At 68.9% G+C, this 81,131-nt stretch carries 64 protein-coding genes and 1 other RNA gene; 33 read left to right on the plus strand and 32 right to left on the minus strand.

Going from position 1 to position 81,131, the window contains the following annotated elements:
• Positions 1-4,026: 4,026 nt before the first annotated feature.
• Positions 4,027-5,223, plus strand: coding sequence for a hypothetical protein (locus FMQ63_RS17305; RefSeq protein WP_020480776.1), 1,197 nt, complete (start codon positions 4,027-4,029; stop codon positions 5,221-5,223).
• An 87-nt stretch (positions 5,224-5,310) separates the two neighbouring features.
• On the opposite strand, the gene FMQ63_RS17310 is transcribed toward FMQ63_RS17305, so the two are convergent.
• A complete protein-coding gene (locus tag FMQ63_RS17310; RefSeq protein WP_011552985.1) occupies positions 5,311-8,103 on the minus strand; it encodes a vitamin B12-dependent ribonucleotide reductase in 2,793 nt (930 codons plus the stop codon).
• Between the two features lie 604 nt (positions 8,104-8,707).
• Between FMQ63_RS17310 and FMQ63_RS17315 the strand changes: the two genes are divergently transcribed.
• The 9 genes from FMQ63_RS17315 to FMQ63_RS17355 all read left to right on the plus strand — a co-directional run bounded on the left by FMQ63_RS17315 (position 8,708) and on the right by FMQ63_RS17355 (position 19,680).
• Positions 8,708-9,049, plus strand: a complete 342-nt coding sequence (locus FMQ63_RS17315; RefSeq protein ID WP_011552986.1) for a ferredoxin — start codon at positions 8,708-8,710, stop codon at positions 9,047-9,049.
• Between the two features lie 155 nt (positions 9,050-9,204).
• Complete coding sequence (locus FMQ63_RS17320) at positions 9,205-11,004, plus strand: glycosyl hydrolase family 18 protein (protein WP_011552987.1); 1,800 nt, start codon at positions 9,205-9,207, stop codon at positions 11,002-11,004.
• A 96-nt stretch (positions 11,005-11,100) separates the two neighbouring features.
• Positions 11,101-12,294 (plus strand): hypothetical protein, encoded by a 1,194-nt coding sequence (locus FMQ63_RS17325; RefSeq protein ID WP_011552988.1) that lies wholly within the window; start codon positions 11,101-11,103, stop codon positions 12,292-12,294.
• Between the two features lie 149 nt (positions 12,295-12,443).
• Positions 12,444-12,932, plus strand: coding sequence for an RNA polymerase sigma factor (locus tag FMQ63_RS17330; RefSeq protein ID WP_306440799.1), 489 nt, complete (start codon positions 12,444-12,446; stop codon positions 12,930-12,932).
• The gene (locus FMQ63_RS17335) at positions 12,929-13,789 is read left to right on the plus strand and encodes a tol-pal system YbgF family protein (RefSeq protein WP_011552990.1); all 861 of its coding nucleotides are present in this window, start codon (positions 12,929-12,931) and stop codon (positions 13,787-13,789) included. Before FMQ63_RS17330 ends, FMQ63_RS17335 begins: the two co-directional genes overlap by 4 nt.
• The gene (locus FMQ63_RS17340) at positions 13,786-15,018 is read left to right on the plus strand and encodes a hypothetical protein (RefSeq protein WP_011552991.1); all 1,233 of its coding nucleotides are present in this window, start codon (positions 13,786-13,788) and stop codon (positions 15,016-15,018) included. Before FMQ63_RS17335 ends, FMQ63_RS17340 begins: the two co-directional genes overlap by 4 nt.
• A 199-nt stretch (positions 15,019-15,217) precedes the next feature.
• Positions 15,218-16,498: a hypothetical protein gene (locus FMQ63_RS17345; RefSeq protein WP_225909951.1), complete on the plus strand. Its 1,281-nt coding sequence runs from the start codon at positions 15,218-15,220 to the stop codon at positions 16,496-16,498.
• Positions 16,499-16,782: 284 nt separating this feature from the next.
• Positions 16,783-18,063 carry a hypothetical protein gene (locus FMQ63_RS17350; protein ID WP_225909952.1) on the plus strand — a complete coding sequence of 427 codons (1,281 nt, stop codon included), beginning with the start codon at positions 16,783-16,785 and terminating at the stop codon, positions 18,061-18,063.
• A gap of 327 nt (positions 18,064-18,390) precedes the next feature.
• Entirely contained in the window at positions 18,391-19,680 is a 1,290-nt protein-coding gene (locus tag FMQ63_RS17355; protein ID WP_225909953.1) for a hypothetical protein, read from the plus strand.
• Between the two features lie 96 nt (positions 19,681-19,776).
• On the opposite strand, the gene FMQ63_RS17360 is transcribed toward FMQ63_RS17355, so the two are convergent.
• The 3 genes from FMQ63_RS17360 to FMQ63_RS17370 all read right to left on the minus strand — a co-directional run bounded on the left by FMQ63_RS17360 (position 19,777) and on the right by FMQ63_RS17370 (position 24,094).
• Positions 19,777-21,270 (minus strand): hypothetical protein, encoded by a 1,494-nt coding sequence (locus FMQ63_RS17360; RefSeq protein ID WP_020478590.1) that lies wholly within the window; start codon positions 21,268-21,270, stop codon positions 19,777-19,779.
• 139 nt (positions 21,271-21,409) lie between these two features.
• Positions 21,410-22,564, minus strand: coding sequence for a lytic polysaccharide monooxygenase (locus FMQ63_RS17365; protein WP_020478591.1), 1,155 nt, complete (start codon positions 22,562-22,564; stop codon positions 21,410-21,412).
• Between the two features lie 57 nt (positions 22,565-22,621).
• Positions 22,622-24,094 carry a hypothetical protein gene (locus FMQ63_RS17370; RefSeq protein ID WP_011552998.1) on the minus strand — a complete coding sequence of 491 codons (1,473 nt, stop codon included), beginning with the start codon at positions 24,092-24,094 and terminating at the stop codon, positions 22,622-22,624.
• Between the two features lie 336 nt (positions 24,095-24,430).
• On the opposite strand from FMQ63_RS17370, the gene FMQ63_RS17375 reads away from it, so the two are divergent.
• The 6 genes from FMQ63_RS17375 (at position 24,431) to FMQ63_RS17400 (ending at position 29,215) form a co-directional block, all read left to right on the plus strand.
• Positions 24,431-24,865, plus strand: coding sequence for a hypothetical protein (locus FMQ63_RS17375; protein ID WP_011553000.1), 435 nt, complete (start codon positions 24,431-24,433; stop codon positions 24,863-24,865).
• A 274-nt stretch (positions 24,866-25,139) separates the two neighbouring features.
• Positions 25,140-25,640, plus strand: coding sequence for a hypothetical protein (locus FMQ63_RS17380; RefSeq protein WP_020478592.1), 501 nt, complete (start codon positions 25,140-25,142; stop codon positions 25,638-25,640).
• A gap of 81 nt (positions 25,641-25,721) precedes the next feature.
• Positions 25,722-26,105: a hypothetical protein gene (locus FMQ63_RS17385; protein ID WP_020478593.1), complete on the plus strand. Its 384-nt coding sequence runs from the start codon at positions 25,722-25,724 to the stop codon at positions 26,103-26,105.
• A 15-nt stretch (positions 26,106-26,120) separates the two neighbouring features.
• On the plus strand, positions 26,121-26,723 hold the full coding sequence (locus FMQ63_RS17390; RefSeq protein ID WP_011553002.1) for a hypothetical protein: 603 nt from the start codon (positions 26,121-26,123) through the stop codon (positions 26,721-26,723).
• A 10-nt stretch (positions 26,724-26,733) separates the two neighbouring features.
• Positions 26,734-28,467, plus strand: coding sequence for a hypothetical protein (locus FMQ63_RS17395; protein ID WP_011553003.1), 1,734 nt, complete (start codon positions 26,734-26,736; stop codon positions 28,465-28,467).
• Between the two features lie 196 nt (positions 28,468-28,663).
• Positions 28,664-29,215 carry an isochorismatase family protein gene (locus FMQ63_RS17400; protein WP_011553004.1) on the plus strand — a complete coding sequence of 184 codons (552 nt, stop codon included), beginning with the start codon at positions 28,664-28,666 and terminating at the stop codon, positions 29,213-29,215.
• A gap of 3 nt (positions 29,216-29,218) precedes the next feature.
• Here the strand turns inward: FMQ63_RS17400 and FMQ63_RS17405 are convergent, their stop codons facing one another.
• The 6 genes from FMQ63_RS17405 to FMQ63_RS17430 all read right to left on the minus strand — a co-directional run bounded on the left by FMQ63_RS17405 (position 29,219) and on the right by FMQ63_RS17430 (position 34,532).
• Positions 29,219-30,091, minus strand: coding sequence for a metal ABC transporter permease (locus FMQ63_RS17405; RefSeq protein ID WP_011553005.1), 873 nt, complete (start codon positions 30,089-30,091; stop codon positions 29,219-29,221).
• Positions 30,072-30,884 (minus strand): metal ABC transporter ATP-binding protein, encoded by an 813-nt coding sequence (locus FMQ63_RS17410; protein WP_011553006.1) that lies wholly within the window; start codon positions 30,882-30,884, stop codon positions 30,072-30,074. The genes FMQ63_RS17405 and FMQ63_RS17410 overlap by 20 nt, the downstream gene beginning before the upstream one ends.
• On the minus strand, positions 30,871-31,719 hold the full coding sequence (locus tag FMQ63_RS17415) for a hypothetical protein (RefSeq protein ID WP_011553007.1): 849 nt from the start codon (positions 31,717-31,719) through the stop codon (positions 30,871-30,873). Before FMQ63_RS17415 ends, FMQ63_RS17410 begins: the two co-directional genes overlap by 14 nt.
• 3 nt (positions 31,720-31,722) lie before the next feature.
• Entirely contained in the window at positions 31,723-32,652 is a 930-nt protein-coding gene (locus tag FMQ63_RS17420; RefSeq protein WP_011553008.1) for a metal ABC transporter substrate-binding protein, read from the minus strand.
• An 18-nt stretch (positions 32,653-32,670) separates the two neighbouring features.
• Positions 32,671-34,029, minus strand: coding sequence for a hypothetical protein (locus FMQ63_RS17425; RefSeq protein ID WP_020478594.1), 1,359 nt, complete (start codon positions 34,027-34,029; stop codon positions 32,671-32,673).
• Positions 34,030-34,106: 77 nt separating this feature from the next.
• Complete coding sequence (locus FMQ63_RS17430) at positions 34,107-34,532, minus strand: hypothetical protein (protein ID WP_011553010.1); 426 nt, start codon at positions 34,530-34,532, stop codon at positions 34,107-34,109.
• A gap of 125 nt (positions 34,533-34,657) precedes the next feature.
• On the opposite strand from FMQ63_RS17430, the gene FMQ63_RS17435 reads away from it, so the two are divergent.
• From FMQ63_RS17435 to FMQ63_RS17460, 6 genes are all read left to right on the plus strand, one after another.
• Positions 34,658-34,999 (plus strand): Rieske 2Fe-2S domain-containing protein, encoded by a 342-nt coding sequence (locus FMQ63_RS17435; RefSeq protein ID WP_011553011.1) that lies wholly within the window; start codon positions 34,658-34,660, stop codon positions 34,997-34,999.
• A 102-nt stretch (positions 35,000-35,101) separates the two neighbouring features.
• A complete protein-coding gene (gene folE, locus FMQ63_RS17440; protein ID WP_011553012.1) occupies positions 35,102-35,659 on the plus strand; it encodes a GTP cyclohydrolase I in 558 nt (185 codons plus the stop codon).
• Positions 35,656-37,074 carry an FAD-binding oxidoreductase gene (locus FMQ63_RS17445; RefSeq protein WP_011553013.1) on the plus strand — a complete coding sequence of 473 codons (1,419 nt, stop codon included), beginning with the start codon at positions 35,656-35,658 and terminating at the stop codon, positions 37,072-37,074. Before folE ends, FMQ63_RS17445 begins: the two co-directional genes overlap by 4 nt.
• A gap of 201 nt (positions 37,075-37,275) precedes the next feature.
• Positions 37,276-38,025, plus strand: a complete 750-nt coding sequence (locus FMQ63_RS17450) for an RNA polymerase sigma factor RpoD/SigA (protein WP_020478595.1) — start codon at positions 37,276-37,278, stop codon at positions 38,023-38,025.
• Between the two features lie 97 nt (positions 38,026-38,122).
• Entirely contained in the window at positions 38,123-38,920 is a 798-nt protein-coding gene (locus tag FMQ63_RS17455) for a hypothetical protein (RefSeq protein WP_011553014.1), read from the plus strand.
• Positions 38,917-40,779 (plus strand): long-chain fatty acid--CoA ligase, encoded by a 1,863-nt coding sequence (locus FMQ63_RS17460; RefSeq protein ID WP_011553015.1) that lies wholly within the window; start codon positions 38,917-38,919, stop codon positions 40,777-40,779. The genes FMQ63_RS17455 and FMQ63_RS17460 overlap by 4 nt, the downstream gene beginning before the upstream one ends.
• A gap of 129 nt (positions 40,780-40,908) precedes the next feature.
• On the opposite strand, the gene tatA is transcribed toward FMQ63_RS17460, so the two are convergent.
• Positions 40,909-41,154, minus strand: coding sequence for a twin-arginine translocase TatA/TatE family subunit (tatA, locus tag FMQ63_RS17465; RefSeq protein WP_026114203.1), 246 nt, complete (start codon positions 41,152-41,154; stop codon positions 40,909-40,911).
• Positions 41,155-41,229: 75 nt separating this feature from the next.
• Positions 41,230-42,255 carry a sensor histidine kinase KdpD gene (locus tag FMQ63_RS17470; RefSeq protein ID WP_011553017.1) on the minus strand — a complete coding sequence of 342 codons (1,026 nt, stop codon included), beginning with the start codon at positions 42,253-42,255 and terminating at the stop codon, positions 41,230-41,232.
• Between the two features lie 153 nt (positions 42,256-42,408).
• Between FMQ63_RS17470 and FMQ63_RS17475 the strand changes: the two genes are divergently transcribed.
• The 3 genes from FMQ63_RS17475 (at position 42,409) to FMQ63_RS17485 (ending at position 44,537) form a co-directional block, all read left to right on the plus strand.
• On the plus strand, positions 42,409-42,816 hold the full coding sequence (locus tag FMQ63_RS17475) for a response regulator (RefSeq protein WP_216609004.1): 408 nt from the start codon (positions 42,409-42,411) through the stop codon (positions 42,814-42,816).
• A 97-nt stretch (positions 42,817-42,913) separates the two neighbouring features.
• Positions 42,914-43,237, plus strand: coding sequence for an SCP2 sterol-binding domain-containing protein (locus FMQ63_RS17480; RefSeq protein WP_011553019.1), 324 nt, complete (start codon positions 42,914-42,916; stop codon positions 43,235-43,237).
• 127 nt (positions 43,238-43,364) lie between these two features.
• Positions 43,365-44,537, plus strand: coding sequence for a CaiB/BaiF CoA-transferase family protein (locus FMQ63_RS17485; protein WP_026114204.1), 1,173 nt, complete (start codon positions 43,365-43,367; stop codon positions 44,535-44,537).
• Here the strand turns inward: FMQ63_RS17485 and FMQ63_RS17490 are convergent.
• From FMQ63_RS17490 to FMQ63_RS17505, 4 genes are all read right to left on the minus strand, one after another.
• A complete protein-coding gene (locus FMQ63_RS17490) occupies positions 44,503-45,726 on the minus strand; it encodes a hypothetical protein (RefSeq protein ID WP_011553021.1) in 1,224 nt (407 codons plus the stop codon). The genes FMQ63_RS17485 and FMQ63_RS17490 overlap by 35 nt on opposite strands.
• 107 nt (positions 45,727-45,833) lie before the next feature.
• Positions 45,834-46,433: a MarR family winged helix-turn-helix transcriptional regulator gene (locus FMQ63_RS17495; RefSeq protein WP_011553022.1), complete on the minus strand. Its 600-nt coding sequence runs from the start codon at positions 46,431-46,433 to the stop codon at positions 45,834-45,836.
• The gene (locus FMQ63_RS17500; RefSeq protein ID WP_011553023.1) at positions 46,433-49,573 is read right to left on the minus strand and encodes an efflux RND transporter permease subunit; all 3,141 of its coding nucleotides are present in this window, start codon (positions 49,571-49,573) and stop codon (positions 46,433-46,435) included. The genes FMQ63_RS17495 and FMQ63_RS17500 overlap by 1 nt, the downstream gene beginning before the upstream one ends.
• Positions 49,574-49,608: 35 nt before the next feature.
• Positions 49,609-50,730 carry an efflux RND transporter periplasmic adaptor subunit gene (locus FMQ63_RS17505; protein ID WP_011553024.1) on the minus strand — a complete coding sequence of 374 codons (1,122 nt, stop codon included), beginning with the start codon at positions 50,728-50,730 and terminating at the stop codon, positions 49,609-49,611.
• Between the two features lie 295 nt (positions 50,731-51,025).
• Between FMQ63_RS17505 and FMQ63_RS17510 the strand changes: the two genes are divergently transcribed.
• The gene (locus FMQ63_RS17510; protein WP_011553025.1) at positions 51,026-52,165 is read left to right on the plus strand and encodes an acyl-CoA dehydrogenase family protein; all 1,140 of its coding nucleotides are present in this window, start codon (positions 51,026-51,028) and stop codon (positions 52,163-52,165) included.
• 10 nt (positions 52,166-52,175) lie between these two features.
• On the opposite strand, the gene dctA is transcribed toward FMQ63_RS17510, so the two are convergent.
• From dctA to FMQ63_RS17525, 3 genes are all read right to left on the minus strand, one after another.
• The gene (gene dctA, locus FMQ63_RS17515; protein ID WP_043612964.1) at positions 52,176-53,465 is read right to left on the minus strand and encodes a C4-dicarboxylate transporter DctA; all 1,290 of its coding nucleotides are present in this window, start codon (positions 53,463-53,465) and stop codon (positions 52,176-52,178) included.
• Between the two features lie 103 nt (positions 53,466-53,568).
• On the minus strand, positions 53,569-53,856 hold the full coding sequence (locus FMQ63_RS17520) for a hypothetical protein (RefSeq protein WP_011553027.1): 288 nt from the start codon (positions 53,854-53,856) through the stop codon (positions 53,569-53,571).
• A gap of 60 nt (positions 53,857-53,916) precedes the next feature.
• Complete coding sequence (locus FMQ63_RS17525; RefSeq protein WP_011553028.1) at positions 53,917-54,339, minus strand: hypothetical protein; 423 nt, start codon at positions 54,337-54,339, stop codon at positions 53,917-53,919.
• A gap of 75 nt (positions 54,340-54,414) precedes the next feature.
• Between FMQ63_RS17525 and FMQ63_RS17530 the strand changes: the two genes are divergently transcribed.
• A complete protein-coding gene (locus FMQ63_RS17530; RefSeq protein ID WP_011553029.1) occupies positions 54,415-55,056 on the plus strand; it encodes an RlmE family RNA methyltransferase in 642 nt (213 codons plus the stop codon).
• Positions 55,057-55,104: 48 nt separating this feature from the next.
• A complete protein-coding gene (locus FMQ63_RS17535) occupies positions 55,105-61,131 on the plus strand; it encodes an alpha-2-macroglobulin (RefSeq protein WP_011553030.1) in 6,027 nt (2,008 codons plus the stop codon).
• Positions 61,132-61,169: 38 nt separating this feature from the next.
• Here the strand turns inward: FMQ63_RS17535 and FMQ63_RS17540 are convergent, their stop codons facing one another.
• From FMQ63_RS17540 to ssrS, 5 genes are all read right to left on the minus strand, one after another.
• Positions 61,170-62,270 (minus strand): EndoU domain-containing protein, encoded by a 1,101-nt coding sequence (locus FMQ63_RS17540; protein ID WP_026114206.1) that lies wholly within the window; start codon positions 62,268-62,270, stop codon positions 61,170-61,172.
• A gap of 96 nt (positions 62,271-62,366) precedes the next feature.
• Positions 62,367-63,629: a tyrosine--tRNA ligase gene (gene tyrS, locus FMQ63_RS17545; protein ID WP_011553032.1), complete on the minus strand. Its 1,263-nt coding sequence runs from the start codon at positions 63,627-63,629 to the stop codon at positions 62,367-62,369.
• A gap of 56 nt (positions 63,630-63,685) precedes the next feature.
• The gene (locus FMQ63_RS17550; protein ID WP_011553033.1) at positions 63,686-64,474 is read right to left on the minus strand and encodes a TIGR00282 family metallophosphoesterase; all 789 of its coding nucleotides are present in this window, start codon (positions 64,472-64,474) and stop codon (positions 63,686-63,688) included.
• Complete coding sequence (locus FMQ63_RS17555) at positions 64,471-65,094, minus strand: 5-formyltetrahydrofolate cyclo-ligase (RefSeq protein ID WP_002639727.1); 624 nt, start codon at positions 65,092-65,094, stop codon at positions 64,471-64,473. The genes FMQ63_RS17550 and FMQ63_RS17555 overlap by 4 nt, the downstream gene beginning before the upstream one ends.
• Before the next feature lie 19 nt (positions 65,095-65,113).
• Positions 65,114-65,309, minus strand: a non-coding RNA gene (ssrS, locus tag FMQ63_RS17560) — 6S RNA.
• 249 nt (positions 65,310-65,558) lie between these two features.
• Here ssrS and FMQ63_RS17565 point away from each other — a divergent pair.
• From FMQ63_RS17565 to FMQ63_RS38425, 4 genes are all read left to right on the plus strand, one after another.
• Positions 65,559-66,440, plus strand: coding sequence for a lipopolysaccharide assembly protein LapB (locus FMQ63_RS17565; RefSeq protein WP_225909219.1), 882 nt, complete (start codon positions 65,559-65,561; stop codon positions 66,438-66,440).
• Positions 66,437-67,435, plus strand: a complete 999-nt coding sequence (locus FMQ63_RS17570; RefSeq protein WP_011553036.1) for a serine/threonine-protein kinase — start codon at positions 66,437-66,439, stop codon at positions 67,433-67,435. The genes FMQ63_RS17565 and FMQ63_RS17570 overlap by 4 nt, the downstream gene beginning before the upstream one ends.
• 106 nt (positions 67,436-67,541) lie before the next feature.
• Positions 67,542-67,712 carry a hypothetical protein gene (locus tag FMQ63_RS17575; RefSeq protein ID WP_225909220.1) on the plus strand — a complete coding sequence of 57 codons (171 nt, stop codon included), beginning with the start codon at positions 67,542-67,544 and terminating at the stop codon, positions 67,710-67,712.
• Positions 67,713-67,732: 20 nt separating this feature from the next.
• Positions 67,733-67,867 (plus strand): hypothetical protein, encoded by a 135-nt coding sequence (locus FMQ63_RS38425; RefSeq protein ID WP_011553038.1) that lies wholly within the window; start codon positions 67,733-67,735, stop codon positions 67,865-67,867.
• A gap of 108 nt (positions 67,868-67,975) precedes the next feature.
• Here FMQ63_RS38425 and FMQ63_RS17580 read toward each other — a convergent pair whose 3' ends face one another.
• The 7 genes from FMQ63_RS17580 to FMQ63_RS17610 form a co-directional block, all read right to left on the minus strand.
• Entirely contained in the window at positions 67,976-69,121 is a 1,146-nt protein-coding gene (locus FMQ63_RS17580) for a cysteine desulfurase family protein (RefSeq protein WP_011553039.1), read from the minus strand.
• Positions 69,118-70,239, minus strand: a complete 1,122-nt coding sequence (locus FMQ63_RS17585) for a bifunctional oligoribonuclease/PAP phosphatase NrnA (protein ID WP_020478599.1) — start codon at positions 70,237-70,239, stop codon at positions 69,118-69,120. Before FMQ63_RS17585 ends, FMQ63_RS17580 begins: the two co-directional genes overlap by 4 nt.
• 153 nt (positions 70,240-70,392) lie before the next feature.
• Positions 70,393-71,235, minus strand: a complete 843-nt coding sequence (locus tag FMQ63_RS17590; RefSeq protein WP_026114207.1) for a Fic family protein — start codon at positions 71,233-71,235, stop codon at positions 70,393-70,395.
• A 116-nt stretch (positions 71,236-71,351) separates the two neighbouring features.
• Entirely contained in the window at positions 71,352-72,692 is a 1,341-nt protein-coding gene (locus tag FMQ63_RS17595) for an AAA family ATPase (RefSeq protein ID WP_011553042.1), read from the minus strand.
• Between the two features lie 107 nt (positions 72,693-72,799).
• Complete coding sequence (locus FMQ63_RS17600; protein ID WP_011553043.1) at positions 72,800-73,747, minus strand: branched-chain amino acid transaminase; 948 nt, start codon at positions 73,745-73,747, stop codon at positions 72,800-72,802.
• Positions 73,748-73,843: 96 nt separating this feature from the next.
• Positions 73,844-75,259: a patatin-like phospholipase family protein gene (locus FMQ63_RS17605; RefSeq protein ID WP_171452286.1), complete on the minus strand. Its 1,416-nt coding sequence runs from the start codon at positions 75,257-75,259 to the stop codon at positions 73,844-73,846.
• 16 nt (positions 75,260-75,275) lie between these two features.
• Positions 75,276-76,214, minus strand: coding sequence for a MoxR family ATPase (locus FMQ63_RS17610; protein ID WP_011553045.1), 939 nt, complete (start codon positions 76,212-76,214; stop codon positions 75,276-75,278).
• A gap of 189 nt (positions 76,215-76,403) precedes the next feature.
• Between FMQ63_RS17610 and FMQ63_RS17615 the strand changes: the two genes are divergently transcribed.
• Positions 76,404-76,625, plus strand: a complete 222-nt coding sequence (locus tag FMQ63_RS17615; RefSeq protein ID WP_011553046.1) for a hypothetical protein — start codon at positions 76,404-76,406, stop codon at positions 76,623-76,625.
• A 160-nt stretch (positions 76,626-76,785) separates the two neighbouring features.
• Here the strand turns inward: FMQ63_RS17615 and FMQ63_RS17620 are convergent, their stop codons facing one another.
• Positions 76,786-80,973 carry a response regulator gene (locus tag FMQ63_RS17620; RefSeq protein WP_011553047.1) on the minus strand — a complete coding sequence of 1,396 codons (4,188 nt, stop codon included), beginning with the start codon at positions 80,971-80,973 and terminating at the stop codon, positions 76,786-76,788.
• Between the last annotated feature and the right edge of the window lie 158 nt (positions 80,974-81,131).

The following is an 81,131-nucleotide window of genomic DNA, read 5'->3' on the forward strand; positions in this document are numbered from 1 at the left end:
GGGATGGGTGTTCCTCCTGGGATGCTCTCTCGGCCATCGGCGCATCCGGGAGCTCCGGTGCCTCCGGGGATGATGGGGGCTCGGCCTCCGTCGTCTCCTGGGCTTCAGGCGGTGGCGGGAACTCAGGCCATGGTGGGCGCGCCGCCTGGGCCGGGTGCGTCGATGCCGCCGGAGGGGGCCGGGGTTCGGCCGCCCTCAGCGACGGGACTGCCTGCGGTGCATAGCGCGCCGGGTGTGGGGACTGCTGGTCCGCAGGTTCCTCCGGGGATGCTGGGCGCAGCGCCGTCGTCCGCGCCCGGAGGGGTGGCTGTTCCACCAGGGATGATGGCGGTACGTCCTCCGTCCGCGACGGGACTGCCCGCGGTTCCTGGGCCACACGGTCGGGTGCCGCCAGGCATGGCGGGCGCACGGCCTCCGTCCATGACGGGTGTACCGGCAGTGCCGGGGCCTCGTGGGCCGGTGCCTCCAGGAATGACGGGCGCACCGCCTCCGGCGACGGGTGCTCCGGTGCCTCCGGGGATGATGGGCGCACGGCCTCCGTCCATGACGGGTGTACCGGTAGTGCCGGGGCCTCATGGGCCGGTGCCTCCAGGAATGACGGGCGCAACGCCTCCGGCGGCGGGTGCTGCGGTGCCTCCGGGGATGATGGGCGCACCGCCTCCGGCGACGGTTGCGGCGGGTGCTCCGGTGCCTCCGGGGATGATGGGCGCACCGCCTCCGGCGACGGTTGCGGCGGGTGCTCCGATGCCTCCGGGGAAGATGGGGCATCGGCCTCCGTCTGCGACGGGACTGCCTGTGGTGTCGGGACCTCCTGGCATGGCGGGTGGCGCGTCCGGACCTGCTGTGCCAGTTCCTCCTGGGATGATGGGGCATCGCCCGCAGTCCGCGACGGGCTTGCCCGCCGTGCCGGGGCCTCATGGGCCGGTGCCGCCGGGAACGATGGGAGCTCGGCCTCCTCCCGCGCCCGGGCCACACGGGCCAGTCCCTCCCGGGATGATGGGAAGTCGTCCGCCGTCCGCGACGGGCCTGCCCGCGGTGCCGGGGCCTCATGGACCGGTGTCACCGGGAATGGTGGGAGCACGCCCCTCGTCGTCGGGCCTGCCTGCGATGCCTGGGCCTCATGGGGGCCCGGTGCCACCGGGAATGATGGGAGCACGGCCTCCGTCCGCGCCCGGATTGCCAGGGGCGCATGGGCCGGTGCCTGCGGGCACGATGGGAGCACGGCCGCCACCTGCGCCGGGCCTGCCTATGCCTCACGGGCCGGTGCCTCCGGGGATGATGGGATCGCGACCGCCGTCGTCGCCGGGACTGCCTGCGGTGCCGGGGGGGCGCGGGGCGAAGCCACCGGGAATGACGGGCGCACCGCCTTCGTCCGTGCACAGGGGGCCTCAGGCTCCTGGGCCTCACGGGACGAAGCCACCGGGAATGACGGGCGCACCGTTTGCGACTGCGCACGGGGGGGCCGATGCCCCCGTGCCTCCCGGGACGAAGCCACCGGGAATGACGGGCGCACCGTTTGCGACTGCGCACGGGGGGGCCGATGCCCCCGTGCCTCCCGGGACGATGCCACCGGGAATGACGGGCGCACCGCCTGCGACTGCGCACGGGGTGCCAGATGCCCCCGTGCCCCCCGGGGCGGTGCCACCGGGAACGATGGCTGCACAGCCTGCGGCTGCTCACGGGGGGCCCGATACCCCCGTGTCTCCCGGGGCGGTGCCACCGGGAATGATGGGCGCACCGCCTCCGTCAGTGCACGGGGGGCCCCATGCCCCCGTGGCTCTCGGAGCATTGCCTCCGGAGATGACTGCTGGGGCTTGGGCCGTCGCCGGGCCGGGGATGCACCGTCCTCACTCGCCTCACGGACAGACGCCTCCGGGCTCATTGCCCGTACCTCCGGCCGCAGGTGGTCCGCCTGTGGCCCTGCAGGGCGCACCCACGCCGGGCATGGCGCGGGGCCCGTCGAGCGGACCGCCCGCGCAGGTGTCGCCGGCGCCGCCTTCAGGCGTGGTCGCTGCGCATCCAGCGGACATGCCGTCGCAGCTCCCCATGGGGATGCCGCCTCCCGGAGCGATGCCGCCTCCCGCGTCACTGGGGGATGCACGGCCCGTGGAAGCGGACATGCCAGTCCCTGGCAATGCCGCTGCGGAAGCTCCAAGGACCGACGAGCCAGTCGAGACTCCTCCAGCGGAAGCACACGCTGCCCCGTCCTCGGCTGCCGCGGATGGAACGGAACCTCCGTTCCATCTCGAGGAAGACCTGGGGGCTTCGGGGCCGAGCGGTGTTCCCTCGGCGCCGGACTTCGATTCAAGCCGGATGCCGGTTCCTCCCGGAATGTCGCCCGCGGTTCATCGCGGGCACGGTGTCTCGCCTGCTCCCTTCGCGACTGAAGGACGAGAGTCCCCCCACGAGCGCGGCGCGGTGCCCCAACTGGTTGACATCCCTGCTGCGCTGCCGGCTCAAGAGCACGTGCCGTCTGCTGTCGACGCGAGTGGGGCTCTCGAGCGGGCGTTGCCCACGGACTCTGACGTGGTGTTCGACGTCGAGGCCGTTGCCGTCACGGCTTCCGACGTGGTGTCGGCGACCCCTGTCGCGACCGAAGATGCGTCGGCGGTGGACGTGGAGGTGCCTCCCGAGACGCCAGACCTCACGGATGCCACGGTCGTGGTTGAGCCGGTCATTGCCACCGACGCCGCAGTTGGGCCGCAGGCAGTTGACGAAGCCGCTGTGGTGACGGCAGAGGGCGCCGGTGCGGAATCGGGTGGCGTCGCAAGCGAAGCCGTTGGAGTGACGGCAGCGGACGTCAGTGTGGAACCGAGTGAGGAGCCGTCGGCCAGCCCCATTCACGACGAACCGAACGCAGTTGTTGAGGCATCGGCAGCAAGCGCGGCTACCGCTGAGTCGGAAGTAGCCCGTGTTGCGAGTCCGGACGTTGAAGCTGTAGCCGCATCCGCTGTGTTGGACGCGGCCAATGTCGCCACCTCAAGCGTTGATGACTTGGCGGCGGGGGCATCTTTCTCCGCACAGGATGTTGCTGGTGATGCGAATGCGGTCTTGGCCGTATCGGCGGCCGGTGCCGCTTGGGCACAGCCGGAGGACTCCGTTGGGCCAGGTGCGAACGTTGATGCATCGGCCGCAAGCTTCGTTACTGCCCATCCGAATGACTCCGGCGTGGCAAGCGCGAGCGTTGATACTCCCGCCGCAACCACCGAGGCCACCTCGACCTCGGATGCACCTGCTGCTGCTGCTGCCGCGCCGGATGTCTCCGGTGGTTCGAGTGGCATTCGTTCGGTTGGCGCCGAGCCGCATGCTGCCGGTGTGAACGATGCGGCACCCGAAGCGTCCGCCCTTGGCGAGTCGTCGGCGGCATTGGGGCCTCATGGCTCCGTGGAAATGGCAGCTGCGGCGCTCGACCGTGAGCACGCTCCGTCGTCCACGAATGTGGAAGGTGCAGCGGTTCCTTTTCCGGGCGTTGACGCACGTCCGGCCGCAGAAGTGGCGTCGACCGTCGAGCTGACGGATGCGTCAGCTCCAGGGCCGGATGCTGGGACCTCACAGCACGCGGCCGCCTCTCCAACTGAGTCGGCGAACGCTGACGCTTTGAGCGCGGCGGGCTCGACGTCGCCCGATGATGTCGCGTCCGCGGAGTCGATTCCCGAACCGGAAGGGACTGAGCAATCTCCCAGTGTGGAAGCGCTGCCGGAGGCCTCGCAGGCCCACTCCGGTCCAGTCCTCACGGGAGAATCCGCGGAGGCGTCGTCGTCGTTGGCTTCCACGACGCCAGCCGAAGCGCAGCGTCCAGCCGAGCCCGTCATCGTGGCCGATGCCGTTGGTCATTCCGCTGCAACCGAAACGCTGGCAGGCACGGAGCCTTCCGAAACCGCAGCGGCGAACTCGGAACTCACGAGCGATTCATCCTCACCGGCCACGCAGGAGTCAGTCGCGGACAGCCCGTCTGCGGAGGCGACGCCGGTTGCCACCGTAGACGCCCCAACCGCCGTAACACCGAGCGATGCGCCTGACGGCTTCGTGGAGGCGGCTGCGGCAACCACAGAGACCGAGCCAACTCCGTCCATCGAGTCCGCTCCCGCCGCCACGCCATCCACGGGCGAACGGGCCGCGCTGCCCTTCGGCGAGGTGACGCAGCCATTCGGCCTCAAGTTGGACTTGGCGGCCATCGCCAGCGAGTCCGACCCGACGGCGGAGGATGCTTCAACTGGCAAGCACGCGGAGACGCCAACGCAGGACACCCCGGCGCCGCGCAAGGCACGCGGCTTCGTCGTCGCGGAGCATGGCGAACTGCTCACCACCCCTGCTGCCCCCGCGGCCAGCCTCGACGCCACGGAGCCCGCCGCGCATGGCGGCGCTCCCTCGCCCTTCGTCGAGACTCCCGAATTCACGACTCCACCCGTCGCTCCCACGCCCCGGGCGCCCATTGAACTGGATGACCTGTCCGGCGCATCCGACGAGCCGATGCAGCTCGCCTCGACGTGGGAGTTCGTGGGCTGGCAGGGCGGCGATGACACGGGCCCCATTGGCCACGTCCCGGAGACGACCTGGGCGGACCGCGGTGTGGACCTCGACGGCCCGGCCATATCGCCCGCGGCGACCGAAGTGCCTCTGGCTTCGGCGTGGGACTTCATCCAGCAGCCCTGGCAGCCCACGGCGGCGGAGCCTTCGGACGTCATCACCACGCTCCTGGCCGCGGCGGCCAGCGGGGCCACGGAAGTGCCCGTGGGTGGCCCTTCCGTGACGGCGGAGCACGTGTTGTCGGCGCTCGATGTCGTGAGTACCCAGGGGACGCTCGGCAGGGTGGTGCTGGCGTACTGCGCGGGCCGCTTCCAGCGCGCCTTCCTCCTGGGCGAAAGCCTCGGCCTCGCGCGGGTGGGGCATGCCTGGGGCCCGGGCAGCGACAGCGCGGCGGTTGCCCAACTCAAGGTCGACCTCGAAGCACCGTCCCTGCTGCACACCGCGATGACGTCCGCGGGTGCCAGCGTCTTCGACGCACCGGCCTGTCCCCAGGACGAGGCCATCTTCGCCGCGCTGGGCGGGGAGGGCGCTTCGCGCCTGGCTGTCATCGCCATCCGGAGCCGGGGCCAGGCGGTGGCGTTCATCGTCGCGGACCACGGCGCGGAGCCCATCGCCGCGCTCGCGCTCGATGAACTCACGCGCATCGCGCAGAAGGCCTCCGAGGCCTTCTCCCGTCTTCCCACCCGGAGCGCCTGAGCGCGAGCCGGAGGAGGGGAGACGCAAGAAGGGCTCCAGAGCCAGGTGCTCCGGAGCCCTCTTCACTTCAAGAACGGCGCGTCGCGCTCAACTGCAGCCGCTGGTCGCGCCGCAGTTGCTGCATTTGTAGCAAGCACCGCTGCGCACCATGATGGCGCCGCAGGTGTGGCACGGCGGCGCGTCCGCCTGATTCAGCCAGGTGGACCGCTTCGAGGTGTTGGCGTCGGACCGCTGCACCGAAGCCGTCCGCGCGGGCAGGGCTTCCCGCTTCGGCTGCACGTCCACCCGGTCCAGCACCGCGTCCTCTTCCTCGCTCGGCAGGAACTTCAACTCCAGCCAGCGGAAGATGTAGTCGGTGATGGACTTGGCGATGGGGATGTCCGGGTTGCCGGTGAAGCCGCTGGGCTCGAAGCGGGTGTGGCTGAGCTTGTCGACCAGCACCTTCAACGGCACGCCGTACTGGAGCGCCAGCGACACGCTGGTGGCGAAGCTGTCCATCAGCCCGCTCACCACCGAGCCTTCCTTCGCCATGACGATGAACAGCTCGCCCGGCAGGCCGTCCTCGTACATGCCCACCGTCAGGTAGCCCTCGTGGCCGCCGATGGAGAACTTGTGCGTGATGGAGCGGCGCTCGTCCGGCAGTCGCCGGCGGACCGCGCGGGGCTCCGGCTGGACGGCGGGGGCGGGCTCGGGGGCCACGGTGGCCTTGGCGGCGCGCGTGTCCTTCACCGTCTCCTTCGACGTGTTCAGCGGCTGCGTCCGCTTGCACCCGTCGCGGTACACGGCGATGGCCTTGAGGCCGCGCTTCCACGCCTCCATGTACGCCTTCTCGATGTCCTCCACCGTCGCGTCCGACGGCATGTTCACCGTCTTGGAGATGGCGCCGGAGAGGAACGGCTGGCAGGCCTCCATCATCTGGATGTGGCCCATCCAGTGGATGCTGCGCTCGCCCTGGGCCGGCTTGAAGGCGCAGTCGAACACCGGGAGGTGCTCGGGCTTCAGGTGCGGCGCGCCCTCGATGGTGTCCTGCTTGTCCAGGTAGCTGATGATGTCCTGGGACTGCGTCTGCGGGTAGCCCAGCTTCTCCAGCGCCAGCGGCACCGTCTGGTTGACGATCTTCAGCATGCCGCCGCCCACCAGCTTCTTGTACTTGATGAGCGCGATGTCCGGCTCGATGCCGGTGGTGTCGCAGTCCATCATGAAGCCAATGGTCCCCGTGGGGGCCAGCACCGTCACCTGGCTGTTGCGGAAGCCGTGCTCCTCACCCAGCGCGAGCGCGCGGTCCCACGCGTCCTTCTGCGCGGCGAACAGGCCCTGGCTCACACCCTCCGGGGCGATGTGGTACGCGGCCTTGCGGTGCTTGCGGATGACGCCCAGCATCGGCTCCGCGTTCTTCGCGTAGCCAGCGAAGGGGCCCTGCTTCTCCGCCAGGCGGGCGCTCATCGCGTAGGCCTCGCCGCACATCAGCGAGGTAATCGCGCCAGCGTAGTTGCGGCCCGCGGGTGAGTCATACGGCAGGCCGGACGCCATCAGCAGCGCGCCCAGGTTGGCGTAGCCCAGGCCCAGCGGCCGGTAGTCGTGGCTGTTCTTCTCGATGCGCTCGGTGGGGTAGCGCGAGTTGCCGACGATGATTTCCTGCGCCATCAGCAGGATGTCGACCGCGTGGCGGAACGCCGTCACGTCGAAGTCGCCATCGATGGTGCGGAAGTGCATCAGGTTCAGGGACGCCAGGTTGCAGGCCGAGTCGTCCAGGAACATGTACTCCGAGCACGGATTGGACGCGTTGATGCGCGCCGTCGTCGAACACGTGTGCCAGCTGTTCACCGTGGTGTCGAACTGCATGCCCGGGTCGCCGCACAGGTGCGCGGCCTCGGAGATCTCCCGGAACAGCTCGCGCGCCTGGTAGGTGTCCAGCGGCTGGCCATCGCGCACCGACCGCGTCGTCCAGGTGGCGTCATCCACCACCGCCTTCATGAACGCGTCGGTGACGCGCACCGAGTTGTTCGAGTTCTGGAAGAACACCGACGAGTACGCCTCGCCGTTGAAGGACGGGTCGTAGCCGGCCTCGATGAGCGCCCAGGCCTTCTTCTCCTCGCTCGACTTGCAGCGGATGAACTCGAGGATGTCCGGGTGCTCGGCGTTGAGGATGACCATCTTCGCCGCGCGACGCGTCTTGCCGCCGCTCTTGATGACACCGGCGAAGGCGTCGAAGCCGCGCATGAACGACACCGGGCCGGAAGCGGTGCCACCGCCCGCCAGCAGCTCCTTGCTGCCGCGGATGGTGGACAGGTTGCTGCCCGTGCCGCTGCCGTACTTGAAGAGCATCCCCTCCGTGCGCGCCAGCGTGAGGATGGAGTCCATGTTGTCCTCCACGCTGTTGATGAAACACGCGGAGCACTGGGGCTGCGCCTCCACGCCAACGTTGAACCATACGGGCGAGTTGAAGGACGCCTTCTGGCGCAGCAGCAGGTGCGTCAGCTCCGCGTGGAAGGCCTCGCGGTCCGCGTCCCGCGTGAAGTAGCCACCTTCCACACCCCACTGGGTGAGAGTGTCCACCACACGCGCCACCAGCTTGCGCACGCTCGTTTCACGCTCCGGCGTGCCCGGCGTGCCGCGGAAGTACTTCGACGCAACGACGTTCGTCGCCAGCATCGACCAGGACTTCGGCACCTCGATGTCCTTCTGCTCGAAGACGGCCTTGCCATCCTCGCCGGTGATGCTGGCGCTGCGGTATTCCCACGCCAACTCATCCGCGGGATCCACGCCCGGTGTCGTGAAGAAGCGCTCCACCGTCAAGCCCGTCGCCGCCACGCGCGCCTTGCGCCCGCCGCGCCGCTCCTTCCCGTTCGCCGTGGACTTCGAGCTCAGCTCTTTATCCATGTCGCCACCCTCCGCGAGTTCACTGTGAGTTCTGATGCAAAATTTGCAAAACGCTAACGTCGCGAGATCCCGATGGATCCGATGGATCAGCCCGACGTGAAACGTGGGTGACATCAGAGCGGATTCGCGACGACGAAGCAGGGGCGCGCCCGGCCCCTCGGCTGTTCTTGGGAGATGCCCGCCAGACTGCCGGACGAGGCCATGGATAGACTCCTGTAGCACCTCCGTCAAAGATTCTATCGATACAGCAAATGGTGTCCGTCAAAATCATACCCACCATGAATTGTGTACAGCGATGAGGTGGGCGTCCGGTGTCTGCCTGCCTGCCCTGCTGCTACTGCGTTCAGCGAGGGAGCCCGATCTAGAGGGCCGCGCCTGCCCTGGCAACACATGCTTTGCAGTGCCTGAATCCAGATGGCGAGCCATGTATTGTCACTTCGAGCCAAGCGAGCGTGATCACTGGGAGACGTTTGCTGTGAGTCTGTGCACGACTCGGGCGGGGGCAACCGTGCTGATCCGCCAGGGGAGGTGGATCAGCCCCGTTGGCGGTCCGTTGGTGAACGCGGCCATCGATTTTGGTCCGGGCGCGCGTTAGGAGGCGGACATGGCTCCTCCCTACCAGCGCCACGTCTTCGTCTGTACCAACCGCCGCCCGGACGGAAATCCCAAGGGGTGTTGCGCCTCCAAGGGAGCGGAGGAGGTCCGCGCCGCCTTCAAGGCGGAGCTCGACAAGCGGGGCCTCAAGGGGGGCATGCGCGCCAACGCGGCGGGATGCCTGGACACGTGCAGCTTCGGTGTCGCCGTCGTCGTCTACCCGGAAGGCACCTGGTATGGCGGCGTCAAGGTGGAGGACGTGAAGGACATCGTCGAGCAGCACCTGATGGAAGGCCGCCCCGTGGAGCGGCTGCTGATGCCCTTCTCCCGCAAGACCGTCACTTCGGGCTAAAGCAAGCTTCTCGGTATTAACCCGAAATAGTCGACGCCTGCCTCTGTCTGCGTGAACCCGCAGACGAGCCGCGTGGAACCCTTGTCGAGAAGCCCGGGGCAGGCCTGCACCGGGCTTGGGCTCGGCATGTGTCCAGCGCGGCGAGGAGCACATGCATGCGTCGCAGTTGGTGGGCCTCTGGCCTGATCGCCACCGCCTTGTCCGTGGCTGGCTGTGATTCCGAAGTGCCGTCGTCTCACGTTCGGGACATGACGGCGTTCCAGGATGCGGCCCTGGCCGCGGAGTGGGCAGCGGGCGTCGCGTACTCCGTGGGAACGCGCGTCACCTATCAAGGGCGCCTCTATGAGTGCCGCCAGCCGCACACGTCCCAGGCGGACTGGACACCGGTGGCGGTGGCCTCGCTGTGGTTGGACCTGGGGCCCGCGGGCGGTGGTGAGCCGGACGCGGGCAGCGGCGGAACGGACGCGGGCACGGGCGGGGACGTCACCGCGCCCACCGTGGGCTTGAGTGCCAGTGCCTCGCGCATCATCGCCGTGGGGCCGCTGAGCCTGACGGCCACGGCGACGGACGACGTGGGCGTGACGCGGGTGGAGATTCTGGAGAACGGTGCCGTCGTCGCCACCGGCTCGCAGTTCAGCCGGGCCTTCAGCGGTTGGGAGCAGAACGGCACGTATGTCTACGCGGTGCGCGCCTATGACGCCGCGGGCAACGTGGGGACCACCACGCTCACCGTCGTCGTGGAGATTCCAGGTGGGCCGCCGCCGGGAGGAAAGCGCATCGTCGGCTACTTCACCGCGTGGGGCATCTACGCGCGCAACTACCACGTGTCCAACGTGCAGCCGTCCAAGCTCACGCACATCAACTACGCGTTCTCCAACATCTCCGGGGATGGACGCTGCATCCTCGGCGACCCGTTCGCGGACATCGACAAGAGCGGCGGCTGGCAGGGTGAGTGGGACCCCGGTCAGTTGCGCGGCAACTTCCGCGCGTTCAAGGAGATGAAGCGGCAGAACCCGCACCTGAAGCTGCTCATCTCCGTGGGCGGCTGGTCCTGGTCCACGCACTTCTCCACCGTGGCGTCCTCGCCTGCTTCGCGCGCGGCCTTCGTGAAGTCCTGCGTGGACCTCTACATCCGTGGCCAGTACCCCGGTGTGGACCCCGTCAACGGCGAGGGCGTGTTCGACGGCATCGACATCGACTGGGAGTACCCGGTCGGCGGCGGCCTGCCAGGCAACAGCAACAGCCCGGCTGACAAGCAGAACTACACGCTGCTGATGCAGGAGTTCCGCAGTCAGCTCAACGCCGTCACCACGCAGACGGGCAAGCCGTACCTGCTCACCATCGCCACGGGCGCGTCGCCGGACCTGCTGGAGAACAAGCAGGAGACGAAGAAGCTGTCCGACGTGCTCGATTGGATCAACGTGATGTCCTACGACTACCACGGGGCCTTCGAGAGCACGGTGAACTTCCACTCGGCGCTCCATCGCGTCACGGGTGACCCGGGCGCGGCCACGGGCTTCTACACGGATGGCTCGGTGTCGAAGATGCTGGCGCTGGGCGTGCCGCCCGCGAAGATTGTCGTCGGCGTGCCCTTCTACGGCCGGGGTTGGGGCAGCGTGCCCAACGTGAACAACGGCCTGTTCCAGAGTGGTGTGCCCACGCGCGGCACCTGGGATGACGGCTCGTCGGGTCTGACGGGTGTGTTCGACTTCAAGGACATCAAGGCCAACTACGAGCGCCCCGGTTCCGGTTACACGAAGTTCTTCCACCCGGAGGCGAAGGAGGCCTACGTCTACAACCCTGCCACGGGCATCTGGATTGGGTATGACGACGTGCAGAGCATCAACGCCAAGGCGGACTACATCCTGAACAAGAACCTGGGCGGCGCGATGTTCTGGGAGTTGAGCGGTGATGACGGCTCGCTGCTCGATGCGCTGGCACGGAAGCTGCGCTGACCCGGGCTGAGCCTTTGACAGGCATTGTAAGCGTGTCGTGAAGCCATACGCCGGGGGACTTCTGTTCCCCGGCGTCATGGCGTTAGGGTTTGCCGCATGTCCTTCGCGGCAGCCGTCCTGCTGGTGGTGCTCTCCAGCTCTTCCGTGGCCGCCGAGCCGTGGACCGCCGTCGTCCGGGTGGCCTCCGACGAGGACACCGCCTTGCTCGTGCGAGTGCGGGGGCAGAGCAGCGATCTGCCCGTGCGTCTCGAGGTCTCGTCCGGAGCGCCGCTCGGAGAATTTCGCGAGGGCCCATGGCTCGCGGCGGAACGGCTGGCCGGGCGCCACCAGGCCCGCGCTGTCCTCTGGTTCGTGCGAGAGGGCAGCGACGTTCGCGTCCAGGTGGCCGAGTTCGACAGCCGGCGTCTGTTCTCCCGGGCCGCGCGGATGGGGCAGTCGCCAGGCTCCCTGGAATGGTCCACGGGGGCGGAGGCGCTGGCGCTGGCTGCTCGCTCCGCACTTCGCGCGGTGGAGGCCGGCGCGCCGCTGGGTGACGTGGTGGAGTTGGCGCTGCCGCGACACACGTCGAACGGCGAGGGGACTGACACCGGGGTGGGGCATCGCATCGATGATGCGGCCTCCAGTGATGGGGCCGCGCTGGGGACGCCCTCGTCCGAGGGCGCCGACGTTGCGCTCGCGGAGGCAGTGGGCTCGGCTTCCGCGCGGGAAGGCGTGACGTCACCTCGCGAGGGCCCGAGGCTGGCTTCGGCCGAGGAGTACCCAGCGCGCCAGATGTGGCTCACGTTGGGGGGCCATGCCGCGCTGGATGGGTACACGCGCACGGGCCACCAGGGGGTGATGGTGGGCGTGGGATTGCAGCCGGGCCGGTGGCGGCTGCGAGCGCAAGTCCTGGCCAGTGTGCCGACCCGGCTTCGTGATGCCCGGACGGAGTTGACGCTGGGGCAGCATGCGGCGTCGGTGTGGGCGGGGCTGCCCTGGGCGGCGTCGGAGCGATTGGATGTGGAGGCCGGGCTCGGCGCGGGCGCGGTGGTCTTCACTCGCCGGACGCAAGCGCTGACGGAGGAGGTGGAGGCTGCACCTCCGGGCACGATGTTGGCCCTGCTCATGGGCCCCGAGCTCCGCGCCCGCTGGCGGATGGGGGCGCGTGTCGGCCTGGAGGCGAGCATGGCCGCGGAGGTCCTCCTGGGACGGCCCGAGCTTCGCTACGCCATCGACGGAAACTTCGTGTCACGCGGTGCGGGTTGGGCCGTCCGCCCCCGGCTGGGGTTGGCGATGGTGGTTTTTCTTTGAGCGCCGATGACCCGATTGGCCCGGTGCCGTCCTCCATGGCGGCAATGAGGAGCTCGGGCTCACACGCAGCGGACCCACGTCGTGCGGCGGAAGACCCTCGCATCCAGGCCGCCATCCAGGGCGAGCGAGAGGCAACCGGCGCTTTGCTGATGGAGCTGCTCCCCCGGGTTCGCAATCTCGTGCGCTACCTGGTGCGCGGGGATGTGGACGTGGAGGACATCGCCCAGGAGGCACTCATCGCCCTGGTGCGGGGGCTGCCGTCGTATCGCGCTGAAGGCCGCTTCCAATCCTGGGCGGATCGGGTGGTGGCGCGGACGACGTTCGCATGGCTGAAGCGCTCCCGAGGCCGGGATGCCCAGCACGCGGATGCGCCGGTGGAGCTGGTCGCGGTTCCCTCTGAGGATGCCCTGCCGGACGAGTATGTTCATCGCCGTCACATGGTGACACTCCTGGATCGGCTTTCGAATGAGCAGCGGCATGCACTGGTGTTGCATCACGTGCTGGAGTTGAGCGTGCCGGAGATTTCAACGGAGCTGGGCATTCCCTTCGAGACGGTGCGCAGCCGGCTCCGCTTGGGGCGGACGGCGCTGCGCTCGCTGGCGACCGCGGAGGGAGACGGAGGGGAGGAGCGGGGATGAGTGACTTCAGGGAAGAGAGGGATGACGCCCTGAATGCGCTGGTCCTGCCGTTGGACGAAGGCGTGGGGCCGGCCCGACGCATCTCCCGGGAACGGTCGGCGCGGATGGTGCTGACCGCGCTGGAGGCAGGCGCGTTGGTGACGCCGCCCGCGCCCCGGCCACTCGGCAAGCGGCCCCCCGTGTGGTTGATGGCGGGAGCGCTCCTCGTCGCGGGCGCCGCCGCGGCAGCGGTCTGGAACTTCACACGCTCGAGCCGGGCGTCGACGTCGCAGGTGGAATCGGCTGCGCTCATGGGGCCCCCGCGGTTGGGCACGGAGTCACGACGGATCGGCAGCGGAGTGGTTGACGCGGCCCCCTCGCGGTTGGATGCCGTGTCAGACGAGGCTTCGCCCGAAACGCCGGTGGTCCCTGCCGCGTCCATCGCTGAAGCCGAGCCGGCGCGTCCGCGCGCGCCACTGGCTTCCGTGAAGTCGGCTGCTCCGGAAGACCTCTTGCTCAAGGCCAATGCGCTCCGTTCCGAGGGGCGGTGGAAGGAGGCCGAGGCGCTCTACCTACGCGTCATTCGCGCCGAGCCATCATCGCTCGCGTCATACGTCGCGCGCGTCGCCTCGGGCTCGCTTCGGCTGGAGCACCTGGGGGACGCGCGAGGCGCCCTGCGCCAGTTCAAGGCGGCGCTTCGGGTCCAGCCGCGCGGTGTGCTCGACCAGGAAGCGCAGCACGGCATCGCCGAAGCGCACCGTGTTCTCGGTGACCGAGACGCGGAGCGCAGCGCGCTGGAATCGTTCCTCTCCACCCATCCCGATTCGCCGCTCGTGCCGTCGGCTCGCGCGCGCGTTCGGGAACTCACCGCGCCATGAACAGGCGATGGACGTTGGCGGTGCTACTGGCGGCGTCGATGGGAAGCTGCACCCGTGGGGACCTGGTGGCCACCGTCCAGTCGCCGGACGCAGGACACGTGGGCTCCTCGGTGGATGCCGGTGGGCCCGATGGCGGCGAGCCGCCTGCCGATTGGGAGGCGTACTGTGCGGGGCGCGGGCCTCCCATCGTCGTCGGGGATGCCGATACCGATTCGCAGGTGTGCAGTGGACGTCTGGCGGAGCGAACCTTCCGTCATGCGCTGTGCACCTGCGAGGGGCTCGCCCTGGGTGCGTCTTTCGAAACGGATGCCTTTCACGGCACCTCGGAGAGGTATCAGCCAGGAGGCGCGGGGGGCGATGTCGGGGTGAATGGCGCGCTGTCGGCCAATGACGCGGTGGCGGTGGGAGGCTCGCTGAGGATTGGCGGTGCGGGAGGCGCCCAGCTCGGGCAGACGTTCCGCGTGGGTGAGGCATTGCACTGCGGTGGTCCGCTTACCGGCAACCCAGTCTCGGCCACCGTAGTGGGAGACGCCCGCGTACGCGGTGATGTCGCGTTGCCCGCCTTCAGCGTCGGTGGCGTGCTCATGGTTCCAGCGGGCCACGTACTGGGGCCGGTGGACGCGGCTGAGGTCCGTCGCGAGCCCGTGGACCCCGTCATCCCCTGTGCGTGTGATGCGGCGTCCCAGGTGGATGTCTCCGGGCTCATCGCCCGGCACGTGCTCGACAATGACAACGTGGCCATCGGCCTCGACGCCACGGCGATGGAGGACATCGAAGGCGAACGCGCGCTGGAGCTGCCGTGTGGCCGCTTCCACCTGACGCGCATCACCGGCACCGGCCGCGCCACACTCACGATTCGCGCGCGTACGGCGCTCTTCGTCGAGGACGTCGTCGACCTGGGCGAAGGACTGTCGGTGGACGTTCAGGCACCTGGAGAGCTGGACCTGTTCCTCGGGGGCTCTGTCGCGGTGGCGGGACCGCTCACGTTGGGGTCCACCGCCACGCCTTCTCGCGTGCGAGTGTACGCCGCGGGCTCGAACGTGCTGGCGCTGTCCGCGGGCAGCTTCCTCGCGGGCAATCTCTATGCGCCCCGCGCCGTACTCAGCCTGAGCGGGGGCGCCGAGGTCTTCGGTTCTGTGTTCGTCCGTCAAGTCGAGGCTTCGGGGCCGCTCCGACTGCACTACGACGCGGACATTCGCGATGCGGGCGCCGAGTGCATGGGCGATTGAGGTGCACGCCACCGGCCCTGCGTATCCGTGTCAGGCCGCCATCGTTTGTTCGAAGGCCCGGAGTCCCGCGTCACGCGCGCAGGGGCGGCGGCTCGATGCTCCTGTTCACCGCCTTATCCGGACTGCACCCCACGGGTGGCTGGTGACGTGTGTGTAGGTCTCCAGCTTTGCGCCGTTGTTCGCGAAGGGGAGGCTGCACATGAAGTGGGAAGTGAAGGCCGGCATTGCCGGGCTGTTGTTCGGGTCCATGCTGGTCGGCTGCGGGGTGGCGCCGGAACAAGGAGAACTGGGTGGCTTGGAGGACGTGACGGCGGAGTCGTCAGCGAGCGCCGAGACCGGGCTCGATGCACATCGTGGCTACTCCACGCCAGTCGCAGTGGCTCGATATGGGCACGCGGTCGCGTACGGCGACGGCAAGTACTTCGCGGTCTGGGCCGACGTGCGGACCGGCGGCATCTACGGCACGCGGGTGAAGCCAGACGGCACCGTGCTCGACCCGCGGGGCATCCGCATCAACTTCGGCGAAGAGATTGGGCGTCGACCGGCCATCGCCTTCAACGGGACGCACTTCTTCGTGGTTTGGGACACCATCAACGGAGTGGATGGTGTGCGCGTGAAGCCGGACGGTACCGTGGTGGGGCCGATGTTTTTAGCAGTCCAGTCGGACGAAGTCTTCGATCCAGCGCGAGTCGCCTGTTCCCCGAAAATCTGCCTGGTGACGTACACCGTCGCCGGTGACGACTCCTCGACCATCTACTTCACCCGGGTGTCCAAGGACGGCGTCATCCTCTCGACGGACGACCACACGCTCAACGCCTCCAACACCTTCGCGGATGACGCGTCGTCGACTTGGAACAACAGCAAGAAGGAGTTCCTGGTCGTCTGGTCCGTCGAGCAGGGTGGTGGCCCGGAGAACGCCGATATCTACGGCAACAGGGTGAAGGAGGACGGCACCATCCTCGATGGCGACGGCTTCCCCATCTCCACGGAGGAGGGCGCCCAGACGACACCTGACGTGGTGTGGACGGGCAAGAGCTACCAGGTGGTCTGGACCGATGACCGGAATGGGAACCCAGACATCTACGGTGCGCGTGTGAGCAAGACAGGCACGGTGAAGGATCCGGACGGCATCCCCATCTCCACCGCCGCGGGCGCGCAGACCGCCCCGCGCATCGCCCACCACAATAGCAAGTCCCTGGTCGTCTGGGATGACACTCGCTACGGCCCGCACAGCATCTGGGGCGCGCGATGGGGCGAGGACGGAGACGTTTGGGACGGTTCCGGCTTCCCCATCTCCAGCGCGGGTCTGGCCCAGCAGTACCTGCCGGACGTCGCCTTCGGGGCCGACAAGTTCTTCACCATCTACGCCGCCCAGGAGACCTATTCACCCGGTGATCCGCACTACATCGTGGGGACGCGCGTGACGCATCAGGCGCAGGTGAAGGACGTGCCCGCCGTGCCGCTCACGCGCCGACGCTGAGCCGTTGCTGGAGGGGGCCTCGCCGCGTTCGAGGCGGCGTTCCCCAGAAGCAAGGGCCAGTGCATGCACGCCGGCCCGGGCCCTGCGCTCGGGCTCAGTGGTTCAGGCCGAGCTCGTGGTTCTCCAACGACGTCAGCCGGGCGGAGTCGTACACGCTGCGGAGGGCGGGGAGGTGGCTCGATGCGCCTGTCCTCCACCTTATCCGGCCTGCGCCCCACGGGTGGCTGGTGAGGCGCGCGGAGCCCCCCACTCTTTCGCCGTTGTTCGCGAAGGGGAGGCTGCACATGAAGCGGGAAGTGAAGGCCGGCATTGCCGGGCTGGTGTTCGGGTCCATGCTGGTCGGCTGCGGGGTGGCGCCGGAACAGGAAGCGCAGAACGAAGTGGAGGAGATGACGGCGGAGGCGACATCGAGCGCCGAGGCCGGGCTCGATGAACACCGTGGCTCCTCGATGCCCGCCGCGGTGGCGCGTTTCGGCCCCGCGGTCGCGTACGGTGACGGCAAGTTCTTCGCCGTCTGGACCGATGTGCGGACCGGCGGCATCTACGGCACCCGGGTGAAGCCGGACGGCACCGTGCTCGACCCGGGGGGCATCCGCATCAACATCAGTGACGAGAATGGGGAGCGGCCCGCCATCGCCTTCAACGGGAAGTACTTCTTCGTCGTCTGGGAGAGCCGCGATGGTGTCGACGGGGTGCGGGTGAAGCCGGACGGCACCGTGGTGGGGCCGGTGTTCCGCGCCATCCAGACGGACGAGTCCTTCGGCCCGGTGCGTGTGGCCTGCTCTCCGAAGATCTGCCTGGTGACGTACACCATTTCCGGTGACGAAGAGACGGTCATCTTCTTCACGCGGGTGACGAAGGATGGCGTCGTCCTCTCGACGGACGACCGCACGCTCAGCGCCGTCCCCAACTTCGCGAATGACGCGTCATCGACCTGGAACAACAAAACGAAGGAGTTCCTGGTCGTCTGGTCCGACGAGCACGGCCAAGGCCCGGAGAACGCGGACATCTACGGCAACAGGGTGAAGGAGAACGGCACCATCCTCGACGGCACCGGCTTCCCCATCTCTCAGGCGGAGGGCGCCCAGACGACGCCTGACGTGGAGTGGACGGGCAAGAACTACCAGGTGGTCTGGTCCGATGACCGGAATGGGAACCCGGACATCTTCGGCGCGCGCGTGGGCAAGACGGGCACGGTGAAGGACCCCGAAGGCATCCCCATCTCCACCGCCGCGGGCGCGCAGACCGAACCGCGCATCGCCCACCACAATGACAAGTCCCTGGTCGTCTGGGACGACACGCGCAACGGTCCGCACGCCGTGTGGGGTGCGCGGTGGGGCGAGAACGGGGACGTGTGGGACCCCTCGGGCTTCCCTATTTCCAGCGGGTTCCTGCCACAGGAGTACCTGCCGGACGTCGCCTTCGGGGCTGACAAGTTCTTCACCGTCTACGCCGCCCAGGCCGTCTACGACCCCTCCGAGCCGCACTTCATCCTGGGCACGCGGGTGACGCACCAGGCGCAGGTGAAGGACGTGCCTGCCTTGCCGCTCACGCGCCAGCGCTGAGCCGTTGAGGGAGAGGGCATCGCCGCGTGCGAGGCGGCGTTCCCCAGCGGCCCGGGCCGGCGCATGCACGCCGGCCCGGGCCTTGCGCGTGGGCTCAGTGGTTCAGGTCGAGCTCGCGGTTCTCCAACGACGCCAGCCGGGCGGAGTTGTACACGCTGTGGAGGGCGGGGTTGGAGATGCGCTCCCCGAAGCGCATTGGGTCGATGGCAGGGGCGGCGGCTCGATGCGCCTGTCCACCGTCTTATTCGGACTGCGCCCCACGGGTGGCTGGTGACGTGCGTGTAGGTCCCCAGCTTTGCGCCGTTGTTCGCGAAGGGGAGGCTGCACATGAAGCGGGAAGTGAAGGCCGGCATTGCCGGGCTGTTGTTCGGGTCCATGCTGGTCGGCTGCGGGGTGGCGCCGGAACAAGAAGAACTGGGCGGCTTGGAGGACGCGACGGCGGAGTCGGAGGCTGAGGCGCCAATGAGCGCCGAGACCGGGCTCGAGAAAAGCGGGGGTTACGCCCAGCCCGCCCCGCTGGCGCGCTTCTGGCCAGCGGTTGCGTACGGCGGGGGCAAATTCCTCGCGGTCTGGACCGACGTGCGGACCGGCGGCATCTACGGCACTCGGGTGAAGCCAGACGGCACCGTGCTCGACCCTGCGGACATTCGCATCAACATTGGAGACGTCGAAGGATTCCGGCCCGGCATCGGTTTCAACGGGACGCACTTCTTCGTCGTCTGGGAGAGCGTGGATGGTATCGACGCCGTGCGCGTGAAGCCGGACGGCACCGTGGTGGGCCCGGTATTCAACGTCAAACAATCGGGTGAAACCGTCGGCCCGGCGCGAGTCGCCTGCTCCCCGAAAATCTGCCTGGTGACGTACACCGTCTCCGGTGACTTCTCGAACATCTTCTTCACGCGGGTGACGAAGGATGGCGTCGTCCTTGATACGGGCGACGAGTCCCTCAGCGCCTCCGACACCTTCGCGAATGACGCGTCGCCGACCTGGAACAACAAAACGAAGGAGTTCCTGGTCGTCTGGTCCGACGAGCACGGCCAAGGCCCGGAGAATGCGGACATCTACGGCAACAGGGTGAAGGAGGACGGCACCATCCTCGACGGCGACGGCTTCCCCATCTCCCAGGCCGAGGGCGCCCAGACGACGCCTGACGTGGAGTGGACGCACAAGAATTACCAGGTGGTCTGGACCGATGACCGGAATGGGAACGCGGACATCTTCGGCGCGCGCGTGAGCAAGACAGGCATGGTGAAGGACCCCGAAGGCATCCCCATCTCCACCGCAGAGGGCGCGCAGGCCGAGCCGCGCATCGCCCACCACAACGACAAGTCCCTGGTCGTCTGGGACGACAGGCGTGACGGTCCGCATGCCGTGTGGGGTGCGCGGTGGGGCGAGAACGGGGACGTGTGGGACCCCTCGGGTTTCCCTATCTCCACCGGGGACCAACCACAGGAGTACCTGCCGGATGTCGCCTACGGGGGCGGCAAGTTCTTCGTTGTCTACTCGGGCCAGGAGACGTTCGATCCCCTCGAACCGCACTTCATCCTGGGCACGCGGGTGACGCACCAGGCGCACGTGAAGGACGTGCCCGCCCTGCCGCTCACGCGCCAGCACTGAGTCGTTGAAGGAGAGGGCCTCGCCGCGCGTGCGAGACGGTGTTCCCCAGAGGCCCGGGCCGGCGCATGCACGCCGGCCCGAGCCCTGCGCTCGGGCTCAGTGGTTCAGGCCGAGCTCGCGATTCTCCAGCGACGTCAGCCGGGCGGAGTCGTACACGCTGCGGAGGGCAGGGTTGGAGATGGCCTCCCCGAAGAGCTGGTGGAACGGAATGGCATCCTGCGGATCATCTGGCTTCTTCTTGAGCGCCTCCGTCACCCAGTTCTGGATCTGGTCGATGGTGAGGTTCTGCAACTGGCCCAGCCCCGGGATGCTCGAGGTGGGGAGCAAATCCTTGAGCTTGAAGATCAGCCCCGCCATTCCCTCGGCGGCCTCGTTGCGCTTGTTCAGCTCCTCGACGGAGAGGAGGAAGCCTCCCTCGATGGCGCCAACGAGGCTGCCCATGGACCGTGCCAGGCGCTGCGCATCCTGCGACGGCGGATTGGCGTGCGCCTCCGCCTCCAACTGCGCCTGCATGTCACCCAGCTTCGAGGTGATGAACGAGTGGAACGCCTCCTGTCCCTCGAAGGAAGGCTCGGTGAAGAGCGTCCGGGTGAAGAACTCGGACAGCTTGCCCGCGCCCGCGCTTCCAATGGAGCCCGAGGCGTCGCTCGCCGCGGCGAGAATCGCGTTCGCGTGCTGCGTGAAGAAGCGCGCCGCCGCCGCGCGGGATTCGGGGTTGTCTCCCAGGTGCCCGATGCTGTCCATGAACAGCTTGATGGACTCCGGCGTGGCGGGCTGGATTGCGCTGGCCGCGTCCAGCAGCTTTCCAAGCGCCTCCGTGCCGCCGCCGATGATGGGGTCGTTGATGTTCTTGAGGACGTGGCCCAGGGCGTCCGGGTTGTTCTTCAGGAACTCCTGGAGCTTGTCCGGCGGCAGGCCCGCCAGCGCCGTGGCGATGGCCACGGCGCGCGCCGGGTCGGCCGGGTTGCTGGCCGTCATGATTTCCAGCTCGCGCTGCGCGTAGGCGGTGATGAGCTCCGGGTTGCCCGTGCCGGCGATGATTTTCGCCAGCGTCTCGTGCGTCTCACCGCCCCAGGAGCCCGCGCCATGGGAACCGACGGCCGCCGTCAGTTCGTCGAGCGTGACGGCGCCCGACCGGTAGGCCGCGTCGAGGGCGGCGGAGAGCACCGGCAAATCCTCTTCGCTGGCCTTGTCGAGCAGTTGTCCCGCATCGGTCCCGTATTGGAAGAAGCGATCCATGAAGGCCGCTTGCTGCGCCGGGTCGGGATGGTCCTTCAGCCAGTTCGTGAGATACGACGGGTCCTGCCGGTTGGTGGCGTCCACCTGCGCCTGCTCCGCAGATGCCTGCTGCTCGGGCGTCAGCGCCGGGGCCACTACCGCGTTCGTGTTGAGGGCCGCCACGGTGTTTCCGAAGGCAACCTGCGCGCGCCCACGCGGAGCAGCACCTTGGAAGGCATCCGCGTTGCGCTGCGTCTGGTATTTGACTGAGGACGTCGTCGCCGTGGGCGTACGGGCCTGGGTCGGCTCCGCGTCCTTCTGGAGATTCGAGCCGAGCTTCGAGGGAGCGCGCCGGTCGATTCGGGGGGACATACACACACCTTTCTCGGGAACGACATGAATGTCGGAGGCACCGGGATTGTCGGCCATGACGCGAACATGTTGCGTCAGGCGTTGTGACATCCCGGTGCCTTCACTCCGAAACTGGATGTGTCGCGTCACCCGGTGGGCTTCAGGGAATGCGCTCCCACGCGTCCTGCCAGTTCAAGCCCGTGCCCGGCGCGTAATGCAGCGCGGAGCCCTTGCACCAGCCAGAGTAGGGGAAGGGCTTGCAGCGATAGCGCAGTCCGTCGGTGCCCCGCACAACGGTGCCCTCTGCATAGTCCTCAATCCCAGACGGGTAGACAGGCTCGCCACCGCCACCGGGCGGCGGCTTCATGATGTCGACCTGGAAGGTGTAGCCCGTCTCTCGCGCGTAGACGCGGTTGCCCAGCGCGTCCTGCACGGGATTCACGCGGCCCGCTGCGTCGAGCACGCCCACCTGTACGCGGCTGGACGCGCCGTTCACCCGCTGTGCCAGCGCATGAATCCACTGGGCCGCCGGCGTGGCCGTGGTCAGGGGATGCACATGGGATTCGGTGTCAGCGCCCTGCGCGTCGAAAACGCGCAGCGTCACCGAGCTCCCCGCGGGCAGGTCTTCACGCGCCTGTACCTGGCCCAGCTCCTTCCACGACGAGGGCGGCGGCGGGGTGTTGCTGAACTTCACGTCGGTGCAGGCGTAGAAGGCCTCCGGGCTGTCCGAGCGCTGCCAGATGCCGTAGATGACATGCGCGCCCGTCTTCCCTTGAGGGAAGGGGCAGTTGAGCCGGTAGCGGTTGTTCTGGGCGGAGACGTGGGTGATGGAGCAGAAGGGATTTGCTTCCAGGTCCGACCACTTGAGCGGGAGCGCCGGGTTGTAGCCCTCACGCGTGACGTAGAGGCGGAAGTAGCCGGTGGCGTGCACGGCGGTCGCGTGGAAGACGAACTCGAAGCGACCCTGGGTGTCCGGCGTGATGAGCGTGGAGGGCCAGTCCGTGCGTGCGAGGTCCAGGCCCCGGTGACTTTCATTCGCGGCGCTGCAGAGCTTTCCGTCTGGAATGATGTCGCGGTGCCTGTCGTTGGCGTTGCCCTGCCGCACGCCATTCCAGTCGTAGAGCGCTTGCGTGCCACCAGCCTGGATGAGCGCCTTGCACGCGTCGGACTTCGGCGTCTCTGGCCCTTCCTTGAAGCAACTGTAGACGCGGCTGAGAGGTACTTCCATGGAGCCGTGCGCCAGGGCCACGCTGGCGCACAACATGGACACGACGGCGAGCGACGCGCCGAGACACCGCTGCACTGCTGAGGTCATCCCTTCCTCCTGTGGTGCGAGGAGGGAGGGCGCGGCCCCCGAAATCGGGTCAACGGCCTAGAAGGCCTTCCACGCCATCAGGAGCTTGGAGGCGACTTCAGAGGTGATGAGCGGCAACACGCCGCCACCGCCGACGATGTTGACGATTTCCGACATGGACCCGCGGCACACACCGCCCCACGCGGGCTGCCGCGCCAGGCCCACGGAGGCATAGGCGGAGTAGTCCACGAAGAAGGACGTGGGCAGCACGGTGCCGTTGGGCTCGCAGAGCAGGTGCTCCTCGGGCGGCGAGTCCACCACCTCCTGCACCACGAAGCCTCCGCCGGCCGTGTCCGCCGCCGTGCGCGCGCACAGCTCCGCCCACGTCATCGGCGCGCCATAGGCCACCTGCACCCGCTCCGTGTAGGGGACGGTGCCCGCGGAGCGGCCCAGGAAGACGGCTCGGCCGCCATAGTCCCAGGCCCGCTTCAGCACGAAGCGCGCCGGCGTCGCGGCGACCAGGGCCACCAGGTCCTCCACGCGTTCACCGTCGGGGCCCTGCGTCGGGCCGGGCTGGAACGTTCGCGTCCACGGCACGGACGCGCGCACCGCCTCCAACTCGTCGCCGGTGAGTCGCGCGGCTTCGGCCAGTGCGGGCTCGGCCAGGGCCTGCGACAGGCGGGCGAAGGTCAGCTTCACCTCCACCTGCGAGGCGGGGGGATTGAGGAACACCGCCTTCTTGCCGGGCACGGTGCCCAGGAAGTCCTCGACCCAGGGGGAGGGGGACTCCTCCAGGCGCCGGACGAAGAGGTGCCGGTACACCAGGTCGTACTTCTTGCCGTGGGCCACGAAGGCGTCGTCACCGGACACCTCGTCCGGATGGACCAGGTCCGCGTCCGCGCCGAACTCGCGGAAGCGCTCGCACAGCCAGCGCAGCTCCGTGATTTGGGCGTCGTTGCGGCGGCACAGCAGGGCCACCGTGTCCGGCATCCTGCCGTTGCGCTCGGCCGCGTATCCGTCCAGCAGCGCCCGGTACAACGCCAGCGCGTTGCTGCCGTTGAGCGACAGCAGGGCGTGCAGGGACTTCTCCGGATAGCGGAAGTAGCGGCCCACCACCTCGATGAAGGTGCGGGCCGCGATGTCGGAGTACCCCTGCATGGCGGGGATGGTGGCGTTGACCTCCAACGCCCACGGCGTGCCGCCTGCGACGAAGTAGTCCACGCGCGTGGTGGCCAGCCGGGTGGACTGGCGCCAGGTGCGCTCGGCGAGCACGCGCTCGAGAGGGGAGAGGGCGCCCAGCAGGGACTCCGCGTCCGCGCCCTGGAGCTGCGCCTGCGCCATCTTCACCGTGGCGGAGGACAGGCGGGCGGACAGCTCCGAGCGGCGGCGAATCTCCGCGGCGTCCAGCACCACGGGCGTGGCGGTAATGGGGATGGGGTGGGTGGTCCCGTCCGGTCGCGTGACGGCGAGGCCCCGCTGGTAGGCGATTCGCGCCAGGTCGGGCGCAATGTGGCGTGCCTGGCTCCGGAGCGCGTCGATGAACTCTTGCACGAAGTCGTGACCTCGATGGTGCGCCCGGGCGTCTTCCGGGCGGCGCGCACCCTACGCCTGGACGGTCCACCGGTCCACGGGCCCGGTGCCTTTCGTCGGAGCAGGACACTCCCTCGGTGGCCTCTTGCCACCCGCCGGGCCTGGGACCGGCCGCTCCGGGGCCCACCCGGGCAGCGGCGCTGGAAAGGGGTTATTGTTACTATTGTCTCTGCGTTGCTGTTGATCGTTCGCCGGGAGTGCTGTTTCCTGGCGAATGTTGCGTGAGACAGTCTGACTTGCGCGAACGGTCTGTCTGGCTTACAACCGTAGACGCCGTTCGACCGGGAATGCCCTGACGTGAGTCGCTCCTCCTTTCACCAGCCCGTGAGTTCCGTCCGGTCGCGCCTTCTGGCGCTGCCGTTCGCGCTCGTGTGCGTGCTGGCGTACATGGGGAGCGTGATGCACTTCGCCCTGGTCCAGCACGCCACGTGCCTGGAGCATGGTGAGGTGATGCACGTGGAGGCCGGTGACTCCCATGGCGCCGGTCACGCTGAGGCGTCCTTCGACGATGTGCGGCTCGCCTCCAAGAGTACGGAGGCGGACTCCCACGGCTCTGATGCCCACTGTGTCCACGCCTTCTTCCGGCGGGAGGCTCCGCCTCCGCAGCAGGACACTCCGTTCCTCCTGGTCGCGCCCGCTCGCTCCGAGCCCGCGCTGGCGGTGTTCCGCTTCCATGCGGAGCCCGTCGCCCGTCTTCACCTGGCTCCCAAGGCCTCTCCGCCGCGCGCGTGAGGCCCGGGAGTTTGCTCGCTCAGACGGCCTGTCGCGCCGTGTGAGGTTGCCCGTCCGCTAAAGCCAGACAGACTCCGTCCGCTCCGCGCGGGCTGTGAGTCATTGCGGCTTTGTGCCCACGCCGGCTGAGCTGTCTCACGGCGCCCGTGTTTCGTGCTCCGTGCACGCCCCTTCCATTCCCACGCACCCGTGGCGGCCCCTCCATGTCCTGGCGGTGTCCGTTGCTGGCGCGCGGGCGTGGCACACCCGCAGTCCAATCCCGTGGAGTCGCACCATGACGAAGAAGCTCCTTGCCGCGTTCCTGCTGTCCACCGCGCTCGTCTCCGCCGGCTGCGGCGACGACCATCCCGAAGAAGAGGGCGTCGACGCCGAGGCGTGCGAGCACCTCCAGGAGGGGCCCGCCACCGCCGTCATCTCCAACATGGGGACCAACAACCCGCCCCCCGAGATTCGCGCGGACCACCGCCGCTACGACATCACCCTGATGAGCGGCTCGGAAGGGAATCAGGGCATGGTGGCCTTCGCCGCGAGCGAGGCCGCCGACTACGTCATCTACACCAACGCGGACGTGCCCCTTTCCGTCACCACCTCCAGCGGTGAGGCGGTGGAAATCGAGGAGAGCACCAGCAGCTCCAAGGGCTGCACCGACATCAAGGGCCGCCACGTCGTGCCTCTCACGGTGGGCACGCACTACCTGACCTTCGGCCCCACGTCCGTGGCGACTTTCGGCGTGCTCATCGAGGAGTCGCACGGCGACCACGGCCACGAGCACTGACGCTGTTCCCGGGCCCCTGGCCCGTTCACCCGGGGGCCGGTGCTCCAGTGCCGGCCCCTCGTTCCCCGAAGAGAGAAGACCATGGGTTCCTTCCAGCAGTTCCTGACGGACAAGAACATCCCCACCGAGAAGCTCCTCCGCCTGTCGCGCCAGCTCGAGTCCTACGGCTCCGAGGGTCGAACCCTCTTGAAGAAGCGGAGCGCCCGTCGCCGTGACAAGGACACGCAGGGCAAGAGCTACGAGTCGCTGTCCATCGGCAAGCCGAAGAGCGGCCGGGGCATCAGCGCCCAGCAGCTTCAGGCCGCGCTGGGAGACCTGCCACTGACGGCCAGCGTGCGCGGAAAGTTGGTGCGCGCCGTCAACGCGGTGCTGGGCAAGCAGGGCGGAAGCCCAGTGGACGCGCCCGCGCTCTTCGGCGCCAGCCCCGTGCGCCGCGGCGCCACGGCGAAGAAGTCCGCGAGCTGAGAGGAGATAGCGCCCATGTCCGGCCATGCCATGTCCACCGTGCTTCCCTGTGAGCTTCGACGCGATGGAGACCGGCTGTTCGACGTCTCCATGTGGTGCCTCGGGCGGGATGTCCTCTGCCCGGAGGGGAACCTCCTCGTTCGACGAGGGCTCGTGCGCCACGCGCGCCCCGAAGGCGCGGAGGGACAGAGCCCCTACACGGTGGGCCTTCCGGATGGTGGGCGCCTGACGCTGTGGGGCTTCGGCGCGCTGTGTGAGTGCGGCGAAGCCATCTTCGTCCCTCGGGCGGGCTTCGCGCCCGTCCTGCTGGAGGGGGTGCCGGGCCATCTGCCGTTTCGCGCGGAGGAGCTGGGCCCGGCGCGCTTGCCGACCACGGGACACGAGCGGCGGGCGCTGCGCGCGGGGCTCGCCTCGCTGGCGGGCTGGCTGGCCGAGCACGAGGACTGGATTTCCTCCGAGATGGGGCCGTCCTGGCGCCGTGAGTGTTTCGGGGCACGCCGCAAAGCGGCTCCCGTCGAGGCGGACGGACTGGCCTCGGCGTGGCGGCGCTTCGCTTCCCGCCTTCGTTCCCTGGATTCTGGATTCAACGTCTGCACCGCCCCGGTCGCCGGGGCCTGAGGAGGCCATCATGTTGGCGCGACTGCTCCGAGCCGATGAACCTTCCGTCCATGCCCGCGCGCCGTGGGAGGATGTCGCGGATGACGCGCTCCCCACGCCGCTCCTGCGCGAGGGCCTGGGGCACGCGCACCTGGGCGTCACCACCACCAGGCCCCAGGCCCAGGCCTGGTTCGACCAGGGCCTGCGGCTGTTGCACCTGGGGTGGGGCGGTGAAGCCCGCCGCGCCTTCGCGCAGGCCACGCGCGAGGATTCATCGCTGGCCATGGCCTGGTGGGGGCTCGCCCTCACGCGAGGCTCCGGTGCCCGCTTCGCCACCGCCCGCGCGGAGGCCATGAGCCGCGCGCTGGCCCTGAGCGAGGGCACCACGGACCGCGAGCAGCGCTACATCGTCGCGGGCAGTCTGCTGGCGGAGAAGGGGCCGGCCAATGGGCGCAACGCCTTCGTGCGTGACATGGAGTGCCTCATCGACCGCTATCCCGAGGACGGCGACGCGCGGCTGCTGCTCGCGGGATTCCTCCTGGACGGCTACGAGCCGGATGGCCGGCCCGGACAGGGGCAGCCGTATGCACAGGCCCTGCTGCGCGAGCTGCTGCGCTCACACCCGGACCACGCGGGCGTCCACCATGCATGGGTGCAGGCCATGCTGAACAGCGGCCGGCCCGAGGCTGCCCGTGACAGTGCTCACCGCCTGGTGGCGCTGGCGCCTCGTGCCGGCCCCGCGCTGCTCTCCGCGGGGCGCCTGCTTCAGCGGGTTGGGCTGGTGGCGGAGGCCCGGCGCGTGCTGGAGGCCACGGTGGCCGCGGACGATGCGTACCTGGCCGAGGAAGGACTGCACACCGCCGACGCGCCGAGTGCCGAGGCGGCCATGCGGCTGCTCAGTCAGGGCTGCGCCGAAGCGGGCCAGTACGGCGAGTCCCAGGCGTGGGCCCGTCGCCTGCGGCAGCGGGTGGAAGGTGCTGGAGGTGACGACCAGGCGCTGCTGTTCGCCGCAGCCACGATGGTGTCCGCGCACCTGCGCTTCGGCTTCTGGCGTGCGGCGGCGGACGTGCCCATGGAGCTGTCTGATACGGCCAGCCCTGCGGAGCGGGCGCTGCGGGACGGGATGCGCCAGTACACGAGAGGACTCAGCCTGCTCGAGGCCGCGCGGCTGGGCGAGGTGGAGCGGGTATGTAACTCACTGGATGCGCAGCATGCGCTCCTGGCGGAGGCTCGCCGCTCGGAGGACCTGGCCCTGTGTCCACGAGATGTGGCGCGGGTGGTGGAGGTGGCCGCTCATGAGCTGCGTGGCGCGCTGGAGGTTCGCAGGGGCGAGGTGGGCCGCGCCGAGGCCACGCTGACGCGTGCGTGGCGGCTGGAGCGGCGGCTTCGGGCCGCAGGGCCGGCGGCCTTCTCCCGGCCCGCGCGCGAGGCACTGGTCCGGCTGCGTCTGCGCACGGAACGCGAGGACAAGGCGGTGGGGCTGGCGAAGACGCTGGTGGCGGAGCGGCCTGGGTGCGGGCACTTGCGACTGCTGTCCGCGGAGTCCCAGGTGGCGCTCGGCGCTTGGAGCAGCGCGGTGGAGGACTTCGCCGCGTTCCTCGACTGCTGGCGTGACGCGGACCCGCATCAGCCGGAGCTTCGCCGCGCTCGGGCCTTCATCGCCGGGCGGGGGCGCCTGCTGCGGCTCGTGCGCCCGCCGGAGCTCCTTGCCCTACGAGAGACCGGGGCCCCGGCCCTCGCTGCGCATGGGACGGTGTCCTGCTGAGCGGTGCCCGAATGGCACGGGGGCTGCCACCTGCCGGCAATTCCCATCAATCATGAGCCCGGCCCACGCGGCTCATTGCCCGCGCGTCGCGGGTTGACTGTCACCCGCTGGAAGTCCTCGCCGTGCGGGCGTCCACCAGTCGCGCTGGCGGCTCCCGCCGCTTGACGGGCCCTCACCGTTCGCGCGAGGAGGGGGCATGCCCACCTTCCGCCTCAAGCAGGACCAGGCCGCGTTGCTCGTCGTGGACATCCAGGAGCGACTGTGCGCCGCCATGGACCGGGACGCGCTGGACCGGATGCTCAGCCGCACCACCGCCGCCATCGAGGGCGCTCGCGCGCTGGGGCTCCCCATCCTCCTCACCGAGCAGTACCCCCAGGGCCTGGGGCCCACGCATTCGCTGCTGCGGATGCGGGTGCTGAAGGACGTCAAGGCGGTGGAGAAGCTGGAGTTCAGCGCCGCCGTGCCAGACGTGCTGGCCGCGCTCGGCGGGCGCACGCAGGTGCTGGTGGCGGGCATGGAGACGCACATCTGCGTCTTCCAGACGGTGCGCGACCTGGCCGAACGCGGTCTGTCCCCGTTCCTGCTTACGGACGCCGTGCTGTCGCGCGCGCAGGAGGACCGGCAGGTGGGCCTCCAGTTGTGCCGTGACGCGGGCGCGCACGTCGTCACGGTGGAGGCCGCGCTGTTCGACCTGCTCGGGCGCGCCGGCACGCCCGAGTTCAAGCAGGTCTCCGCGGCGGTCCGCTGACCCTCAGCGCGCCTTCTGTACCGCGTGGACGAGCATTCGCAGGACGGTCGCCACGGCCACCATGGCCGCGGCGAACACCGTCTGCGAGCCGCCCACGGGGAAGTCGTAGAAGAACGCGAAGAGATAGCCGCCCACGCCCGCGATGGCGCCGAAGAGCGTGGCGACGAAGAAGGTCCACGGCAGCCGCAGCTCCAACATCAGCGCGGCGATGGCGGACAGCGTGGAGAAGGCGAACACCGGCAGCGCGCCCAGCGCCCGGGCGCACACGCCCACCATGACGCCGATGCTGACCATCAGCACGCCGTCCAGGAGGCGCACCGGCAGCCCCTGCACCAGCGCTCCCGTCCGGTCGAAGCTGGCGAAGGTGATGCCCCGGTACCACCACAGGTGGATGAACATGATGGCCCCGCCAGCGATGGCCACCGTGTAGAGCTGCTCGGGCGTCACCAGCACCGCCGTGCCGAAGAGGATGCTCTGGATGTCGTGCGCCTCCTGCGCGATGCGGTCTCCCACGAGCACCGCGGCGCCGCCCGCCAGCGCATAGGCCAGACCCAGCAGGCTCTCCCGCGTGAGGCGCAGCTTCGCCGGCTCCGTCATCAGCAACATGGTGGCCAACAGCGCCAGGGTGGTGGCGCCCAGCACGGGCTCCACGTGCGTGCCCAGGTGGATGGCCGCGTAGAAGGCCAGCGCCACGCCCAGGCCCGCGGATTGGGCCACCGCGGCGCTGACGAACACCATGCGCCGCAGCACCACGTACACGCTCAGGAAGCCCAGTACGCCGCCCGCGATGAGCGCGCACAGCAGCGGGTCCCTGAACAAATCGAACGCCAGGTGGAACTGCTCCCACTTGGATGGTTCAGCGAGCGTCGTTTCCACGGTGAGGTCCCAGGGGCGCGCGTTGGCAGTACTCGTCGCCGTACTGGCGGCGGAAGGCGGGGTGACAAAAGACGGTGCGGGCATCGCCCACGACGAAGGCGGACGTCTCGCGGTCCACGAAGACGAGCACGTCCGCGTGCTCGGCGGCGACCTCCAGGTCGTGGCACACCACCACCACGCCCAGGCCCCGCTCACGCGACAGCGTGCACAGTCGCTGCATCGTCTCGTGCTCGGCGACGGCGTCCATGGCGGCGGTGGGCTCGTCCAGGAGCACCAGGTCCGCCTCGGTGGCCACCAGCCGCGCCAGCAGCGTGCGCTGCTTCTGGCCCTCGGACAGCTCGCGGTAGGGCCTCGATGCGAAGGCCTTCGCGCCGGCCGTCTCCAGCGCGCTCTGCACGGCCTGTCGGTCCGCCTTCCGGGCGAAGGGCCACAGGAAGCTCCAGCCGCGCAGGCGTCCCCACGCCGTCAGCTCGCCCGCGCGCAGTGGCAGCAGCGAGTCGATGGCGGACGTCTGCGGCACATAGGCACTGCGCACCTGCGCGGAGGCGCGGGAGATGGTGCCCGACACCGGCGGCTGCATGCCCAGCAGCGTCCGGAACCAGGTGCTCTTGCCGGAGCCGTTGCGGCCCACCACCGCCACGAACTGGCCGCGGCGAATGGTCAGGTCGATGGGCGGCAGGATGGCCTTGCTGTCGTAACCGATGACGAGCTTCTCGCAGGTGAGCAACGCGTCACCCGGCGCGAAGGTGGCGGGCACCGCGTGCGCGCCGTTCGTGGGCTCAACGGTCTTCACGCCGGACCTCCGCCTGTGGCTCCAAGGTGGCCAGTGCTTCCACCATCGCGGTCCGGATGGCGGCGTTCTCGGGTGCGTTCAGGTCCACCACGCCGTCGGGACCCGGCGTGGTGGCCGCCCAATCCAGCGAGTCGAACAGTGTGGGCGTCAGCGCCAGGCGCAGGGCGAGCTTCACGCGCGGCTTGTTCTCGCGGTCCGCGGGGATGTCCACCGTGCCGCGCAGCACCATCAGCGGCGTGGCCTCCTCCGCCGCCGCCAACGCGAGCCGGAAGCGGCGCTCATCGTTGAAGCGCGGCGTGGCGCGGCTGTCGCGTACCGCGCCTTCCAGCATTACCGATGACACGTCCCACTGGTAGCGGCTGACGTGGGTGCGGCCCAGCTCGCAGGACGGCTCGCAGTCGGGCGACAGCGTCTGGTCCGCCAGCAGGTCCAGGTCCGCGTCCACGTGCAGGCTGGCCACCGTGGCCTCCGCGCCGCCACCACCGCCATCCAGCTCCGCCTGGATGTCCTCGTAGTCCACCAGCGCGCCATCGTCGTGGTGGCAGTGGCCGTTGTGGCAGTTGGTGTAGCCGGGCGGCGGGTTGGCCGGGTCGAAGGTGGTGGGGCCGCGGGTGCCACCGCCGCCCACCAGGTCGATGTGGTCCACGCCCAGCGCGGCGCCGTCCAGGCGAAGCTCGAAGTCGGAGGCGAGACGCTGGAAGCCGTTGCCCTCGTCGCGCCCGGCTACCGGCGTGTAGTCCGCGCGGACGGCGGGCTCCAGCACCGCGAAGCTCTCACCGGGCTCCAGCGCGCAGCCGGATATGAAGAGAAGGGGAAGGAGGAGACGGGTCCGCATGGCTCAGGTCCCCTTTCCGGCGAGCCCCTTCTCCAGGCGCTCGACCATTTCGTTGATGTGCTGGAGGTACGTCTCCTTCGCCTTGAAGTCCGTGCCGCCGTGCAGGGTGACGAGCGGCGCGGGAATCTTCGAGGCCACCAACCGCGCGGTGGTGTCCGGGTAGTAGCTCTCCATCAGCACCATGCGCGCCTTTCGCTGACGGCCCTGGGCCAGGACGCTCGCGACGTGCGACGGGTTGGGCGGGATGCCGGGCTTGGGCTCCAGGTAGGTGATGGTGTCGAAGCCCAGCCAGTCCGCCAGGTACGCCATGGTCCGGTGGTAGGCGATGACGGGCTGGCCACGCAGCGGCGCCAGCCGCTTCTCCCAGTCCGCGCGCGACTTCTCCAACTCGGTGGTGAAGGTGGCGAGGTTGTCGCGGTAGGACTGCGCGTTCTTCGGATCCAACTGCGCCAGCCGGTCGGTGATGGCTCGCGCGACGGACAGCGCCTGGCGCGGGTCATAGAGGAAGTGCGGGTTGCCGCCCGGGTGGACGTCGCCCTGGCCCCGGTCCACCTGCGCGGTGGGGACCTCCAGCAGCTTCACGAACTGCGAGGCCACCAGGTAGCCCGGGTTGCCCACGAGGATTTTCGGGTTGCGCGCGCCCACCTGAAGCGTGGGCAGCCAGCCGATCTCCAGGTCCAGGCCCACCGCGATGAGCAGGTCCGCGCGGTTGAGCGCCAGGGCGAGGTTCGGCTTGGCATCCACGAAGTGCGGGTCCTGGCTGGACAGCGCCAGGGCCTGCACTTTGACGTGGTCGCCGCCCACGGCCTTCGTCAAGGCGGCCAGGTCCGGCAGGGTGGTGACGACGTTGAGGTCCGCGCGAGCGGGGGACGCGACGAAGAGGGTGAAGGCGGCGCACACGGCCGCGAACAGACGGGAGAGACGCATGGTCATGGCTCCTTCGAAAGGGGTTTAGAAAGCGTGGGCGCCGTGGGCGCCGGTCACCAGCTCGAGCGCGAGCATCAGGGAGTAGCCGGGCTCATCCCGCCACCCGGCATGGTCCCTGGCGCCCTGGAGGCGCAGCCGGGAGAACTCGGTGGGCCAGAAGGTGACGTTGGCGGACACGCGGTTGCGTGACTCCGTCCAGTCCGGGTCCAACGGGTCGATGACGCGCGCTCCGTCTTCGCCTCGCGCCGCCGTTCCCAGCTCGTAGCGCAGCGCGGTGGCCCACCGCGGTGAGAAGCGCCACGCGGCCTGCGCGTAGGTGTTGAAGTCCGTCAGCACGTCCCCGGGCACCTGGCGGCGGCGGTAAAAGGCCTCCGCCTGGAGCGTGATGAGCGTGGTGTTGTGGGCCTGGGTGATGGGCCGGTAGCGCAGGTACAGGTCCGTGCCGAACGCGTCCGTGCGGTTGCGGTAGCCGGTGGGATTGGGGCCGGTGGCGGTGGACAGGCCCCACATGAGGGACAGGTCATCCGACAGCGGGAAGAACTGCTTCACCGCGCCGGTGAGCTGCAAGTCGAACGGAGACTGAACCCGTTCGCTGGTGGCGCCCAGGAAGCTGCGTGCGGTGGCCCCGCCGGTGGCGTCGGTGGTGCTGCCAATCACCTCCACGTACCAGGGCAGGGGCGCCAGCCAGGACACCTCGGCGCCCAGTCCTCGGTTGCTTTCGCCTCCGAAGATGCGGCCCACGGCGAAGGGCTGGTCCACGAAGTCCCACGAATGCGGGTGCGTGGGGTTGATGCGGCCGAAGCGCGTGAGGAACTGACCGGCGCGCACCTGGAGGTTGTAGGGCAGCGCCAGCGTGGTGCCGTAGGCCTCTTCGATTTCCACGCCGAACTGGCTGAAGACGATGTTGGCGTCGAACCGGAAGTAGGGGTCCACCACCGAGCCGATGGACAGCTCCAACTGCTGCAGGTTGAAGCCGTTGCGCGTGGGGTCGTGCGCGCCGCTCTGCAGGGGCTCCTTGTCTGTGAAGGCCGCGGCGGCCACATCCAGGATGAAGCTCAGGTCCAGGAAGTTCGCGCCCGTGTTGGGATTGTTCACCCCGGGGATGGAGAGCGCGGAGCCACCGCCAGGCATGGAGGCCGGCGGCGCCGCGGTACCGGTGGGCGCGTTCTGCTGCGCGGACGCGGCATCGCTGCCAAGCGCCTTTTCAATCTCCTTCAACTCCTCGGGCGTGAGCGCGGGCGCGGCGTTTTCCCCCGGCTCCTGCACGGGGGCGTCCGCCGGAGGCGCGGAGGCGTCCTGGGCGCGGGCGCCGCTGGCGAACAGCAAGGGCGTGAGTGAAACGACGATGAGAGCGCCGTGGGCACGGCGCGAACGGGTTGCCACCTGGAATACTCCTCGAACGGGGCGGCCGCGTAGCGGTCACGCCCACCAATGACCTGAAAGACCTCGGACGACGCACGTCACGCGTGCGCGGGAGGCGAGGCCTTGGGGGCGGTATCGAGGATGGAGAGGGGGGCCTGGACGCGAGGCGGCGCGGTGGCCGGACGGCTCACAGCGAGCAGCGTCAGCACCAGTGTCGTGCGGTAGGGCGTCAGAAGCTCCGGGCGGGAGCCGGACGTCACCAGCGGACATTCCTCATGGGGGAGGGCGGCCGAGTCCGTGACGGCTTCGGGCAGGGCGGATAGCTGCGGGCTCTGGTCGATGGCGAGCCGGGACAGCCGCGCGCCCGTGCCGAGCGCCGTCTCTTCGAACGTCTGATGCTGCGGACAGAACCGATGCGCGTGCTCGTCCCTCGCGTGCATCAGCGCGCCCAGCGGCTGACACAGCCACAGCGCGACGAGCAGCGTCGCGGTGCAGCGGGCGAAGGTGTGGGCTCGCTGATTCATCGGAAGGGACGGTTGCCCGGGTGCTCTAATGACGCGGCACGGCGGGTGTCAAGGGACGCTATCACGCTCTGTTTCGTCCGGGTGGGGATGTGTCGGCCCCGGCCGGACGTTGGGGAACTTCAGGAATGAACGGACATCTGGACGGAGGATTCATTCCAGTGGCGACGCTGGACGTACTCGACGCGCGGGGCCGCGCGGTGGTGCAGGTGGACGGTGTCGCGGTGGCCCTCTTCCGCGTGAATGGGGAGCTCCATGCGGTGGCGGACGCATGCCCCCACCGGGCCGGGCCCCTGTCCGAGGGGGACCTGGTGGGATACGTGGTGCACTGTCCGTTGCACACCTGGCCGTTCGACATCCGGACGGGGCAGTGCCCTCGGCATCCAGGGGTGCAGGTCCGCACCTATGTGGTGCGTGTGCAGGGACAGCACATCCTCGTGTCCGCATCAGGTAGGGTCCACGCCCCCTGAGTGCCGGCCCCTTCCAGGAGCGATTCCACTGTGACTTCGTCCCGAGCCCGCCGCAAAGCCCCCGCCGCTGCCGCCCCCGCCGCTGTCCCCGATACCTCGGCCATGGCGCGTGCCGTGGCGGACTTCCTGCGCGCCGCCGGTCTGAACCTCCAGGACGTCCACCTGGCGGACACCCCCACGCGCGTGGCCGAGGCCTGGGCGGCCGAGTTCCTCGACGGCTACAGCCGCACCCCGGAGCAGGCGCTGGGGGAGACGTTCCCCGCGCCGCCGGGCTCCTCGGGCGAGCTGGTGGTGGTGACGGACCTGCGCTTCCACTCCATGTGTCCGCACCACCTGCTGCCGCTCACCGGGCGGGCCCACGTGGCCTACGTGCCGGGCAAGCGGGTGGTGGGCTTTGGCCGGCTGTCATCGCTGGTGGACTGCTTCGCGCACCGGCTCATCCTCCAGGAGGACATGGCGCGGGAAGTGGCGCGTTCCCTGGCGCAGGTGCTGGGCAGCCCCGCCACTGCATGCATCATCGAAGCGGAGCAGGCGTGCCTGCGCCTGCGCGGGGACAAGCAGCGCGACGCCGTCACTCACGCGGAGGCCTATGAAGGCACCCTGCGGCGCGACGGCCCCCTGCGCCGTGAGCTGTGGGCCCGGTTGGGGGCCCGGCGATGAGTGCGCCCCTGCCGCGCGTGGAGCCCGAGCGCGTGGCCCGCGTGCGCGAGGCGCTGGCCGCCGTTCTGGCTCCGGAGCAGCTGCGCGTGGATGACGCCGCGCTGGCCGCCTACGCCCGTGACGAGTCCGACAGTGGCGTCCATGCGCCCGACCTCGTCGTCTTCCCCGCGGACACGCGGCAGGTGTCGGAGGTCTTCAAGGCGTGCGCGGTGCACGGCGTGCCCTTCACCCCCTGTGGCGCGCGCAGCGGCAAGAGCGGCGGCTCGCTGCCCTTGCACGGGGGGGTGGCGGTGAGCCTGGAGCGGATGAACCGCATCCTCTCCATCTCCCCCGAGGACCTCACCGCGGTGGTGCAGCCCGGCGTCATCACCGGCGACCTGATGAAGGCCGTGGAAGCGGTAGGGCTCTTCTATCCACCGGACCCGAACTCCTGGGAGGTGTGCACGCTGGGCGGCAACGTGGCGGAGAACGCCGGCGGGCCTCGGGCACTCAAATACGGTGTCACGCGCGACTACGTCATCGGACTGGAGTGGGTGCTCCCGGACGGCGAGGTGGTGCGGGTGGGCCGGCGCACCATCAAGGGTGTGGCGGGTTATGACCTGGTGGGCCTCTTCGTCGGCTCGGAGGGCACGCTGGGGGTCGCCACCGAAATCACCGTCCAGCTCATCCCGCTGCCGCGCGAGGTGCTGACGGCCCTGGTGGTTTTTCCGTCCGTGCTGCACGCCGCGCGCGCGGTGTCCGCCGTGCTGGCCGCGGGCATCCTCCCGCGTTGCCTGGAGCTCATCGATGACGTGGCCCTGCGGGCTGTGGACGGCCGCGGCTTCCAGTTCCCTCCGGGCGCGGGCTCCGCTGTCATCGTCGAGGTGGACGGCAACGGCCGCGAGGGCTTGCTCGCTGAGCTGTCTCAGTTGGGTGACATCTGTGCCAGCCAGGGCGCCACCGAGACGCTGGTGGCCCAGGATGCCTCCCAGCGCGAGAAGCTCTGGGCCGCGCGCAGGGTGATTTCCCCAGCCCTCCGGGCCCTCAAGCCTCACAAGATTTCCGAGGACATCGTCGTGCCCCGCTCGAAGATTCCGGAGGTCATCGAGCGCTTGAAGGCCATGGGCGCGGAGCTGGGGCTCACCGTGGCCACGTATGGCCATGCGGGCGACGGGAACCTGCACGCCAACATCCTCTACGAGGGCGCCCACCAACGGCCGCTGGTGGAGGAGGCCCTGCGGCGCATGCTGGTGATGACCGTGGAACTGGGCGGAACCATCACAGGCGAGCACGGTGTGGGGCACGCGAAGCGGGAATATCTTTCGCTGGAGCAGTCCCCCGCGCTCATCGACCTGCAGCGCAGGCTCAAGGCCTTCTTCGATCCATCAGGGTTGCTCAACCCTTCGAAAATCTTCCCCGCGCTCATGCGTTCTTGATTCGTGGCCGACGCGGCTCGTTTTTGTCCCGGCGTCGAGCGGCTTACCGTCCAAAGCGTGGGAAGGGCTGGGAATGTCGCGCGAAATGCCTAATCGGACCTGGAATGAGAAACCCTTTCGCTCGTTGCGCGTCTTAGTTCCAGGTGGACGCGAGGCGGCGGGGGGAGAGCGCGTCCGGCATCGAACGGAGGACGGGAAATCATGGCCAATTCGACGAAGTACGCAGCCGAAGGCCTGTCGCACTACCTTCGGAACCTGGGCGGGCACCAGCAGCTGACGCGTGAGCAGGAGTACGAGCTTGCGCGTCGCGCCCGCAAGGGTGACGAGTCCGCGCGGCAGACGCTTGCCAGCTCCAATCTGGCCTTCGTTGTCGCCGTGGCGAAGAAGTTCGCCAATCGCGGCGCGCGACTGGATGACCTCATCCAGGAGGGCAACGTCGGTCTCATGAAGGCGATCGAGCACTTCGATCCAAAGAAGAACGTGCGCTTCGCCACCTACGCGGTGTGGTGGATTCGCGCCTACATCACCCGGTACCTGAAGGACAACCGCAGCCAGGTGCGCGGTGGTGAGGCCGAGCGCGGCAGCATGGTGGACTTCTCGCTGGACGCCACCATCGACGAGGACGGCGAGACGACCTTCCTCGATCGGCTGGAGGACAACAGCCCTTCGCCTCAGCAGGTGTTCCTGGCGCACGAGCAGGACACGGAGATTCAGGAGGCGCTCGCCAAGGTGCGCAAGCGCATTGGTGACCTGGGCTGGGACATCCTCACGGAGCGGCTGACACAGGACAAGCCGCTGACGCTCGAGGAACTGGGCCAGCGGTGGGGCGTGTCGCGCGAGCGCGTGCGTCAGGTGGAGCTGAAGACGAAGAACTTCCTGGAGCGCTACCTGCAGGCGTTCAACGAGAACGAGGAGCACCACCTGGGCGAGCGGGCCGCCGACGCGGCGTGAGCGGCCATCCAGGGCCCTTCCCACCTGGGAAGGCGCGTCATCGGGGCGGGACGGACCGGGTCATACCGGGCCGCTCCCGCCTCTTGTCGTTTGGCGGATGTTTGGCCTCCGATGGTTTGCTACCGGGCAAAAGTGCGTGCTAAGCCCGGCGCTTATGCGCTTGATTTCATTTGCTTTGAGCCTCCTCCTGAGCCTGCCTGCCTGGGGGGCTGAGGCCTCCCTGTTGTCCGAGCTTGACGCGCTGTACGCGAAGCGCGGCGAGTCCGGTGGGGAGAAGGCCTACGAGGGTGCCTTGAAGATGGCGCTGGACGCCGCGCCGGAGGATTACGAGCTGGTCTGGCGCAAGGCGCGCATCCTCCAGTGGCAGGCGGACGGGGCGGCCAACGAGAAGCTCAAGAAGGTGCTGGGCCGCCAGACGTGGGACTGGGGTGAGAAGGCGGTGAAGCTCAACCCCGCCCGGGTGGAGGGCCACTACTACGCGGCCACCGGCATCGGCGCCTACTCCCAGGCCGTGGGCATCATGAAGGCGCTGGGCGAGGGGCTCGAGGGCAAGTTCAACGAGCGGCTCGACAAGGCCATCCAGATTGACGCGGGCTACGACCGGGGCGCGCCGCTGCTGGCCAAGGGCCGCTACTACTACGAGCTGCCCTGGCCCAAGCGCGACCTGGCGAAGTCCGCCAGCCTCTACGAAAAGTCCATCGCGAAGCACCCGCAGATGCTGCGCGCCTACTACTTCCTGGCGGAGACACTCCTCAAGGACGGCAAGGCCGCGAAGGCGCGCGAGGCCATTCAAAAGGTGAAGCAAGGCAGCATCGCGTACGACCCCGCGGAAGGGCGGCGCGTGCAGGAGTGGTCCAAGAAAGTCGAAGCCGATATCGAGAAGGAGCTCAGATGAGGGCAGAGAATCAGGTAGCGGCTTCCGCTACCGCGGGGGGTGATGCGACGCTGGTCCAACTGCTCATTCAGCGCGCGAAGAACGCGTCGACGGTGGGCGTAAGCCACAAGAAAGACGGCCGCTGGCAGGACGTCACCTTCGCCCAGTTCCTGGACGAGGTGAAAGCGCTCTCCGCGGGCCTGGTTGCCCAGGGGGTGAAGCCCGGGGACCGGGTGGCGATTTTCGCGAACACCAGTCTGCAGTGGCTCATCTGCGATGTGGCCATCAGCGCCGCGCAGGCCATCACCGTCCCCATCTATGCGTCCAACACGCCGGATGAGTGCCGGTACATCCTCAACCACTCCGAGACGACGCTCGTCTTCGTGGACAACGACGAGAAGGACGCCCGGCAGGCGGGCCGGCTCACGCGCCTGCGCCAGAAGCTGGCGGAGTGTCCGGCGCTCCGCCGCATCGTCGCCTTCGAGGGCCCCGTTGCCGGTGGCACCGAGCTGTCACTCGCCGACGTCATCGCCCAGGGCCGCACCGAGCATGCCGCCCGTCCGGACGACTTCGAGGCGCGGGTGGCGGGCGTGTCCATGGAGGACACCGCCTCCATCATCTACACGTCCGGCACGACGGGGGACCCCAAGGGCGTCATCCTCACGCACCGCAACTGGGCCTTCGAGGCGAAGGCCGCCCAGTCGGTGGGGATGATGGTGCCCTCTGACTCGGTGATGCTGTTCCTTCCGCTGGCGCACGTCTTCGCGCAGGTGGTGAAGGCCGCCTGGCTGAGCATGGGTTACCGGCTCGTCGTCGCGGAGTCGGTGGACAAGCTGCTCGCCAACCTGGTGGAGACGCGTCCCTCGGTGCTGCCGTCGGTGCCGCGCGTCTTCGAGAAGGTCTACAACAACGTGGTGGCCAACGGCTCGGCGGCCCCGGGGCTCAAGGGCCGGCTCTTCCGCTGGGCCTTCAAGCTGTTCGACGAGTACGTCGAGGCACGCAGCCAGGGGCGCGAGTACGCCACCCTGGGCTTCGCGTTGGCGAAGAAGCTGGTGTTCTCCAAGGTGCACGCGGCCATCAGCGAGAAGCTGGGCGGCAACATGCGCGTGTTCATCTCCGGCGGCGCGCCCCTGTCTCCGAAGATCGGCTACTTCTTCGACCTGCTGGGCCTCAAGGTGCTGGAGGGCTACGGCCTGACGGAGACGTGCGCCGGCACCACCGTCAATCGCGAGCACAAGATCAAGATTGGCAGCGTGGGCGCGCCCGTGCCGGGCATGGAGGTGATGATTGCCTCCGACGGCGAAATCCTCATCCGCGGCCCGGCCGTCATGAAGGGGTACTACAAGAACCCCGAGGCCACGGCGGAGGCCATCGACGCGGAGAACTGGTTCCACACCGGTGACATCGGCGAGCTGGACGCGGACAACTACCTGCGCATCACCGACCGCAAGAAGGACCTCATCGTCACCGCGGGCGGGAAGAACGTGGCGCCGCAGAATCTCGAGAACGCCCTCAAGACGCACGCCATCATCAGTCAGGCCATGGTGTACGGCGACAAGCGGCCGTACCTGGTGGTGCTCATCACCGTGTCGGAGGAGGGCGCGCGCAGACTCCTCCTGGACCAGGGCGCCCCTGTGGGCACCTACGCGGACAATGCCCGTCGTCCGGAGGTCCAGGCGGCGGTGAAGGCCGCGGTGGATCAGGTCAACACGCAGCAGCCGCCCTACGCCACGCTCAAGCGCTTCACCGTGCTGGAGAACGACTTCAGCCAGGAGACGGAGGAGCTGACGCCCAAGCTCAGTGTGAAGCGGAAGGTCTGCACCCAGAAGTACAGGGCGCAGCTCGACCGGATGTACGAAGGCACCACCGTCGTCGACTGAGGCCCCACGCCACGCACAGGGCAAAAGCGAACGCCCGGCCCACCCCTTGTTCCAGGGGGCGGCTCGGGCGTTGCGCGTTTCAGGGCACTGCTCACGTCCTGCCGGGAGGCACGGCCACCCGGCGGCGGCTCAGACGTGGCCGCTGGGCGTCTGGCTCTTGGTGACGTCGTTCTGCACGCCGGTGCTGCTGGAGAGCGTCCCGGAGCCCTTCTTGTCCCCAGGGGCCGCCGCGTCCTCGCCCTCACCGCCAAAGCCGCGCTTGAAGTTGCGGATCGCACTTCCCAGCGAAGAGCCCAGCTGTGGCAGGCGCGACGCTCCGAACAGGAGCAGCAGCACCCCCATGATCAGCAGGATTTCCATTCCCTTCAAACCCATCACTCGGCTCCTTCGCGAAGACGCCAAGAGCATACCGATGGGCGCCGCCGACCGCCAGCAAGACCGGCGGGCGATTCAAGCCTGCATGGTTGCTGGAGAACCGAGCGCCGCGACGGGGGCCTGGGCCAGGGTGAGGAAGAGGGTGCTGCCACCTCGGTCCGACTCGACGCCCACGCTGCCCCCGTGGGCCTCCACCTCCTGCCGGGCCAGGTAGACGCGCAAGGGGTCCTCCAGCCGCTTCTCCCGGAAGGCGCGCTCCTCGCGCTGGAAGACGGCGGCGGCGTCCTCATCCGTCAGGGGCGCCCCGTCCCGGCGGACCTCCACGCGCACCCGGGGTGCGAAGTCGCGGATGCCCAATCGGATGACCTCGCCCGGTTGGGCGCGGGCCAACTGGTACTGGATGAATGACTCCACGGCGTGTTGGATGCGGGCCCCGTCCACGATGACCTCGGGCACCGCCTGCTCCGGGTTCAGGCCCAACACGAGCGCCACCTGGGCCGCCGACGCCGCGGCGCGCTGCCGCTCCACCGCCGCGTCCAGCAGGGGCAGCAGGGATTGGCGCTCCTGCTCGCAGGGCAGGGAGCCCAGGTCCGCCCGGCTGGCGTCGAAGAAATCCTGGGAGAAGGCCAGCGAGCGGTCCGCGTTGCGGAGGATGGTCTCCAGGCCACGCTGCACCTTGGGCTCCAGGGGCACGCGGCCGTTGAGCAGCAGGGCCGCGTATGAGCGCACGTTGGCCAGTGAGCCGCGCAGGTCATGCGACGCCATGGACAGGTAGCGCACGCGCCGGCGCACACCGGCCTCGTCCCACGCCAGGGGCGACGTCCACAGCAGCAGCGCGCCGTCCTCCAGCGCCTCCTCGCCCGCCATCAGCACCTGGCCATCCCGCTCCCAGAGGCTGCCGCTCCCAGCGCGCCGCTGAAAGCCCGCCACCGCCATGAGCTCCGGCAGGGAGCCCACGCGGCTGGGGAGCGCCTCCAGGTCGAGCTGCCGCAGCAGCGAGTGTCCGAGCAGGCGCGGGCTGCCTCCGCGAGGCAGGAGCAGAAGCCCGGGTGCCGCCATGTCGCCTGCTTTCAGCTCCCCCTCGCTCGCCACGTTCCACACCCCCAGTCCATCAGGTCACGGAAAGGGTGGGCAGTGACTGTCGGTTTTGCAACGTGGGCCCATGTCTGGCGGCGTGGGCGCATTTTCTTGCGCGGCCGTGTGGGAGGATGGTTGAAGAATCCCAGCGTCGCACCTCGGGAGACTGCTCTGACCTTGCACAATGCACAGCATGCGAGAGCCCCGGTGGTCCTGGTCGTCGATGACGACCCGGACATCCTGGAGGCCCTTTCAGAGATTCTGGAAGCCGAAGGCTTCGAAATCCGCCGGGCGCGGAACGGGAAGGAGGCGTTGGACCGGCTGGAGCCCGAACCGCCCAACCTCATCCTGTTGGACCTGATGATGCCGGTGATGGACGGTTGGGAGTTCGCCCAGCGGATGCGGCAGAAGCCGCCCGAGGTGGCGCGCATCCCCCTCATCGTCCTGAGCGCGGACCGCAATGTGGGCAGCAAGGCCGCAGACATTGGCGCGGTGGGGCATCTGGCCAAGCCGTTCGAACTCAACGATTTGTTGGACATGGTTCGCCGCTCGCTGAACCCCGCCGCCGCGTCCACCATCGCGTGACAGTTGCCGCATCCGTGTCTTGACCTGCCAGGGGGGCGCCATTACGGTCCCCCCTGTCTTTGATTTTCAAATCAACGATCAGGCCAAGGAGTGTGTCGTGAGCGCGAAGGACATCATCGAGAACCAGATTCCGGAGACCCTCAAGGCGAAGCCGGAGCTGGCGAAGGAAATCAACGCCGTCATCGTCTTTGACGTGTCGGGTGAGGGCGGCGGGAAGTGGACGCTGGACGCCACCAAGTCCGAGGGCTGGGTGACGGAAGGTGCGGTCGACAACGCGAAGATGACCATCTCCGTGAGCAACGACGACTTCGTGAAGATTCGCGAGAAGAAGCTCAACGCGCAGATGGCGGCCATGCAGGGCAAGCTGAAGTTCAAGCCCATGGACATGGGCCTCGCGATGAAGCTCGCGAAGCTGCTCTAATTTCCGACGGACCGGAGCGTTGTGGGCGGACCCCGCCCGCTGGCTTCTGTCGCACGCGGCGCGTCTCCTTCACAGGGGCGCGCCGCAGTCGTTTCCACACCCCTGATGCTCGCTCCGAGGAATGCCCATGTCGTCGCTCCCGCTCACAGGCCTGCGCGTGCTGGACTTGTCGCGCCTGCTGCCCGGCCCCTACGCCACCCTGGTGCTGGCAGACCTGGGCGCCACCGTGGACAAGGTGGAGGAGCCGGAGGGCGGGGACTACATCCGCCAGATGCCGCCCCTGCGGGATGACGTCAGCGGCCTGTTCTACGGCCTCAATCGGAACAAGCGCTCCCTGACGCTGAACCTGAAGCAGCCCGAAGGCCGCGAGGCGCTGAAGCGGCTGGTGCGCCACTACGACGTGCTGGTGGAGAGCTTCCGGCCCGGCGTCATGGACAAGCTGGGCGTGGGCGAGTCCGCGCTGCGCGCGGAGAACCCCCGGCTCATCTACTGCGCCATCTCCGGCTACGGGCAGACGGGGCCGGATCGGCTGAAGGCGGGGCATGACTTGAACTACGCGGCCCGAGCCGGCCTGCTGGGCTACGGCGGAGAGGCCGGCGGCGCGCCCGCGTTTCCCGGCGTGCAGATGGGGGACATTGGCGGCGGCAGCCTCTTCGCGCTGGTGGGCATCCTGGCGGCGCTGCACGAGCGTGAGCGCACGGGGCAGGGGCGCTTCGTGGACGTGTCCATGACGGACGGCGCGCTGGCCTTCCTGCACATGCACCTGGCGTCGCGCCTCTACATGGGGACGGAAGGCGTCGCCCTTCAGCGGGGCAAGGAGGCGCTCAACGGTGGCTACGCGTGCTACGGCCTGTATCGCACGGCGGATGACCGGTGGCTCGCGGTGGGCGCGCTGGAGCCCAAGTTCTTCGCGGGCGTGTGTGAGCGGCTGGGGCGTCCGGAGCTGCTGGAGGACGCCTACGCCCCGGGTGAGTCCGGCGCGCGCGTGAAGGCGGAGCTGACGCGCCTGTTCGCCGAGCACCCTCTGGCGTACTGGCAGGAGCGCTTCGCGGGCTCCGACCTCTGCATCGAGCCCGTGGCGGAAGGGGACGACGTGCTGAAGGACCCGCAGCTCCAGGCCCGGGGCCTCTTCGTGGAGGCGGAGGACGCGGTGCTGGGCCGCAAGGTGACGCACCTGCTGACGCCACTGCGCATGGGCGAGACGCCGCTGCGCGCGCCGCCCACGCTGGGGCAGCACTCGCGGGAGATTCTGGAAGCGGCGGGCTTTACCGCGCAGGAGCTTGCGCGGCTGGGGCACTGACGGCGGGCGTCCGCCACAGGGCCTCGCCGCGCGCGGCGTGGCAGGTGTCGCCCAACAAGTCCAACGCGAGCTGCGGCTGCCGTTCGGCCAGCGCTGGCCACCCGTCGAAGGCGCCACCGGCTTCCAGCCGGCGCACGGTGTGCTCCAGGGCCGTGCGCGCCCGCTCTACCGTCTGCTGCTGGGCCTTCGTGGGCCGCCACCGGGTGTCGTCGCGGTAGCGGCCGAGCGTCTCCAGCAGGTGGCCCTGGAACTTCAGCATCTGCACCAGCAGGGGCAGCCGGTGCGCGAACGGCGCGTCGGCCAGCGCCGCCTCGTACTGCCGGCCTTCCGAGTCCAGCCGGTACAGCAGCACGTCCACCTGCGCGTCCAGCCGCTTGCGCCACACCTTGCGCACGGAGGCATGCCGGGCCCAGCCCGCCACGGCCTGGAAGTAGTGAAGCCCGCCGCACGGGTGGGCGTAGATGCCTTGCTTTCGCTTGGGGACCTGCGTCCGCCCCGCGCGCATCGCCGCGGACAGCTCGGCCTGGGCGGCTTCGAGCGTGGCGAGCGCGTCCCGCATCACCGTGTCGATGTGGACCGTCGTGCCCTCGCTGGTGCGGAACGTGGTGCCGGGCTCCATCGCCAGGGACAGTGCGTCCAGCGCCCAGGCACCCTCGGGATGGGCCACGAGCGAGGGGCGGAAATCGAGCTGCAACTGCTCCACCAGCGCCTGCACCATGACGGGGCCCCAGGACGCATTGAAGCGGTGGCGCGCCGGGTAGCCCGCGTGCAGCAGGCTCTTGAGCTGAAGGGCGGGGTGGGGCTCCACCGGCGTGCCGTTGGCGGTTCGGCTGTCGAAGAAGAGCCGCTGGGCGGCGGCGGGCGAGTGGGACGGCGGCGGTGTCCGGCGCAGGTAGCGCGCGATGATGGCGTCCGCCGCGGGCTGACCGTCGCGGGTGCGGAAGTCCCGGCCGTCCAGCGCCAGGCCATGGGCCAGCGCCCAGGCGTTGTCGGGCGTGGCGGCCCACTGCCTGCACCGGGAGGCCAGCAGCGAGGACACGTCGGACGGAGGCGCCGCACTCCCCGGGGCCCGCAGTTGGACAGTGGACGGCGCCACCGCGGGCCACGTCACCTCCGCACGCGCGCCAGCCGGGGCGGCGGCGCCCAGTCCCATGGTGAGGCTCACGAGGAGGATGGCGGTCATCGTCATGCGGTGGGCAGCCGGGGGGAGCTTATTCGCTCGGGCGCGCCAGCGACACCCGCGACGTCCTACGCGCGCCGACCCGAAGCATGGGCCGGCGCGCGTGAGGGTAAAGCTCAGCTCGCCTGGGAGTCGCCGCTGGCCGATTCCGCCTCGGCCGTCAGGCGCGCCAGCATCCGCTCCAGGATGCCGAACACGGCGTCGCGGTCCTCGGGGCTCATCAGGCTCAGCACGCGCCGCAGGCTGGCGTCCATGCCCCGGTCGATGCGGGCGAAGACGCTGCTGCCCTGCTCGGTGAGGCGCACGACGACGGCGCGCCGGTCCTCCACGTCCCGGGTCCGCTCCACCAGACCCATGCTCTCCAGGCGGTCCACCACACCGGTGATGGTCTTCCGGGTGATGCCCACCCGCAGGGCCAGGACGCCCACCTGCACCGGACCGTCGTTGCCCAGCCACGACAGCGCATGCATCTGCGTGGGCGTGAGCTGGAGGTCCTCGCAGATGCCCGCCAGCGGGTTCTTCAGGGAGCGGTAGCGGCTGAACTCAATCAGCAACTCGTGGAGGCGCCGCGACTCGGGCGTGGAGGTCTCGACGTCTTCCTCCATCAGACCGTGGCTCTCCTCGGAGCCACCGTCCTCGGGAGGGTCCTGGCCCTCCGCACCCGGGTCGCCGCGCCGATTCGCGAGCGCGGCCGGTTTGTCATCCGGCCGCCGCATCAGGCGGTCTCCACCCGGGCCGCAGCGGCCACGGAAGGCGATTCAGCGCCGTGCTTCGGACCCACCGCGTGCGGCGTACCGGAGGTCGCGTCCGGACCCTTGCGCCGCTTGAACTTCTCGGTGAGCTGATCCATCAGCGAGTACACCACCGGCACCACGCCCAGGGTGAGGAACGTGGACGTCACCAGACCGCCGATGATGGTGATGGCCATGGGCGCGCGCGTCTCCGCGCCGTCACCCTTGGCGACCGCCACCGGAATCATGCCGGCGATCATCGCGATGGTCGTCATCAGGATGGGACGCAGACGCACGGGAGCGGCCTGGAGCAGGGCTTCCGTCGCCGTCTTGCCTTCCTCACGCAACTGCAGCGTGAAGTCCACCAGGAGGATGCCGTTCTTCACCACCAGCCCCATGAGCATGATGACGCCGATGAGGGCGAACATCGACATGGCCTGACCGGTGACGAGCAGACCGCCAATGGCGCCGATGAGGGCGAAGGGCAGCGACATCATGATGGTGAAGGGGTGGACGAAGCTCTCGAACTGCGCCGCGAGAATCATGTAGATGAGGATGATGCCCAGCAGCAGGGCGGAGCCGAAGGCCGCCACGGCCTTGCCCATCTCCTTCGCGTTACCCTCGAAGTCGTAGATGACCGTCTTGGGCAGCTCCTTCTCCGCGTACGCGTTGAGGAAGTTGATGCCGTCGCTCAGCGCGTAGCCCGAGGCCAGGTTCGCCAGCAGGGTGATCTGCCGCTTCTGCGACTCGCGGTCGATCTGCACTGGGCCGTCGGCCGGGGTGATGGTCGCGAAGTTGCGCAGCTCCACCAACTGGCCCGTCATGCTGCGCACGGTCAGCTTGCCCAGCGCGTCGGCGGAGGCCAGCGTCTGCGGCGGCAGGGCCACCTTGATTTCGTACGTCTCGCCACCCTCGCGGTAGTCGCCGAACTTGTCGCGGCCCAGGAAGGCACGCAGCGTGGCACCCAGCGAGGCCGCCGGGACGCCCAGGCTGGCCGCGCGCTCGCGGTCCACCTTGACGTCGTACTGCGGCTTGCCGGAGCGGAACGTCATGTCCACGTCCACCAAGCCCGGATTCTGGCGCATGGTGGCCTGCACCTTTTCGGCGGCCTTGATGACCTCGTCCCAGTTGTCACCGCGGAGGTTGAACTGAATCTGCTGCGTGCGGGCACCGCCGCCGCCCACGGCCGCGATGTCCTGCACCGTGACGGTGACGCCGCTGCGAGGGGTGATGGCGCCGCGCAGGTACGTCTTCAGCTCGCCCTGGTTGAAGGCGCGGTCCTTCAGCGGCACCAGGTTGATGAGCAGCTCTCCCTTGTGCACTTCCTCCTGCACGCCGCCACCGGCGGTGGCGAAGGTGGAGTCGATGCCGGGCAGGGCGCGGACCTGCGCGTCCAGCGCGTCCAGCTCCGCCTGCGTCTCCTGCAGCGTGGAGCCGATGGGGAGCTCCACCGCCAGCTTGATGTTGCCGTTGTCCTGCTCCGGGATGAACGTGAACTTCAGGAAGCTGGCCATGAAGAGGGTGAGGAAGAGCACCACCACGGCGATCACCAGGGTGATGGCCCGGTGCCGCAGGATGCTGGCCAGGATGTTTCGGTAGCCCGTCTCAGTGGCGACCAGCACCTTCTCCACCGCCGCGGAGATGCCCGTGGGGTTGCCATGGTGGCTCAGCATGCGCGCCGACAGCATGGGCGTGAGCGTCATGGACACGGCGTAGGAGATGAGCACCGCCACGGCCACCGTGACGCCGAACTGGTAGAAGAACATGCCCATCGTTCCGTCCATGAAGGCCACGGGGATGAACACGGCGACGATGGCGAGCGTCACGGCGAACACCGCGAGCGCAATCTGGCTGGCGCCCTCGAGCGCCGCCTGCATGGGCGTCTTTCCCTCTTCCAGGTGACGGACGATGTTCTCGATGACCACGATGGCGTCGTCGATGAGCAGACCGATGGACAGCGTCAGCGCCAGCATCGTGACGACGTTGAACGTGAAGCCCAGGGCCGCCATGACGGCGAAGGTCCCGACGACGGACACCGGCAGCGCGACGGCGGCCACCAGCGTGGAGTTCAGGTTGCGCAGGAACACCAGCACGATGAGCACCGCGAGGAAGCCACCGAGCACCAGGTCGAACTGCACCGCGGCGATGGACGAGCGGATGAACCGCGAGTTGTCCGTCACCATCTCCGTGCGCACGCCTTCGGGCAGCAGGCTGTTGACCTCTCCCAGGGACTCCTTGATGGACTCGGCCACCTGCACCGTGTTGGAGCCGGACTGCTTGCGCACCACCAGCGCCACGGCGCTGCGGTCACCGCTCTTGGCGCTGGAGCGCGCCTCTTCCGGACCGTCCACCACGTCGGCCACGTCACGCACGCGCACCGGCGCGCCGTTGGGGCTGGCGATGATGATGTTGCGCAGCTCGTCCACGCTCTTGGCCTCGGACGTCAGGCGCACCACGCGCTCACGGCCGCTGTCCATGGTGCGGCCACCCGGGACGTCCAGGTTCTGCGCCTGCACGGCCTGGCTCACGTCGCTGACGGCCAGCCCGAAGCCACGCAGCCGCTCCGGATCCACGACGATCTGGATTTCGCGCTCACGGCCACCGACCACGTCGATGCTGCCCACGCCCGGCTGACGCTGGAGGGCGGGCTTCACGACGTCCTCGGCGACGCGCGTCATCTCTTCAATAGGGAGCGCGCCGGACAGCGACAGCGTCATGATGGGCGCCGCGCCGATGTCGAACTTCTCCACCACCGGCGTCTCGATTTCCGTCGGCAGCTTGCTCAGCGTGGCCTGGACGCGGTCCCGCACGTCCTGCGACGCCACGTCCACCTTGGTGTCCAGGGTGAAGCGGACGACGATCTGGGACACGCTCTCCAGGTTGATGGAGCGCAGCTGCTCCACGCCGTTGAGGGTGTTGAGCGCCTCCTCCAGCGGGTCACTGACGTTCTTCTCCATCGACTCCGGGTCCGCGCCGGGCAGCACCGTGGTGACGGTGACGACGGGGAACTCGACGTCGGGGAACTGGTCCACGCCGATGCGTGGGTAGGCATTGATGCCAAAAACGACCACCGCGAGCATCAGCATCGCGGTGAACACAGGGCGGGTGATGAATGTCTTGAGCATTCAGGAGCTCCGAACTTGAGAGGGGAGGGCAGGCGTCACTGCACTACGCGGACGGCCGTGCCCTCCTTCACGTCCAGGGAGGAGTCGGCGAGCACGCGCTCGTCGGCGCCCAGTCCCTGGAGGATGCGGACGTAACCAGGCAGCACTCGCTCGACGCGCACATCCCGCTTGCGCACCGTGCCGTCCTGCACCACCCACACGAAGCCCTCCTGGCCCCGGGCGCTGACGGCCTGGGTGGGGAGGAAGAGGCCCTTGTCGTCGTCGGCCTGATTCACGGTCGAGAAGTCCAGCTCCACCAGGGCGCCGGGACGCAGCGCCGGGGACGGCTCACCGACCACGTCCGCCAGCACCTCCACCGTGCGGTTGGAGGCGTCCACCACCGCGCCCACGACGGCCACCTGCACGTCGAAGCGCGCGCCGCTGGGGCTCACCGTGCCCTGCGTCTTGCTGCCCACGCGGACCTTGTCCACCACGGACTCGGGGACCTGCGCGCGAACTTCCAGCCCCGTCGTGTCGACGATGCTGAACACGGGCGTGGAGGGCGTCATCGCCACCGAGTCACCGACGTTCTTCGTGCGGGCCGTGATGACGCCGTCGAAGGGGGCGATGATGGAGTGGTCACGCAGCATCTCCTCCGCCAGCCGCAGCCCGGCGGCGGCCTGGGCGGCCTGGGCGGCGGCCTGCTTCTGGCCAATCACGGCCTGATCCAGCCCCGCGGCGGCCACGCCACCGGACTCCGCCACCTTCCGGGTGCGCTCCAGGGAGGACGTGGCCAGCTCCAGCGCCGCGTCCGCGGCCTGCTTCACCGCGCGCGCCTGCTCCACGCTGATGGCGACGTTGGAGGCGTCCAGCGCCGCCAGCACCTGGCCCTTCTTCACCTTGTCGCCCACCCGCACGTTCATCCTCGAGATGGTGCCGGTCGCCTGGGGCCCCAGGACCGCCTCGTTCTTCGAGCGGATCTGCCCCGTCACGCGGGTGACGTCGGCGCTCAACTCCGTGGCTGGAGTGATGGCGCGCACGCCCAATGCCGCGGGACCCGTCTGCTCGGGGAGGGCCGGCTTGTTGCTGGCCTTGCCACAGCCCGTCGTCACCACCGCTGCCACTGCCGCGGCCATCCACATGCGTCGAATCACGGTCGTCCTGCTCCTGCCGGTCACGGGGCGCCTGGCCCCAGGGAGACACTTGCGAGCCGGCTTCTACATGGAAAGTCTGCGGCCCGGAAACTACAGTCTCTGAACTGTCTGTCAAGGGGATACTCCGGAGTGCGGACTATCTTTCCTCCGGCACGTCTAACGGCCGTCCGCCGAGCGGGCAGGTGAAAATGACACGACGCGGTGCATCCGTCCGCTGGCCTGAAGGAGGGGAGCGGTGTGCCGGGGAGGCGGTGCTTGTGGCACCTAGAGGCCCCTGTTATTGATTCAAGAATCAATCCTTTCGCGCCGAGGACACCCCATGCCCCACCCATTCACCGAGGAACACGAGGCCTTCCGCAACACGGTGCGCAGCTTCGTGGAGAAGGAGATGACCCCACACGGCCTCGAGTGGGACCGGGCGGGCATCTTCCCCAAGGAGCTGTTCCGCAAGGCGGGGGACCTGGGCTTCCTGGGCATCAACCACGACCCGAAGTACGGCGGTAGCGGGTTGGACTACTGGTACGTGACGGTGTTCGCGGAGGAGCTGAGCCGCAGCCTCAACGCGGGCGTGAACATGGCGCTGCTGGTGCAGAGCCAGATGGCCACGCCCATCATCAACGAGATTGGAACGGACGAGCAGAAGCGCGAGTTCCTGGAGCCGGCGCTCAAGGGCGAGAAGATCGCCGCGCTGGGCGTGAGCGAGCCGGGGTGCGGCTCGGACGTGGCCAGCATCAAGACGACGGCGCGCCGGGACGGGGATGACTACGTCATCAACGGCTCGAAGATGTGGATCACCAACGGCACGCGGGCGGACTTCATCACCCTGGCGGTGCGCACGGGCGAGGCCGGCTACGGCGGCATCTCCCTGGTGACGTTCCCCACGGACGTGAAGGGCTTCGGCGTCTCCAAGAAGCTGGACAAGGTGGGCAACCTGTCCTCGGACACCGCCGTCCTCTACTTCGAGGACTGCCGGATTCCGGCCCGCTACGTCCTGGGCGAGGAGAACGAAGGCTTCTACCACATCATGACCAACTTCCAGGGTGAGCGCCTGGTGGGCGCCATCACCACGGTCGCGGGCATGGAGCGGATGGTGGAGGACTCCATCCGCTACGGCAACGAGCGCGAGGCCTTCGGCCGGCCGCTGATGAAGTTCCAGGTGTGGCGCCACAAGTTCGTGGAGCACCTGACGGCCATCGAAGCGGCCAAGCGCCTGACGTACCACGCGGTGGACCTCTTCGACCGGAAGGAGAACCCGGTGAAGGAGGTCTCCATGGCGAAGCTGTTCGCGGGGGACCTGGCCCAGCGCGTGGCCTACGACTGCCAGCAGTTCTACGGCGGCATGGGCTACGTGGAGGAGACCTCCATCGCCCGCATGTGGCGCGACGTGCGCCTCATCACCATCGGCGGCGGCACCTCCGAGGTGATGAAGGAGATCATCTCGAAGATCTACGGCTTCTAGCGCCGCGCACTCAGGCGCCGTGGCCCAGGCTCATCCCTTCCAGGGGCTTGGGCCCGCTGTCGAGCTCGGCGTGCATGACGGTGTCGTCACGCACGCCCTCCCACTTGGACACCACCAGCGTCGCCACCGTGTTGCCGATGACGTTGGTGATGGCCCGGGCCTCGGACATGAAGCGGTCCACGCCCAGCAGCAGGGCCACGCCTTCCACGGGCACCTTGCCGTTGAGCGCCGCCAGCGTGGCCATCAGCGTGATGAAGCCCGAACCCGTCACGCCCGCCGCGCCCTTCGACGTCAGCAGCAGCACGCCCAGCAAGGTGAGCTCCTCGCCCAGCGAAAGGTCCACGTTCACCGCCTGGGCGATGAAGATGGCCGCCATCGTCAGGTAGATGCACGTCCCGTCCAGGTTGAAGGAGTACCCGGTGGGCAGCACCAGCCCGACGGCGCCCCGGTCGCAGCCCAGCGTCTCCAGCCGCTTGAGCAGCCGGGGCAGCGCGGACTCCGATGACGACGTCCCCAGCACGAGCAACAGCTCGCTGCGCATATAGCGCAGCAGCTTCCACAGCGAGAAGCCGGACAGCCGCGCCACCAGCCCCAGCACCAGGAACACGAAGAGGGCGCAGGTGACGTAGACGGCGATGAGCAGCCGGCCCAGGGAGCTGAGCGATTCGACACCGAACTTACCCACGGTGAAGGCCATGGCGCCGAAGGCGCCCAGCGGCGCCAGCTTCATGATCATCCCGACGATGCCGAAGAAGACCTGCGCCAGGTCATCCGACAAGTCGAGCACGCGCTGTCCCATGGGCCCCAGGCGGGTGAGCGCCACGCCCGTCAGCACGGCGACGAGCAGCACCTGGAGCAACTTCCCCTCGGTGAAGGCCGACAGGAAGTCATGCGGGATGATGTCCAGGAGGAAGGGGATGGTGCCCTGCTGCGACGCGGACGCGCGGTACTGGGTGATGCCGGAGGTGTCGATCTGCGCCGGGTCGATGTTCATCCCCGCGCCGGGCTTCAGGGTGTTCACCACCACCATGCCCACGACGAGCGCCAGCGTCGTCAGGACTTCGAAGTAGATGAGCGCCTTGAGGCCGATGCGGCCCACGTGCTTGAGGTCGCCCATCTTCGCGATGCCCGCGACGATGGTGAGGAAGATGACCGGTGCGATGATCATCTTCACCAGTTTGATGAAGCCGTCGCCCAGCGGCTTCATGGACTCCCCCAGGTCCGGCCGCAGCCATCCGAGGATGACGCCCACCGCGATGGCCAGCAGCACCTGGACGTACAGATTCTTCAACCACCGCATCCGCACCCCTCTCTCGGGAGGCAGCGGACTATAGCGCCCCGGTTCGGCGCTTCGTTGGCGCCAGGCGCCGGCGGACCTCGGGGGCTTCGGGTGGCGGGCTGCGTCACTTCTTGCGGAACAGCGACTCCGCGGCGTTCAGCAGGGCGTCCCGGCTCTCCTTCTCATGGATGCCGCCTTCGCCAATCTGGAACAGCTCACAGAAGTTGGCGCCGTCCTTGTCCTTGGGCACCTCGGCGAAGGGCTCCTTGCACTCCTTCGCCACGCCCAGGTCGAAGTGACGGCAGTTGCGGCACGAACGGATGTCCTCGCCGCAGTGGGGGCACTCGTCACGCCGGCCCACCTGGTTCGCGATGATGTCCAGTCGGTGTCCACAGTGCGCGCAGCCGGGCATGGCCTCCTCCATGAAACGGGGACGCCATTGTGCCAGCGGGCCGCGCCCGGCGGCGAGCGCTCAGCGCTGCGGACTGGGCATCAACGCCTGGACGGGCTCCGGGGAGGCGGACTCCCGGTCGGTGCCTTCGTGTGCCCCGCTGCCGGTGGCATCGAGCAACTGGTCGTTCAGCCGCTTGAGGAGGAACAGGAGGTACGCGGAGACGGTGGCCAACGCGGCGATCAGCACGCCCAGCAGCATCCCGCGCTGCCATCCGTGTGCCTTCTCCAGGATGGCCCGGCGCTCCGCGAACGTCTTCAGTTGGGCATCCGCCGCGGCGCCGTCGAACCGGGCCGCGTAGTCCTCCGCCTGGGCGGTGCCGCGCTCCATCAGCCACTGGCCCTGCACCTGGAGGGCGTCCGCGCGGGTGTAGCAGTAGGCGGCGCCCCCAGCCGACAGCAGGGAGATGCACAGCGCCGTCATCACGCTCCGGGTCGTGCCCATCCTACGTCCTCCGGACTGGCCGTTGCACGGGGAGTGACACCCGCGACTGCTCCGGCTTCCCGAAGACAGTAGCGGATGCTAGGGAGCCCCCCTGACATGGGCAAGCCCTACCGTCCTAAAGACCACTATTTCCAGAAGGCCAAGCAAGAGGGCCTGCGGGCACGTTCGGCCTTCAAGGTTGATGAACTCATCAAGCGCTTCCCCATGGTGAAGAAGGGGCACGTCGTGCTCGACCTGGGGGCGGCGCCAGGAGGTTTCCTCCAGATATTGGCGGACGCCGTGGGGCCGAAGGGCCGCGTCATCGGCGTGGACATCGTCGCCATCCGTCCCTTCAGCCAGCCCTTCGTGCAGACGGCGGTGCTGGACGTGCTCGCGGATGACTTCGACGCGAAGCTGACCGAGCTCCATGCCGGCCCCTTCGACGCCGTCATCTCCGACATGGCCCCCAAGACGAGCGGCATCAAGGCCACCGACGAGGCGCGCAGCCTGCGGCTGGCGGGCAAGGCGCTGGAGTTGGCCGCGGCGCGGGGGCGGCCCGGGTCGTCCTTCGTGGCCAAGGTCTTCATGGGCCGGGACTTCGAGGACTTCCGCAACCAGATCCGCGCCCTCTTCGAAGAGGTGAAGGTGGTCCGGCCGGAAGCCACCCGCGGCGCCAGCATGGAGGTCTACCTGGTGGGTCTTCGCCGCCGTGCGCCAGAGGCCCCGGAGGCGAACTGACGTTCATTGTGGAACGTTCGGGTGTCCAGCTGTGTCTAGAGTGCCGACATGCATCGGACCCCCTGGACCCGCGCACCCTTTGTTCGCTTCTGGCTGTTCGCCCTGCTGCTGCTGACCTCGCCCGTGCTGGGGCAGGGCAAGGCGCCGCCTTCGTGGAAGGCCATCGAAGGGATGGTCGAAGAGCAGAAGCTGGAGGCCGCCGCCCAGGGCGCCGAGGCCCGGCTGGCGCAGGCGAAGTCCAAGGGCGACGAGGCCGAGTGGACGCGCGCGCTGGTGCGCACGGTGCAACTGCGCACCGACTTGCATGGCTACGAGACGGCGGTGCGCTTCCTGCGCGAGCAGCCCTGGCCCAAGGGCACGTTGCCTCGCGCGACGCTGAACCTCTTCTACGCGAACGCGCTCGTCGCCTATGCGCAGGCCTACGGCTGGGAGGTGCGCCAGCGCGAGTCCGTGGCGTCCTCCGGTCCGGTGGACCTCAAGGCGTGGACCTACGAGGAGATTCTGACCGAGGCCCAGCGGGCCTATGAGGAAGTGTGGAAGCAGCGGCAGCAACTTGGCGGTGAGCCCCTGAAGGCGCTGTCCGAGTACGTGAAGCCCAACACCTATCCGCAGGGGCTGCGCTCCACGCTGCGGGATGCCGTGTCGTACCTGCGCGTGTCGCTGCTGGCGGACAGCTCGCACTGGCGGCCCGAGCAGGCCAATGAGGTGTTCCGGCTGGACCTGGGCGCGCTCCTGGAGGGGACGCCCAAGGTGGTGCTGACCGACCCCGGCGTCCATCCGCTGGTGAAGGTGGCAGCGGTGCTCGGGGACCTGGAGGGGTGGCACCAGTCCGCGGGACGGCGCGAGTCGGCGTTGGAGGCCCGGCTGCAGCGCTACACGGTGCTGCACCAGCACTTCACGGACACGGCCGACCGGACCCGCATCCGGCAACACCTGGCCGCCTTGCTGCCCGCGTTCCGCGACGTGCCGTGGTCGACCATGGGGCAGGCCCAGCTCGTGGAGATGGAGCGAGTGGCGGACCACGCCGTGCGTGCCCACTCGCTGGCGAAGGCGTGCGCGGCCACCTACCCCCAGTCCACGGGGGCGCAGCGCTGCCGCGTGCTCATGGCCGCCATCGAGGCGCCCGAGTTCAGCATGGGCTCGCTGGCGTCGGACGGGCCGGGCCGCCGCTCCGTCGAGGTCACCCACCGCAACGTGTCCATGCTGCACTTCCGTGCGTACTCCGTGGACCTGGAGAAGCGGCTGGCCCAGGTGGATGACTACAACCTCATGCCGGACAGTGCGCCGTTGAAGGCCCTGGTGAAGGGCCAGCGTCCGGTGGCCACCTGGAGCGTGCCGCTGCCGAAGACGGAGGACTTCCGGGAGCACCGCACCTTCGTCACGCCGCCGCTCACGGCCCGGGGGACGTACGTCATCATGGCCTCCGCCCACGAGGACTTCCGCGCGACGAACAACCGCATCGTCGCGGTGTACCTGACGGTGACGCCCTGGGTCATCGTCGCGCGGCCCTCGAACGGGGACCTGCTGGAGGTGCGGTTGGTGGACGGCGACACCGGCGAGCCCGTGTCGAAGGTGCCCCTGCGCCTCATCCGCGTCGACTACAGGCAGGGCTTCAAGGAGGTGGCGCGCATCCTCTCGGACGCGGACGGCGCGGCCACCTTCGACTCGGTCCCGGGCGATGGCTACCGCAGCTACGTCCTGGTGGCCGGCGTCGGACGGAACGCGCTGCTGCACCCGGGCCAGGTGCCGTTCTACAAGCGCCATCAGCCCGGGGACGTCCAATCGGCGCTCGTCTTCACCGATCGCGCGGTGTACCGCCCCCAGCAGAAGGTGCTGTGGAAGGCGGTGGCCTTCAGCGGCCGGGGCGAGCAGGCGCGCTATCAGACGCTGGCGGACCGCCCGCTCCAGGTGACGCTGTTCGACCCGAACCACCAGGTGGTGGAGTCCCGGGAGGTCCGCACCAACGACTTCGGCTCCGCCGCGGGCGAGTTCACGATTCCCACCGGCCGGATGCTGGGGGCGTGGTCCGTAATCGTGAGCGCGGGGGGCCGCGCGGCGATTCGCGTGGAGGAGTACAAGCGGCCCACCTTCGAGGTGACGCTGAAGGACGCGAAGGCGCAGCTGCGCCTCAACCGGCCCGCGACATTCCAGGGCGAGGCCCGCTACTACTTCGGCATGCCGGTGACGTCCGGCTCCGTGCGGTGGCGTGCGTTCCGCGAGCCGGTGCTGCCCTGGTGGTGGTGGGGCCCGCCGTCCGGGTCCTCGCAGCGGGAGGTGGTGGCGACGGGCACGTCGCCGCTGGGCGCGGACGGAGGCTTCACCATCGGTTTCACCCCCGAGGCGGATGAGCGGTCCGCGGCCACTCCGGGGCTGACGTGGAACTACCGCATCGAGGCGGACGCGACGGACGAAGGCGGTGAGACGCGCTCGGCCAGCAGGGCCTTCCGGCTGGGCTTCGTCGCCGTGGAGGCGCGCGTGGACCTGGACACGGGGTTCCTCCGCGAGGGCGCCGTGGCCGAGGTCCGGCTGACGCGCTCCACGCTGGATGGCGCGCCGCAGCCGGGGCCGGGCAAGTGGCGGCTGGTGGCGCTGAATCAGCCCGCGCAGCCCTTGCTGCCCGCGGACGAGCCCCAGGGCCTGCCGGAGTACAAGGACCCCGAGGCGGTGTTCACGCCCACGCCTGGAGACAACCTGCGTCCTCGGTGGTTCGGCGCGTATTCGCCGGAGTCCACCATTCGCGGCTGGACGGATGGGGCCCAGCAGGCGACCGGCTCGGTGCAGCACGACGCCGAGGGCCTGGCCGTGCTGAAGCTGCCGTCGCTCAAGGCGGGCGCGTACCGGCTCCACTACGAGACGACGGACGCCTTCGGTCAGACGTACACCGTGGGGCGCGAGCTGGTGGTGGCCGGGAAGACGACGCCCCTCGCGGTGCCCGCGATGCTGGTGGCCGAGCGGGAGACGGCGCGGGTGGGGGAGGTGGCGCGGTTGATGGCCGTCTCGGGGTTCAAGGGCCAGCCGCTGCTGCTCGACATCTATCAGGGCGAGCGGCTCATCTCCCGGCGCAAGCTCACCGCGGGCCAGTCTTCCGGAGTCGTGGAGGTGCCGGTGACGGCGGAGCTGCGCGGCGGCTTCACCGTGGCGCTGTCCACGGTGCGTGACTACCAGTTCCTGTTCTTCTCGAAGTCCATCTTCGTTCCCTGGGACGACAAGGAGCTGCAGCTGGAGTTCGCCACCTTCCGCGACACGCTGCGACCGGGCGCGAAGGAGACCTGGCGCGTGACGGTGAAGGGGCCGAAGGGCGCGAAGGTGGAGGCGGGCACGGCCGAGCTGCTCTCGTACATGTATGACCAGTCACTGGACCTGTTCGCGAAGCAGACGCCGCCCAGCGTGGCGTCGCTGTATCCCCAGCGGCACGCCTCCGTGGACATGCAGTCGTCGGCGAGCATGGGTGACACCCGGTGGGTGGTGAACGCGCGATATGGCGAGGTGCCGGGCTGGTCACCGCCTGCGCCTGACGCCTTGCTCTTCGGGGAGGGCTTCGAGGTGGGCGGCCCAGGCCGGCGGCGGATGCGACAGATGGTTCGTGGTGGGATGGGCGGCATGCGGGAGGGCGCCGTGCCAAGGGCCACCATGGCACCGGCGCCGGGCGCCCCGCCGCCCCCGCCGCTCGCCGAGGCGCCTGCCCGGGCTGAGGCGAAGATGCAGGCGGACAAGGAAGAGCGCTTTGGCAGCGGGGGAGCGACTCCGGATGCGCCGCAGCCGCTGCGCTCCAACTTCGCGGAGACCGCGTTCTGGGCGCCCCAGGTGCTCACCGGGGCGGATGGCTCGGCGACGCTGGAGTTCACCGTGCCGGACTCGGTGACGGCGTGGAGCGTCTGGGTGCACGCCATCACGCGTGACTTGAAGGGCGGCTCGCTGCAGCGCACCTCCCGGAGCGTGAAGGAGCTGATGGTGCGCCCCTACGTGCCGCGCTTCCTACGCGAGGGCGACCGCGCGGTGTTGGAGGTGATGGTGAACAACGCGGCGTCGCGCCCGATGCAGGGCACGCTCACGTTGGACATCCAGGACCTGGAGCTGCAGAAGAGCGTGCTGTCGGACTTCGGCGTCCAGAAGGCGTCGCAGTCCTTCCGCGTGGAAGCAGGGAAGGGGACGCGCCTGCGCTTCCCGCTCACCACGCCCACGCGGGTGGGGCCCGTTGCCTTCCGGGTGGTGGCGCGCTCGGAGAACCACAGTGATGGTGAGCTGCGCCCGCTGCCGGTGTTGCCGGGCCGGATGCACCTGGCGCAGTCGCGCTTCGTGACGCTGAAGGGCAAGGACTCCAAGACGATGCAGTTCGAGGACCTGCGCGCGGGCGGGGACCCGACGCGGGTGAACGAGCAACTGGTCGTCACGGTGGACACGCAGTTGTTCTATTCGGCGCTCCAGGCGCTGCCGTACCTGGTGGACTACCCCTACGAGTGCACGGAGCAGACGCTCAACCGCTTCGTGTCGACGGGCATCCTGTCCAGCCTGTACGGGCAGTACCCGTCGGTGGCGCGGATGGCCAAACAACTGAGCGAGCGCCCCACCCAGTTGGAGACGTGGGACGCGGTGGACCCCAACCGGAAGATGGCGCTGGAGGAGACGCCCTGGCTGGAGATGGCGAAGGGCGGCGCCGGGCCGGAGGCCGGTCTGGTGAAGGTGTTGGACCCGAAGGTCGCCGCCGCCGAGCGCACGTCCGCGCTGGCGAAGCTCCGCAAGGCGCAGACGTCCAGCGGCGGCTTCCCCTGGTGGGCGGGGGGGCCTCCGTCGCCGTACATGACGCTCTACATCGTGCATGGCCTCTCCCGCGCGATGGAGTTCGGCGTGGAAGTCCCGCCGGAAATCACCCGGGGCGCCTGGGGCTACCTGGCGCGGCACTTCCGCGAGGAGTACGCGACGAAGCTGATGAAGGAGGAGCGAGGCTGGGAGTTCCTCACGTTCCTCAACTACACGGCCTCCGCGTATCCGAACGCGAGCTACACCGGTGATGCCCTCACCGAGGCGGAGCGGGCGTGGATGCTCGCGTTCAGCTACAAGCACTGGAAGAAGCACTCGCCCTACCTCAAGGGCTACCTGGCGCTGACGCTGAAGCGCGCGGGGCGCGGCGCGGACGCCAACCGCGTCTGGGAGAGCGTCATGGACTCGGCGAAGACGAGTCCCGAGCTGGGCACCTACTGGGCGCAGGAGGACCGCAGCTGGCTCTGGTACAACGACACCACGGAGACGCACGCCTTCGCGCTGCGCACGCTGACGGAGCTCAATCCGAAGGACGCGCGCCGCGAGGGCCTGGTCCAGTGGCTGCTGCTGAACAAGAAGCTCAACCACTGGAAGTCCACTCGCGCCACGGCGGAGTCGGTGTACGCGCTGGTGAAGTACCTCCAGGCGGAAGGCGCGCTGGGCGTGCGCGAGGACGCCCAGGTGACGGTGGGCCCGCGCGTGGTGCGCATGTCCTTCGCCCCGGACGAGTACACGGGCAAGAAGAACCAGGTCGTCGTGCCCGGGCCGGAGTTGAACCCGGCGACGATGAGCTCGGTGGTGGTGGAGAAGACGACGCCGGGCTTCGCCTTCGCATCCGCGACGTGGCACTTCTCCACGGAGAAGCTGCCGGACAGCGACCGTGGGGACTTCTTCCAGGTGTCGCGGCGCTACTTCCTGCGTGAGCGACAGGGGAAGGACGCCAGGCTCGTGCCGCTGGCCGAGGGCGCCGTGGTGCTCCCCGGAGACGAAGTGGAGGTGCAGCTCTCCCTGCGTGCGAAGCACGCGGCGGAGTACGTGCACCTGAGAGATCCGCGCGCCGCGGGCTTGGAGCCGGAGAACGTGCAGTCCCGCCACCGCTGGGACTTGGGCATCGTCTGGTACGAGGAGACGCGGGACTCCGGCACCAACTTCTTCTTCGAGCAGCTGCCCGCGGGTGAGTACACCTTCAAGTACCGGCTGCGCGCCAACATGGCCGGCCAGTTCAAGGTGGGCCCCGCCACGGTGCAGTCCATGTACGCGCCGGAGTTCACCGCGTACTCGGCCGGGGCGGTGCTCACGGTGGGCGCGGCGAAGTAGCGCGGTCCACCACGGGGAGTGGGCCCTTCAGCCCGGGCTCATTCCCCGCAGGTGGCCTTGTCGTCCGTGGGATGCAGGGTGGCGATGCCGTAGGTGCCATTGCGCGTGCCGCACCAGATGCGCCAGTTCGTCCCGCCCAGGTCCGGCGCCGAGTACACGCCGCCTTCCTTCTTGGCCCCGCCGCGCGCGCAGCACCGGGCGAAGGCGCGCGTGCCAATGGACATCAGGCCCACCGCGTCCGGCCCACGTGAGAAGCCGCCGACGCGCTTCTCACCGCAGGACCAGGGCGCCACGCCCTTGAAGCGGATGAGGTAGGCGTCACCCTTCAAGGCCGCGGCACCGCGCACCGGGCCCTGGTAGCAGAGGCGGCCCTCCGCCTCGAGCTGGGCATAACGCGGCAGGAAGTGCAGGCCGCCAATGGGGCCTCGCTGCCAGTCGTCGCCGCAGAAGACGTGCGTGAAGGCGTTGCGAGGCCCGGTGCTGACCCAGAGGCCGGTGAGCCAGTCGATGTTGGCCTGCCGCGCGCCGGGCCGGCCCGCCACGGACAGGGCCCGCTGGAGGCGCGGGTCGTCGTAGTGGCGCGAGAGGAAGCGCCGCACGTCGCCTTCACTCACGCTGACGTCGGGGCGCGCGGGGCACAAGTCCAACACCTCGCGGTCCATGGCGGACAAGGGCGGCGGCTTCGCGAACAGGGGCGCGCTGTCACACGTCGTCGAGCAGCCGGTGGCCGGCTTCCAGCTCGCGGAGCCGGCCAGCTCCTCGTCACCGTCGTTGTCAGCGTCACGCGCGGCCACGCGGCCCGCGGGGCCCCGCATCGTCACCTGTCGCGCCGAGTGGGCCCGGTCCGCGGCCACCAGGGCCGCCGCGCTCGGAGGGGCGGGCGCGGTGGACTCCGGCGAGCCTTCACACAACACCCAGCCTTCGGCGGACGCGCCGCTCAGCTTGCACCAGGCGCGGTTGGGGCCGCCCTTCTTCAGCAGGGGGTAGGGCCTCCCGGCCTCCACCGTGAAGACGACCTTGCGGGACTCGGGCTGCTCGAGGGCGTCCACCGTGACGTCAGACACGAAGACGCCGCGGCCCGCGAGGGCGGGCAGCGAGGCACCCAGCAACAGGGCGAGACAGGGGAGGGAAAGACGCATGGCGCACGGGAGTCTACAGCAGTCCCCGCCGTGCCCCTCAGAGGAGGGGCAGGGGGGCATGTCCTGCGCCTGCGACGGCCGTCACCGGCCGGAGATTCAACCGAGCTTCACGCGGGCTGCCTTCAGCTTGCCCACCTGCACTGTGTACTCGCCGGCGCCCAGCTCCGCCTTGACGTCCTGCACCTTCTCGCCGTTGACGCGCACGCCGCCCTGCGCCATCAGCTTGCGCGCCTCGGTGGCGGACGCGACCAGCTTCGACTCCGGCAGCAGCTTCGTCACCGGCAGCTTCTCCGCGCCGCCCAGGGACACCTCCACCAGGGGCAGCTCGTCCGTGGACAGCTCCTTCTTCGCGAAGCGCTTCTCGAAGTCCTCGGCGGCCTTCTTCCCGGCCTCCTCGCCCTGGAAGCGCGCCGTCATCTCCTGCGCGAAGCCGACCTTCACCGCCTTGGGGTGCAGCGCGCCGGACTCCACCTGGGCGCGCATTTCCGCCAGCTCCGCCCGCGTCTTCGCGGAGAGCAGCTCGTAGTACCGCCACATCAGGTCGTCGGTGATGCTCATCAACTTGCCGAAGATGGTGTCCGCCGGCTCGTCGATGCCCACGTAGTTGTCCAGGCTCTTGGACATCTTGTCGCCGACAATCTTTCCGTCAACCGCCTTCGCGTTGAGGCCCTCCAGGATGGGGCCCGTCATGATGACCTGGGGCGCCATGCCCTCTTCCTTCATCAACTGGCGGCCCACCAGCAGGTTGAAGAGCTGGTCCGTCGCGCCCAGCTCCACGTCCGCCTTGAGCACCACCGAGTCGTAGCCCTGCAGGAGCGGGTAGAGGAACTCGTGGATGGAGATGGAGACTTCGCCGCGGAAGCGCTTCTTGAAGTCGTCGCGCTCCAGCATGCGCTGCACGGAGTAGCGCGAGGCCAGGCGGATCATCCCTTCCGTCCCCAGTGAGTCCAGCCAGCTGGAGTTGAAGCGCACCTGCGTCTTGGACTCGTCCAACACCTTGAAGACCTGCTTCTTGTAGGTCTCCGCGTTGGCCTTCACCTCGTCGCGCGTGAGCGCCGGGCGCGTGGCGTTGCGGCCCGTCGGGTCGCCAATCAACCCCGTGAAGTCACCGATGAGGAACACCACCGTGTGGCCGAACTCCTGGAAGCGCCGCATGCGCGTGAGCAGCAGCGAGTGGCCCAGGTGCAGGTCCGGCCGGCTCGGGTCGAAGCCCGCCTTGATGACCAGCGGCTTGCCCGTGTCATACGAGTACTGAAGCTTCTTCTTCAGGTCCTCGGGCACGTGGAGGTCCACCGTGCCACGGGTCACTTCTTCGAACTGCTCCTCGGGGGTCGCCTTGCGCAGCGCGTCCGGATTCATGGCGCCGCAAGCTACCCGAAGTGCGCCAGCCGTGGACGCACTTCCTCCACCGGGTTTCAGGTGCCTGGCAGGTGCTCACGCACGCGGTGGATGCTCCGGCCCTGTCCGGTGGCGTCGTCGATGTCCACCACCACGCCTTGCAGGTAGACGAGCCGCTCCGCCACCTCATACGGCGCCGGCTTGCCCAGGAAGCGCGTCAGCGAGGACTCCTTCTTCATGCCGATGACGGAGTCCAGCGGCCCGCACATGCCGACATCGGTGATGAAGGCCGTGCCACCGGGGAGGATGCGCTCATCCGCCGTCTGCACGTGTGTGTGCGTCCCCACCACCACGGACACCCGCCCATCCAGGTGGACGCCCATGGCGTTCTTCTCACTGGACGCCTCGCAGTGCATGTCCACCAGGATGCAGGGCGTCTGCTGGCGCAGCTCCTCCACCAGCCCTTCCACCACCTCGAAGGGGCTGGCCTCGGTGCGCATGAAGACGCGCCCCTCCAGGTTGATGACGCCCAGCGCGCGCCCATCCGGCAGCTTCACCACGCTGTGGCCCTTGCCCGGCGTGCCCTTGGGGTAGTTGGCCGGACGCAAGAGCAGGTCCGGATGCTCCTTCACCCAGGGGAGGATGGCCTTCTTGGAGTAGAAATGATTACCGCTCGTCAGCAGCTGGACGCCGCTGTCGAGCAGGTAGTGGGCCGTCTCTGAAGTGATGCCCGAGCCTTGGTCGCTGTTCTCCGCGTTGGCGACCACCACGTCCACGCCGTGCTGCGCGCGGACCCTCGGAAGGAGCGTGCGGACCGCCTGAAGACCCGGGCGGCCCACCACGTCCCCCATGAAGAGGACTTTCACGTATCGAGGAAGTCCCAGTCGCGGTACAGGCCGCGCAGGGACTCAGACTCCGTTACGACCAGGTCCATGTCGACGTCATCCCCGGTCGTGGGCAGCACGGGGACGACCTGGTCATTGAAGGCCAGGCCCACCCGACGACTGCGCTGACTGGCCGCGCGGAGGGTGGCGTCGTAGTAACCGCCCCCGCGCCCCAGCCGCTTGCCTTCCCGGGTGAAGCCCAGGCCCGGCACCACGAAGAGGTCAATCTGGTCCACCGCGATGAGGTCCGCGGAGTTGGTGGGCTCACGCACCCCCAAACGTCCCGGTTCCAGCTCGCTTTCCGACTTGATGGCACGGAACGAAAGAATCCGCCCGTGAACATGTGAGAGCGGGTAGCAGACAATCTTGCCGTCTTGCAACGCCGCAATCAGGATATCCCGGGTTGGCACTTCCCCCCGAATGGGGGCGTACAACGCCACCGTGCGCGCCTTCTGATAGTAGGGCGCCGCCAGAAACCGAGACTGAACCTTGAGACCCCGCGTATCGATGAGGTCCGGCGTCATCGCCTTCCGGCGCGCCGTGAGCTCCTCTCGCAGGGTCTGCTTCCTCGCCGCCGCCTCTTCCACCACCGTCTCGCTCACCGACGCCGCTCCCAAGAAAAAGCCCCCCGCAGCATGGCCGTGTGCCCGGCGTCCATTGAACCCTCAAAAGCCAGGTGGGGACCGAAATCATGCCTCCGCAGGCTTCCCTCATCCCCCGTGAGGAGGGAGGGCTTGCACATGGAGACCGAAACGGACCCCGGAATGGACGTATCGGTTCGAATTTCTGCCGAGCATCACGCGCCCCGCAGGGGACAGCCCTTGAACAAAGCTACAGTGCTTCCAAATCCTCGAATCTATTGGGAATTCCCGCCAGAGTCTTTGGAAATGATAAGGACGGGGGGCGGCGGGGTCAAGGCATCCTCGCGCGTTTACAAGGCAGGCGCGGGACCTCTATGATGGAAAGAGCCCGAATCCACCCACATATGCCGCCCTCGCTATTGAACAAGGGTCTTGCGACGGTTCTTTCCGTTGCCTCCGGCCTCGCGTGGGCGGGACCGCCCACGGTGTCGAGCTCCTATCAAGGGGACTCCTATGGCGTGGTGTCCCTGCGCATGCAGGGAGACCAGCTGGTGGGGGTCGCGACTGGCGGACCCTGCGGATTCGAACCCGATACGGAGGTGCTCTCTGGCGAGTTCCAGGACAACGTCCTGGTGGGCCAGGTGTTGCTCTGTCAATTGGGGCCCCACTGTGAGCCGCGGGTGAATCAGCCCGCGCTGGTCGTGTTCAACCCGGACGATGGGGTGATGACGGCCCTGTTCCGGCTGAAGGACGGTTGCCGCTCGCCGGTGTTGAAGAACGACTCCCTCCTGCTCCTGCGGCCGTTGTCCCGGGACGCGGAAGCGGTGGCGCCGGGGCGCGCGGCTTCAGCGACCGCGGCGGTGGCCGCCTCGGCCACGGCGGACGGCGCGAACTCGTCCGCGGCGCAGGTGGCCGCGGGACTGGGCCGGCAGGGCGAGGTGTCACCCTTGGAGGAGGGGCAGCGCCAGTTGGCCGCGGGCAACGCGGGCGTGGCGCAGCGCCACTTCGAGCTGGCCCTGTCGAAGGACCCCCGCAGCGCCGCCGCGGTGGTGGGCCTGGGGGCCAGCCAGCTGATGCTCAATGACGTGAGCCGCGCGGTGAAGACGCTGGAGGCGGGCAGGGGGTTGGGGCGTGCGGACGTCCACCTGTGGCTGGCCTACGCGTATCAGCGCGAAGGCAACCGCAACCGCTCGCGCGAGTCGCTGCGCAAGGCCTTCGAGCAGGGCTGGATGCCCGCGGGCCGCGCGGCGGAAGCGGTGGCGGAGCAGGCGCTGCGCGAGGACATCGAAACACTCATGCAACAGCAGCGGACCCGGAAGCGGGGTCCCGTCCGCCCGTCGGCGGGGGCTGGAAACACCACGCCGTGAGCCAGCCGACTTCCCCGCAGAAGACCACGCGGGTCTTCGGCAACTACGAAGTCCTCTCCGTGCTGGGCAAGGGCGGGATGGCGGAGGTGTACCGGGCCCGGGTGTTGTCCGGACCGCGTGAGGGCTGGACGGTGGCGCTCAAGCGCCTGTTGCCCGCGCTGACGCGGGATCCGGAGTCCGTGTCGCTGTTCGCCCGCGAGGCGCAGCTGTCCAAGCAGCTCCACCACCCCAACATCGTCACGGTGCTGGATGCCGGCGCGCTGGAGGGCATCTACTTCATCGTGATGGAGCTGGTGGACGGCCGCGACCTGGGGCAGATCCTCCGGCGCTGCAAGGTGCGCGGGATTCCACTGCCGCTCGACTTCGCGGTGTACCTGGGCAAGGTGCTGTTGGAGGCGCTCGCGTACGCGCACTCCGCCACGGGGCCCCAGGGCGAGCGGCTGGGCATCGTCCACTGCGACGTGTCGCCGTCCAACCTCTTCATCTCCCGCGTGGGCGAAATCAAGCTGGGCGACTTCGGCGTGTCGCGCGTGCTGGTGGACGGCAAGCTCCAGGGCGGCGAAGTGCTGGGCAAGCCCTACTACCTGTCCCCCGAATCGCTGCTCGGTGAGGTGAACCCGGAGGCAGACCTGTGGGCCGCCACGGTGGTGCTCTACGAGCTGCTGACGCTGGAGCGCCCCTTCACCGGCACGACGCCGGATGCCGTGTTCAACGCCATCCGCGCCCGGCAGTACCGGCCCCTGCGGGAACTGCGGCCCGACATCCCGGAGGCGCTGGAGGCCGTGGTGGCCCGGGCCTTCGCGGAGCGTCCCGAGGACCGCTTCCCGACAGCGGAGGAGTTCGCCCAGGCGCTGACGCCCCACTACGACGAACGCGTGGGCACGCCGCTGGCCATTGCCGCCGTGGTGCGCGGTCTCTTCGGTGCCAGTGACGAGGTGCCCGCCGCGCCGTCGCCCAGCGGGACGCCGCCGACGCCGGGCACGCGCGCGGAGTAGGGGAGCGGGCACCCTGTTGTCCGCTCCATTGTTCCTGCCCACCTTCCAGGACGATGACGACCTTTCCTTTCGCCGCGCGCGGTGTCGCGTGGAGGGAGGAATCCAGATGGCCAACGAGCCCAAGCAGCCGAAGCCGGAGCAGTCCGCACCCAAGCCCGAGGAGCGCGCGCGTCCGCGGACCTCCAAGGCGGACGAAGCCCGGGAAGATGGGATGCCCGGCTATGGGCAGCCCGATGCGGACGTTCGTGAGCAGTCGCTTCCGGAGCAGTCCTGGTAGCGACGCCATCGGTTCCCTTCGTGCTGCTGAGCGCCGCGCGGCCCGCGGGAAGGGAGGCGGCGGACGTCTTCCTCGCCAAGCCCGTGGCCGTGCCCACCCTCCCCGAGCCGAACGCCCCCCACGGACACGCGCAGGGGGCCCTTCCTGGCCCGTGAGGAGGTGCTCACCTGGGTGGCCCATGCGCTGCTCGTTGTCGGTGAAGTCCGTGCTGTGGGCGGGGCGACCTTCCATCTTCGGCTGCCCCTGAGCCGACGTTCCGTGTCCTAGCCGGCCAGCGCGCGGACATGCGGCACGTGTCGGACGAGCGCGTCCACCACGCGCGCCACGTCCGCTTCCGTCGTGCCGGGGCCCATGCTGAAGCGAAGGCTGCCTCGGGCCTGCGCGGGCGACAGGCCCATGGCCCGCAGGACATGCGACGGCGTCAGCGTGCCGGACGCGCAGGCGGCGCCGGAGGACACGCAGATGCCCTCCAGATCCAGGGCGATGAGCAGCGCCTCACCCTCCACGCCGTCGAAGCGCAGGTTGCTGGTGTTGGGCACGCGCGGGGCCGCGCCGCCGTTGATGTGCACGCCGGGCAGTCGCGCCGTCACCTCCCGCTCGAACGCATCGCGGAGCGTGGTCAGCCGCGCCGTTGTCTCAGTCAGCTCCGCATCGGCCAACGCGAGCGCGAGCGCCAGCGCCTCCGCGTAGGGCACGTTCTGCGTCCCTCCGCGACGGCCGCCTTCTTGATGACCCGGCGTGAGCGCGCGGACGTCCACGCTCTTGCGGACCATCAGCACGCCCACGCCCGGAGGGCCGCCGAACTTGTGCGCGGACAGGGACAACAGGTCCGCGTCCACCTCGCGCAGGGACAGGGGCACCTTGCCCGCGGCCTGCACCGCGTCCGTGTGGAACAGCACGCCGCGCTGCCGGCACGCGAGCGCCACCTCCCGCGCGGGCTGGAGCACGCCCGTCTCGTTGTTGGCCCACATCAACGAGCACAAGGCCGCGTCTGGCGTCAGGGCCTCCAGCATGTCGGCTTCGCGCACGCGCCCGTCCGGACCAGGCGCCACCCGCACGACGTAAGCGCCTTCCCGCTCCAACTGCGCCACCGCGCCCAGCAGGGCGGGGTGCTCCACCGCGGAAGTCACCACCCGCCGCCGCTCGGGCTGGGGCCGCATGTGCCAGGCGCCCACGAGCGCCAGCGCGTCCGCCTCGCTGCCGGAGCCGGTGAAGCTGACTTCCTTCGGCTCGCAGCCAAGCACGCGGGCCACCTGCGCCCGTGCCGCGTCCAACCGGGCCCGGGCCGCGCGGCCCTCCTGGTGCACGCTGGACGCATTGCCGTAGCCGCTCGACGCGAAGGCGCGCGACAGCAGCGTCGCGACCTCCGCTCGTATCGGCGCGGCCGCGTTGTAGTCCCAGTACGTCACGAGTCCTGCGCGTACAGCAGCGACACCGGCCGCTCGTTGGCGACGCCGAATGCCTCCAGGAACTTGGCCACCAGCTCGCGCTTGAGCGCCTTGCGCTGCGCCAGCTTCCCGGACAGCGGCAGCCGCGCTCCGGCCATGCTGCCGTGGCCGCCGGACGAGCCGCCGTAGTCCTCGCAGATTTCGCGGATGAGGCGCCCCGCGTTCATCCGCCGGTCCTTCACGCGCAAGCTGAGGAAGAGCTGGTTGCGGTACGTCCCGAAGGCCAGCGACCACTTCATGCCTTCGAGGAACATCAGCCGCTCGGCCACCTCCGCCACCATGTCCGGGGAGTAGACCTCCTCCAGGTCGGTGACAATGGCCGTCCCGTACACCTTCGCCCGCTCGTAGGCCGTGTGGTACAGCTGGAAGTAGCGCGCGGGCAGCTCGGGGTGCTCAATCTGCGCCAGCAGCATCTTGTCCATGCGCGGGAACAGCCACAGGTAGCTGTCCACGTCCGTGGGCGTCGTCTCCCGGCCCAGGTCGCGCGTGTCCGCCTTGATGCCGTAGAACAGGCCGGTGGCCACCTCCGCGGAGGGCTCCAACCGGGCCGCGCGCAGGTACTCCACCAGCATGGTGGACGTGGCTCCGAAGTCGCCGCCCACGTCCGCGAAAGGGGCCTCCAGGCTCTCCTGGCGCAGCGGATGGTGGTCCACCACCAGGTGCGCTTGCAGCCGCGCGGGCAGGGAGTGGTTGCCTACCTTGGGCTGCGTGTCCACCAGCCCGAAGAGGTCGTACTCGTCGAAGTCGATGGTCGACACGTGTGAGACGGGCAGGCGCAGCACCTTCACGAAGGCGATGTTCTCCGCCCGGCCGATGATGCCGCCGTAGCCGATGTGGGCCTTCAGGCCCGCCTTGCGCTCGAGCAGGTGCGCCAGGGCCACCGCCGCCGCCAGCGAGTCCGGGTCCGGATTGTCGTGGGTGAGGATGAGCGCCTTGTGGTGGCCCTGGGCTACTCGCAGGAGCCGCTCCAACTTGTCACGGGCTGGCATATGGGCCAGCCGCGGTGGCGGGGGCTCCGTCAGCTCGCCTCCCGAGCTTCCGGTTCCGCGGCGGCTGTTGAGGGACTGTGTCACGGACATGGGTATTCTTCTTACTTCCTCCCGTCCAGGGATTCGAGGATCCGGGGTCTGTTGCCAACACACCAATGGTGTCGACGGACCCCGCATCCTTCACGACGCGCGAGAGGAGCGTGAGCCTGCGCGCTCCCTCGCCGGGCCGCCGCGGGACGTGGGCTAGCTGTTCAGGGCCTTGAACTTGCGCCCCAGGTCCCGGAAGTACTTCATGCCGTTGTCGAGCGAGTTCTCCATCGCGTCCATCAGCACCGTCCGGAAGCCCGCCGCGGGTCCTCGGAAGGACTCGTAGTAGCGCTGCCGGTCGATGGAATGGATGACGGCGGGCATGTAGCCGTTGCGCAGCAGGATGAGGTTGCTGCACATGCGCCCCACCTTCCCGCTGTGCTCGGTGAAGGGGAAAATCTGCACGAACTTGTGCTGGACCGTGGCCGCCTGCTTGATGGGGTGGAACTCGCGGAACTCGGCGCTGGCCGTGTAGTCCACGAGCTTCTCCAACTCCGGCTGGATCTTCGCCGGCTGGGAGATGTCGTGGAAGTACGTGCGGTGCAGCGGCATGTCCTTGCGCAGCCCGGACCTGTCGCGTTCCTTGGCCAGCTCCTTCTCCGTGCGCTCGCGGCGCTCCATGCGCGCGCGCTCCGTCTGGGCCTCCGGCGTGTTGCCCAGGAAGAGGTCGTGCATCCGCTTGATGGTGGTCAGCGTGATTTGCGCCTGCTTCTTGGCGCCCGCTGCCTCCTCACGGATGAAGTCACAGACGGCCTTGTGGTTCCGGATTTCGAGGACCACCGGAATCATGGAGGCTTCCGCGCTGGTTCGATGAGGGAACAGCGCGGCCATCAGTTCCTGATGCGTGTAGACGACTCCCTCTAGCGCGGCGTCGTGGTAGATCCACGACATCTCCATCTTGTCCAAGAACTCGCGCGCGTCCGGCTTGTCCTTGTAGATGTCGAGGTACCCACGCAGCGTTTCGTTCTTCTCGTCGATGTCCTGGTAGCGTTCCTTCACGGACTGCGGCTCCTTCTCGCTGCGGGTCCGCCGCGGGCGGTACTCGAAGCATGCGGCCGAGCGGTACAACGGCGCGTGGATTCTAGAAATTCCGCGCGGTTGTAACAACGAAATCATCACAGATTGACGAGGAACACCTCGCACGCCTGGTCGAGCAGGTCCTTGGAGAGCGCTGGAGGTATCTGCCGGTAGCGCGCCGCGTCCCGGATGAGGCTCACCAGGTCCCGAGGGTGGCACGAGCGAAGCTCCATGCTCCGCGGCTTGTAGTAGTGCTCGATGAGGTACGTGACGGCCTGGTCCACGTACGGGATTCCCGCTGCCTCGCAGACGCGACTGAAGATTTCCCGGTAAGCCTCTTCGTCGGGGTTCCCGACCTCAATCTTGTACTTGATGCGGCGCAGGAAGGCCTCGTCCACCAGTTCCTTGGGGTCCAGGTTGGTGGAGAAGACGAGGAGCTGGTCGAAGGGGATTTCGAACTTCTTGCCGGTGTGAAGGGTGAGGAAGTCCACCCGTTTCTCCAGGGGGACAATCCACCGGTTGAGCAGGTCCGTGGGGTGGACCTTCTGGCGGCCGAAGTCGTCGATGAGGAGCATGCCGCCGTTGGCCTTCACCTGGAACGGGGCCTCGTAGAAGCGGGTGCTCTCCGAATAGATGAGGTCCAGCATCGCCAGCGTCAGCTCGCCGCCCACGACGACGGAGGGCCGACGGCACACGAGCCACCGGTTGTCCATTTCGAAGGTCTGCCGGCGGCCGGAGGCATCCCGGCCGACCTCCAGCGACACCGGCGTGTGGATGAGCCGGTCGTGGACCTGGATGATCTGATTCCCAATCTCCAGGCAGTGGGGGACGAACACCTCGCCGCCAAACATGTGGGAGACGGCCTCGGCCAGGCTCGTCTTGCCGTTGCCGGGGGAGCCGTAGAGGAACAGCGAGCGGCCGGAGTTCACCGCCGGCCCCAGCTTGTCCATCAGCTCCGCGGGGACGGTGAGGTGGCTGAGCGCCATCACCAACTCCTCCTGGCTGACGACGGGCGTCTCCTCCGTCTGGCTGGTGATGAGCGCGTTGTACTGCTCAATCGGTACCGGCGCGGGGCCCACGTAGGTGGTGCGGGTGAGGGCGTCGCGCGCGTACTCGCGGCCCTTCTCCGACAGGATGAACTCCACGGACGCGCGGCCAAAGCCCTTGCCGCCGCGCAGGTCCACCAGCTTCTCCGTGGCGAGGAAGTCCACCACGTGCTCGATGACACCTGGCCACGGCAGTCGCATCTCGTCCGCGATGCCCATGCCCGTGCCCGTGCCCGCGTAATAGAGGTACTTCAGGGCGATGTCGGACAGGATGCCCATCTTGAGCCCCGTGTCCTCCACCGACTTCGGCTCCGGTGGAGCGATGTCGAGGATGGATGGGTTCTCGAGCTTGAACGGATTGTCGTCGTAGTCGTAGCCAGCGGGAGGAGCCATCAAGCCCCGTTCTAGCCCATTCGATGGGCGGTCGGGCGCGGGACGTGGCCTCTTCCCTGGCTGCCCGCCCCCCTCCCATGCCGAAGAGGGGGGCGAAGCGGGGTGGCTCAGATGTACGTGAGCCAATCCGCGTAGCGCGGCTCCTGGCCGCGCACGATGCGGAAGTACATGTCCTGCACGTACCGGGTGATGGGGCCGGGCTTGCCGTCAGCCACCTGGCGGTTGTCCACCTCGCGCACGGGGGTGATCTCCGCCGCCGTGCCGCAGAGGAAGATCTCGTTGGTGATGTAGAGCGCGTCGCGGGTGAAGGTGACCTCCTCCACCGTGCGGCCGCTGTCGCGCAGGATGTGCAGCACCGTGTCGCGGGTGATGCCGTCCAGGATGGGGCCGGACAGCGGGGGCGTCTTGATGATGCCCTTCTTGTTCACCTGGAAGATGTTCTCGCCGGAGGCCTCGGCCACGAAGCCGCTGATGTCCAGGAGGATGGCCTCGTCGTAGCCCGCCAGCACCGCCTCGCGCTTGGCGAGGATGGAGTTGACGTACTGGCCGGTAATCTTCCCGCGCACCATGTTCACGTTGACGTGCATGCGCGTGTACGAGCTGACCTTGGCGCGGATACCTTCCTTGATGCCCTTGTCGCCCAGGTACGCGCCCCAGTCCCAGGCCGTCACGGCCGTGCGGGTGGGGTTCACCGCGCCCAGGCCCATGGCGCCGTCGCCCATGAAGGCCACCGGCCGCAGGTACGCGCCGTTGGCGAACAGGTCCTTCTGCGCGCGGAGCAGATTCACGCACGCGTCGAAGAGCTCGTCCTCGGTGTACGGAATCTTCAGCATGATGATGTGGGCCGAGTCGAGCAGCCGGCGGACGTGCTCACGCAGCCGGAAGACGGCCAGCCGTCCGTCATGCGTTTTGTATGCGCGGATGCCCTCGAAGACACCCAGGCCGTAGTGAAGCGCGTGCGTCATCAGATGCACGTGGCCCTCGTCCCATTTCATCAGTCGGCCGTCGAGCCAGATTTGCTCGGCGCGCACTCCACTACTCGAGGTCGAGCTCATTCGATGTTCCTTCGCCTGGATGTTGAGGGGGGACAGCCAGGGCCTTCTAGCCAGTGAAACCTATGAGGTCAAAGCGTGTTTCTCGTCCCGAAACAGTCACAGCACCGGTGGCAGGGGGGCGAGCATCCGACGGAGGAACGGGAGGTCCTCCGCGAGTGCCGTCCTGCCGAATTGTAATGCCTTCGAGGCCAGTTCCACCGACGGTACGACGTCTAGCGGTGACAGTGTTCGCGGAAAGCGTTTGACGTGGTGCGTATAAGGAAGGTTCGGCGCCACCGTCATCGCGGCGAGCCGCTGGAGGGGCAGCCAGAAGGGCGTGGTCAGCTTCGGGGCGAAGCCGTCGAGCGCGAGGATGAACGCGTTGCGCGTGCCGATGCGGCCTCGGGCCACTGCCTTCCACGCCGCCTTCGCTGGCAGGTTGTCCACCAGTCCTCCGTCGATGAGCCTCGCGACGCCGTGCTGGCCCATGAGTCCTTCCACCAACGTGTGCATGCCGGGGTCCTCGCGCAGCACGTCGTAGTGGATGACGCCGGGCAGCGCGGAGGAGAAGCCCGCGGCGTCGAGCGCGTCGAAGTCGCCGGTGGTGTCGTCCGCACCCAGGTAGAGGCGGGCGGTGATTTCGGGGCGGGTGAAGAGCTCGGCCATGGCGCCCATGGCGGCCTGGATGCGGCGTGCCACGCCCACGGGGTTGAGCAGGCCCAGCGGACTGGTGCCTAGCAGGCGCTCGTAATACTCCAGCGGCCGGGGAAGCATGCCGCGGCGGATGCCGCCCACGGCGATGAGCGTCGGCACCGGCAAGTCCTTGAGCCGCATGCCACTGTTCTCCGGTCCCGCGCTGAAGAAGCGGCCCAGCCCCGCGCGCAGAAACAGCCGCAGCGCGGCGGGCAGGCCATAGCGGCTCTCCGTGGAGATGAAGCGGAAGAGCTTCCGGAAGGACAGCCCGCGGACGATGTTGATCATGTCCGTGGCGTCGAAGCGCGTCAGGCGCGAGCGCATGATGGCCAGGATGGCGCCCATGGACGTCCCGGCGAGCAGGCGCGGCTCCAGGCCGTATTCGCCCAGGAGGCTCATCACCCCCAGGTAGACGTAGGCCGTTCCGCCGCCGCCACCGGTGACCAGCACCAGTTCCTTGTGCCGGATTTCCCGGTCCAATGCCTCGGGGGGAACGCGCCCGCGCAGCCGCTGCGCCACCATGTCGCGCGCCTTGGCGGCGTGCTGGCGCAAATCCTTCACGTGCGGCATCAGCCGGTCCCGCGTGGGCGGGAAGGGGGCTTGGAGGACGGGGCCCAGGCGGCGCTCCACCTCCTCGCGAAACGGGGTGAGCAGCGCGCCCACGCCCACGTCGCGTTCGCCGTGCCGCACCTTGTAGAGGCGCGCCAGCGACAGGACGGTGCGGAGGATGGCTTCCTCGCGCAGGTCGACCAGGGCCGCGTTGGCCAGCGAGGCGCGCACGAGGCGGAGCTCCATCTCCTCGAGCGGCCGGGTGATTTGGAAGCGTTCCTTCAGCAGCACGTGCTTCGAGGGCCCGTCAGGCCTGGGCAATCTGCGAGAGGTTGGCCTTCGCCTTCTCGATGTCGCCTTCGTACTTGAGGACGAGGTTCAGCGTGGAGGCCACCACGTCGGCGGTGAGCTGCTCCGCGTTCAGCAGCGCCAGGCTCTGGGCCCAGTCGAGCGTCTCGCTGATGGAGGGCGCCTTCTTCAGGTCGAGCGAGCGGATGGCGGCCACCGCTTCCACCACCTGCTCCGCCAGCACCTGGGGCACCTGGGGCAGTCGCGAGCGGACGATGCGCAGCTCGCGCTCGCGGTCCGGGAAGTCGATGTGCAGGTGGAGGCAGCGGCGCTTGAGCGCGTCGGACAGCTCGCGCGCGGCGTTGGAGGTGAGCAGCACGCGGGGGATGTGCTTCGCCCGGAAGGTGCCCAGCTCGGGGATGGTGACGGCGTTGTCGGAGAGCACCTCCAGCAGGAAGGCCTCGAACTCCGGGTCCGCCTTGTCGATTTCGTCCACCAGCAGCAGGGCAGGGCGCTCGGAGAGCTGGGCCTTCAGCACCGGGCGGGGCAGCAGGAAGCGTTCGGAGAAGAACACCGCGTCGCTGGAGGCCAGTCGGTCCGCCGCCTGCGCCAGCGTGGTGGTGCCCTGCACCATGTCCCCAATCTTGTCCTTGAGGAGCTGGGTGTAGAGCAGTTGCTTGGCGTACTCCCACTCGTAGAGGGCCTTCGCCTCGTCCAGGCCCTCGTAGCACTGGAGCCGGATGAACTCGCGGCCCAGCGCCTGGGCCAGGGCCTTGGCCAGCTCCGTCTTGCCGACGCCGGCCGGGCCTTCCACCAGGATGGGCTTGTCCATCCGGTCCGCCAGGAAGGCCGCCGTGGCGATCTCCGGCGAGGATAGATAGCCCACCTGCTCCAGGCGCTTTTCCGCGTCCTCCACGCTGGTGAATGCGTGGCTCTCAACCGTCGAAGGGGTGCTCACCCGGTGAACTTAACCGACGCCCTCCTGGCGACTGCGGCAAAAATGCCAGGGTTCCGGTGTCGTCACCGTGGCCCGTTCGCCTCGCTGCCTGGCAAACCCGCGTAACTCTGGAGGGAAATTTTCTGCGCAACGTGGGCACACCTCGTGCATCTCAGGGTTTCCAATCGGTATTCAGGGAGGTGAGCGGTCATGGTGTGGGCGTGGTTGCGGATGGTGATGATGGTGGCAGTGGTTCTGCTTCCGGGCGGCTTCCCCCTCCTGCTGACCTATGTCGCCTTGCGTACACTCCGCAGCAGTTGGCGCCGTGCCCAGGAGGAGGCCCAGACGGGGGGCCGCGTGGTGTCACTCCGGGACGTCGTCTCCACGCTCCACTTCAAGGAGCTGGTCCGCGAGGCACGCGCCGCGCTCTGAGCGCGGATGGAACCGCTCGACGCTTCCTGCGTTGGAACTGAGACGGCCCTGACACACCTGCCCGGCTAGGGCACGGATGTCAGGGCCGCTTCATTGTGGCCTCGGGGTTCCGAGGCCGAGGCCGTCGGGATTCCGGCGGGGTGCCGGAATCCCGGCGCCGTTACTTGTCCAACTCGTCCACCAGGGCCGTCCAGTCGTCGTCTTCCTTGGCCGTGGGCAACTGGATGACCAGGGTCCGGTCGGTGGGCTCGGACTCATCACTCAGCGCCGCCGGCGGGGCGGGAGCCGGGGCAGGGGCCTTCTTCGCTGGGGCCTGGGCCGCAGGCTTTGCGGCCGGCTTCTTCGCCGGGGCCGGGGCCTGGGCCGCGGCGGCGGGCGCGATGACCTGGTTGAGCTGCGTCCTCACGGCCAGCTCGTCGTCCTCGGCCGCCGCGGGCTTGGCGGCGGCCTTGGCCGGGGTGGCCGTGGTGGCGGACTTGCTCTTGTAGCGGGCCAGCTCCAGCTCGGCGACCTTGAGGGCCTTGCTCTTCTCCTGCACGGACTGCTGCAGGCGGGCGACCTCCTGCGCCTTGATGGCGTCGCGACGCTCCAGCTCCGCCTTCTGCTTGGCGGCGAGGTCTTCCTGCTCCTTGGCGTGCCGCGCCTCCAGGTCCTTGCGCTCCTTCTGTGCGGCGGCCAGGCGGGTGGAGGCCTCGTGGGCCTTGCTCTCGGCGGCGGCCACCTTGGCGTTGAGCTCCTTCTCCGCGCGGGACTTGGCGCCCTGCGCGTTCTCCACCGCCAGTTCCAGGTCCTGGATCTTCTTCGCCCGCGCGCTCAGCTGGCCCTGCAGGTCCTTGGCCCTGGCGTCGGCCTCGGTGGCCTGCGTCTGGGCGTCCTGCGCGAACTGGGTGATGCGCTGCTCGGTCTTGGCCAGCTTCGCGGCCAGTTCGTCCGCCGCGCGCTTGGCGTCGGCACGTTCCTGGTTCGCCTGCTGGGCCTGCTGCTGGAGCCGGGCCTCGGCCTGCTGGAGCTGGCCCGCGAGGCCGTCCCGCTCGGCGGTGAGTTTCTGCTGGGCGGCGCCCGCGGCGCGCAGCTGGTCCTCGCGGCCCGCCAGCGCCTTGCGGCCCTGTTCGAGCTGCTCGTTGAGACCGGTAATCTGCTGCCCCAGGCCCTCGGCCTGACGGCGGGCCTCGGTGGCCTGCGTCTGGAGCTTGGCCTCCATGGCCTTGAGCTGCTCGGTGCGGGTGGCGACCTCGCGGTTGAGCACCTCCGCCTGACGCATCTTCTCCTGCGTCACGTGGGTGAGCTTGCGGAGCGTGTCCGACAGCTCGGTGCCCTTCTGCGTCAGGTCGTTCTGGAGGAGCTCCTCGCGGCGCTGCGACTCCTCGGTGAGCGTGTGCAGCCGCTCCTCGAGGTGGGCCCGGGTGTTCTCCGTCTGCGCCAGCGTGGCGGTGAGCTGCGTCAGCTCGGCGACGCGTGTGCCCAGCTCGTGCTTGGTGAGGGTGAGGTGCTCGCCCAGGTCCTCGCCATGGGCACGCGCCTCGGCCAACTGGCCTTCCAGCGTGGTCTGGGTGCTCGCGGCGGCCTTCCGGCTCTCCTGGTGCGCGTGCTGCTCGCGCGCCAGCGCGTCGCGGGTGGCGGCGAGCTGGCCGTGGGTCTGCTCCAGCGTCTGACTGGTGGCCTCCAGCTCGGAGCGGAGTCCGTCGCGCTCACTGGTGAGGTCTCCGATGTGCGCGCTCGACTCCGCGGCCAGCTTCTCGTGCGCGGCCCGCTCGGCCTCGTAGTTGCCCTGCGTCTCGGACAGCTCGCTGCGGAGATGACCAATCTGCCCGGTGAGCTCCTGCTCCAGCGCGTCCTTCGCGGCGCCCAGGTCCGCCAGCTCCGCGATGCGCTGGTCGCGCTCGCGGGTGGTGTGCGCCAGCGTGTCGCTGGTTTCCTGGAGCGCGCCGCGCGTGTCCTCCAGCGCCGCATGCGTCTGCTGGAGCGTCTGGGAGGTGGCCTCCAGTTCGCCACGCGTCTCCGCCAGCGTGCCTTCGGTGCTGGCGAGCGTGTTCTGTGTGTCGGCGAGCTGCTGCTCCGTCTGGGCCAGCGTCTGCTGTGTTTGCGCCAGCGTCTGGCTGGTGGCGTCCAGCTCGCCGCGCGTCTCGGCCAGCGCGCCTTCCGTCTGGGCCAGCGTCTGCTGTGTCTGCTGGAGCGTCTGGCTGGTGGCATCCAGCTCGCCACGCGTCTCCGCCAGCGCGCCTTCGGTGCTGGCGAGCGTGTTCTGCGTGTCGGCGAGCTGCTGCTCCGTCTGCGCCAGCGTCTGCTGCGTCTGGGCCAGCGTCTGGCTGGTGGCCTCCAGGTCTCCGCTCAGCTCGGAGATGCGCTGGTCGCGCGCGGCCACGTCCCCTTGCAGGGATTCGATGGTGGACTCTCGCTGGGAGACGGTGTCCTCCAGCTGGGCCACGCGCGCGGAGAGCTGTTCGCCGGTCCGCTGCGAGTCATCGAGCTGCCGCTGCGTCTCCTCGAGCTGCGAGGTGAGCGCCTGAATCTGGCCGGTGAGGTCCGCTTCGAGCTCGGCCTTGGCGGAGCGCAGCTCCTCCAACTGACGGGAGAGGTCCGCCTCCAGCGCGTCCTTCGCCTGGGAGAGGGCCTGGAGCCGGTCGTTGAGGTCCGTCTCCAACTCGTCCTTGGCCTGTCCCAGCGCCTGGAGCTCCGCGGTCAGCTCATTCTCGCGGTCCTCCAGGTGCGTCTTGACGGCCTCGACTTCGCCCTCGAGCTCGCCGATGCGCTCCAGCTGCTGCTGGATGTTGGCGTTGAGCTCCGCCTCGGTGTGCTCGTTCCGAGCGATGGTCTCCGACAGCTCGCGCTCGAGCGTGCCGAGCTTCGCGTCACGCTCTTCGATGCGCTGGGTGAGCTCGGCCTCCTGGGCGTCCTTGTCCAGCCGGAGCTGGTCGCGCTCGCCCATGGTTCGCGCGAGGTCCGCCTCCAGGTCCGCGACCTGCTGGCTGAGCTTCGCCTCCAGCGCATCGCGCTCGGCGTTGAGCCGGTGGATTTCCGCGTCAGCCTGGGTGCCGTGCTCCTCGGCACGGGCAGCGCGGGCTTCCAGGCCGCGCACGGTGGTGTCGCGCTCCTGCTCAGTCTGCTGCAGCCGCTCCTGGAGGGCCTGGATTTCACCGTCCAGCTCGGCGAAGCGCTGGTCACGCTCGCTGATGGTGCGGTTCAGCTCGGCCTCGAAGTCGTCACCGCGCTTCGTCAGCCGCGCGATTTCGCCTTCATTCGCGAGGACGGTGTCCTGGAGCTTCTGCTCCTTGACCTCGAACTCGAGCGTGACCACGCCGAGGTGCTTCTCCAGCTTGTCGTACTCGTTGCGGCCGTGCTCCAGCTCGCCGGCGCGGCGGCTCAGCTCCTCCTCGGCGCGGGAGACTTCCCGGCGCAGGAGGTTGATGTCCTTCTCCTTGGAGGCGACGACCTCGATGAGGTCCTTCTCCGCGGAGAACTTCTGGAGGAGCAGGTCATCGACGGTGGCGCCGTGCTCGCGCTCCTTCTGGATGGTGGCCTGCTGGGCCTCGTTGAAGCGGCGCAGCAGGTCGTCCACCTGCATCTTCAGGCCCTGCAGCTCCACGTCCTTCTCGTGGATGCGGTCCTCGCCGGAGAGCAGCTCGCGCTCGCGCACGTTCCAGATTTCAGAGAGGCGGGCGAGCTGGGCCTCGCGCGTCTTCAGCTCGTCGCGGAGGATCTGAATCTTGCCCTCGGGCGTGCCCATCAGCTCGCGCCGCGGTGGCGGACGCTTGAGCTGGCGGGACTCGGCGAGCAGCTCCGCCTTCCGGTCCGCGATGGACTGGAACGTGCGGTCGAGGAACGCGCGGTCCTCTTCCGTCATCGCGCTGCGGCGCTCGCGCTTGGGCAGCTTCGGCGGGCCCCCCGCGGCGGCCTTGAGCGACGGAGGCATGGGCGGCGGTGCTTCGCGCGTCCCGTTCAGCGCGGCATCCAGCGACGCGCCGGTGTCATCCGTGCCCGGCGGCACGATGCCGTGGCTCAGGGCGGCCAGCTCGCCCATCTCGAACGGGATGGCGAGGTAGCCGTCCGCCGCCTGCGGCGTCTGACGATGCTGCGCCAGACCATCCACGCCACTCTCGGAGGAGAGCAGCAGGACCTTGAGGTTCTGACCCCACTTGCCCTTCTTGATGTTGCCGCAGAGGACGAAGCCGGACTGATCCTTCAGCTCCGCGCGGAGGACGACCAGGTCTGGTCGGCGCTTCTCCAGCTCACGCTGCGCGTCAGCCGCCGTCTCAGCCAAGGCTGTCTGGTAGCCCGCGCCCTTGAGCACGGTGGCCATGCTGAGCGCAAAATCATGCTCGCTTTCGACGATGAGGACCCGACGCTCCATGAAGCCCTTTGTCCCGGAAAAAGTGCTGTGAAAACCGGAACATCCTATCGGGCGGTTGTGACCCTTGGAAAGTTTCCAGGAGCAGCTCGGTTGCCAGCCTCACGAGCCCTTGCCGCGGACGACGACTTCCGAACGGACTGAGGGGGTCGGGTGGGCGG

Source organism: Myxococcus sp. CA005 (assembly GCF_006518205.1).
GTDB classification, from domain to species: Bacteria; Myxococcota; Myxococcia; order Myxococcales; family Myxococcaceae; genus Myxococcus; species Myxococcus xanthus.

Coding starts and splice junctions, on each gene's coding strand:
- FMQ63_RS17310 (WP_011552985.1), bottom strand. CDS start 8,103: ATGGATAAAGAGCTGAGCTCGAAGTCCACGGCGAACGGGAAGGAGCGG.
- FMQ63_RS17315 (WP_011552986.1), top strand. CDS start 8,708: ATGGCTCCTCCCTACCAGCGCCACGTCTTCGTCTGTACCAACCGCCGC.
- FMQ63_RS17320 (WP_011552987.1), top strand. CDS start 9,205: ATGCGTCGCAGTTGGTGGGCCTCTGGCCTGATCGCCACCGCCTTGTCC.
- FMQ63_RS17325 (WP_011552988.1), top strand. CDS start 11,101: ATGTCCTTCGCGGCAGCCGTCCTGCTGGTGGTGCTCTCCAGCTCTTCC.
- FMQ63_RS17330 (WP_306440799.1), top strand. CDS start 12,444: ATGGAGCTGCTCCCCCGGGTTCGCAATCTCGTGCGCTACCTGGTGCGC.
- FMQ63_RS17335 (WP_011552990.1), top strand. CDS start 12,929: ATGAGTGACTTCAGGGAAGAGAGGGATGACGCCCTGAATGCGCTGGTC.
- FMQ63_RS17340 (WP_011552991.1), top strand. CDS start 13,786: ATGAACAGGCGATGGACGTTGGCGGTGCTACTGGCGGCGTCGATGGGA.
- FMQ63_RS17345 (WP_225909951.1), top strand. CDS start 15,218: ATGAAGTGGGAAGTGAAGGCCGGCATTGCCGGGCTGTTGTTCGGGTCC.
- FMQ63_RS17350 (WP_225909952.1), top strand. CDS start 16,783: ATGAAGCGGGAAGTGAAGGCCGGCATTGCCGGGCTGGTGTTCGGGTCC.
- FMQ63_RS17355 (WP_225909953.1), top strand. CDS start 18,391: ATGAAGCGGGAAGTGAAGGCCGGCATTGCCGGGCTGTTGTTCGGGTCC.
- FMQ63_RS17360 (WP_020478590.1), bottom strand. CDS start 21,270: ATGTCCCCCCGAATCGACCGGCGCGCTCCCTCGAAGCTCGGCTCGAAT.
- FMQ63_RS17365 (WP_020478591.1), bottom strand. CDS start 22,564: ATGACCTCAGCAGTGCAGCGGTGTCTCGGCGCGTCGCTCGCCGTCGTG.
- FMQ63_RS17380 (WP_020478592.1), top strand. CDS start 25,140: ATGACGAAGAAGCTCCTTGCCGCGTTCCTGCTGTCCACCGCGCTCGTC.
- FMQ63_RS17385 (WP_020478593.1), top strand. CDS start 25,722: ATGGGTTCCTTCCAGCAGTTCCTGACGGACAAGAACATCCCCACCGAG.
- FMQ63_RS17390 (WP_011553002.1), top strand. CDS start 26,121: ATGTCCGGCCATGCCATGTCCACCGTGCTTCCCTGTGAGCTTCGACGC.
- FMQ63_RS17395 (WP_011553003.1), top strand. CDS start 26,734: ATGTTGGCGCGACTGCTCCGAGCCGATGAACCTTCCGTCCATGCCCGC.
- FMQ63_RS17400 (WP_011553004.1), top strand. CDS start 28,664: ATGCCCACCTTCCGCCTCAAGCAGGACCAGGCCGCGTTGCTCGTCGTG.
- FMQ63_RS17415 (WP_011553007.1), bottom strand. CDS start 31,719: ATGCGGACCCGTCTCCTCCTTCCCCTTCTCTTCATATCCGGCTGCGCG.
- FMQ63_RS17420 (WP_011553008.1), bottom strand. CDS start 32,652: ATGACCATGCGTCTCTCCCGTCTGTTCGCGGCCGTGTGCGCCGCCTTC.
- FMQ63_RS17430 (WP_011553010.1), bottom strand. CDS start 34,532: ATGAATCAGCGAGCCCACACCTTCGCCCGCTGCACCGCGACGCTGCTC.
- FMQ63_RS17435 (WP_011553011.1), top strand. CDS start 34,658: ATGAACGGACATCTGGACGGAGGATTCATTCCAGTGGCGACGCTGGAC.
- folE (WP_011553012.1), top strand. CDS start 35,102: ATGGCGCGTGCCGTGGCGGACTTCCTGCGCGCCGCCGGTCTGAACCTC.
- FMQ63_RS17445 (WP_011553013.1), top strand. CDS start 35,656: ATGAGTGCGCCCCTGCCGCGCGTGGAGCCCGAGCGCGTGGCCCGCGTG.
- FMQ63_RS17450 (WP_020478595.1), top strand. CDS start 37,276: ATGGCCAATTCGACGAAGTACGCAGCCGAAGGCCTGTCGCACTACCTT.
- FMQ63_RS17455 (WP_011553014.1), top strand. CDS start 38,123: ATGTTTGGCCTCCGATGGTTTGCTACCGGGCAAAAGTGCGTGCTAAGC.
- FMQ63_RS17460 (WP_011553015.1), top strand. CDS start 38,917: ATGAGGGCAGAGAATCAGGTAGCGGCTTCCGCTACCGCGGGGGGTGAT.
- tatA (WP_026114203.1), bottom strand. CDS start 41,154: ATGGGTTTGAAGGGAATGGAAATCCTGCTGATCATGGGGGTGCTGCTG.
- FMQ63_RS17485 (WP_026114204.1), top strand. CDS start 43,365: ATGTCGTCGCTCCCGCTCACAGGCCTGCGCGTGCTGGACTTGTCGCGC.
- FMQ63_RS17490 (WP_011553021.1), bottom strand. CDS start 45,726: ATGACGATGACCGCCATCCTCCTCGTGAGCCTCACCATGGGACTGGGC.
- FMQ63_RS17495 (WP_011553022.1), bottom strand. CDS start 46,433: ATGCGGCGGCCGGATGACAAACCGGCCGCGCTCGCGAATCGGCGCGGC.
- FMQ63_RS17500 (WP_011553023.1), bottom strand. CDS start 49,573: ATGCTCAAGACATTCATCACCCGCCCTGTGTTCACCGCGATGCTGATG.
- FMQ63_RS17510 (WP_011553025.1), top strand. CDS start 51,026: ATGCCCCACCCATTCACCGAGGAACACGAGGCCTTCCGCAACACGGTG.
- dctA (WP_043612964.1), bottom strand. CDS start 53,465: ATGCGGTGGTTGAAGAATCTGTACGTCCAGGTGCTGCTGGCCATCGCG.
- FMQ63_RS17520 (WP_011553027.1), bottom strand. CDS start 53,856: ATGCCCGGCTGCGCGCACTGTGGACACCGACTGGACATCATCGCGAAC.
- FMQ63_RS17525 (WP_011553028.1), bottom strand. CDS start 54,339: ATGGGCACGACCCGGAGCGTGATGACGGCGCTGTGCATCTCCCTGCTG.
- FMQ63_RS17530 (WP_011553029.1), top strand. CDS start 54,415: ATGCTAGGGAGCCCCCCTGACATGGGCAAGCCCTACCGTCCTAAAGAC.
- FMQ63_RS17535 (WP_011553030.1), top strand. CDS start 55,105: ATGCATCGGACCCCCTGGACCCGCGCACCCTTTGTTCGCTTCTGGCTG.
- FMQ63_RS17540 (WP_026114206.1), bottom strand. CDS start 62,270: ATGCGTCTTTCCCTCCCCTGTCTCGCCCTGTTGCTGGGTGCCTCGCTG.
- tyrS (WP_011553032.1), bottom strand. CDS start 63,629: ATGAATCCGGACGCGCTGCGCAAGGCGACCCCCGAGGAGCAGTTCGAA.
- FMQ63_RS17575 (WP_225909220.1), top strand. CDS start 67,542: ATGGCCAACGAGCCCAAGCAGCCGAAGCCGGAGCAGTCCGCACCCAAG.
- FMQ63_RS17585 (WP_020478599.1), bottom strand. CDS start 70,239: ATGTCCGTGACACAGTCCCTCAACAGCCGCCGCGGAACCGGAAGCTCG.
- FMQ63_RS17595 (WP_011553042.1), bottom strand. CDS start 72,692: ATGGCTCCTCCCGCTGGCTACGACTACGACGACAATCCGTTCAAGCTC.
- FMQ63_RS17600 (WP_011553043.1), bottom strand. CDS start 73,747: ATGAGCTCGACCTCGAGTAGTGGAGTGCGCGCCGAGCAAATCTGGCTC.
- FMQ63_RS17615 (WP_011553046.1), top strand. CDS start 76,404: ATGGTGTGGGCGTGGTTGCGGATGGTGATGATGGTGGCAGTGGTTCTG.
- FMQ63_RS17620 (WP_011553047.1), bottom strand. CDS start 80,973: ATGGAGCGTCGGGTCCTCATCGTCGAAAGCGAGCATGATTTTGCGCTC.